The organism is Psychrobacter sp. CLB018 (assembly GCF_041222815.1).
Classification (GTDB): Bacteria; Pseudomonadota; Gammaproteobacteria; order Pseudomonadales; family Moraxellaceae; genus Psychrobacter; species Psychrobacter faecalis.
The window spans coordinates 1,384,114-1,499,456 of record NZ_CP166085.1 but is presented as its reverse complement, the minus strand read 5'-3'; the positions used below and the strand labels follow the sequence as shown (position 1 = coordinate 1,499,456).

96 protein-coding genes, 1 other RNA gene and 1 pseudogene (2 of these 98 only partly in view) are annotated in these 115,343 nt (G+C 43.7%); 43 read left to right on the top strand and 55 right to left on the bottom strand.

Annotated features, from left to right (window positions below):
* Positions 1-235: the end of an AraC family transcriptional regulator gene (locus AB8P72_RS06380; protein ID WP_144296208.1), read on the top strand. Its footprint begins 623 nt before the window's first position; only the last 235 of its 858 coding nucleotides appear in the window; its start codon lies off the left edge, out of view; its stop codon occupies positions 233-235.
* 61 nt (positions 236-296) lie between these two features.
* Here the strand turns inward: AB8P72_RS06380 and AB8P72_RS06375 are convergent, their stop codons facing one another.
* Positions 297-917 carry a class I SAM-dependent methyltransferase gene (locus tag AB8P72_RS06375; RefSeq protein WP_369958239.1) on the bottom strand — a complete coding sequence of 207 codons (621 nt, stop codon included), beginning with the start codon at positions 915-917 and terminating at the stop codon, positions 297-299.
* A 253-nt stretch (positions 918-1,170) separates the two neighbouring features.
* Between AB8P72_RS06375 and AB8P72_RS06370 the strand changes: the two genes are divergently transcribed.
* The 3 genes from AB8P72_RS06370 to AB8P72_RS06360 all read left to right on the top strand — a co-directional run bounded on the left by AB8P72_RS06370 (position 1,171) and on the right by AB8P72_RS06360 (position 4,365).
* A complete protein-coding gene (locus AB8P72_RS06370; protein ID WP_369958238.1) occupies positions 1,171-1,506 on the top strand; it encodes a hypothetical protein in 336 nt (111 codons plus the stop codon).
* A gap of 365 nt (positions 1,507-1,871) precedes the next feature.
* Positions 1,872-2,753: an IS982 family transposase gene (locus AB8P72_RS06365; protein ID WP_369958237.1), complete on the top strand. Its 882-nt coding sequence runs from the start codon at positions 1,872-1,874 to the stop codon at positions 2,751-2,753.
* 199 nt (positions 2,754-2,952) lie between these two features.
* A complete protein-coding gene (locus AB8P72_RS06360) occupies positions 2,953-4,365 on the top strand; it encodes an aspartate ammonia-lyase (protein ID WP_191689912.1) in 1,413 nt (470 codons plus the stop codon).
* 199 nt (positions 4,366-4,564) lie between these two features.
* Here AB8P72_RS06360 and hrpA read toward each other — a convergent pair whose 3' ends face one another.
* The 4 genes from hrpA to AB8P72_RS06340 all read right to left on the bottom strand — a co-directional run bounded on the left by hrpA (position 4,565) and on the right by AB8P72_RS06340 (position 11,478).
* The gene (hrpA, locus tag AB8P72_RS06355) at positions 4,565-8,722 is read right to left on the bottom strand and encodes an ATP-dependent RNA helicase HrpA (protein ID WP_369958280.1); all 4,158 of its coding nucleotides are present in this window, start codon (positions 8,720-8,722) and stop codon (positions 4,565-4,567) included.
* A gap of 265 nt (positions 8,723-8,987) precedes the next feature.
* Positions 8,988-9,302: a hypothetical protein gene (locus AB8P72_RS06350; protein ID WP_369958236.1), complete on the bottom strand. Its 315-nt coding sequence runs from the start codon at positions 9,300-9,302 to the stop codon at positions 8,988-8,990.
* A gap of 1 nt (position 9,303) precedes the next feature.
* Entirely contained in the window at positions 9,304-9,912 is a 609-nt protein-coding gene (locus tag AB8P72_RS06345; RefSeq protein WP_369958235.1) for a DUF1543 domain-containing protein, read from the bottom strand.
* Between the two features lie 144 nt (positions 9,913-10,056).
* Positions 10,057-11,478 (bottom strand): DASS family sodium-coupled anion symporter, encoded by a 1,422-nt coding sequence (locus AB8P72_RS06340; RefSeq protein WP_068405268.1) that lies wholly within the window; start codon positions 11,476-11,478, stop codon positions 10,057-10,059.
* Positions 11,479-11,853: 375 nt separating this feature from the next.
* Here AB8P72_RS06340 and AB8P72_RS06335 point away from each other — a divergent pair, with 375 nt between their 5' ends.
* On the top strand, positions 11,854-12,015 hold the full coding sequence (locus tag AB8P72_RS06335; RefSeq protein ID WP_200662184.1) for a hypothetical protein: 162 nt from the start codon (positions 11,854-11,856) through the stop codon (positions 12,013-12,015).
* A 51-nt stretch (positions 12,016-12,066) separates the two neighbouring features.
* Here AB8P72_RS06335 and AB8P72_RS06330 read toward each other — a convergent pair whose 3' ends face one another.
* Both AB8P72_RS06330 and AB8P72_RS06325 read right to left on the bottom strand, forming a co-directional pair.
* Positions 12,067-12,765 carry a YoaK family protein gene (locus tag AB8P72_RS06330; protein ID WP_102077056.1) on the bottom strand — a complete coding sequence of 233 codons (699 nt, stop codon included), beginning with the start codon at positions 12,763-12,765 and terminating at the stop codon, positions 12,067-12,069.
* Between the two features lie 109 nt (positions 12,766-12,874).
* Positions 12,875-13,681, bottom strand: coding sequence for an enoyl-ACP reductase (locus AB8P72_RS06325; protein ID WP_068405263.1), 807 nt, complete (start codon positions 13,679-13,681; stop codon positions 12,875-12,877).
* A 352-nt stretch (positions 13,682-14,033) separates the two neighbouring features.
* Here AB8P72_RS06325 and folE point away from each other — a divergent pair, with 352 nt between their 5' ends.
* The gene (gene folE, locus AB8P72_RS06320) at positions 14,034-14,630 is read left to right on the top strand and encodes a GTP cyclohydrolase I FolE (RefSeq protein WP_226928923.1); all 597 of its coding nucleotides are present in this window, start codon (positions 14,034-14,036) and stop codon (positions 14,628-14,630) included.
* Positions 14,631-14,765: 135 nt separating this feature from the next.
* Here folE and AB8P72_RS06315 read toward each other — a convergent pair whose 3' ends face one another.
* The 12 genes from AB8P72_RS06315 to ffs form a co-directional block, all read right to left on the bottom strand.
* Positions 14,766-16,076 (bottom strand): iron-containing alcohol dehydrogenase, encoded by a 1,311-nt coding sequence (locus AB8P72_RS06315; RefSeq protein ID WP_369958234.1) that lies wholly within the window; start codon positions 16,074-16,076, stop codon positions 14,766-14,768.
* Positions 16,077-16,378: 302 nt separating this feature from the next.
* On the bottom strand, positions 16,379-16,621 hold the full coding sequence (locus AB8P72_RS06310) for a hypothetical protein (protein WP_369958233.1): 243 nt from the start codon (positions 16,619-16,621) through the stop codon (positions 16,379-16,381).
* Positions 16,622-16,655: 34 nt separating this feature from the next.
* A complete protein-coding gene (locus tag AB8P72_RS06305) occupies positions 16,656-18,335 on the bottom strand; it encodes an ABC transporter ATP-binding protein (protein ID WP_369958279.1) in 1,680 nt (559 codons plus the stop codon).
* A gap of 31 nt (positions 18,336-18,366) precedes the next feature.
* Positions 18,367-19,449 (bottom strand): ABC transporter permease, encoded by a 1,083-nt coding sequence (locus AB8P72_RS06300; protein WP_369958232.1) that lies wholly within the window; start codon positions 19,447-19,449, stop codon positions 18,367-18,369.
* Positions 19,449-20,519 (bottom strand): microcin C ABC transporter permease YejB, encoded by a 1,071-nt coding sequence (yejB, locus tag AB8P72_RS06295; protein ID WP_369958231.1) that lies wholly within the window; start codon positions 20,517-20,519, stop codon positions 19,449-19,451. The genes AB8P72_RS06300 and yejB overlap by 1 nt, the downstream gene beginning before the upstream one ends.
* Before the next feature lie 213 nt (positions 20,520-20,732).
* Entirely contained in the window at positions 20,733-21,512 is a 780-nt protein-coding gene (gloB, locus tag AB8P72_RS06290) for a hydroxyacylglutathione hydrolase (protein WP_369958230.1), read from the bottom strand.
* A 132-nt stretch (positions 21,513-21,644) separates the two neighbouring features.
* A complete protein-coding gene (locus AB8P72_RS06285) occupies positions 21,645-23,477 on the bottom strand; it encodes an extracellular solute-binding protein (RefSeq protein ID WP_369958278.1) in 1,833 nt (610 codons plus the stop codon).
* Positions 23,478-23,723: 246 nt separating this feature from the next.
* Positions 23,724-24,833 carry a 3-phosphoserine/phosphohydroxythreonine transaminase gene (gene serC, locus AB8P72_RS06280; RefSeq protein ID WP_369958229.1) on the bottom strand — a complete coding sequence of 370 codons (1,110 nt, stop codon included), beginning with the start codon at positions 24,831-24,833 and terminating at the stop codon, positions 23,724-23,726.
* A gap of 128 nt (positions 24,834-24,961) precedes the next feature.
* Positions 24,962-25,858: a hypothetical protein gene (locus AB8P72_RS06275; RefSeq protein WP_306495816.1), complete on the bottom strand. Its 897-nt coding sequence runs from the start codon at positions 25,856-25,858 to the stop codon at positions 24,962-24,964.
* Positions 25,859-25,993: 135 nt separating this feature from the next.
* Positions 25,994-29,035 carry a M48 family metalloprotease gene (locus tag AB8P72_RS06270; protein WP_369958228.1) on the bottom strand — a complete coding sequence of 1,014 codons (3,042 nt, stop codon included), beginning with the start codon at positions 29,033-29,035 and terminating at the stop codon, positions 25,994-25,996.
* Between the two features lie 50 nt (positions 29,036-29,085).
* Positions 29,086-29,676, bottom strand: a complete 591-nt coding sequence (locus tag AB8P72_RS06265) for a LemA family protein (protein WP_306495813.1) — start codon at positions 29,674-29,676, stop codon at positions 29,086-29,088.
* Between the two features lie 214 nt (positions 29,677-29,890).
* Positions 29,891-29,987, bottom strand: an RNA gene (gene ffs / locus AB8P72_RS06260) — signal recognition particle sRNA small type.
* 317 nt (positions 29,988-30,304) lie between these two features.
* On the opposite strand from ffs, the gene AB8P72_RS06255 reads away from it, so the two are divergent.
* A complete protein-coding gene (locus AB8P72_RS06255; RefSeq protein WP_306495812.1) occupies positions 30,305-31,021 on the top strand; it encodes an SIMPL domain-containing protein in 717 nt (238 codons plus the stop codon).
* A gap of 115 nt (positions 31,022-31,136) precedes the next feature.
* On the opposite strand, the gene AB8P72_RS06250 is transcribed toward AB8P72_RS06255, so the two are convergent.
* The 4 genes from AB8P72_RS06250 to glnA form a co-directional block, all read right to left on the bottom strand.
* On the bottom strand, positions 31,137-31,970 hold the full coding sequence (locus AB8P72_RS06250) for a DUF4124 domain-containing protein (RefSeq protein WP_369958227.1): 834 nt from the start codon (positions 31,968-31,970) through the stop codon (positions 31,137-31,139).
* Between the two features lie 80 nt (positions 31,971-32,050).
* Positions 32,051-32,611, bottom strand: a complete 561-nt coding sequence (locus AB8P72_RS06245) for an IS630 family transposase (protein WP_305935929.1) — start codon at positions 32,609-32,611, stop codon at positions 32,051-32,053.
* On the bottom strand, positions 32,550-32,891 hold the full coding sequence (locus AB8P72_RS06240) for an IS630 transposase-related protein (RefSeq protein ID WP_201608655.1): 342 nt from the start codon (positions 32,889-32,891) through the stop codon (positions 32,550-32,552). Before AB8P72_RS06240 ends, AB8P72_RS06245 begins: the two co-directional genes overlap by 62 nt.
* Before the next feature lie 180 nt (positions 32,892-33,071).
* On the bottom strand, positions 33,072-34,481 hold the full coding sequence (glnA, locus tag AB8P72_RS06235; protein WP_068405236.1) for a type I glutamate--ammonia ligase: 1,410 nt from the start codon (positions 34,479-34,481) through the stop codon (positions 33,072-33,074).
* 645 nt (positions 34,482-35,126) lie between these two features.
* Between glnA and AB8P72_RS06230 the strand changes: the two genes are divergently transcribed.
* The 5 genes from AB8P72_RS06230 (at position 35,127) to AB8P72_RS06210 (ending at position 39,583) form a co-directional block, all read left to right on the top strand.
* A complete protein-coding gene (locus tag AB8P72_RS06230; RefSeq protein ID WP_306495810.1) occupies positions 35,127-35,750 on the top strand; it encodes an aminodeoxychorismate/anthranilate synthase component II in 624 nt (207 codons plus the stop codon).
* Between the two features lie 120 nt (positions 35,751-35,870).
* Positions 35,871-36,989 (top strand): anthranilate phosphoribosyltransferase, encoded by a 1,119-nt coding sequence (gene trpD / locus AB8P72_RS06225; RefSeq protein WP_313205753.1) that lies wholly within the window; start codon positions 35,871-35,873, stop codon positions 36,987-36,989.
* 129 nt (positions 36,990-37,118) lie between these two features.
* Positions 37,119-38,006, top strand: a complete 888-nt coding sequence (gene trpC, locus AB8P72_RS06220) for an indole-3-glycerol phosphate synthase TrpC (RefSeq protein WP_306495809.1) — start codon at positions 37,119-37,121, stop codon at positions 38,004-38,006.
* 76 nt (positions 38,007-38,082) lie between these two features.
* Positions 38,083-38,814: a Smr/MutS family protein gene (locus AB8P72_RS06215; protein WP_144296233.1), complete on the top strand. Its 732-nt coding sequence runs from the start codon at positions 38,083-38,085 to the stop codon at positions 38,812-38,814.
* A gap of 136 nt (positions 38,815-38,950) precedes the next feature.
* Complete coding sequence (locus tag AB8P72_RS06210; protein WP_306495807.1) at positions 38,951-39,583, top strand: DNA-3-methyladenine glycosylase; 633 nt, start codon at positions 38,951-38,953, stop codon at positions 39,581-39,583.
* Between the two features lie 59 nt (positions 39,584-39,642).
* Here the strand turns inward: AB8P72_RS06210 and AB8P72_RS06205 are convergent, their stop codons facing one another.
* Complete coding sequence (locus AB8P72_RS06205) at positions 39,643-41,604, bottom strand: mechanosensitive ion channel family protein (RefSeq protein WP_306495805.1); 1,962 nt, start codon at positions 41,602-41,604, stop codon at positions 39,643-39,645.
* A 387-nt stretch (positions 41,605-41,991) separates the two neighbouring features.
* Here AB8P72_RS06205 and AB8P72_RS06200 point away from each other — a divergent pair, with 387 nt between their 5' ends.
* The 8 genes from AB8P72_RS06200 (at position 41,992) to AB8P72_RS06165 (ending at position 56,450) form a co-directional block, all read left to right on the top strand.
* Positions 41,992-43,932, top strand: coding sequence for a TonB-dependent receptor (locus AB8P72_RS06200; RefSeq protein ID WP_289050351.1), 1,941 nt, complete (start codon positions 41,992-41,994; stop codon positions 43,930-43,932).
* Positions 43,933-44,246: 314 nt separating this feature from the next.
* Positions 44,247-45,671 (top strand): adenosylhomocysteinase, encoded by a 1,425-nt coding sequence (ahcY, locus tag AB8P72_RS06195; protein ID WP_068405225.1) that lies wholly within the window; start codon positions 44,247-44,249, stop codon positions 45,669-45,671.
* Between the two features lie 13 nt (positions 45,672-45,684).
* Positions 45,685-46,533 carry a methylenetetrahydrofolate reductase gene (locus AB8P72_RS06190; protein WP_289050353.1) on the top strand — a complete coding sequence of 283 codons (849 nt, stop codon included), beginning with the start codon at positions 45,685-45,687 and terminating at the stop codon, positions 46,531-46,533.
* Positions 46,534-46,706: 173 nt separating this feature from the next.
* Positions 46,707-47,597 carry a 16S rRNA (uracil(1498)-N(3))-methyltransferase gene (locus AB8P72_RS06185; protein WP_238060561.1) on the top strand — a complete coding sequence of 297 codons (891 nt, stop codon included), beginning with the start codon at positions 46,707-46,709 and terminating at the stop codon, positions 47,595-47,597.
* Between the two features lie 77 nt (positions 47,598-47,674).
* Entirely contained in the window at positions 47,675-49,399 is a 1,725-nt protein-coding gene (locus AB8P72_RS06180; RefSeq protein WP_289050356.1) for a bifunctional diguanylate cyclase/phosphodiesterase, read from the top strand.
* A gap of 373 nt (positions 49,400-49,772) precedes the next feature.
* The gene (locus AB8P72_RS06175; RefSeq protein WP_102076338.1) at positions 49,773-51,566 is read left to right on the top strand and encodes an acyl-CoA dehydrogenase C-terminal domain-containing protein; all 1,794 of its coding nucleotides are present in this window, start codon (positions 49,773-49,775) and stop codon (positions 51,564-51,566) included.
* 251 nt (positions 51,567-51,817) lie between these two features.
* The gene (locus tag AB8P72_RS06170) at positions 51,818-53,602 is read left to right on the top strand and encodes an acyl-CoA dehydrogenase C-terminal domain-containing protein (RefSeq protein ID WP_369958226.1); all 1,785 of its coding nucleotides are present in this window, start codon (positions 51,818-51,820) and stop codon (positions 53,600-53,602) included.
* A 406-nt stretch (positions 53,603-54,008) separates the two neighbouring features.
* Entirely contained in the window at positions 54,009-56,450 is a 2,442-nt protein-coding gene (locus AB8P72_RS06165; RefSeq protein WP_068405215.1) for a site-specific recombinase, read from the top strand.
* Between the two features lie 256 nt (positions 56,451-56,706).
* On the opposite strand, the gene AB8P72_RS06160 is transcribed toward AB8P72_RS06165, so the two are convergent.
* From AB8P72_RS06160 to dkgB, 4 genes are all read right to left on the bottom strand, one after another.
* Positions 56,707-57,564: a symmetrical bis(5'-nucleosyl)-tetraphosphatase gene (locus AB8P72_RS06160; RefSeq protein WP_305935299.1), complete on the bottom strand. Its 858-nt coding sequence runs from the start codon at positions 57,562-57,564 to the stop codon at positions 56,707-56,709.
* Positions 57,565-57,608: 44 nt separating this feature from the next.
* Positions 57,609-58,472, bottom strand: a complete 864-nt coding sequence (gene rsmA, locus AB8P72_RS06155; protein ID WP_201542745.1) for a 16S rRNA (adenine(1518)-N(6)/adenine(1519)-N(6))-dimethyltransferase RsmA — start codon at positions 58,470-58,472, stop codon at positions 57,609-57,611.
* Between the two features lie 592 nt (positions 58,473-59,064).
* Complete coding sequence (locus tag AB8P72_RS06150) at positions 59,065-59,649, bottom strand: NAD(P)H-dependent oxidoreductase (RefSeq protein WP_305935300.1); 585 nt, start codon at positions 59,647-59,649, stop codon at positions 59,065-59,067.
* Positions 59,650-59,669: 20 nt separating this feature from the next.
* Positions 59,670-60,482, bottom strand: coding sequence for a 2,5-didehydrogluconate reductase DkgB (gene dkgB, locus AB8P72_RS06145; protein ID WP_369958225.1), 813 nt, complete (start codon positions 60,480-60,482; stop codon positions 59,670-59,672).
* Between the two features lie 117 nt (positions 60,483-60,599).
* On the opposite strand from dkgB, the gene AB8P72_RS06140 reads away from it, so the two are divergent.
* Positions 60,600-61,487 (top strand): LysR family transcriptional regulator, encoded by an 888-nt coding sequence (locus AB8P72_RS06140; RefSeq protein ID WP_305935301.1) that lies wholly within the window; start codon positions 60,600-60,602, stop codon positions 61,485-61,487.
* A gap of 257 nt (positions 61,488-61,744) precedes the next feature.
* Here the strand turns inward: AB8P72_RS06140 and pdxA are convergent, their stop codons facing one another.
* Positions 61,745-62,836 (bottom strand): 4-hydroxythreonine-4-phosphate dehydrogenase PdxA, encoded by a 1,092-nt coding sequence (gene pdxA, locus AB8P72_RS06135; protein ID WP_369958224.1) that lies wholly within the window; start codon positions 62,834-62,836, stop codon positions 61,745-61,747.
* Positions 62,837-63,195: 359 nt separating this feature from the next.
* Here pdxA and dnaB point away from each other — a divergent pair, with 359 nt between their 5' ends.
* The 3 genes from dnaB to argF all read left to right on the top strand — a co-directional run bounded on the left by dnaB (position 63,196) and on the right by argF (position 67,043).
* Complete coding sequence (gene dnaB / locus AB8P72_RS06130; protein WP_068405205.1) at positions 63,196-64,599, top strand: replicative DNA helicase; 1,404 nt, start codon at positions 63,196-63,198, stop codon at positions 64,597-64,599.
* Between the two features lie 188 nt (positions 64,600-64,787).
* Positions 64,788-65,912, top strand: coding sequence for an alanine racemase (gene alr / locus AB8P72_RS06125; RefSeq protein ID WP_369958223.1), 1,125 nt, complete (start codon positions 64,788-64,790; stop codon positions 65,910-65,912).
* A 207-nt stretch (positions 65,913-66,119) separates the two neighbouring features.
* Positions 66,120-67,043 carry an ornithine carbamoyltransferase gene (argF, locus tag AB8P72_RS06120; protein WP_144296248.1) on the top strand — a complete coding sequence of 308 codons (924 nt, stop codon included), beginning with the start codon at positions 66,120-66,122 and terminating at the stop codon, positions 67,041-67,043.
* 159 nt (positions 67,044-67,202) lie between these two features.
* Here the strand turns inward: argF and rpiA are convergent, their stop codons facing one another.
* Positions 67,203-67,862 (bottom strand): ribose-5-phosphate isomerase RpiA, encoded by a 660-nt coding sequence (gene rpiA / locus AB8P72_RS06115; RefSeq protein WP_068405199.1) that lies wholly within the window; start codon positions 67,860-67,862, stop codon positions 67,203-67,205.
* Between the two features lie 361 nt (positions 67,863-68,223).
* Here rpiA and ilvA point away from each other — a divergent pair, with 361 nt between their 5' ends.
* The 8 genes from ilvA (at position 68,224) to AB8P72_RS06075 (ending at position 75,368) form a co-directional block, all read left to right on the top strand.
* Positions 68,224-69,777 (top strand): threonine ammonia-lyase, biosynthetic, encoded by a 1,554-nt coding sequence (ilvA, locus tag AB8P72_RS06110; RefSeq protein WP_068405198.1) that lies wholly within the window; start codon positions 68,224-68,226, stop codon positions 69,775-69,777.
* A gap of 90 nt (positions 69,778-69,867) precedes the next feature.
* The gene (locus AB8P72_RS06105; RefSeq protein ID WP_305935304.1) at positions 69,868-70,518 is read left to right on the top strand and encodes an FMN-binding negative transcriptional regulator; all 651 of its coding nucleotides are present in this window, start codon (positions 69,868-69,870) and stop codon (positions 70,516-70,518) included.
* A 118-nt stretch (positions 70,519-70,636) separates the two neighbouring features.
* Positions 70,637-71,077 (top strand): RNA-binding S4 domain-containing protein, encoded by a 441-nt coding sequence (locus AB8P72_RS06100; RefSeq protein ID WP_305935305.1) that lies wholly within the window; start codon positions 70,637-70,639, stop codon positions 71,075-71,077.
* Positions 71,078-71,268: 191 nt separating this feature from the next.
* Positions 71,269-71,766 (top strand): low molecular weight protein-tyrosine-phosphatase, encoded by a 498-nt coding sequence (locus tag AB8P72_RS06095; RefSeq protein WP_305935306.1) that lies wholly within the window; start codon positions 71,269-71,271, stop codon positions 71,764-71,766.
* Between the two features lie 143 nt (positions 71,767-71,909).
* A complete protein-coding gene (gene murB / locus AB8P72_RS06090) occupies positions 71,910-73,058 on the top strand; it encodes a UDP-N-acetylmuramate dehydrogenase (protein WP_102077559.1) in 1,149 nt (382 codons plus the stop codon).
* Positions 73,048-73,824, top strand: coding sequence for a YdcF family protein (locus tag AB8P72_RS06085; protein WP_198327826.1), 777 nt, complete (start codon positions 73,048-73,050; stop codon positions 73,822-73,824). The genes murB and AB8P72_RS06085 overlap by 11 nt, the downstream gene beginning before the upstream one ends.
* A 160-nt stretch (positions 73,825-73,984) precedes the next feature.
* On the top strand, positions 73,985-74,224 hold the full coding sequence (gene ccoS / locus AB8P72_RS06080; protein WP_198327827.1) for a cbb3-type cytochrome oxidase assembly protein CcoS: 240 nt from the start codon (positions 73,985-73,987) through the stop codon (positions 74,222-74,224).
* Between the two features lie 169 nt (positions 74,225-74,393).
* The gene (locus tag AB8P72_RS06075) at positions 74,394-75,368 is read left to right on the top strand and encodes a sulfite exporter TauE/SafE family protein (protein WP_201542734.1); all 975 of its coding nucleotides are present in this window, start codon (positions 74,394-74,396) and stop codon (positions 75,366-75,368) included.
* A gap of 108 nt (positions 75,369-75,476) precedes the next feature.
* Here AB8P72_RS06075 and AB8P72_RS06070 read toward each other — a convergent pair whose 3' ends face one another.
* Positions 75,477-76,664, bottom strand: a complete 1,188-nt coding sequence (locus tag AB8P72_RS06070) for a DEAD/DEAH box helicase (protein ID WP_306495795.1) — start codon at positions 76,662-76,664, stop codon at positions 75,477-75,479.
* A 188-nt stretch (positions 76,665-76,852) separates the two neighbouring features.
* Entirely contained in the window at positions 76,853-77,068 is a 216-nt protein-coding gene (locus tag AB8P72_RS06065) for a cold-shock protein (protein ID WP_068405185.1), read from the bottom strand.
* A 573-nt stretch (positions 77,069-77,641) separates the two neighbouring features.
* Between AB8P72_RS06065 and aroQ the strand changes: the two genes are divergently transcribed.
* Complete coding sequence (aroQ, locus tag AB8P72_RS06060) at positions 77,642-78,112, top strand: type II 3-dehydroquinate dehydratase (RefSeq protein WP_369958277.1); 471 nt, start codon at positions 77,642-77,644, stop codon at positions 78,110-78,112.
* A gap of 167 nt (positions 78,113-78,279) precedes the next feature.
* On the top strand, positions 78,280-79,581 hold the full coding sequence (locus AB8P72_RS06055) for an AarF/ABC1/UbiB kinase family protein (RefSeq protein ID WP_305935308.1): 1,302 nt from the start codon (positions 78,280-78,282) through the stop codon (positions 79,579-79,581).
* Here the strand turns inward: AB8P72_RS06055 and AB8P72_RS06050 are convergent.
* Positions 79,578-80,408: an ion transporter gene (locus tag AB8P72_RS06050; protein ID WP_068405178.1), complete on the bottom strand. Its 831-nt coding sequence runs from the start codon at positions 80,406-80,408 to the stop codon at positions 79,578-79,580. The two genes, AB8P72_RS06055 and AB8P72_RS06050, sit on opposite strands and share 4 nt — an antisense overlap.
* A 356-nt stretch (positions 80,409-80,764) precedes the next feature.
* On the opposite strand from AB8P72_RS06050, the gene AB8P72_RS06045 reads away from it, so the two are divergent.
* Both AB8P72_RS06045 and AB8P72_RS06040 read left to right on the top strand, forming a co-directional pair.
* Positions 80,765-81,514: a YebC/PmpR family DNA-binding transcriptional regulator gene (locus AB8P72_RS06045; protein ID WP_102077564.1), complete on the top strand. Its 750-nt coding sequence runs from the start codon at positions 80,765-80,767 to the stop codon at positions 81,512-81,514.
* 636 nt (positions 81,515-82,150) lie between these two features.
* Positions 82,151-83,161, top strand: coding sequence for a ferrous iron transporter B (locus AB8P72_RS06040; protein WP_264753695.1), 1,011 nt, complete (start codon positions 82,151-82,153; stop codon positions 83,159-83,161).
* A 181-nt stretch (positions 83,162-83,342) separates the two neighbouring features.
* On the opposite strand, the gene AB8P72_RS06035 is transcribed toward AB8P72_RS06040, so the two are convergent.
* Entirely contained in the window at positions 83,343-83,915 is a 573-nt protein-coding gene (locus tag AB8P72_RS06035; protein WP_068405174.1) for a methylated-DNA--[protein]-cysteine S-methyltransferase, read from the bottom strand.
* A gap of 62 nt (positions 83,916-83,977) precedes the next feature.
* Positions 83,978-84,910 (bottom strand): annotated as a pseudogene (gene ftsY / locus AB8P72_RS06030) (signal recognition particle-docking protein FtsY); the annotation flags it as partial.
* Between the two features lie 808 nt (positions 84,911-85,718).
* Between ftsY and AB8P72_RS06025 the strand changes: the two are divergent.
* The 3 genes from AB8P72_RS06025 to AB8P72_RS06015 all read left to right on the top strand — a co-directional run bounded on the left by AB8P72_RS06025 (position 85,719) and on the right by AB8P72_RS06015 (position 89,159).
* The gene (locus AB8P72_RS06025) at positions 85,719-85,871 is read left to right on the top strand and encodes a hypothetical protein (protein ID WP_156508480.1); all 153 of its coding nucleotides are present in this window, start codon (positions 85,719-85,721) and stop codon (positions 85,869-85,871) included.
* A 111-nt stretch (positions 85,872-85,982) separates the two neighbouring features.
* Entirely contained in the window at positions 85,983-87,554 is a 1,572-nt protein-coding gene (locus AB8P72_RS06020; protein WP_068404228.1) for a pitrilysin family protein, read from the top strand.
* 69 nt (positions 87,555-87,623) lie between these two features.
* Complete coding sequence (locus AB8P72_RS06015) at positions 87,624-89,159, top strand: M16 family metallopeptidase (protein WP_369958222.1); 1,536 nt, start codon at positions 87,624-87,626, stop codon at positions 89,157-89,159.
* 96 nt (positions 89,160-89,255) lie between these two features.
* Here AB8P72_RS06015 and AB8P72_RS06010 read toward each other — a convergent pair whose 3' ends face one another.
* Positions 89,256-90,233, bottom strand: coding sequence for a D-Ala-D-Ala carboxypeptidase family metallohydrolase (locus tag AB8P72_RS06010; protein WP_068404226.1), 978 nt, complete (start codon positions 90,231-90,233; stop codon positions 89,256-89,258).
* Between the two features lie 275 nt (positions 90,234-90,508).
* On the opposite strand from AB8P72_RS06010, the gene rodA reads away from it, so the two are divergent.
* Together rodA and AB8P72_RS06000 are read left to right on the top strand one after the other, a co-directional pair.
* Positions 90,509-91,651: a rod shape-determining protein RodA gene (rodA, locus tag AB8P72_RS06005; protein WP_369958221.1), complete on the top strand. Its 1,143-nt coding sequence runs from the start codon at positions 90,509-90,511 to the stop codon at positions 91,649-91,651.
* A gap of 945 nt (positions 91,652-92,596) precedes the next feature.
* The gene (locus tag AB8P72_RS06000; RefSeq protein WP_102077360.1) at positions 92,597-93,217 is read left to right on the top strand and encodes a septal ring lytic transglycosylase RlpA family protein; all 621 of its coding nucleotides are present in this window, start codon (positions 92,597-92,599) and stop codon (positions 93,215-93,217) included.
* Positions 93,218-93,383: 166 nt separating this feature from the next.
* Here AB8P72_RS06000 and radA read toward each other — a convergent pair whose 3' ends face one another.
* The 14 genes from radA to AB8P72_RS05930 all read right to left on the bottom strand — a co-directional run bounded on the left by radA (position 93,384) and on the right by AB8P72_RS05930 (position 106,243).
* Positions 93,384-94,820, bottom strand: coding sequence for a DNA repair protein RadA (gene radA, locus AB8P72_RS05995; protein WP_313205724.1), 1,437 nt, complete (start codon positions 94,818-94,820; stop codon positions 93,384-93,386).
* Positions 94,821-95,246: 426 nt separating this feature from the next.
* Entirely contained in the window at positions 95,247-95,957 is a 711-nt protein-coding gene (gene lptB, locus AB8P72_RS05990) for an LPS export ABC transporter ATP-binding protein (RefSeq protein ID WP_197488858.1), read from the bottom strand.
* A gap of 205 nt (positions 95,958-96,162) precedes the next feature.
* Entirely contained in the window at positions 96,163-96,651 is a 489-nt protein-coding gene (gene lptA, locus AB8P72_RS05985) for a lipopolysaccharide transport periplasmic protein LptA (protein ID WP_180952567.1), read from the bottom strand.
* A gap of 141 nt (positions 96,652-96,792) precedes the next feature.
* Entirely contained in the window at positions 96,793-97,377 is a 585-nt protein-coding gene (lptC, locus tag AB8P72_RS05980; RefSeq protein WP_313205723.1) for an LPS export ABC transporter periplasmic protein LptC, read from the bottom strand.
* Positions 97,374-97,940 carry an HAD hydrolase family protein gene (locus tag AB8P72_RS05975; RefSeq protein WP_313205722.1) on the bottom strand — a complete coding sequence of 189 codons (567 nt, stop codon included), beginning with the start codon at positions 97,938-97,940 and terminating at the stop codon, positions 97,374-97,376. Before AB8P72_RS05975 ends, lptC begins: the two co-directional genes overlap by 4 nt.
* A gap of 125 nt (positions 97,941-98,065) precedes the next feature.
* Positions 98,066-99,058: a KpsF/GutQ family sugar-phosphate isomerase gene (locus AB8P72_RS05970; protein ID WP_068404216.1), complete on the bottom strand. Its 993-nt coding sequence runs from the start codon at positions 99,056-99,058 to the stop codon at positions 98,066-98,068.
* A 249-nt stretch (positions 99,059-99,307) separates the two neighbouring features.
* On the bottom strand, positions 99,308-99,844 hold the full coding sequence (hfq, locus tag AB8P72_RS05965) for an RNA chaperone Hfq (RefSeq protein WP_068404214.1): 537 nt from the start codon (positions 99,842-99,844) through the stop codon (positions 99,308-99,310).
* Between the two features lie 372 nt (positions 99,845-100,216).
* Complete coding sequence (gene miaA, locus AB8P72_RS05960; RefSeq protein WP_313205721.1) at positions 100,217-101,410, bottom strand: tRNA (adenosine(37)-N6)-dimethylallyltransferase MiaA; 1,194 nt, start codon at positions 101,408-101,410, stop codon at positions 100,217-100,219.
* 60 nt (positions 101,411-101,470) lie between these two features.
* Positions 101,471-103,234, bottom strand: coding sequence for a DNA mismatch repair endonuclease MutL (gene mutL / locus AB8P72_RS05955; protein ID WP_313205720.1), 1,764 nt, complete (start codon positions 103,232-103,234; stop codon positions 101,471-101,473).
* Positions 103,235-103,285: 51 nt separating this feature from the next.
* A complete protein-coding gene (tsaE, locus tag AB8P72_RS05950; RefSeq protein WP_068404209.1) occupies positions 103,286-103,810 on the bottom strand; it encodes a tRNA (adenosine(37)-N6)-threonylcarbamoyltransferase complex ATPase subunit type 1 TsaE in 525 nt (174 codons plus the stop codon).
* Entirely contained in the window at positions 103,803-104,426 is a 624-nt protein-coding gene (locus AB8P72_RS05945) for a 6-carboxytetrahydropterin synthase (protein WP_313205719.1), read from the bottom strand. Before AB8P72_RS05945 ends, tsaE begins: the two co-directional genes overlap by 8 nt.
* Positions 104,427-104,579: 153 nt before the next feature.
* Positions 104,580-104,909 carry a YnfA family protein gene (locus AB8P72_RS05940; RefSeq protein ID WP_313205718.1) on the bottom strand — a complete coding sequence of 110 codons (330 nt, stop codon included), beginning with the start codon at positions 104,907-104,909 and terminating at the stop codon, positions 104,580-104,582.
* 11 nt (positions 104,910-104,920) lie between these two features.
* Entirely contained in the window at positions 104,921-105,727 is an 807-nt protein-coding gene (locus tag AB8P72_RS05935; protein WP_369958220.1) for a PhzF family phenazine biosynthesis protein, read from the bottom strand.
* A 54-nt stretch (positions 105,728-105,781) separates the two neighbouring features.
* The gene (locus tag AB8P72_RS05930; RefSeq protein WP_369958219.1) at positions 105,782-106,243 is read right to left on the bottom strand and encodes an isoprenylcysteine carboxylmethyltransferase family protein; all 462 of its coding nucleotides are present in this window, start codon (positions 106,241-106,243) and stop codon (positions 105,782-105,784) included.
* A 279-nt stretch (positions 106,244-106,522) separates the two neighbouring features.
* On the opposite strand from AB8P72_RS05930, the gene htpX reads away from it, so the two are divergent.
* Complete coding sequence (gene htpX / locus AB8P72_RS05925; RefSeq protein WP_068404200.1) at positions 106,523-107,437, top strand: protease HtpX; 915 nt, start codon at positions 106,523-106,525, stop codon at positions 107,435-107,437.
* Positions 107,438-107,523: 86 nt separating this feature from the next.
* Here the strand turns inward: htpX and betT are convergent, their stop codons facing one another.
* The 3 genes from betT to nspC all read right to left on the bottom strand — a co-directional run bounded on the left by betT (position 107,524) and on the right by nspC (position 112,805).
* Positions 107,524-109,764, bottom strand: coding sequence for a choline BCCT transporter BetT (gene betT / locus AB8P72_RS05920; RefSeq protein WP_369958218.1), 2,241 nt, complete (start codon positions 109,762-109,764; stop codon positions 107,524-107,526).
* A gap of 297 nt (positions 109,765-110,061) precedes the next feature.
* Positions 110,062-111,333 (bottom strand): saccharopine dehydrogenase family protein, encoded by a 1,272-nt coding sequence (locus AB8P72_RS05915; protein ID WP_068404196.1) that lies wholly within the window; start codon positions 111,331-111,333, stop codon positions 110,062-110,064.
* 257 nt (positions 111,334-111,590) lie between these two features.
* Positions 111,591-112,805: a carboxynorspermidine decarboxylase gene (nspC, locus tag AB8P72_RS05910; protein WP_068404194.1), complete on the bottom strand. Its 1,215-nt coding sequence runs from the start codon at positions 112,803-112,805 to the stop codon at positions 111,591-111,593.
* Between the two features lie 90 nt (positions 112,806-112,895).
* Here nspC and AB8P72_RS05905 point away from each other — a divergent pair, with 90 nt between their 5' ends.
* Complete coding sequence (locus AB8P72_RS05905; RefSeq protein ID WP_068404192.1) at positions 112,896-113,561, top strand: DUF924 family protein; 666 nt, start codon at positions 112,896-112,898, stop codon at positions 113,559-113,561.
* A gap of 182 nt (positions 113,562-113,743) precedes the next feature.
* Here the strand turns inward: AB8P72_RS05905 and AB8P72_RS05900 are convergent, their stop codons facing one another.
* Positions 113,744-114,622, bottom strand: a complete 879-nt coding sequence (locus tag AB8P72_RS05900) for a ribonuclease HII (RefSeq protein WP_068404190.1) — start codon at positions 114,620-114,622, stop codon at positions 113,744-113,746.
* Between the two features lie 93 nt (positions 114,623-114,715).
* A protein-coding gene (gene lpxB / locus AB8P72_RS05895; RefSeq protein WP_369958217.1) for a lipid-A-disaccharide synthase crosses the window boundary here: on the bottom strand, positions 114,716-115,343 show its end. The gene runs 767 nt beyond the window's last position; only the last 628 of its 1,395 coding nucleotides appear in the window; the start codon falls outside the window, past its right edge — the gene reads right to left on this strand; it ends in the stop codon at positions 114,716-114,718.

Here is a 115,343-nt window from a genome sequence, read left to right as displayed (position 1 = left end):
TCGCTGCGGGATGAGTGTCTCAGGGTTTCATCATCATTTTAAGGAAATTACTCAGTTAAGCCCGCTTCAATACCAAAAAAGCCTGCGTTTGATGGAAGCAAGACGACTGATCCAAGCAAATGACACTCAAATCGCCCAAATCGCTATGCAAGTCGGTTATGAAAGCCCGAGCCAATTTAGCCGAGAATATAAACGCTTATTTGGCATCAGCCCGAGTGCTGAATTACATGTCTAGAATTAAGCAGTCAAAATCAAAGAATATAAGTATTATCAAAACTGACAATCACGTTCATAAATTAGCGCCTAAATTCATGCTCATCTGTTTTTTTAGCAATAAACTGTACCACCGCACTCAAACCTTGATGGCGCTTACCTTCAGAAATCATGCGCTGCTTTTCGATACCCGTTATTTCTTCTAACTGTGCCAGCTCAGCACGCAAAACTGCTAACGAACCAAAGCGCTCTTCTTGTGTTGCAGGAGGTCCGCCGACAGCGTCCATGCTTAGCTGCTGCTCGGTATAAGCCTCTAAGATAAACATGCCCTCTGGCTTGAGCGCTGGTGCAATCTGCCCATGAACGTGCTGGCGTATGGCTGGCGGCAGATGCGCCCAGATAGCAACGATACTGTCCCACTGTGCTTGACCAAACTCATAGTCAGCTAAATCAGCAACTTGAGTGATGATATCAACGCCTCTATCTTGCGCCAGCTTTAAAGCTTTATTTAATCCTACGTTAGACATATCCATGGCGGTCACTTGGTAACCTTGTTCTGCTAAAAAAACTGCATTCCTGCCTTCGCCTTCAGCCAGACACAAAACTTTGCCACCTAGCGGTATTTTTTGAAAATTTTCTTTTAAAAAATCATTGGGTTCTGTACCAAAAACATACTCTGCTCTGTTGTAGCGCTCGTTCCACATGGTTTTTTCCTTTTTATTGCATTGGTTTTTAATTATTGCTTAGGCTATTTATTTTCTATTGATAAAATCTTAGGGTGTAATCTCGTAGCTAGTGTGCTGTTAGTTAAATAAAGATGGTGATAAAAAACAGTTGACTTAACTTGTATATTCGTAATATAACATATAATAATATATTCAATTATTAGAATGTATTGGGTATTGATGTGTTATCCATGGATGGACACATCACCGTCAGATTTAGGGAGGAAGTCACATGATTCATTTTAGCTACACTCTCAAATGCTGGGCATTAGGTATCAGCTACTATGTAGGCTTTTACTTTATCGTCCTCTCAAGCAATCCTGACTTCGCCAAATATCTCTATATTCTGGCTGTCAGCACCCTACTTTTCCCGATTGCCAAACGCGCAGTCGATGTCATCACCGATTTGATCGCGCCGCACAGCATTATCTTTAATGGTCTATTATCATCATTACTCATTAACATTGTAATTTGGGTTTTAACGCCGTTTATCGTCGCCATGACCCTTATCGCCTTGCTGTTTTATGCGATGGGCGTGGTGACAGAAAATATAAGAGCAAAACCCTAAAGCAAATTTTGGCTTTTATTAAGTGCTTTAAACTAACTATAGTAGAATTACTCTAAAATCGTTACAGTGCGACTGGGATGAATTTTTCGTAGCCTCTGTGATAACAGCAAGCAAGGAAAATTTATACCAGTCGCAAAAATCTATAACGTGTCGCTTTTATTTTACACTGACTATATTAAAGTAGAGATAAAATCATATTATCTTTACTTTGAAGGTGGATTTAATGAGTTTACGGCCTTCTTCAGATAAAAACGTTTAGCGCTTACTATTTATAATACCCCACTCTCAACTTCGAAAGTGATTGAAAAAAGAAGAGCACCTCACTAATCTATTGTTTTCGACCAAGAATACAATGGAGTTGTGAGATGCCCATAGACGAATTTATCATCAATATCTATTTAATGGTAGAGCAATATTACAAAATAGTCGTCACCAAACCCTTGCGAAGTGCAGGTTACGCGCCAAAGCTAAGTGATCCTGAGGTTATTTGCATGGAGATGGTCGGTGAATTTTTACACCTTGATCAAGACAAACAAATTTGGCAATACTTTACCCAGCATTGGCAAGACTGGTTTCCAGCCATCGGCTCATACCCTAACTTCGCAAAGCACTGCGCCAATCTGTGGCAAGTCAAACAGCAGATACAAGATAACGTCAGTCAAATTGAAGGCCGTGACAACATTCATTTTATGGATGGCTTTTGGGTACCCGTCTGTCATTATGGACGCGCTTATCGGCATAAGAATTATCAAGACTTAGCGGCTTTTAGCTACTGTGCAACTAAGCAAGAGAGGTACTATGGCTTTGAAGGCCATTTGCTTGTTAATTTATCGGGCATGATTAAAGGCTTTACCTTTGCTCCTGCCAATGTTGATGAAAGAGCAGTTGCTGCAGAAATCACCACTCATATTCATGGGCTACTTGGCGCTGATAAAGGGTATATCAGCCCTAGTCTGACATCGTACTACGACGCTCAAGGCGTGGATTTACAAACGCCACTCAGAGCTAATATGAAAGAGGATAGACCCAAACCTGTGGTAAGGCGGCTAATGAAAGCCCGCCGTATCGTTGAAACAGTCATTGGTCAGTTATCAGAACGATTTAATATACAAAAGGTACGAGCAAGAGATTTATGGCATTTGTCTCATCGATTGATTCGTAAAATCCTGTCACATAATCTGTGCTTTGTACTCAACAAAAAACTTGGTAACCCGCCTCTTCAGTTTGATTTGCTTATTTCAAGTTGAGAGTGGGGTATTTATAATATAAAGTTTTTTATTTTATTATGCGTGATGTAATAAATATTCATTGTTAATCCCTACCTAAAAGGCTTATGCTATAAGGTCAACCATATAGACTTACCAATGCAAGGCTACTACTGTCATGTTAACAAATGACGGTATCTTTGCGTCTTAATCAGGGCTTTTTATTGAAAGGATTTATTGCATGACAACTGCTACTCGCCAAGAACATGACCTACTCGGCTATCGTGACGTGCCCGCTGATGCTTACTATGGTATCCAAACCTTACGTGCTTTTGAAAACTTCACTGTCAGTGGAGTGCGCTTAAACCAGTTTTCGACCTTTATTCGTGCTTTTGCCACCGTTAAAAAAGCAGCAGCAATTGCCAATAATAAAGTAGGCGTACTCAATGACACCGTTAAAGACGCTATCGCGGCGGCGTGCGATGATTTAATTGCTGATAAATATCATGATCAGTTTATCGTTGATATGTTCCAAGGCGGTGCAGGTACGTCGACCAATATGAACGCCAACGAAGTGATTGCTAACCGTGCTTTAGAAATCCTAGGCTACGAGAAAGGTGACTATCAGCACGTGCATCCAAATAACGATGTCAACTTGTCACAATCAACCAACGACGCCTACCCTACAGCGATGAATGTGGCGTTAGATGAATACTGTGTCCATCTATTAAGTAAAATGGATATCTTGTATAACAGCCTTAAGAAAAAAAGCGCGGAGCTTGCCGATCAATTAAAAATGGGTCGCACGCATTTGCAAGACGCTGTGCCTATGACCGCGGGTCAAGAGTTCAACGCCTTTGCAACCATGATCAAAAAAGAGATGGATCGTATCGAATCTACTCGTGCGCTGTTTCATGAAATCAATATGGGCGGCACAGCAATTGGTACGGGCTTGAATGCACCAGCGGGCTATTCTGAGGAAGTTGCCAAAACCTTGTCTGATTTGACTGGCAGACCTTATTATATTGCTGAAGATTTGATTGAAGCGACACAAGACACCAGTGCTTATGTGGCTTTGTCTGGCAATTTGCGTCTTTTTGCTGCGCGTTTATCTAAGATTGCCCATGACTTACGTTTGCAGTCTTCGGGTCCGCGTGCAGGTTTAGCGCAATATCGCTTGCCTGAAATGCAGCCTGGTAGCTCCATCATGCCGGGTAAAGTAAATCCTGTGATCCCAGAAGTGGTGAACCAAGCTTGCTTCCATGTCATGGGTATTGATCATACCATTGCTATGGCATCAGAAAACGGTCAGCTACAGCTCAATGTCTTTGAGCCCGTCATTGCCTTTAACTTGTTTACCGGTATGAGCATGCTGGCCAATATTTGTGAGATGTTTGCCACGCGCTGTATCGATGGTCTGATGATGAACAACGAGGCGTGTAGTGTCGAGGTATTCAATAATATCGGACTGGTCACCGCGCTAAATCCGCACCTTGGTTATGACGCCTCTTCTTTTGTTGCGAGAAGAGCTCAAGAGACTGGTGGCAGTGTTTACGACATCGTATTAGAAGAAAAACTAATGGATAAAGAGACGCTAGATGATATCTTGTCTCCTGCCAATATGGTGTATCCAAAGGTTAGAGCATTGCTATAGTTTATCTATGGTTAAACAAAAAGGCTGGGTTAGCGATTGCTAATCCAGCCTTTTTTATTGTTTATCATTAGATATGGAAATTATTGTAGGGTGCGCCAAGCGCACCGATAAGAAGTAAATTACATGGAAATGGTGCGCTAGGCGCACCCTACTCACTAGCTATCTAGGATAACTGGATTTTCGGTAAAATTCCTAGTTACTAACTCACTTTCTCCCACATTTTATTTAGACGCTTCGGTGATACCGCCATGCGGGTTTTCATCGGCTGCGCGAATAGCTGAATGCGATACTCCTCAACCATCCAGCGATACTCACTAATGGCTTTATCATTAGCACGATTTGCCAGCCGCTCCATATGCTCATCAAGAGCGTAGACACCATCAAGATCCGCTTCAAGATTATGCTCAAGGCGCTCAAGACGAATCTCTAATGCTTCCAAATAACGTGGATACTGCTGCCAATGGCTATAATCCATGCGATAAACAAAATCAGCCAATTGCAAATCCTCTAGCTGGTCTTCGATATCTTCGATAGACTCGCCAAATATTTCTCTATCAAGCATGAGTAAGCTCTGACGGATACGCTGCCAACGCGTATAGACATTTTTAAGCGTTTTTATGACATCTTGACCCGTTAATAGGAAGTTACCAGCGACGACTTCTAAGGTTTTCTCAAACTCCTCTGGCGTAAAAGGCAATTCTTCCGCAAGAGCTACGGCAGTATCATCAGCGCTTTCAGGTAAATCGGCAGTATGATCGAATAGCACATAGTGCTCCTCAAGCGCAGCATCCAATGCCGCATCGATAACGATGGTTTTTAGCTTCTCCATATCACCAAGTGGCGCAAAAGCCAATTTAAATATCTTATCGATTTGACTGGTGAGCTGCTTTTTCTTCGCACCAAGCTTAGCTTTTATTAAAGTCAAAACTCCGACACGGTGTGCCTGCAACGCTGCATTGACATCGGTATATTGGTGAATCGATACCGCCTCGCCCGACGCGTCTGCGACCAAGGCAGCAAACTGCTTCATCACCACGCCTGCACTATGATGGTTTTTGCTAAAGGCAAAATACTCAGGAAACTCCGTATGCGTACCTTGTTGCTCATTCACCGCCTGGCGGGTTTCACTAGCATGGCGAATTTGTAGCGTTTGTAGGTCGCGACCTTTTTCGATAATGCGGTTTTTGTCATCGACCACGCAGATTTGCGGCTGTAAATAGCGATCGATGCTAGCAGGATTAAAACTCGCAGGCGTCACCGACATAATGCCGCGACGATTTAAAGCTTGGCACAGCTGCTTTAATAAACCTTGACCACCAGCAGGCTGCAATTCATCAAACAAGCTATCGGCAGTATCAGGAATGGGGACGATTTGACGGCGGATATCCTTGGGCAATGACTTGAGCAGTTGCAATACCAGCTCATAGCGCCAACCGAGCACACCCCACAATAGCTCAATCGCATCAAGCTGCGGTAGCGCTACCAGTGGCACACGAATGGTCACGCCATCATCATCGCTTGACGGATCAAAGACATAACGCAGCGGTAATTTTAAATCACCCAGTTTCCACACTTCTGGAAAATCGCCTGTCGTTGGCGCTTGGCTATTAAGCACGTCATCATCGGTAAAGAATAGATACTTAGTATCAGTTTTTTCCACCTCGGCACGCCAATCTTCAAACGTTTTGCGGCTGGCAATATGCTCAGGGATTTTTTTATCATAAAACTGATACAGTGCTTCTTCATCAACCAATAAATCACGGCGACGCAATTTATCTTCAATGCGTTCAATATCAGCGATTTTATCCATATTATGCTGTAAAAATGGCGCTTGCCGACCTAAATTACCGGTCACCAAACCATCACGGATAAAGATTTCTCGCGACTCAGCTAAGTTGACTTGTTCATAGTTGGTCAGCTGTTTACTGATAATAATCAGCCCAAATAAGCTAATCTGCGCGTAAGCTTTAACACGTCCCGTCTTTTTCGACCAATGCGGCTCAAAGTAGTGATATTTTAACAAGTCGCCTGCCGCTGAGATAATCCATTCAGGCTCAATCTTAGCAACGGTACGCATAAACACTTGCGAGGTTTCCACCACTTCAAAGGCCATAACCCAAGGCGGTACTTGTTTAAACACCGTACTGGCTGGGAAAATCTTGGCTTTTTGCTGGCGCGCGGCTAAGTATTCACCACGATTTTCAGTTTTATGCGCAATCGTAGATAACAGACCCGTTAATAATGCACGATGTAAATTGGCATATTTAACGGCTTTGAGTTCTTCATCTTCAATCGCGGTAGGGTCGCTCGTCACATTCTCTAAAGAAGCTTTTTTATTGCTACCTTTATTAGTGGTTTTTGCCTCCTTAACATCGGTCAGTTTTAGCTCAGTGACCATTTGTACCAGCTGACGATGGGTTTGATTCCACTCGCGCACACGCGGGAAGCTCAAATAGTTTTTCTTGGTAAAATTCTTACGCTGATTACCAGACAATTTGTTGCCGTCTTCGTCTTTTTCAAACAAGGCTTTCCAGAGACTTAAATAGAATAAAAAGTCGGAGTCATCTTGGCGAAATTCTGCATGCTTTTGATCCGCTTGCTGGCGCTTATTTACCGGACGCTCGCGCGGGTCTTGGACGGCAAGCGCCGCAACAACGATGAGCATCTCACGGATACAATCAAAATCGCTACCGGCAACTAGCATACGTGCCAGCCTTGGGTCGATGGGCATACGTGCCATTTTTTGCCCAGTCGGTGTCAGAACCAGATGGTCGAGACCTTTTTTGGGCTTGTTGGTTTGCTTAGCAGAAGAGGCTTCTTTTTTAGAAGTAATCGCGCCCAATTCATCGAGCAATTTATGCCCATCAGTGACCAAGCGACTATCAGGTGGCTCAATAAAGGCAAAGTCATCGACACTGCCTAAGCGCAGGTTGGCCATTTGCAAAATAACAGAGGCAAGATTGGTACGTAAAATTTCAGGTTCAGTGAACTCTGGACGACCAGTAAAGTCCTCCTCAGAATAAAGACGAATACAAACACCCGGCGCAACACGACCACAGCGACCTTTACGCTGATTGGCCGCAGCTTGTGAGATGGCTTCAATCGGTAAACGCTGTACGCGTGAGCGATACGAATAACGCGAAATCCGCGCAAATCCTAAGTCAATCACATAGCGAATGCCGGGTACGGTCAGCGCCGTCTCGGCAACATTGGTGGCGATAACGATACGCCGGCCGCGACCTGACGGCTGAAAGATTCGCTGCTGCTCTTCATAAGTCTGCCGTGCAAACAAGGGCAATACTTCGGTATGTTTTGGCCCATGACGCTCAAGCACCTCTTGGAGCTCACGAATTTCAGCTTCTGTCGCCGCGAATATTAAAATATCTGCTTGATCGGCATGACCTTTGTTTTGTGCATCGCTAAAACATTCTTCGACGGCAGCAACTACCGCGCGAGGCAGATTCTCTTCAAAGTCATCATAGCTATCATCATCCGAGCTGTTTACTGGCTCATCGGTCAACGGACGATAACGAACTTCCACAGGGTAACTGCGACCTTCGACATTAAAAATCGGCGCAGGCACGTTACGTTTTAGCTTCTTATCATAATGGCTAAAATATTCACTAAAGCGTCTAGTATCAAGGGTCGCTGAGGTAATAATAACTTTTAAATCAGGGCGCTTGGGCAGCAGTTTTTTTAAATAACCCATAATAAAGTCAATATTTAAGCTACGCTCATGCGCTTCATCAATGATGATGGTGTCATATTTACTCAAGAAACGATCATGACCCAATTCAGCCAGTAAGATACCATCGGTCATCAGCTTCACGACAGATTGTGCCGACCCTTGCTCATTAAAACGAATCTTAAAACTGACGGTATTACCGAGCTGCTCGCCCAATTCTTCCGCGATACGGTTTGCTACGCTGCGTGCTGCCAGTCGCCTTGGCTGAGTATGACCTATTTGCCCTGTGATACCGCGACCTGCCAGCATTGCAAGCTTTGGTAATTGCGTCGTCTTACCAGAACCGGTCTCACCTGCCACGATAATCACTTGGTTATCGATAATACCTTGAACCAAGTCATCAGCACGTTGACTCACGGGCAAATCAAGATTGAGTTTTTCTGCCAATTTCTCTGGAATACTATCAATACGCGCTTGCACCGCTTGCTGTGAACGGGTTTTTATTTTGTCATACTGCGCACGTTTTTTGGTTAGCCCGTCCTCTGCTTTATTATCAGAACCCTTCTGATCTCTTTTATTATTAGCCACAGCGGCACGCGCCAGCTCACGCTCTAAACGGCTGAGATAATAGCTATCTTTGGCTAAAACTGGTAAGTCAGTGGCAACCTTCACGTACGAAGATGCGTTATCACTGTTTACCGTGATATTCGAGTCATCATTATTTGGGTTGGCGGCTTTACTTGCTTGATTTTCGTTGGAGCTAAATTCATTAGAGCTTAGGTCGCTGGTTGGGTTTTCAGTAGCAGTTTCTGCGGCATTCTTAGAAGTATTGGGCATATTTACTTAGGCTATTTATTATTTGGAAGTGCTTAGATTATGGGGGTAATTGGGGCGTGATTCAAGATAGTTATAGAAACAGGCTAAAGCAAAAAACTCACTAATTACTGGTATAAATGAGCTGCCTGCTAATCGCAGCTCCCGTAAAAAAGGTATGGAGCTTTTGCAGAGGCAGCATAGGAAAAGGCAGGTGCAACGAAAGTAACAGTCTTTCAAATGCCACCACCTCATCAGCTAATAATTTAGCGACATCAGGCTGAATCTGTGGATTTTCATAAAGACTATCAATTAACCACGTCAGTTGTGGAAAATTGGCATTATTATGAACCTGATAAAGCGTGGTCAATAGCTCATCAGATATCTGGCTACGTGTTTTGCGAATAACGCCGTTTTTATAGTACATATTTAAAGCCATATTATCCTAACCTCCTTAAATTCTTGATACTCAGATAACCAACGTACTCTTTATCATCAGTATTCGCAAATTCATTGTTATCGTTAGTAATCGGCTTAATTAACAACCGAACATTTGGAATAAGGTCATTGACGTTATAAATATCGTCGATATCTACCTCAAACTTATCATCAATATGCGAGGCGGCATTAAAAGGCGACTCTTTATCTTTATAAGTAAAGGCTTTATAAAATTCGCTCTGTTTTGCTTGCTTAATAGCGTCCGCTTGAGTAGCAGCAACGATAAGCAGCTTATAATGAAACTCCTCGAAACTGCCGCGCTGATAACCCCCTAGATTGATAAAGAATAACTTTAAATCGTTGGTATTCTCTACATCGTTGGCACTCTCTGTTTGGCTACTTGATTCGACCAATTTAATCGCATAATTATCAACTTTGCTAATCGCTCGATACGAGTCAATGTGCCATTTATTTTTAACCTCAGGCCAGTGCTGATTGATATCGTCTATCAGCTCGCTGACTTGATTGGCCACGCCAAAAAACATATCGTGCTGCTCAATCAAACGACCTTTTGGGCGACCACCAAGTTGTACCATAAACAGTGTTAGCATTTTACCCATTCCATAGCCAATCTCTTCTATAAAGCTTAACGTTAAAGTTCTAGTTATACAGTCATTGAAAATAAAAGGAAATAAAAAACCCGACATTTAAGTAAATATCGGGCTTTAGGGATTATGATGAACTTAATTGCTAGGCTATATTAAGAAAAAATACGCCCACAACCCGACGACTAGGGTAGCAAGAATATTAAGAATAACACCAACACGTATCATCTCGTTTTGCTTAATCAGCCCCGTACCAAAGACAATCGCATTCGGCGGCGTGGCAACCGGTAACATAAAGGCACATGAGGCGCCAATACCGATGACCAAGACGAGCACTTCGTGTGGCAGTCCCATTTGCTCAGCAATAGCAGCAAACACTGGTACTAACAAAGCAGCAGAAGCCGTATTAGAAGCAAACTCCGTCAAGAAGATAATAAATGCCGATACGGCAATCATGACGATAATAAGCGGTGCTGAAGACAGCGCATTGGCAACCGTTTCGCCCAGTACCAAAGACGCACCTGATACTTTCAAAATCGTCGATAGCGCGATACCGCCACCGAACAGCATGAGTACGCCCCAATCGGTATTATCAGACACTTGCTTCCATGACACCAAACCCAAGCTCACTACAGCAGCAGCAGCGGATAAGGCAATTACGGCATCAGTATCCGTGATATCTAATGCAGCGCCGATTTTTTTGGAAAATATCCAACTAAGGGCGGTAATGATAAAGACGATAATCGTCACTATACGCGGTTTATTCCAAGCGATAGGCTCGTCTTCACGCAGTACAATCTTACGGTTTAGATTTGGTTTTAAATACACATACATGGCACCCAATAATAATGGCAAGAGCACCAACATCATCGGTATACCAAACTTCATCCAGTCTACAAACGCAATATCAAGCGCCTTTGCGGCAATAGCGTTTGGCGGCGAACCAACAATCGTACCCAGACCACCAAGACTCGCTGAATAAGCAATACCCAGTAATACAAAAACAAAGGTGCCACGGTCTTTTTCACGGTCAACTTGGGTCAAAATACCGAGTGCTAGTGGCAACATCATCGCCGCGGTCGCAGTATTCGATATCCACATCGACAAAAACGCTGTCACACCAAATATCAAAAATACTGCCGTACTGAGCTTACCGCCTGACATCGATAAAATCTTTAACGCAATTTTTTTATCCAGTTGCTGTACATGTAGTGCTGCAGCTAAAGCAAAACCACCAAAGAATAAATAAATCGTCGGATTGGCAAAGCTTTGTAAGCCAATCTCCGCATCAAACTCTGGAATGCCAATCAACGCACCAACGACGACGACCAAAAGCGCCGTAATCGTAACGTGCACCGCCTCTGTCAGCCACAGCACCCCGATGAAAAACAACATCGCAAGGCCTTTATTGGCATTGATATCAAACGGCAAAACGTTATAGATAATCATACTGATAACCGCCGCAATAGCGACCACTATCAACCCTTTACCTGTACCTTTTGGAAAGGTATCGGTAAATAAATACTCGTTGCCATCATCAGGAAGATGGCTATCTAGTTTTTGCTCTGACATAAAATGTCCTTATTTTCCCCAAAGACAGTGTAAAAAACCTGAAACAAAAGCGTACTTTGGCGATTTACCCTTCATCAATTGGTAACCGCAAAAAATACGCCGTCATCATAGCAGATATATAACAAAAAACTGATTTAAGAGTGCTGCTAATAATTTTGCAATAAATGTGGTTATAGAAAAATTAAGCAGTAATCCTTGTGATGTATGGTTACACATCGTCACTAAACAAGCGTACACCGTGTATGTACAAGCGTACAGTGCTATCTCATACTAAATAAGTTAATTAAAGCTAAAAGCCGATAAATTTACCCATTATATTTTTAAAATTTTTATTGGACTTTATTGGACACTGATAAAAACAAACAGGAGTATGTTATGCCAAATTCAAATAAAACCGATGCGACCACAAAAATGGCACCAAAAGATATCAATCAAGACGGCTTGGATAAAAAAGATCAGCAGCGTACCGACGACTCCGCATTAGATATGATGCAAGGGTTGCATGAACATGAAGATCACGAAGAAAACGATAAGTAGTTTGTATCATTAAGCTTATTTGAATTAGAAAATTAAAATAAAAAGCGCTCATCAAGCAGATGGTCGCTTTTTTTGTCTCGGCTGTCTTTTTTCTGGCAAACGGTCTGACATATAGTTATAGAAAAAAGCTGCACTCAAAACAATGCTAATAGGGACAAATAACGCGCCATAGCCAACTTTGGCATATAAAAACGCCCCGACTGCGCCGCCACCGCAAAAGCAGTACCAAATAATCGCTTGAAAACCCAATGTAGGCTTACTAATACGGCGACCTGCCAGCCAGTTGCCGATGGCAGCGCCCATATCGGAGGTCAGACCGGTCAAATGGGTGGTACGAATAACCGCGCCGCTATAGGTAGCGACCATCGCATTCTGTAAGCCGCACGCCATCGCCGCTGCCAATTGTCCTAAGTAATCATGCTGCTGATATAACCAATAGCTAATCAATAATAGCGCCGCTTCTATATACAGCGCACTGCCGTAACGCCGACCCAGCTTTAATGATCGTTGCCCAATCACAAAACCGCTTAATATTGCCCCAGCCAAAAAAGACAGCAGCAAAGCACCGATATATAAAATACTGCGACCGTCTAAATGGGCAATCGCCGCTGAAAACAAGCTGACATTACCGGTCACATGCGAGACAGATAAATTGGTAAAGCCCATTAATGCGGCGGTATTGACGCAGCCTGCGCTAAATGCCAGTACAGCGCCGCCCCACAATATCCATTTTGGTAATCTGGTTATCATATTCGTTGCCTAATGGCCTAACACCAAAAAGCCCTTATTATAACCAAAAAAGACAGCCAATTGGCCGTCTTCTCTACTGCTTAACTCATATTAACTTTGCTTACAACCATTATTTTGTCTCATCAAGCATCATTAATTGCTCACTGATAGCAACGGTATTAAAACCTGCATCCACAAACATAATCTCACCGGTGATACCAGATGCCCACGGTGATAGTAAAAATAGCGCCGCATTACCGACTTCGGTCTGGGTAATATTACGCTGTAACGGGGCGATTTTTTCACTGATATCGAGCATTTTACGGAACGATTTGATACCGCTTGCCGCAAGGGTACGAATAGGTCCAGCAGAAATCGCGTTGACACGAATACCTTCACCGCCCATCGAGGTAGCAAGATAGCGCACACTGGCCTCTAAACTGGCCTTTGCCATGCCCATGACGTTGTAATTTGGCAACACTGAAATACTGCCTTCATAGGTCAAGGTCAACATAGAACCATGACGCATGGCTAGCAGCGCGCGTGCTTCTTTGGCCAAGGCCACAAAGCTATAGCTTGAGATATCATGAGCAATTTGGCTGCCTTCACGAGTGGTGGCATTGACAAAATCGCCATCTAACTGGTCCATCGGCGCAAAGCCAATCGCGTGGACAACGCCATCAATACCATCGCCCCAATGCGCAGTCACTTGCTCAAAACATGCAGCAATCGACTCATCCGATGCCACGTCACACTCAAGCACCAAGTCCGCTTCAAAGGCTTCGGCGGCCATATCGACGCGTTTTTTAATTTTGTCATTGGGATAAGTCAAAATTAACGACGCGCCTTCACGGTGCAGCGCTTCAGCGATTGCCCAAGCGATAGAAAGTTTGCTTGCGATGCCGGTGACGACAAAGCGTTGTCCTTGTAGTAGCATAATAGTTCCCTGTAAATCGGTTTAAATAAGAGATTATTTTTAATAGCTCGCTCATAAATAGCGAGGAAAAGTACCAATGAAAAGATGACTTATTATACACGAATTGATTTAAGTAAACAGTCGTATACTGTATTTACTTACACGGTATAAACGCTTAATCTCCTTTCATAGTAATAGCTAATATGGATAAAACTATTATCTACTAAGCATAGCAGTATGAAGTTAAGCTGTTTTCAAGTATAATCACAGCCCTCCCAGCTTGCACAATTTTTATAAAAATCCTTTACAACCATTGTTTGTAAACAAGGATTAGCGTTAAGCTACACCCACATTTTGGATGGCTGCCAAACTTATGAGCAATACCCCAACAATAGCAACAGATTTTCAAGAAAGTGTTGAATCCTATCGCCAGCTAATTACTTCAACTGGCGAAGACTTAGAGCGTCCTGGCTTACAAGACACCCCGATACGCGCGGCAAAAGCGTTTGCGCATTTGACGCAAGGCTATCATCAAAGCTTGGAAGAAGTGGTCAATGGCGCGGTATTTCCATCGACCAATCGTGAATTGGTCTTGGTGCAAAACATTGAATTTTATTCATTATGTGAGCATCATATGTTGCCATTTCATGGCGTCGCGCACATCGGCTATCTGCCGAATGGTCAAGTATTAGGGCTATCAAAATTCGCCCGTATCGTTGATATGTTTGCTCGTCGCTTGCAAATTCAAGAGAATTTGAGCGAACAAGTGGCACAAACGATTATGGATGTAACAGGTTGCCGCGGTGTGGCAGTGGTTATGGATGCAGCGCACATGTGCATGATGATGCGCGGCGTTAACAAGCAGCATTCAACCACGCGCAGTACAGCGATGCTTGGTGAGTATGTACACGACAATCAAGCCCGTAATGAGTTTTTAGATGCGGTGCCAAAGCGTAAACCTGCGTTTTAATATCGTTTAAAATAAAATCAGTGCTAGTTATAAGCAGCAGAGAAGTAAAGAAAAAGAGCACATTGCTGATATCGCAATGCGCTCTTTTTTATTTTTAGAGATTGTTCATCGGACTTATTAAGTAGCTTAAATAACTTAAGCAACCTTACCAGTTTTTGCATCACGACTGGCGTGCTCATCACTGGCTTGCTTAATCTTGGTTAAAATATCCTTAATCTCAGCAGCAGATAGATAAGTCGGCACCGCATAAGTATCGCTGACTTCTTTTGCCGCGGCTTTGGCAATATCATTAAAATCACTGCTTTGCATATTTTTAACGGTTGGATCGATATTTAAGGTAGCAATCAGCTCGCGTACTTGTGCGATGAGACTATCGGCAATATCGCTATCACTCTTGCCAGCTTGACCCGATTTGACCATACCAGTCTTGCGAGCTAACTCTGCCAATCTTTTTTTACTGCCTTTACGATTGACGTCAAGCACATATGGTAAGACGATGGCATTGGCACGGCCATGGGGGATACTATAGTGCGCCCCCAACTGGTGAGCGATAGCATGAACGTAACCTAGACCGGCTTTATTAAAGGCGATACCGCCGTAATGAGCGGCGATACCCATCTCTTCACGTGCTTTCAAGTTGCCGCCATCTTTATAAACCAGTGGTAGGTTTTGCATTACAGTTTTAACTGCAGAAGCCGCATAATAATCGGTCTCAACGCTAGCATTGGCACTCATCCACGCTTCTAAAGCATGGGTTAAGACATCGATACCGGTATCTGCTGTGATATGCGCCGGCATGCCTTTCATAATAATCGGATCGATAGCCGCTGCTAATGGCACCATTCTTGGGTCGATAGATAGAGCTTTTTGATGCGTTTTGTCATCTGACACCACCGCACCCAACGTCGCTTCTGAACCGGTGCCAGCTGTGGTTGGAATACAATAAAGCGGAATCGAAGGTTTTCTGGCTTTCAAGATACCGATAAGCTGTTTTGGCTTGCAGTTATTGCCTTGTGACATGGCAATCATTTTAGCCGCATCAATAACCGAGCCGCCACCGATGGCAATAATTGAGTCGCACTTAGCGTCGACAGACTTGCGCAATCCTTCTTCGACTACTTTAAAAGTAGGATCTGGGGTAATGCCGTCGTAGATTTTATAGCTGATATTTTTGCTATCTAGATAATCTGTGACTTTAGCAGGGATACCAAGTTTGTTTAATACCGCGTCCGTAACGATAAAAACATTGGTATTGCCTTCATTGATGAGCATGTCGCACAAATCTTCACACGAGGTCTCACCGACAAACAACATCGGTCTTCTGATTGGCACAACGTAAGCGAACGCTTTTAGTACTTTGGCACGCGTCTTAGCAACCGCCAAATAACCAGCGTGTTGTAAGCCTGTACTACTGACCAATTTAGAAATAGTATTTTGTTTTTTCATAGGTATAAAAATCCTTTTTAATGATGCTAATACTAGCAATAACGACAACTTAAAGCAGTGATTCATCACCGCAGTCAAAATAAAAAATGCTGTCAAAATAAAAAATGCTGTCAAAATAAAAGTACTGTTTATAAAAGTGCTGCATCAGCGTCTACATAAAGCAGACTACTGTTTAAACTTATTGTACCACCGCCATTTTTAGGATGTCATGATTATTATGAACTGCGATGTTCTGGTTATTTAGCGTCGCATCTTTACTTATACAAAGAAAATCAGCCATCAACTTGCTTCTTTACGAAAACTTAAAATAGTCTCGGAAGCAACTTGTTGTAGGTCCGTTCAGGCTTTTTGCCCACGCGCTTTTCTCCCCAATTAGGATCCCCATCATATTCAATCAATTCGACAAATTCTCTAGGTAGATTTACAGAAACGCCACCAAGATCGCCAATGGCATATTTTTCTTCTGTATTAGCTACGGTTGAATTTTCCGAACAACCACTAAGCGATAGAGCGCTAGATAAAAGCATCAAGCATAATTTTCTCATGATTTTTACTTATAATAATTGATAGCGTTTATCGTTATAAGGAACTCGCCTGCAACAACTGCTGCGCATACGGGTGCTGTGGATTATTAAACATATCTTCGCTAGGGCCCGACTCAATACACACGCCGTCTTTTATCACCATCATATGCTGACATAAGGCGCGGACTACTTTTAAATCGTGGCTGATAAACACATAGCTGATTTTCAATTTTGCTTGAATTTCCCGTAGCAGGCCAACCACCGTAACCTGCGTGGTGCTATCAAGCGCAGACGTTGGTTCATCCAATATCAATAAACTTGGCTGCATAATAAGCGCACGGGCAAGGGCGACGCGCTGACGCTGACCGCCCGATAACTCATGTGGATATCGCTGCGTAAAATCAGCTGGTAGATGCACAGTCGCCAAACTATCCATCACCGCATGCTGGCGTTCTGCTTTATTGACACCTTGCACGAGCAATCCTTCCTCGACTATCTGCATAACTGTCATGCGCGGATTGATACTGGCAAAGGGGTCTTGAAACACCATTTGAATCTGTGAGCGAAAAGCACGCAGCTCACGTTTGGACAATGCCGTCATGTCATGTCCATTGACCATTATCTGACCACTGACACGCGCTTGATTGCTGAGCAATTGACTTAGCGCAAGGGCAATCGTGGTTTTCCCAGAACCTGACTCACCAACGATACCTAATGCCTGCCCTTTCTGCAGAGTCATATCGACATCTTTTACCGCATCAAACCAGCGTTTAGTACCACCAAATAGACTTTTCTCTACAGGAAACTGCACTTGTAGGTTACTGACCTGCAATACGGTTGGTAACTGACTTTCATCGTCCAATAAACTGAGTGCCTGTCCAAAGTCTTGCTGAATAAGCGAGCGGGTATACTCTGCTTTCGGTTCACTAAATACCGTTGCCGTTTGCCCTTGCTCAATCGTGTGTCCTTGGCGCATAACGATGACGTCATCGCTATAGCGCTTGACCAGATTGAGATCATGGCTGATTAATATCATTGCCATATTATGCTGACACTTAAGGTTATCTAACAGCTCAAGAATCTCATGTTGCAAGGTCACATCAAGCGCGGTCGTCGGTTCATCGGCGATTAAAACATCAGGCTGCTGCGCCAATGCCATAGCAATCATGACCCGCTGACGTTGACCGCCTGATAACTCATGCGGATAGCGATTTAATTTATCAGCAGGGTCAGTCATATTGACATCAGTTAGCAAAGCCATGCTTTTTTCACGCCAGTGTTTTTTGAGGACGCCGCTGATACGCAAGGATTCTGCAATTTGTTTGCCGACCGTATGTAGTGGGTTTAGCGCGGTCATCGGCTCTTGAAACACCATACCGATACGCTGCCCACGAATAGAGCGCAGCGCCGCATTACGTGCCTTATTATTAGCTACCGGTAATGTCACCATTCCTGTTACATCTGCTAATTGTACATCGCCAGTAACGGTCAAACTGTCCGGTAGCAAACCTAATAGCGCAAGACTGGCAATTGACTTGCCAGAACCCGATTCACCTACTATCGCTAATGTCTGCCCTTGCCGTAGCTCGTACGATAGCTTATCGACCAGAACCATGCCTGCGTCCGTGACGATGCTAAGTTTATCTACGCTCAGCATGAGCTTATTTTGGCTGTTGCTATGACTATGATTTAAATAGGCATTTTGCTCAGTAGCACTTTGCTTAGTAGTCGTCATATTAGTGGTTATCACATCATCAGTTGTCATATCAGGAGCGCCTCGGATCAAAGGCATCACGTAGCGCTTCGCCAACGAAGATGAGCAAGGATAAAATAAAGGTTAAGCTAAAGAACCCTGATAGCGCAAGCCAAGGAGCATCAAGGTTGTTTTTCCCTTGTACCATCAGCTCACCAAGCGACGGTGAACCAGGTGGCAGCCCATATCCTAAAAAGTCTAGCGCTGTTAAAGCAATGATATTAGCGGTTAGAATAAATGGCAGTTGTGACAAGCTTGATGCCAATGCATTAGGTAAGATATGCCTGAGCATGATTTGACTGTCTGACACCCCAAGGTTACGCGCGGCACGAACATAATCAAAATTACGCGCACGCAAAAACTCTGCCCGTACCAAACCGACTAGCCCCATCCAACCGAATAACAACATCATGGCAAATAGCATAAAGATACTAGGGCTAAACAAGCTGACCAAAATGATAATCATAAACAGCTGCGGCATCCCGCCCCATACTTCCATAAAGCGCTGCCCTGCCAAGTCTATCCAGCCACCGTAATAACCTTGTATCGCACCAACGATAATGCCAATGAGTGCACCCGCAAGCGTTAAGGCGATACCGAACAACAACGACACCCGCATGCCATAAAGTATCCGTGCCAGTACATCGCGACCTAAGTCATCGGTACCCAGCCAGTTTTGGCTATTGGGCGCGGCTGGGTATGGAATGCCTAACTCAACGTTGGGTGTCTGATCGGCAAAAGGAATGAGCGGCATAATATAAAAGCCCTGCTCATCAATCAGCGTTTGCACTGCAGGGTCTTTGTAATTGGCTTCAGTCTCAAACACCCCACCAAAAGTCGTTTCGGGATAGGCTTTTAGGACAGGGAAATAATAATCGCCTTGATAGTGAACCAGTAGTGGCTTGTCATTAGCAATCACATTGGCTGCCATACAAATGACAAATATCAGCACAAAAATAAACAGCGATATCACCCCAAGGCGATTGTGGCGAAAACGCTTGAGGCGTGCCTGCCAGATAGGATTTAGGCGGCGTTTTTTTTCTGGGACAATGGAAGATGTATTTGAGGGTACAGAAGATAATGGATGACTTGACATTAGCGCCCCTCAAAATCAATACGCGGATCAATTAAGTGATAACTCAAATCACTGATTAACTGTAGTAACAGCCCGAGCAAAGTAAAGATAAACAGCGTACCAAATATCACCGGATAATCACGCTGCTGAATGGCTTCAAAACCTAACAACCCCAAACCATCAAGTTTAAAGATAATCTCAATCAAAAAATTGCCGGCAAAGAAAATCCCAACGATGGCCGCTGGAATACCGGCGATAATAATCAACATCGCATTACGAAAAACATGACCGTATAACACTTGCCGTTCGCCCAAGCCTTTGGCGCGCGCGGTAAGGACATATTGCTTACCGAGCTCTTCTAAAAAACTAAACTTGGTCAAGTAAGTCAAGCCTGCAAAGCCGCCAACGGTACTTGCTAGGAGCGGCAATGCCAAATGCCAAAAGTAATCTTTCACCTTGCCAAGGGCGCTTAATTGATCAAAACTCTCTGATGTTAATCCTTGTAGCGGAAAAATATTCCAATAGCTGCCACCAGCAAAGAATACCAATAGTATGACGGCAAATACGAAAACGGGTATCGCATGGCCGATAGCAAGCAGCATGGCAGTGACTTTATCAATTCCCGAGCCATGATGCATGGCTTTATAGACGCCCAGTGGAATCGCTATCATATAAATTAGTAGCGTACTCCATAGCCCAAGCGAGATTGATACTGGCAGCTTTTCGACAATCAAATCGGTGACCGATTGACCTTTAAAAAACGACTCACCAAAATCAAGCTTGGCATAATTCCTTAGCATCAGCCAAAAGCGCTCAGGTGCTGACTTATCAAAGCCGTATTGCGCATTAATTGCCGCTACCATCTCCTCAGATAGACCACGCGTGCCTTGGTAAGTGCTCTTGTTGCCGCCGGCACTGCCCGCACCGATATTACCGCTGAGCGCACCGTCTTTTGCACCTTGTTCGATAAGCGCCAGTTGCTGCTCGACAGGGCCGCCCGGCGCCGCTTGGACAATGACAAAGTTCGCCAGCAATATCAAAAATAGCGTCGGTAATATCAGTAACAACCTTTTTAAGATATAACGACCCATAATGACGGCTTCCTAAAACATAGAGATATGACAACTTAGGGCGTGTCCTCATTTTAAAAATGGTCATAAAAATGAGATAAATTGCAGTCAAATGAGGAAAATAGCGCAAATAATATCGGGATATTAATCAGCTATTTGACGATATTTGGCAAAATTTAGCCATTTTTAGCCCATTTAGATACAATCGCTTGAAGTGAGCACACGCCCTAGCATTTAGAAGTTATTTTTAAGCTCACGTAACGCAGCAAATATAGTCAAAGACTTATCATCATCGATAGTGACTTTAGATTTCACCCCTGCTATCACACTGGGCTCTTGCTTGCGTAAAAACACGTTGATTGCGCGCTCATGCTCTAATGTCACAGGCAATGTCGGGATACCTTGGGCAGTTTTTTCTTCTGCTTGCGCAAGCGCTTGCTGCATCGCTTCATTGGCAGGTTCAATAGATAAGCCAAAGCGTAAGTTGCTGGCAGTATATTCATGGGCTGGATACAGCAGCGTCTCAGCTGGCAAGCCATTTAAACGCTTAAAGCTGTCATGCAATTGCTCAATCGTGCCGGTAAAGACACGTCCGCAACCGGCACTAAATAAGGTATCACCGCAAAAACAATGTTTTTGTCCATCGATATCTAAGATATACGCCACGTGGCTTGCGGTATGACCAGACACGTCCCACACTTGCGCGGCGCAGCCCCACGCACTGACCGTACTGCCATCCTTGATGGTCTGGTCTTCATCGACGTTATGCTCTGTATGCGCAACCAAATGGGTCATCGGATAAGATTCTTGTAGCTCGGCAACACCGCCGATATGATCATGGTGATGATGCGTGGTCCAGATAGACGTCAGCTCCAAGCCATTTTCTTCTAAATAAGCGATAACTGGCTCGGCTTGACCCGGATCAATGACAATCGCCTGCTTATTATTTTCATTAATGAGTGTCCAAATATAGTTGTCATTGAACGCTTTAATGGGGTGAATACGAATACTCATATAAAATCCTTAGCAGTGATTGTCTTTATTACTGATGTTTTTTATTAAATTTTAAAAACCAAATGAAATGAGATTTTACTTATTGGTTTAAATGATAATTTTTAAATAACTGTTTTGAGCCATTATCTTAAACTATTGCTTTAAGTATCGATTAACACGGGCTTCCGCTTCTTTATCTGACCACCAATAATCGATACCGATCGCATTGGTCGGCAGTTTTGCCGTATGCCGATATTGATTCCAGTAGGCAACATTGGTGCTAGATTTGCCATATAAAGGGACTAAATAATGTCCTGCCCGTAGCAGGCGATCAAGTACGTGCGTATATAAGACAATCTCATCGCGACTTTTAGCATCGCCCAGTTTTTTAATAACACTGTCAATCGCAGGGTTTTTAATACCGATGGTATTGGCGTTACCCGCTTCATCGGCGGCAGCACTGCCCCAAAAGCCCAATTGCTCCGCGCCAGGCGATAAGCTCTGGGCAAAGATGTCGACCATCATATCGTAGTCAAATCGGCGCACACGTTCATAATATTGTGGCCCATCGACTTGGCGTAAGGTCGCATCAAAGCCCAAACGCTTTAGGTTACGAATATAAGGCAACAATACCCGCCCCATGGTTTCACCCGTCATCAAGATCTCAATCTGAGCAAGCTTACCGTTTGGCTGATACAACTTCATATCTTGATAATAAAAACCAGCCTCTAGCAATAGCTGCCGCGCCTCTAACAATCCTTGACGATTAAAACCGCTACCATCGCTGGTTGGCAATCGCCATTCCGTCAATACCGCTTGCCGCTGAATTGGTTCAAGCTTGGTTAGCAATGGTTTTAATACCTGCATCTCAGCCGCAGATGGCGTGCCAGTTGCTGCTAGCTCTGAGCCATGAAAAAAGCTTTGTAAGCGCTCATATTGGCCATGGAATAAAGTTTTGTTCATCCACTCAAAATCGTAAGCTGCCGTCAAGGCTTGGCGAACGCGAATATCTTGAAAGATGGGACGTCGCATATTCATGACTAGACCTTGCATTGGTACTGGGTTTTCGCTGCTTATAGTTTCTTTATAAATCAAACCTGCCTTGACTGCAGGAAAGTTATAACCCGTTGCCCAGTTCGACGCTTTATTCTCAGGGCGAAAACGATATTGCCCAGATTTAAAACCCTCAAAAGCAATCTCATCACTTTGATAATAGACAAACTTAATCATATCAAAATTATAACGACCGCGATTGACCATCAAATCCCGACCCCAATAATTGGGATCACGCACATAGCTGACCGCACGCCCCGCATCGACGCGGCCAAGCTTATAAGGACCACTACCCATGAGCGGCGTCAATGTTATTTTTTCAAAATCTGTATCAATCGAGGATTTAGCAAAAATAGGGAATTGCCCAACCGTTAATAATATCTCTTTATTATCATCAGACTTAAAAACAAACTTTACCCGCTGCTTATCGATAATCTCAATGTCTTTAATATCGCCCAAATAGCTGCGGATATACATCGGACCTTTAGTCAATATCGCATCATAAGTGGCTTTAACATCATGACTGGTCACGGGCGAGCCGTCCCAAAAGCGCGCAGCAGGATTAACATGGTAAATAATCCAACTGGTATCGTCAGGATCATAGGTGACTTTATCAGCCAGCTGCGGATACATGGTAAAGGCTTCATTGAGGGAGCCCGTCATCAAGGTATCGTACAGATAGTCGGTGCCAACCATCGCCACGCCTGTGGTCATCCATTTATTGGCCGCATTAAAGGTGCCGCGTGCATCTAGCGACAGCGTACCACCTTTGGGCGCCTTTGGATTGGCATAAGGCATATACGGTACATCAATATACTCAGTGGTACTATTATGCCCAAGCGCAGTCGTGGTGATTGGCGCTGCGATACTAACAGGTATCCAGCTGACCGTAATGACAAGCAAGACGGCTTTTAGCATAGAGTTTTTTAGCATCATGACTATGTAATACCCCTCATAACGACCCTCTACTCTAAACCAACTGGGATAAAAAATGCGCGACTGACGGCAAAATAGACGATTGACGAAATTTTATCATAACAAACTTAGGTTTTTTAACCTAATGCTTTGCAGCGTTAAGGTTGCTACATGACGGATTATGCAGCTTAAAAAACACTAATACGCATAAAAAAAGACGCAGCTCATAAAAGTTGCGTCTTTTATTTTAAAACCTGTGCTAACTTAAGCGTGCTTTTTTTCAAAGTCTATCATAAAGTCAACCAACTGCTGTACCCACTCTAATGACACTGCATTGTAAATACTGGCGCGCATACCACCAACATCGCGGTGACCTTTTAGGTTCATAAGGCCCGCCGCTTCCGACTCTTCTAAAAACACTTTATCAAGGCTGCTGTCCGCTAAGGTAAACGGCACATTCATGATAGAGCGATATTTGGGGTCAACTGGATTGCTATAAAAGCTGCTGTCATCAACCGTTTTATACAGCAAATCAGCTTTTTGCTGGTTGATTTTAGCGATAGCAGCGACGCCGCCCTGCTCTTCTAACCAATCAAACACCAGCCCTGCTAAATACCAAGAATACGTCGCTGGCGTGTTTGACATCGACTCTTTTTCAGCCTGATGTTCATAGTTCATCAGTAGTGGGCACCACTCACTTGCCTGCCCTAATAAATCTTCACGGATAATGACGATAATTAATCCTGCTGGCCCGATATTTTTTTGTGCACCGGCGTAAATCATGCCAAATTTAGAGACGTCGATTGGCTGTGACAAAATGCAAGAGGACATATCGGCGATAATTGGCGCATCGACTTGTGGCGGCTCAAATATTTGTACACCATGAATGGTTTCATTGGCGCAGTAGTGAAAGTACGCCGCATCTTTACTCAGGTTCCAGTCGCTTTGGGCTGGCACGTCGGTAAAATTACTGTCTTTACCCGTTGCCACCACATTAACCTCGCCCAAACCTAGTTTGGCATAGCGCTGTGCTTCTTTGACCGCTTTACCAGACCAAGTACCCGTCGTTAGATAGTCGGCGCGGCCACCATTTAACAGATTTAATGGAATCGCTGAAAACTGTAAGCTGGCACCGCCTTGTAAAAACAGCACTTTATAGTTATCTGGAATGTCCATAAGCGAGCGCAATTTGGCTTCCGCTTTTTCGGTAATCGCGATGTATTCTTTACTACGGTGACTCACTTCCATGACCGACATACCGCGTCCCTGCCAATCAAGCAACTCTTCTTGAGCGCGTGATAAGACGGCGGTCGGTATGGTGGCAGGTCCCGCTGAAAAATTGGGTACACGGTTAGGAGCGGCTTTAGTGGTCATAATTATTATCCTAAATATGATGAAATCATCGTGGTTATTAAAGGTTAACTGTTAAAGGTGAATGTTATCGTTATCTTTTACTCTCTGTCGTAGTAGTCGTAATAATAGTAAGTGGCAAGCCTTTAATTCTACTTTGATAACTGCTCCCAGAGCTGACGTTTAAGTTTGCTATCAGCAAGCATCTCATCGAGTGTCGGCACAGTAGTCAAGTTCGGATGCTCAAGGCCGTCAGGTAATACGGTCAATGCCGCCACTTTTATCTCTTCGCGACGACCAATCTTAAACACATATCCTGCAAGGCTGGCATTGGCAAGCTCAGCGGTATCCATACCTTCACAAATAGGAAATGAGGTTGTCTCACAACTGATGGATAGCGCTTGGGTGATATTTTGCCACAGTTTTTGGCTGTTATGATTAAGGGCTTGGATATCAACCAAAATTACCCAATCGCCATAGTGACCACCTTGTAAATCAAAAGGTGCTACCTTTTTAAAGCTTTCCTCTTGAAAGCCCTCTTTGTTAAAACCACTATCTTTAAAACTGTCCTCTTCAAAGCTTGCAGCATTATTTATGTCATCAAGAGCAGTTTGCTGAACGACCGTATTTACAAGTGAGGTAACGGCGGGCTTAGAGATATCAGGGGCAGTCGAGTCAAAATGATAGGTGACGGGGCTTTGTGGGTCAGAATGACTTAAATCTGTCTCATTAGCGTCATCATAAGAATGATTAGACTCATCATCTACCATATCTGCTATGGCATTAATATTTGGGGATGCAATATGAGAAGATTCATTATTCAAAAATTCAATGCTTGGCTGTTCAGTACTCGTTGTAGAAGCAGTCCTAGTATTAGCTAAAGTTGAGTTAGCTGCAACCGCATCAGGCAAGGCAGGCGCAGAAATATCAGCGATACTCAATGTCTCAGAGCTCGGCTGCACCCACTGATTGATACCCATCATCGCTAAAATCTGGCGCTGCTGCATACGATGCTGCAATACAATTAGCGGGTCTTGGACATCACTCATGCTTATTTACTATCCTACTTATCTAAAATGGATTTACAGGTTTTTATTGTCAAAAGAAATACTATTAAGAAAAGGTCAAGAACATATCGTTTCTTGCAAGCAAAACCATTACTTAAATACCATCAACTAAATGGCTCAAAAAAGCTGCCGAACGCCTAACCAATGATTGGCAAGCTCGGTCAAGCAATCATACTCATCTTGACTGACTATCGTATCGTGTAACATCACTGTATGCAACGTACTCAGCCATTGCCGGTAATCATTATAACCATAAGGCTTATTATTAATCGCATTATAATCTATTTGAGCGCCGCCCTGTTGCCTCTGTCGATAATTATCATCACCTTTGGCTTGAGAGCCAGATGATTGACTGGCAGGCGCTATAAAAATAGGCACTGCTGCTATTAATGCTAATAATTGAACGCTATTTAGATTTTGCGCGGTCAATAATAGCCATTGCAAATTTGCCTCACTAGCGGCAGCTAAATCAATATCAAGCAAACGTGCATGGCGGCGTAAATCTACAAGATAATGAGCAATGCTAGCACTATTATAGCTGAGCACTGAAATAGGTGTTGAGATAGGTACTGAGCCATCTAGTGCAGATATTACCTGCCCTTTGGCATCCTTTGCTAAGCGATACGCCAATAAAGTAAGCATGGTTTTTGCGGCAACATCAAGACCATCAAACACCTGCCCTGACGGGTCAAGCTGAGCATAAATATCATCCGTGCCAGCGTGCAATAATTGCTGCCATTGATAGTATGAAGGGGTTTGGCGATGAAGATGTGATTGCACCTGTTTATCGTTTAATACGGCAGATATTATGGGTAATAATTGCTGTAGCTGTAGCGCCTGCCATAAGGACAAAATCGAAGGCGACCGAGACAATCGCGAGTACGTATTCTCTAAAGGATTTAATACGGATGTAGACTTATCAATAGAATCATCATTATCTATATTATCAGCGATATTTTGGCTTAAATCAGCCGTTAGGGAGTTTTCAAACATCTCAATGATACCTTGCTGATAACGCAATAGCATCGTACGACACTTTTTTTGCTGCACGTAATGTTGATGATCTTGATTACGGTGACTGGCTTCATATTTTAAGAGCAATTCATCAATAACACTTTCTGATAAATCATGCTGGCGTAGTTGCTTTAACGCCAACGCAATCAAAGCGCTGTCTAATCGTCTGTCAAGATTTGCCACTGCCGCTAACAATTTATGATCGAGTGTATGCGGTAAAACTCGCGTGTTATTTATATCAACTTTAGTTTCAGCAGAAAATCTCTTATCCTCATCAAGCCCAAGCCAGATATCAGTTAAATCATAAGTTGCTGCTGTTGACAGCACAGAGCCCTGATGACAAAGTAGCACGGCTTCAATCAAAGCCTGCGCCCCGAGCGGGTGATAACTGTGATTGAGCACATACTGCGGTAGCGATACCTTTTGTATATCTTCGATAGCAATCAAGGTATCTGATGGCAAATCACGATCAGGTTTGGCTTGCCACGGCTTAAGCAGCTGATGAGTACCAATATCTTGTGCTTGCACCTGCAAACGCCCATCAATAACAATATCTTGCTCTACAACAAACTCAAGCCCGTTATCGCCTTGCAATTCGTTCTGCATTTCACTAGTAGAAAAGGCAGCGATTTCTTTTTTAATAGCATCTTTTTTAATCGCATCTTCGTCAATAACATCATTGAATATATTATCAATATTTTTATCAGCGAATTTATTTTTACTTAGGCTATTTGCTACTATCACACCCCAATCACCCAAGCGGCGCTGCTCATAAATTTCTTTTATCTTTTGCTGATTGAGACGTTTTTCTTTAGCCACTTGCACGGCGAAATCATGATAAGCGTTGGCATTGATGGCACTCATACGCTCAGCCAAACTTGGATGCGTGGCAAACCAAGAGACATCACCCAAATCGGCACCACTACTGGCAAAAAAGAAATGACTTAATCCATTGATATCGGCGATGGAAGTTAAGCGCGAACCAAGCGCATCTTGGTGAATGGCCTTTAAGGTTTCCATAATAGCCGGCGAACGTGTCAGCTGCACACTGGTCGCATCGGCAAGTAACTCGCGCTCACGATTAAAGCTGTGTTTAATCAGTTGCGCACTGGCCATACTAGAAAAACTCAATCCATGGATTAATAATGTCCAGATATTACGCGGCGCTTGACTATTGAACTTATCATTATGTTGTAGCCATCTTGACTGACTCTTAGCTGAAGATTGCTGGCTTTGCGACTGGCTTTGCCAGTAGGCGACCCATTCACTATGCGTGGTAAAGTTGGCTGACTGCGCCTCAGTGCGACGCGCATGGCTATCGATTGCTCTTTGCGGTAAAGGGTTGCTTTGATTGACCGCACTATTAATAAAAGAGCCATCAAAATAGTTTTGCTGCTTGTTTTGCTGAGTGTTTTGATAACTGACTTTATAACCAGAACCAAAATTATTAATAGAATCACTCCAGTCATAGAGTAATTGCAATCCTGCTAGCACCACCATTACCTGTAAATTAAACGTCGCATCACCATGTAAGATATGACCATATTCATGCCCTATTAGCCCGTATAGCGCCTCATCAGATAGCTTATCGAGGGCGCCTTGGGTGACGACGAGTACCATATCTTGGCTATGGCGACCCGCCACAAAACCATTAATGCCTTGTTCTTCAGGCAGCACATATAAAATTGGCATTCGCAAACCTGAAGCAATGGCTAGCTGCTGGGCAATCTCATAATAACGCCGATAAACAGGCGGGAAATCCCGCTCATCACGTACGGCAATCTGGCGGGCACTAAAGCGAACTTTTGATACAGGCTGATGCTGATGGGCAACTCCTTGGCTATGCTCCCAAGTGTCTTGGCTGTGGTCGATAAACAAGCGCACTGCACCCACACGTTGAGCAATCGCCCGACCACCTGCTTTTAAGCGTCTATACTCTAAAAAACTACCGACGATAAAGCTACCGATTGTCCAGACAGCAACCAGTATTAATACCCAATGATAAATGCCACCGGTGAATAGCGTGAGCAGCAGCGCCATAACACCAAGTGCCACCGCAATATGGGCAAAGACAATCAGAAAAAATAACCCATAAAGCAACAAGCTGCGCTGAGTACGGCTACGTTGTGCACCAAAGAAATCCATCTATGTATTTTACCTAACCATAACTAACTGCATTTAATATGATACAAATATCAGCCCATATCGACGACAGGTGCTTGAGCAATGAGTTTTCTATCTTCAAATACCAATGGGCTAAGTGGACGAAAGCCAAAGGTTGTGCTGACAAGATTATTGGGAAACACTTCGCGATCATTGTTATAAAACATCACGCTGTCATTATAATGCTGACGGGCAAAGCCTATGCGGTTTTCAGTGTTGGTGAGCTCATCCATCAGCTCTTTAATCATACTGTCCGCTTTTAACTCAGGATAGGCTTCTACGACCGCTGAAAATTGCCCCAAGGCTTTTGACAACATACCCTCTGCTTTGGCAAACAACGCCATATGTTCAAGGGAATCTGGCTGATGCTTAGTAGAATCTTGTAAGCTTTGGGCATGATTACGCGCATTAATCACACGGGTCAGCGTCTCTTCTTCATGGCTCAGATAACGCTTGGCGATTTCGACCAAATTTGGAATCAGGTCATGACGGCGCTTTAGCTGCACATCGATTTGTGCAAAGCCATTTTTTGCTTGGTTGCGGGCACGTACCAGCTTATTAAATACTGACACCCCAAAGACCACGATCAATACCACCACTGCAATGAATAGCCAAACGAACATTTTCGTTATCAGACTCCAAAAGGTTTTTTGTTCACAATATTGTTATTAAAGGTTACTACATTGTATTTTAACCCATATATTTTGTTTGAAGTTTAAAATCAGACGAAATGCAGGCGAAAAAAAAGCCCTTTACAATGAAGGACTTATTGTTAGGATTGACTCGTTTAAAGCGATATAGCACGACTATCAGCAAATTTTAGGCAAAAAAAAGCGACTCCATCAGCACATCCTCGGCACACATTATAACTATTACCGTTGCTACCTTCCGGTCCTGGCGGGATTCATAGAACAATGTTGCGAGGCTACCAATGGAGCCACCAATTGCAGATTATACAAGATTTTTTTATTATTACAACCCCCATTGTCAAACTGTTTGCTTTAGGCGATAAACAACCTTATCAGTACTACGTGCAAGCGACAATGCGGCCAAATCTAAACAGCAACTTAAATCACAAAATTCTCATAGCAAATTGTTGATTTTTTGCTATTTTAGTCAGGGTATGTTGCATAAAAAACAATACAAAAAATACTCATATAAGAATGAGTTTTCTGACCATATCCCTCATACAATTATGATATCCCTCATACAACTATGATAACCATTACGAGCACTAATTAGGAGATAACCATGAGAAACACTTGGATGAACAAAGCCGCACTTGCTACGGGTACCGCCGCCCTACTAACAGCGATGATAGGTAACGCCCATGCAGAACCCACAGGCTACGATCAGCTGACTTTTCAGACAGAAGTCAAAGAGGAAGTCCAAAACGACGAAGTTCGCGCCACTATGTATAAAAAAGCGCAAGCATCAGATGCTAAAACGCTAGCGACCACGCTTAATACTTCGATCAATAACGCGATGAAAATCGCCAAACGCTACCCGAGCGTGACGGTCAGTACTGGCCAGCAGCGCACCTATCCGCGCTACGATAAAAATGACAAAATCATTGGTTGGACAGGACAAGCAAGTATCGACTTAAAGAGTACGGACTTTGTCGCCACCAGCCAGCTGATTGCAGACTTACAGCAAACCTTAGTGATGGAAAATCTAAACTTTGGGGTTTCAGATGCTAAAAAAGATGCGCTTGAACAAAAGCTTATGACCGATGCTTCACGCGCCTTTCAGCAGCAGGCTAAAAACCTGACCCGTGCATGGGATGCGCGCGGCTATCGTGTAGTAACCGTTAACTTAAATACCAACAATAATAATTACCCTCGCCCTATGTATAGCATGAGAGCCGAATCAGTTGCTATGGATAGCGCTGTCCCAAGCCAAAATTTTGAATCGGGCAACAGTACCATTTCAGTCACTGCCAATGGCACGATTGAGTTGTCTAAATAAGATAACGACGGTTATAAAAAATGGTTTTTAACAATAAGGGCAGCCACTGATTCAGCGACTGCCCTTATTTTATAGCTATATTTTTATTATTAACACTTAATCAAGAGATTCAAGGTTATTTCTTTATCGGTTCTTCAAGGGTCATGGGTTTATCAGCTATTGGCTTATCAACTATTGGCTTAGTAAATGACAACATATTGGGCTGCTTGCCATCTTGACGCAGTTTTAATAACACTTTTTGGTGCCAAGGCAGACGCTGATACGCCAACAGCTGCTCTGCTAATTTCTTCTTTTTTTGCAAGGTTTGGGTATTTTGAATGACATAAACGGTACGCTCGACCTGTTTTGCTGCCTGCCCTTTTTTATCTTTTATCACCGCTTTGATGTTATGCGCACCCGGTAGAATATCAACGGTGGCAATCGAAGCGCTCAAACCCTGCGCCACTTCGTTACCATCTAAGTAAATGCTCACGCTATCGCCTGCTTGTAGTGCTGGTTTTACTTGCACCTTGACATCGATGCTTTGTACTGGACGACGATATACCCGCTCTTCGCTAGGCTCTGTCATGGTCAGCTGATAATTAATAGGCGCTTTATTAGCGGTTTTGTCACTGTTAGCAGTGGTGCCAGTGGTGTTAGTAGCAGGTGCTTGAGTAGTATTGACAGGCTGATTGTTGGCATTGTTGGTTTGACTAGAACTATTTGCACCCACACTATCGCTGCCAGTCATCACGCTGGTTTGGCTAATTTGTTTGCCAGCCTGCTGTTCGTAGTTTTGCGGACGGTCGGTAAAGGTCACTTGACCGATCTTTTCATCGACAACTTTATAAATAGCAGCGGCATTTGCCATCGGTGCGTAAAGGCTTGCGGTGCTAATAACCAGCCCTGTCAGCAGACTTAGCGACAACCCTTTATTTAAAAAAACAGTACTTTTTAATGATGAACTCATAGTCAATCAGCCTAAAGCGATTTGTTATTAATATATAGATGCAACCATTATGCGATATTTTTGCCATTAAATCAGTATAGTCAATCCAAAATAAAATTGATACAACCCATATCATGAAACAGTTTAGGTAAATTATTCTCCATCCACCCTTGGCGCAAAAACTTCGCCTGTGCCCATTTTTTCTCAATAGGGTTTAAATCGGGACTATAAGGCGGTAGAAATAGCAGGCGATGACCATGTCTATTGAGCAATCTCTGAACGCGTTTGTGAAAGCTAGCGTTATCCATGACAATCACGCATTTAGTTTTAAGGCTTGGTATTAGCGTGTCTTTGCACCAGTTGTAGAATATATCGCCATTGATATTCTTTTCGAAGTAATCTAGGGCAAATAACGCTTTTTTATATAAGGCACCAATAACGTTGGTGCGCTTTTTACCTTGCCAGTTATAGCAATCAATGCAAGGGGTTCCAATAGGTGAATAACCATGAGAACGAATGGTTTCAGACTCAAAGCCGCTTTCATCCATGTATACAATTGCATAGCCTTGAGCGATGTAGTCGCCCAGTTTACTTAGATACTTAGCTCTCTTTAATGGGCAAGCTTTTGGATGCTCTAAGGTCTTTTTTTTGACTAATGCCAAGACGTTTTAAAGCGGCCTCGATGCCCGACTTACTACATCCAAAACGCTGTGCTCTTTCGTACATGTAATCGTCTGGATGCTGTTCAACATCTTTTAATAGCGCTTCATTAGGTATTTTATTTGGTGGTTTGTTGCGAGTTAGTTTGATACTAGGATCTTTGAGCCAATTCTGTAGCGTGGCCTTACTAATACCATAGAATACACTGGCTTGCCTGATACTCATGCCTTGTTGTTCAACACTTTTAATCACTTGAGCTCGAAAGTCTGCTGAATAAGTCATAATCTTTTTACTTTTCATTTATTTTAAAACTACTGTACCACTTTTATAAAGGCTCTACTATAATGACTTTACAGTAAATTTAACAATTAAGCGTCTACTTTAATTACCCACAAAAAAACCAGCTAAATATAATTTAGCTGGTTTTTCTTATTTAAAACAATTGAGCCTATTAATTATTAATTAGCAGCTATAGTACAAGTCAAACTCAACAGGATGTACGGTGATATTGACGCGCTGCACTTCTTCTTGCTTCAGTGCAATATAGGCTTCTAACATCTCTTTAGTGAATACATCACCTTTTAATAAGAACTCATGGTCATCTTTTAACGCTTGTAGGGCCACTTCTAAGTTTTCAGCAACCGTTGGAATGAGTGCTTCTTCTTCTGGTGGTAAGTCATATAAGTTTTTATCAGCGGCTTCGCCTGGATGCATTTTGTTTTGAATACCGTCAAGACCTGCCATCAATAACGCCGCAAACGCTAAATACGGATTGGCTGCTGGATCAGGGAAACGCGCTTCAACACGTACCGCTTTTGGGCTACTAACGTGTGGAATACGGATAGACGCCGAGCGGTTAGATGCTGAGTACGCAAGCTTAATAGGTGCTTCATAATGTGGCACAAGACGCTTATAGCTGTTGGTCGATGGGTTGGTAATCGCATTTAAAGCACGGGCATGTTTGATAATACCGCCGATAAAGTAAAGCGCGGTTTCTGACAAGCCCGCATATTCATCACCTGAGAAAGTATTGACGCCGTCTTTTGAGATAGAAATATGCACGTGCATACCAGAACCGTTATCACCAACGATAGGTTTTGGCATAAAGGTGGCGGTTTTGCCAAATTGATGGGCGACGTTATGGACGGCATACTTTAGCTTTTGTACTTCGTCTGCTTTACGAACCAAGGTATTAAAAGCCACGCCAATCTCTAACTGGCAAGGAGTCACTTCATGATGATGGACTTCGATACAACCTTCGCCAATCATATCTTCGATACGCTCGCACATTACCGCACGCATGTCTTGTGAACTATCAACCGGTGGTACTGGTACATAGCCGCCTTTGACGCGTGGACGGTGCCCCATGTTGCCCCACTCATAGGCTTTATTGGTTGACCAAGCGGCTTCTTCAGCGACGATTTCATGGCTAACACCAGACATATTAACCGACCATTTTACTTCGTCGAAAACAAAGAACTCAGGCTCAGGACCAAAAAAAGCGGTATCACCAATACCCGTTGATTTTAAGTATTCTTCGGCACGGCGAGCAATAGAGCGCGGATCACGGTCGTAGCCTTGTAGCGTTGATGGCTCGATGATGTCACAAGTCACCACCACAGTAACTGCGTCAAAGAATGGGTCAATAAAAGCAGTTTCTGGGTCAGGACGTAAAATCATATCTGAGGCTTCAATACCCTTCCAGCCAGCAATCGATGAGCCGTCGAACATTTTGCCATCTTCCATCACTTCTTCATCAACGCTGTGCGCTGGAAAAGTCATGTGTTGCTCTTTACCGCGGGTATCAGTAAAACGAAAATCAACCCATTTAGCGTTGGATGATTCGATAAGATCAAGTAATTTGTTCGACATGGATAGTTTCCCTTATGGTTATCGTGGTAATAAAATTGAAACGTAGAATGAAAATTTTAGACGGAAAGTTTTTTTAAAAGTTATTTTTTGCTCAAAGCGCAGCTGATTTTCTGGCGTTAAGCTTTAAGTATTTTTATGAGCCAAATAAATGCAGGTGCTATTTTAGCAACATCTGACCGATAATGCTGAACTCTTCAAATGCATCTTGGTAAATAATATTATATCGCTTTAATAGCGAGCTATTCACATCTATAAGAATTGCAGCTACTATGCCAACTCATCTTCGGGCCATCAAGTTTTTAAAACATCCAAAAGCTGAAAGTAATAATTATTTATAATAGATACAAGCATTTACATAATATAAATCTTTTATATTAAAGCGTTATTTGCATAGCAATTGTTATGTATAGCTAGCAAACTCAAAGATTAATATATTAAATAACGTCTCATAACAGTGCAAACTTTAGAAAGTTTAACTTAGTAATGCACCTTTATAGAGCATTTATTGCTATCAGCGTGCAACGGCGCTACGTTTGATAGATAACGAAATAGTGTTAAGATAACAGCGTTTAAAATCACATCGCTGTTGAACCTATTAAGTTAAAGATACTAAGGTAAAGATAAAGAGACTAAGTTGAACAAATAATGATTTTGATGATCGATAATTACGACAGCTTTACCTACAATATTGTACAGTACTTCGGTGAATTGCAGCAGGACATCAGCGTTTGGCACAACGATGAAATCAGTATTGATGAGATTAAAGCACTTGCGCCAGATGCCATTGTTATTGGTCCTGGCCCCTGTGACCCTGACAGTGCTGGTATCTCGCTAGAGGTGATTGCGACCTTTAAAGGCATTATCCCGATATTAGGTATTTGCTTGGGTCATCAGGCAATCGGTCAAGCTTTTGGCGGTAACGTTGTCAAAGCAAGCGCAGTCATGCATGGGCGGTTATCGGCTATTTATCATAATGGTCAAGGCGCTTTTACCAACTTGCCAAATCCAGCCCAGTTTACCCGTTATCACTCATTGGTGATTGAGCAAGCAAGCTTACCCGACTGCTTTGAAGTTAGCGCTTGGACTCAAAATACTGATGGCAATATCGAAGAAATTATGGGCATTCGCCACCGCGAGTTTGCCATTGAGGGCGTACAGTTTCATCCTGAGTCGATTTTAAGCGAAGCCGGTTACCAGCTGCTGAATAACTTTTTACAAACGCATCAATTAGCAGTTTTGTCCTCAGATAATTTACCAAAAGTAGGATAAGCGCTTTAAAAGACGAACCCACTTTTTAATCCAATGAATGTATTTAAACGACAACTATAAAAGATAATAATAAGTGAGAATATTATGACCGCTGCCGCTATGCAGGACAAAAAATCAATCATGAATCAGGATAAGCAAAGCCTGCAAAATGCTGAGAGCATCAATCAGCTGCCAGATGAGAGTATTCATAAGCTTCTGACCACCGCATTAGGCAGGATTTTTCAGCATATTGATTTGACCTTTGATGAGATGTATCAAGTCATGCTCGTCATCATGCAAGGCAGATGCAGCGATGCCATGATGGGCGCGATTTTGACGGGCCTGCGAATGAAAGGCGAATCCATCGACGAGATTACGGCTTCAGCCAGTGCGATGCGTGACTTAGCTGCCAACATTAACCCAAGAGACTGTCATTATATGGTCGATATCGTTGGTACTGGTGGCGATGGTGCTAACTTATTTAACGTATCGACAGCCGCTGCCTTGGTCGCAGCCGCAGCTGGGGCGCAAGTCGCTAAGCATGGTAACCGCGGCGTTTCGACCAAATCTGGTAGCTCAGACTTACTTGAGCAAGCCGGTATTAGCCTAACCTTGACACCAGAGCAAGCGCAGCAGTGTATTGAGAATAAAGGGATTGGCTTCTTATTTGCACCCAACCACCATAGCGCAATGCGTTACGCCAATCCGGTACGCCGTGAGCTAAAAGCGCGGACGATTTTTAATATCTTAGGTCCACTGACCAACCCTGCTGGCACGCCAAATCTAGTCATCGGCGTCTTTACCGCCCAGTTATGTGAGCCTTTGGCAAAAGTGATGAAAAATCTGGGCGCGCGTCATGTAATGGTGGTCGGTGCAAAAGATGGTTTGGATGAAATCAGTCTTGCAACTTCAACCACGGTAGCCGAGTTAAAAGACGGTGAAATCTCTGTTTATGAGATGATGCCAGAAGATGCGGGCGTCGAGTCACAAACCTTAATTGGCCTTGATGTCGATTCCCCATCACAGAGTCTTGAGCTGATTCGTGCCGCTTTATCAGGTGAAGATACTAATGACCGCGCTGTTCTAAAAGCCCGTGATATGATTGCCTTAAATGCCGGAGCTGCAATATATACCGCAGGACTTGCCAGCAACTATCCGAATGGCGTGAGCCGCGCCCAAAAAGTCATTCAAAATGGTGACGCTTTGATTAAGCTTGATGACCTAGCCAAATATACGCAGCAATTAGCTGGCCAAGCTTAATAAGCTAAATGCCTAAAATTAATAAAAAATACGTGGCTCATAACCCTGTTAATCGCAAATATGTATGCCGCCTTAATTTATTCGCTTAATTGTTACCCTAATTTTTTTACCAAATAACGGAATATAGCCATGACCGCCAAGCCAAAATCAGACACCGCGATTCCTTCAGTGTTGCAGCGTATCGTCGCCACCAAGCACGAGGAAGTCGCTGCTGCTCGGGCGGCAGTATCGCTTGAGGCATTAAAGTCTCAAGTTGCTGCTGATACCCAGCCACGTCGCGGTTTTGCCAATGCTTTACGCAGCGCCGATATTGGTATCATTGCGGAGATTAAAAAAGCCTCGCCGTCTAAAGGTATTATCAATCATAACTTTGCGCCTACGCTATTTGCCAAGCAATATGAGCAAGCGGGAGCCAGTTGTTTATCAGTACTCACTGACCGTGATTATTTTCAAGGTGATGACAGCTACTTAATCCAAGCGCGCGAATCTTGCAGCTTGCCGATATTGCGCAAAGATTTTATGGTAGATATTTATCAGATTTACCAATCTTACTTAATGGGCGCTGATTGTATTTTATTGATTATGGCCTGTCTTGATGACGCGCAAGTACAAGAGCTACATGCGCTAAGCATTGAGCTGGGTATGGATGTGTTGATTGAAGTTCATACAGCAGATGAGCTTGAGCGTGCGCTACAGTTGCCACGTTCAGCGCATAATATCTATGGTATTAATAATCGCGATTTAAATACCTTTGATGTCGACTTACAAACGACGCTTGATTTAAAAAATACCCTGCTGCGCGAATTAGCTATCGATGATGCCCTCGCTGCCAATCCTAATGACCGTCTAGAACGGCCGCTTATTGTCACCGAAAGTGGCATTCATAGCAGTCATGATATTCGTTTGATGCTCAATAATGATATTCAGCACTTTTTAATCGGCGAGCAGTTTATGAAGACCGAGCATCCCGGACAAGCGTTACAATCCTTACTTGCGAGCGTCGCAGCACAGGCGTAAAGTAAACCACATCTATTTTATGTACGATATAAACCATTAAGATACTCATTCACTAACCAACGATACGTTAATTATTATGTCAAACTCCCTATTTTCAAAAGAAATGCAAGACCAATTAAAAGAACTTAAAGGGCAACTGAGTAAAGGTCGCGATACCAATTCACCAGAAGGTGAAAATGAAAAGCCAACCGAACCTGTCTCACTCTTGACCCAAAAACAAGTCAAAAAAACGGTCAAGCAATTAGATAGCGAACATATCGACGACGATAAAGTGCTATTTATGCAAGCGATGCATGGCGTCAACCAGCTAAAAGACAAAAACGTGCGCACACCTGCCAACGCCTCTAAAGCGGGTAAGCCTGACGCTGCAACGTTATCAAAACGCGCTGCCGCTCAAGGGAGTGAGGCCGGTGATTTGGGCGCAGGTTTATCAGATATGCAGGCGCTATTAAACCCTGTAGCAGGCGAAGCCTATTTATCCTATAAGCAGCCTACCCTACAAAACAAAATTTTTGATCAGCTTAAAAAAGGTAAGCTACGCTGGTATGATGCGGTAGACATTCATGGCTGCACCATCGAAGAAGCGCGCGATGCAATGACGCAACTGCTCAGTCAAGCTAAGCAAAACAATGAAACTGTGGTAAAAATCGTCCACGGTAAAGGCTCTGAAGCCATTTTAAAAACCTGCGTCAACGGTTGGTTACGTCAACTGCCAGAAGTACTGGCATTTTGCTCGGCTCCGCCGAAAGATGGTGGCAATGGTGCGGTACTGGTACTACTTAAAAAGACCAAAACCGATAAAGAATAAAATTATAGTTCGAAAAAAAAGGACTGCCATGACGCAGTCCTTTTTTATATCAAAGGTTTACCCTCTCGTTTTGTAGTCGCGCTTTGATAAACCTTCCTATCATTTTGCTGCATATTTTTTAGTAAGTGATTTCTCTATGAATATACAAATCATCGAAAATGAACAAGCATTAAAAGCACATATCAACGCTTTGATTGCTCTCGAGCCAAAATTTGCGCCTGTTTATGAGCAAGTGGGTATGCCTGATTTACGCCATAACGCAGGCGGCTTTACACAAATAATGAGAGCGATGGTTGGGCAACAGCTATCAGTCACGGCGGCAGCCAGTATATGGCAACGCTTAGTAGAGGCAAGTTTGACGACGCCATCAGCGATTCGGGCAGCGACAGACGAGGATTTACGTGCGCAAGGGCTATCTAAGCAAAAAATTCGTTATACGCGCTCTTTGGTCGAGCACAATATAGATTTTGCTGCCTTAGAGACCTTACCCGATGAAGAAGTTATCAGCACTCTGACGGCTGTTATCGGTATTGGACGCTGGACCGCTGAGATGTATCTGCTGTTTTCGTTACAGCGCGCTGATGTGCTGGCAGTTGATGATCTAGCCATTAAAGTCGCAGCGATGGAATTGTTAGATTTAGAAGAGCGCCCAACGCCAAAACAATTAAAAAACCTGACCCAAGATTGGTCACCGCACCGTAGCGCTGCCAGCTTATTGTTATGGCAATATTATGGTTTTTTACGTCAAAAAACCGCTATACCTTTATAAGCCATAGCTTTATAAATAAAACGTTCAATAAACCTTAAGTAAAATAACCACACAAAATATTAAGGCTGATTCCAAATAGAAAAACCAAATTTCTTTTTGGCGTGTTTAAACTTACCTTTTTTTAATAGTCGATGTTTATGCTTTTGTATTTTTTGCTTTTTAGTGGTGTCTTTACGAGCCTCTTTCTCACTCGTCGCACTGTCAGCGTTTTTATTTAAATCAAGCGCCTTTTGCTCATCAGCAGCATTGTCGTTATTGGCATCAGTGTCTGCTTCACCCGCATCGCTTGCGTCCACTGCTTCGTTTATCGAATCATCGGTCACGGTTTCTAGCTGAGGTTGTGGCTCAAGCTCGGCTTGATTGACAATCAGCTGCTGCGTCGGCAGCGCATGCTCGACATCGTATTTTTTCACCAGGGTCAACACATCGACCAACAAGTCATCTTGCTTGCGATAAAACTCTATCGAGTCGACAGCATTAATATAAGCGCGCAGTTGAATGACGTAGCAGTCTTGGCGCAGCTCTGAAATATTGGCCTGATTCCACTCCTGATTGGTCAGCTCGTGCTCGTCCAAAAATTGATCTAATTTTTTGACCATTTTGAAGACCACATCAATATCCGCATTGCGTTTGATATATAAGTTATGCAAAAAGTGAAACATATCCCGCGAGGTATAGTTTTCAATTTGCATCGATGAGAAGTCACTGTTAGGCACCGTCACAATCGTCCGGTTCAGCGTGCGCACCCGTGATGAACGAATACCGATATCAATCACCGTACCTGCTTGGTTGCCGAAGCTACAATAGTCGCCGATGCGTACTGGCGAATCTGCCACCACCACCACACTGCCGACCAAGTTCTCAATCGTCTTTTGCGCACCTAGTGCCAAGGCTAAACCACCGACCCCTAATGCGGCAATCCCTGTGGTCAAATCAAATCCTAAATTCCCAAAAATGACAATAACGGCAAAGATTAATAATAGCGCTTTGACCACCTTGCGCATCAAACCCAAGATAGAAACTCGCTCGGTATAGTTTTTCTTATAACTTAAATTGACCGCGCGGGTAAATATGGAATCAATAACACGCAGTAATAGCCATGTCGTCGCTACCCAAGAGGCAATGTCCGTAAAGCGCTTAATCGGTTCACGCAGTGTCACTGATATGCCGGCATAAACCATCACCTCGGCCAATATCAGCGCCGTGATAACGACGGTCAGTGGCAATATCACATTATTGGGTAAAGGTAACGTCTCACCTCGTAGGCGAGGATAAATCAGTTTTAATAAATAATAGAGCAGCCAAACCACGATGTAAGTGAAGATAAAACTACTGACTATAATGGCTAATGCCGCCAATATATCGGAAATCTGATAACCAAATAGCTTTTTACCATCTAATGAGTCAATGGTGTAGCGCGAAACCAGCGTCGGCTGATAATTCTCTATCACTTCTGGTATCGAGCTTAGGGTATCGTTTGAAAACTGCCAATACTGCTCGCCTTGCTTAGAGGCCACTCTTTCGAGCACCAGCGGCACACTCTTATCACCGACATTAATCACGCCGACGTTTTCTTGGCTTGGCGGTAGCTGATCGCTTAAATTGCCCTCAGGCGTATTGTTAATTTGCAAATCAGGCTGAAAACGCCCGCCCGCATCGAGTGCTTGCTTAAATTGGCGCACCACAGTGGTTGGATTATCAGACTTGGATAAATTTAGATAATTACTGGCCAGCAGATAGTCGTTATCGCCCAACGCTTTAATAAAGCCTTGTACGGTATGGCGCGGCGTATCACGTCCGAAAGAATCGGGCACCGAGGTATTGACCACCTCTTCAGTTTGACCACCCACGCCCAATATGTTGGCTTCGGCAGCAAGCACCTTATGTGAAAAAACCACGCTTAATACACTCAATAGCATCGCAAAGAAAAACACCGTTATCATGAGCGGCGTTTTTGTTTTTAAAGATATAAATGATGCAGATGGCGCAGTACGAGCACTCAGATGACGCTGAATAGACAAAACAAACCTCTTAGCTTTAGGAAGAGCAGCATAGTAAATAAATGAAATCCGCCACTATAATAGCAATTATTAATCACAGCAATGCGTTTGATTGCATGTTTTTATTACTGGTTAAAATAGTGCTTGCCTTTAATGCAGATAATATTTATTTAAAGGCTTAAAAAACACTACTAATGGCTAAACAACCCAAATAACTCCCCGTCATCATGAGCATCACTCAGCGTATGCTGAATAAATATTAAGACAAAGTGGTTTATAAGTACGTAGCTTTTATAGATAATAAACGCATGTAAAATTCGTATTACTTTTTGTAATTTTTTACTTTTAGGCTCTCGCTTCTGTAACTTTTTACTTTGTTCAACTTGTCATTTAACTTTGGAATTCAATATGGCTTTATCACGTTCATCTTCGACCACCTATCTGCGGTTATGTATCTTAAGTGCTTTAGGCGGATTTGCTATGAGTGCCACAGCTGCGACTGGTAATAGTAGCGTTATCAATCACAGCGAGTTGCCACAAGTTGAGCTTGATAAGATTGTCGTGACAGCGACGCGGACGCCAACTAAGACCAGTAATGTCATTGCCCAAACTCGAGTCATTGATAGTGAAGAATTGCAGCGTTATCAGGGTCAGACAGTAACTGACGTATTAAAGAATCAGCCTGGTATTAATATTACGCAAAGTGGCGGTATGGGCACAGCCAGTAATTTTTATATGCGCGGTTTTGATAGCAAGCAAGTCTTGGTGATTATCGATGGGATACGCTATGGTTCTATCTCCTTGGGTAGCCCTTCTCTAAATCTATTATCAGCAGATCAACTGGATCGTATTGAGATTTTATACGGCGCCTCAGGTTCTAGTATTTATGGTTCTGATGCCATGGGCGGTGTCATTCAAATCTTTACTAAGGGCAATAGCGTCGATAAATCCAATGTTTCTACGACTGTTGGTTATGGCAGTAACAATCATTACCAAATAGGCATTACAGGTCAGCTTAAAAATGCGACTTCATCAATGAGCTTGGGCGTCAGTCGCAACGAAACAGACGGCTTTAACGTCATAGCCAACCCCGAGTCTGTTGATTTTAATGCGGACGATGATGGCTTTAAATCTACTAACGCCAGTTTGGCATTGCAGCATAAGCTTTCAGACTCGCTAAGCGCGGGATTGAGTGCTTTGTATACTGACTCTACCACTGATATTGACTCAGCAGGAAATGCGTTTCCAAATGCCTATTCAGACCAAAAGAATGGCAGTGCCAATGCCTATCTTCAATATGAAACGCCTTTGACGGTCAGTAAGCTTAGTTACGGTCAAAGTATCGACAAATCGACTTCTCATGACACCTACTCTATCAATTACCAAGAAGGCAGTCAGTACGATACCACACAAGAGCAAGCACGTTTAGAAACCAGTATCAACGCGCAACCGGGTACTGTAACTGTTGGCGCAGAATGGTTGTCACAAAAGCTAGACGCGTCAGATGTTTTAGTCTATCCACCTTACCCTGACACCACTCCTCCTGTACAGACCCCTTATGACCCTAACGACAGAACGGTCAAAAGTGTCTTTGTTGGTTATCAGCTCGCGGACACTTATTACGACCTACAAGCCAACTATCGCTTAGACGACAACTCTCAGTATGGCAATGAGAGTACCTACAATTTGGGAGCGGCTATACGTCCGTTGGCAGGTATGCGAATTGGCGCCAACTATGCTACAGGTTTTCGTGCCCCAACGTTTAATGACTTATACTGGCCGGGTTTTAGTAACCCCAACCTTAAACCCGAAAGAACGAAAAACACCGAAGTATTCGTTGAATACGCAAATGATGCTCAAACATCACGATTGACAGGCTATTACACCGATGCAGAAGACCTGATTTCTAATGCGGCAAATATCAGTGAAGCGAAAATCAAAGGGTTAAGTTTGACTTCAGACTGGAATATGAACGACTTTATCTTTGGTCTCGGTTATGACTACTTAGATGCAAAAGACAAAACGGCAAATAGCGCCAGCTACGATCAACAGCTTGCCTATCGTCCTAAAAACAGTGGTTTAATTTACGTGGGTTATCAACAACCGATGTTTGATATTCGCCTTGAAGCCAAACATACGGATGATAGAGTCACGGCCGAAAACAATAAACTTGATAGCTATACCTTGCTTAATTTAAGCGGCGCAGTTTATATTAATCCTAATCTTCGCGCTAACTTGCGGGTAGATAATATCACTGATGAAGACTATACGCTTTCAAGCCAGTATGGTAACGTCTATACCACAGAAGGCACCAGCTATTTCGGCTCACTCACCTATAACTGGTTCTAAAAATATTTAGCTTCATAACATAGCATGTATATAAATAATCAAGGCTATCAATCGATGGCCTTTTTTTATGACGCAAGCACTTACGATTTTCCGCAGCCAATAGGTGACAAATTAATCACCATCAATTACAATAACGACCTCCGAGAGGTGTTGCGCCATAATCATCGATTACTGCACTTAAGCTTTATTGCTTTGCAAATCAATCATTATGTTAGGCTCGGTTAACTGTTTATTACCATTTTGGGTTATGAGCAGCGCAAATAACGGCACCTGCGTTTTTATTCTTTTTATCTATTAACTGATAGGAGCATATTATGGACGCAGTGTCTAACACCCCATCTGCCCATACGATCGACCCCTCTTTCACTGACTATAAAGTCGCCGACATCAGCCTTGCTGATTACGGTCGCCGTGAAATCACTTTAGCTGAAGCCGAAATGCCTGCCCTGATGGGTTTGCGTCGTCGCTACGAAGCCGACCAACCGCTTAAAGGCGCAAAAATCGCTGGCTGTATCCACATGACTATTCAGACGGCTGTCCTTATCGAGACGTTAGTTGCGCTCGGTGCGGAAGTACGCTGGACCTCATGTAACATCTTCTCAACTCAAGACCATGCTGCTGCTGCGATTGCTGCTGCTGGTATTTCTGTTTATGCTTGGAAAGGCGAAACCGAAGAAGAGTACGAGTGGTGCTTGCGTCAACAAATCCACGTTGGCGGCGAAGCGTCCGGTCAACTTTGGGATGCAAACTTAATCTTGGACGACGGCGGTGATTTAACCGCTTTGATTCATAATGATTATGCCCAAATGCTTGATAACATCCATGGTATCTCTGAAGAAACTACTACAGGTGTCCATCGTTTGGTTGAAATGCTGGGTAAAGGTACGCTAAAAGTACCGGCTATCAACGTTAACGACGCGGTTACCAAATCTAAAAATGACAACAAATACGGCTGCCGTCATAGCTTAAATGACGCCATCAAACGTGCTACCGATATGTTCCTTGCAGGTCGCCGTGCTTTGGTCATCGGTTATGGTGATGTGGGTAAAGGCTCAACGCAAAGCTTACGTCAAGAAGGCATGATTGTTCGTGTCTCAGAAGTTGATCCTATTTGTGCCATGCAGGCCTGTATGGACGGCTATGAAGTATTGTCACCTTATATCAATGGCGATAACACCGGCGGCGCAGAAAACATCAATACTCGTCTGCTTGAAGATACTGACTTAATTGTTACCACTACCGGTAACTATCACGTTTGTGACAAACATATGCTAGCGGCGCTGAAGCCGGGTGCGGTCGTCTGTAACATCGGTCACTTCGATACCGAAATTGATACGCAGTTTATGCGTGATAACTGGCGCTGGGTTGAGATTAAGCCACAAGTGCATCAAGTATTCCGCTCGGATGACGAAAACGATTATTTGATTTTGCTTGCTGAAGGTCGCTTGGTGAACTTAGGTAACGCTACTGGTCACCCATCGCGCGTGATGGATGGCTCATTTGCTAACCAAGTATTGGCACAAATGTACTTGTTTGAAGAAAAATTCGCTGAGCTGCCAGTCGATGAGCGTTTTGATAATTTATACGTTAAAGTGTTACCGAAAAAACTCGATGAAGAAGTTGCGGCGGCGATGGTTGCTGGTTTTAACGGTACATTGACGAAACTGACTGAAAAACAAGCCGAGTATCTAGGCGTACCTGTCGAAGGTCCGTTTAAGCCTGACGCTTATAAATACTAATAGGAGTCAGACTGTGACTAAGCCTGCTTTCTCCTTTGAGTTTTTCCCAGCCAAAACCGAGCAAGGCCATGAAAAGCTACTCGGTACTTATGATGAGCTCAATAAGCTATCACCTGCGTATTTTTCGGTGACTTACGGGGCTGGCGGTTCAACCCGTGGCCGTACGTTAGATATCGTGCAAGCGTTGTGTGCGCGCGGTGACACGGATATTGCGCCGCATATGTCTTGTATCGGTGATGACAAAAGTCAAATCGCTGAACTACTCGATCTTTATAAAAGTTTGGGCATCACACGCTTGGTTGCCTTGCGTGGTGATTTACCGTCAGGTCAGGTAGGTATGGGTGAGTTACCGTTTGCCTTAGACTTAGTAAAGTTTATCCGCGAACATTCAGGCGATCACTTCCGTATCGAGGTCGCAGCCTACCCTGAGATGCATCCGCAAGCACGTAGCTTTGAGTTTGATGTCGATAATTTGGTGAATAAATATCAAGCGGGCGCCAATGCGTCGATTACCCAGTTTTTCTATAATGCCGATAGCTATCTATATCTGCGTGATACCTTAGAAAAACGCGGTATTGACACGGTAGCGCAGCCTTTGGTCGCTGGCATCATGCCGATTACCAACTCAAGCAATCTCGTACGCTTTGCTGATAGCTGTGGCGCTGATATTCCGCGTTACGTGCGTAAGCGCTTGGCGGATTTTGGCGATGACCGAGCTGCTATCCGAGAGTTCGGCTTTGATGTCGTTTATCGTTTGTGTGAGCGTCTAATCTCTGAGGGCGTACCTGCTATGCATTTTTATAGCATGAATAAGGTTGAGCCAAATAAACGCTTAGTCGAAGCTTTAGGCTTGATTGCTTAAATATTTATCGAATGTATTGCTGAATGACTGGCGTTCTTAGGGGCGCCGGTCTTTTTTGGTATGGGAATTGCATTTATACCAATTTTACTTATGATAATCCCTTTACCCACCCAAATGATATTCTGCTAAGATATTGAAAAATATCATGACTCCCATTATAGGAATAAGTAATTTTGCGACGTTTCTTTTATGCCACTAGTAGCGATAGCAGTGATAAAAATGCCCCAACCTACCCACAACTGAGCACCTTAGCTATCGGTGCTAGCGTCGAGTTGACCGAAAGTATTGTCCATCATTGGTGCCGTGTACTGCGCGCCAATATCGGCGATACAGGTATTTTATTTGACGGTTTTGGCGGTGAATATCAGGTACAGCTCAATAGCATTAGCAAAAAACACGCCACTGCGACGTTACTGGCACACCTAGAAACCGATCGCAATGCCGCTGTCTTGACAAAAATCGGACTGGTGATGAGTCGCGGCGAGCGCATGGATTACGCCATTCAAAAATCCACTGAGCTTGGTGTCACCGCTATTCAACTACTCGCCAGCCACCACGGTGAGGTCAACCTAAAACCTGCGCAAGTGGAGAAAAAGCTGGCACATTGGCAGCAAGTGGCTATTGCTGCTTGTGAGCAATGCGGCCTTAATCGCCCGCCCCTTATTCTCGCGCCATTATCGATTGATGACTGGCTGTCAAATATAGCGGCCAACGAAAACGACAAAGAGATGGCAGTTAGCCCAATCGTCGCTGAGCTAAGTAAAGATGCCTACTATCAAGCATTACAGCAACCAGCAGATTTACGTCTGCAGCTAAGCGTGCCAGCAGCAGGACAACCGCTGATGCCTGAGGCGCTGCCCGTCGTTTTGAAACAACAGACGCCTTATGTTGAATTACTAATCGGACCTGAGGGCGGGCTCAGCGCTGATGAATGCGCCAAAGCTGCTGACGTTGGTTTTGCAGCGTGGCAAATTGGACCAAGGGTGCTGCGTACCGAAACTGCGCCTGTCGTTGCCTTAGCGACATTGGGCTCATTGGCAACCCTGCACACCTTACATATGTAGGCATCAAATTGCCATCGCTACATCGCTACATCGCTACATCGCCATTTATTATTTAATTTGATGTTATGAGTCCTATTATGACCGATTTTACCCCTATGCCAATATCGGATAAACAGCAATTATTGGTCAAGCTGTGCGAGCAATTTGAAGACGCTATCTTTATATTGGACGACAAACTGCGCTATCTATCCGTTAATGCGAACTATGAGCTGATGCTTGGCTATACAGAAAAATTTTTGCTTGGCCGTCCGCTTGGTATCTATGCAGCCGAGTTTTTGTCTGAAGAAGAGCAAGGTGTGCTTAGAAATCTGATTAACAGTTTAGACAGTACAGGATTTTGTGAAATTGATTTTTCGATGGCAAATCGCTATGGCGAAGTACTTGACTGTCATATCACCTATCGCAAAATTTACTTAGAAGACACCCCTTATTACGTTGGTACCATACGTAATATGGCGACGCTGGCTAAAAACAGAAAAAAGGTCGCCCATCTGTTAAATTATGACCAGCTAACTGGACTGCCAAACCGTAAAGTATTTTTAAGTCAAACCAGTGAGTTGTTAATAGAAAGCTACCAAGAAGTGGTGGTCGTGCGTTTTAACATTGACCGTTATCGCAACCTTGCTATCTTATTGGGACCAGATAATATCAACAAACTGGTAGAAAATTTTGTCTTACGTATCACCGAGTTAGAGCTGGACAATTTACGCTGCTTTTCGCATTTTGGCGGTGACGACTTTGCTTTATTATTTGAATGCAACGATGCCAATATGGTTCGCCATCAATTAGACAGTTTAATGCAAATGTGCGAGCGGCCTTTTTTCTTAAATGACAGCATGGCAAAAGAAGCACAAGTCTATTGTCATATTTCGGTTGGGGTCAGCTATTTTCCTGAAAACGGCAATGAGTTCATCGGCTTATTGACCAAAGCCGAAAAAGCGTTGAATTACGTCAAGCAGCAAGGGGGCGATGATGTCTGTTGGTATCATAAATCGATTAACGAGAGGAATGCACACGATATACAGTTAGAGTCTGAGCTTAGGACGGCCAGCAACGAATGTCAATTTGTGCCTTATTACCAACCAAAATTCGCCTTAGATACGGGTGTGATTAGCGGTTTTGAGGCGTTGGTGCGCTGGCAACACCCTACTCGCGGCTTACTAAGACCCGCCGATTTTATGGATGCCATCATTTCTCATAAGTTATCGTTTGAGCTATTTTCACAAATGGCGAACCAAATTGCCAAGCAATTGACCGTTTGGCAAGATTTGGGCTTTGAGCAGCACATCTGTATCAACGCCGATGCGGCCGAGTTTAGCCATCCTGATTTTTTTGACTTGGTCAGTAACTTGTTAGACAGCCATAAACTTGCCGCTCACCAACTGCACATAGAGGTGACCGAATCTTCATTGATACAGCGCCATGCCAATGTCAAAAAACAACTGGATTTACTTAAAGAACTTGGCATCTGCCTGGCGCTCGATGACTTTGGTACAGGTTTTGCCTCGTTAAGCTATTTACAAGAATATCCGTTTGATTTTATCAAAATTGACAAAAGCTTTATCTCTAAGATTACCAATGACCGTACGCAGCGCGCCATTGTTAAAGCGATTTTGGATTTAGCAGAAGCGCTTGATATGCACGTTATCGCCGAAGGTATTGAAAACGAGCAGCAACGCGATTTACTGCTTAGTATGGGTTGTCAGTACGGTCAAGGTTATTGGTTTGGTAAACCGATGACGGCGGACGAGGCCACTAAGATGCTTATGCAGCAACATTTGTCTAAAAACGACCGTCCTTAGGATTATCTATTAAAGCGAGATTTATTAAAGCGATATTGTTTGAATTTTTCTACTATTATTATTAAATAATGCTTAAGTTTTTAGCGTATAAGCTCGATGATATATAGGATGCAACACAGGTTGATGACTTATCAGTATTGTCACCAAACTTGTATATTTGCCAGTGAACGCCTATCTTTTACCAAGAATTTACGAATACAATCATAATTCTTTTTCACTCTTCTCAATTTATTTCATATGATCGGTGTTGTTGTCCGTTATTGATACAGACAAACCCTTTAACAGTAAATAGTTGGCAACTCAGACTATTCATAATAGTCGATGACAGTTGCTGTTTTACTGCCGGTCGCATCCTAAAAAAGGACAGGAAGTTATGCAATATAAAGCGCCCCTACGTGATATCCAATTCGTGATGCATGAGTTACTTGACAGCGAAAGTCACTACAAAACCTTACCAGCGTTCCAAGAAGCGGATCGTGAGTTGATGGACAGTCTGTTTGAGATGGCGGCAAGCTTTGCGGAAAATGAGCTGTCACCATTGAACCAAAGCGGCGACGCGGAAGGCTGTCATTTTGACAACGGCACTGTTACCACGCCAAAAGGCTTTAAAGAAGCGTATAAAGCTTATTGTGAGCTTGGCTTCCCAGCCTTGTCTGCTGAAGAAGCATTCGGCGGTCAAAACATGCCGTTCTCATTATCAACAGTTATCAATGAGATGGTTGGCACGGCGAACTGGTCATTTTCTATGTATCCTGGCCTATCACATGGCGCGATTCAAACCATCGAGCACCATGGTACTGAAGAGCAAAAACAAACTTACCTTGAAAAAATGGTCACCGGCGAATGGTCAGGTACTATGTGCTTGACTGAAGCGCATGCGGGTTCTGACTTGGGTATTATCCGCACCAAAGCTGAGCCAAACGATGACGGCACTTATAGCATCACTGGTCAAAAAATCTTTATCTCAGCGGGCGAGCATGACCTAACCGACAATATCATTCATATCGTCCTAGCCCGTCTACCAGGCGCGCCTGCTGGCACTAAAGGCATCTCGCTGTTTATCGTGCCTAAAGTCATGGTCAACGCAGACAGCAGCCTTGGCGAAAACAACAACGTCGTTTGTGGTTCTATCGAGCACAAAATGGGTATCAAAGCGTCAGCGACTTGCGTGATGAACTTTGATGGCGCAACTGGTTATTTGATTGGCCCAGAAAACCGCGGTCTACAGTGCATGTTTACCTTTATGAACGTGGCCCGTATCGGTACCGCCGTTCAAGGTTTAACGGCAGCAGAATATGCGTTCCAAGGCTCATTAACCTATGCCAAAGACCGCTTAGCGATGCGTTCATTATCAGGGGCAAAAGCACCAGAAAAAGTCGCTGATCCTATCATCGTTCACCCAGCCGTTCGTAACATGCTATTGACCGAAAAAGCCTTTGCTGAAGGCGGTCGTGCCCTCGTTTATTACCTCTCACACTTTGCGGATACTGTTGCAAAAGGCGAAGGCGATGATCTTAAATTTGCTGACCAAATGCTGTCACTATTGACACCGATTGCTAAAGCATTCTTGACTGAAACTGGTCTAGAAGCGGCTAACCATGGCGTACAGGTTTATGGCGGCCACGGCTTTATCAGCGAATGGGGCATGGAGCAAAACGTCCGTGATACCCGTATTGCTTGCCTCTACGAAGGTACCACTGAAATCCAAGCGCTTGACCTACTCGGCCGTAAAGTATTGGGCTCACAAGGTAAAATGCTGGCCAACTTTGTCAAAGTTATCCAAACTTTCTGCGAAGAAAACAAAGACAACGATCAAATGGGTCAATTTATCCGCCCACTTGCCAAACACGTCAAAGAATGGGGCGATTTGACCGCGCGTATTGGCATGCAAGCGACTGAAAACCCAGATGCAGTTGGCGGTGCGGCTGTTGACTACTTATACTTTAGCGGTTATGTCACGCTAGCTTATTTATGGGCGCGTATGGCATTGGTCGCGCAAACTGCATTGACTGACGGCACTGGCGAAAAAGCCTTTTACGATGCCAAAATCAAAACAGCACAATTCTACTTTGCAAAATTATTGCCGCGTACTACCACGCACGTACAGCGCATCAGCACAGGTGTTGAGCCGTACATGACCATGGACGTTGATCAATTTGCGTTTTAATGTATAGAACGTTGCAAGTGTAGTATCTATTTTAATAAGCAGTTCCTATCGGCAACATACTTAGGTGTGTTGCCGATTTTCTTAGCGGCTTTATTGCTAATAGTTTTTGGTGGACGCACAATTCACGAAGAAAACCACCCGGCGTTACGCTAATTTGCTAAACTTTAACTATCTATGTTTAAGCTACACTCACAAGAAAATTGAACGCTTTGCCCTACTCACTTTTATTTATTTAAACCAAAGGAATGTTTATGGCTGTTTATAATGCCCCTCTTAACGACATGCGCTTTATCCTAAACGACGTATTTAAGGCGCCTGAATTTTGGCAAAACAACGAAAACCTTGCTCATGTCGATATGGAAACTGTCGATATGATTTTGGAAGAAATGGCAAAACTGTCAAAAAACGTCTTATTACCTATCAACCGTAGTGGCGATGAAGAAGGCGCAACCTTTGAAGGTAATGGCGTTGTCACCACCCCTACTGGCTTCAAAGACGCCTATAAGCAGTATGCCGAATCAGGTTGGGTTGGCTTAAGTGGTAATTCTGAATACGGCGGTCAAGGTTTCCCAAAAATGGTCACTATGTTGACCGAAGAGATGGTATTTACCGCCAACCAAGCATTTGCTCTATATCCAAACCTAACCGTAGGCGCAACGCTTTGCTTAAATGCGGCGGCGTCTGAAGAGCAAAAGCAAACTTACTTAGAGAAAATGTACAACGGTGAATGGTCGGGTACTATGTGCTTGACTGAGCCGCATGCTGGTACTGACTTAGGTATTATCAAAACCAAAGCAGTACCAAACGATGATGGTAGCTATAACATCTCTGGTACCAAAATCTTTATCACCGGCGGTGAGCATGACCTCACAGAAAATATCATTCATTTGGTATTGGCAAAAACCCCGAATGCGCCAGAAGGTTCAAAGGGTATTTCGCTGTTTGTGGTACCAAAATTCTTGGTTAATGAAGATGGCAGCTTGGGCGAGCGCAATACGTTGGCGGTTGGCTCTATCGAGCATAAAATGGGTATCAAAGCCTCTGCGACTTGCGTGATGAACTTTGATAATGCCAAAGGCTGGATGGTTGGCGCAGAAAACACCGGTCTGTCTTCAATGTTCATCATGATGAACTATGAGCGCGTGACCATGGGTCTACAAGGCTTGGGTGGTTCTGAGCTTGCTTATCAAAATGCGGCGCTATATGCCAATGACCGTGGTCAAGGCCGTAGCGATACCCAAATTCAAAGCCCAGAAAAACCTGCTGACGCCATCATTTATCATGCCGACGTACGCCGTATGCTGTTAAATGCCAAAGCCAACACCGAAGCGTCACGTTGTTTTGCGATGTACGTCGCCAAAAACCTAGACCAAGAGAAATTTAGTACCGATCCTGAAGCCGCTCAAGCAGCCGCTGCACGCGTTGCCTTACTGACGCCAGTTGCTAAAGCTTTCTTAACCGATAAAGCGTTAGAAGCAACCATTGATTGTCAGCAAGTATTCGGCGGTCACGGCTATATCCGCGAATGGGGTATGGAGCAAATCGTCCGTGATACCCGTATTGCTCAGATTTATGAAGGCACCAATGGTATCCAAGCGCTTGACCTACTAGGTCGTAAAGTGGCAAAAAATAACGGCAAATATGTCACCCATTTCTTAGGTGAGATTCGTGATTTTGTCAATAATATGCAAGCGGATCATGGTATCAAGCAAGCAACGCTAAACGCTGCTGATACGATTGAAGAGTTAACCACTACAGTACTTAGCAATATTGGCGCACGTAAGAGTGAAATTAATGGCTGTGCCGTTGATTACATGCATGCGTTTGGCTACCTTGCCTACTCATATATGTTTGCACTCATGGTCGAAGCTGCGAATGGTAAAGAAGGTGAGTTCTACACCAATAAAGCCAAGCTTGCCGATTATTTCGTTGGTCGTATCTTGCCACGTATCGACGCTCACGCGCAGATGGTAAAAGCTGGCAGTGATCCAATGATGAACTTTGATCTTAGTTACTTTGATGTACCTGCTAGCTAATTGTTTACTTTTATAATAAAGTAAGCCATACCGTACAACGATAAAAGGGACAGTCACGCTACTGTCCCTTTTTTTGCCAAAAATATTGTGGCAGCCATTAAAGAAATTAGACGAATTAAAGAAAGAAGAGAAATCAGCATAGTAAAGGTCAGAATAACTGTTAACAAAATAATTAAGCGCCGAGAGATGGTTACGATTAAAATAACGCAGAGCTAAGCGCATTAACTTTAATAAGGGTTTTTAGTTTTAAACAGTAAAGTGATGCATTGGCACGCTAAAAATTAACACTCAAAAACTCCCCTCACTTATTGCAATATTGATAAACACAGCATTTGCTAAAAAAAATATCTCCTTGCCCATACTCAATAATAACAATGATTGAAATAACTACCATAAGGGATGCAATGTGTCAGAAATAAAACACATTTTACAACAGATTACTGCCTTAAGTGATGTGCCAGATCCTGCGGTACTCAAGCGCTTAATCGATGAGCTACGTGTCAGCGACAAAGAGCCGGCATTAGCCAATCAAAAGATGCAAGATTTGATTGATATTTTACGTCAGCATCCAGAATACGCCGATGGACTGTCAAGCTTCGTTTTAAAACTCATCATTGAATATCGCCAAATTGCGTTATATACCGATACGGGCATCATGTCAGATCAAGGCTTTTTTAATAGTCTGCGGCGCCTTATCGGTCATCGTTTTTTGCCCTTGTTGCCACAAGAAGATTCCGTCATAGAATTGGTCGGTTATTTATTTGACAGACGCTCGGATGAGCGCTGGCTTGCCAATATTGACAAAGACAAATGGGATGAGATGGTCGGCCTACTCAAGGTCAATGAGCAGCATTTAAATTTGGTCGCAACGGCAAAAAACAGTATCTTAAACGCGATTATCATTTTATCGTATCGGATTAGCGGCATCGGCTTGCATCCAGATTTGATGGAATTTTATCCGCAAATGCTCAATTACTCGGCGTCATTTGTGGCACAAAATCAAGAAGCTGTGCTGTACGTCAATCAATACCGAGAAGCGCATGAGCTCGACACTCTAACCGATATTATCCCTGACAAAGCGGTCGATCCTGCGCCATTACTAGTAATGATTGAGCAATGTGAAGATATCGTTGCCACTATCCGTAAACGTATCTATAAAACGGGTATTTCAATCCGCCTAACCAACATGATGCTGCGCTTGGATCAAAGCCTACAACGGATGCGCATTTTAACTGAGCTGGTAGCAGATAACTATGATAAGCGTGATCAGGCTATTATTGAGCTCATTCAAGCGCTGATTACGAGTGCCAGTCGCCGCTATAGTATTGGTTATTTGATTGATAATAATACCAAGCTGCTATCGCGCAAAGTTACCGAAAACGCCAGCCGCGTCGGTGAGCATTATATTAGTACCGACAAGGCTGGCTACCAGAAAATGTTTAAAAAAGCTTCCATCGGTGGCTTTATCATTGCTTTTATGGCAACTACTAAGATACTGGCCTACCATCTGGCGCTGGCGCCGATGGGACGCGCCTTTATCAATAGTATGATTTATGGTTTAGGCTTTGTATTTATTCACATCGTCCACGGTACGGTCGCTACCAAACAGCCGGCTATGACAGCAGCGGCAATCGCCTCTACAATCTCTGATGGTTCTGGTAAGAAATCGCACCAATTAAACAAGTTATCAGAGCTGGTGGTCGATATTTTACGTACCCAGTTTGTTGCGATTATGGGTAACGTCATGTTGGCCATACCCGTTGCCCTGATTATCTCGTTTGCGTGGTTACAGTATACTGGTACTCCGATGATCAATACTGACAAAGCCGCACACTTATTGCATGACCTTGACCCTTTTCATTCCTTAGCGCTTCCTCATGCGGCTATCGCTGGCGTGTATTTATTTTTAGCCGGTCTTATCGCAGGTTACTATGATAATCTGGCGGTTTATAATCAGATCGGCGCCCGAATTCAGCGTCATAAGCTTTTGCAATACTTATTACCCAAAGCTTGGCTTCAGCGTTTAGGCGGCTTTATCGAAGCCAATCTCGGCGCCATTATGGGCAACTTTTTATTCGGGGTGTTCTTAGGCAGTACGGCTACCATAGGCTTTATATTTGGCTTACCGATTGACATACGTCATATCGCTTTTGCCTCGGCGAATCTGGCGCATGGGTTATTTCACATACCTGCCAATCAATGGGATTGGACGGTTTTTTTCATCTCTATCTTGGGCGTAGCCCTTATCGGTATGGTCAACCTCATGGTCAGTTTTTCGCTGGCATTGTTTGTCGCCCTGCGCTCTAAAGAAGTCAAGTTTATGGAATGGAGCCGTTTAACCAAGCAGCTTTTTAGTCATATGCTAACCCACCCGTCCGACTTTTTTTGGCCACGTGACAAACCTATGAAATACGCTCGTATCGATAGCCAAGGTCATATGATTTTTGATGATACCAATGCTCATAAAGGCGGACAGACCATACCGCATAACTATGTGGTACGCCGTTTATCTGACGTCAAAATTCTGCCCAAATCTAAGCAAAAAAGCATGCAAAATGAGCAGGCGATTACTGATATAGATTATGATAATAACATATCGGATAGTCATGCTGACGCGGCGCTGAAAAGTCGAGAAACGCACAGTACTACTAAGCCAGTAAGCGCCAAAAAAACGATTGACCTCGATGATGGACTAATAGATGAGGAGCTAAATAGCGTCCCTTATAGTAATGACATCCAATACGATAAGTCGTATAAAGACGACGACAGCAATCCTGATAGTAAAGCTGCTGGCGATGCCAAAACGCCCTTGCCTAAACCGAAAAAACCACCAAACCTACCCAGTTAAGGGGACGGTGTTGGTGGCTTAAATAGCAGCTTAACTAACGGTTTTTTTGATTTACGAATTAAGTGATAAATTAGTTTTTTACAGATTTTATCTCAGACAATATAGTCAAAATAACCTAAAAACGCTACGGTATTGCTGATATCAATTTTTTGTAGCCACTGTCTGCGCAGGTACAGCAAGCAAGAAAAATTGATATCAGCAGTGCGTGATGTATCGATATTACTTTTCACTCACTATAGCATATAAAGTGGCATGACTATTGTTCTGTTGGCTCTTCTGTTGGTGCTATACAGTGAGCACTTGAGGTGATGGCTTTACCGTCGCCCAAGCGATAAGCAAATAAATAATTACCCCAAACACAGCCACCATCAAGCGCACGCGCATGCGGTAAATCAACCTCAGCTTTAAGCGCCGCCCAATGACCAAATAAAATCTTGCGTGCACGTGGTACTTGCCATTCAAACCAAGGCAAAAAATCTTTTGGCATGGGCTCATCTAATCCTGCTGAAAAATCAAATTCGAGCGTGCCATCTTGTTTGCATAAGCGCATACGGGTGAAATAATTGGCAATCGCTCGCATTTTGGTATAGCCATGAATGTCTGCATGCCATTCATCGGCAGTTTTGCTATATAGATTCGGCAATAAGCGATCAAGCTGTTCTAAGCTGCCTTTTAGTTGGGCCTCTAACTGCTGTGCATATTTCGCCGCCGCCTTAATCGTCCAATGCGGTGGGATACCTGCATGTACCAATACCGTCTGCTCATCAGGATAAGCCAGTAGTGGCTGATGGCGTAGCCATTCTAACAATTCATCGCAATCATCGGCAGCAAAGATAGGTGCGGTTTTGTCTTTTTTCTTGAGCGCTGTTGCCCCGCGCCAAACCGCAATTAAATTGATATCGTGATTACCCAATACCGTTGCTGCAGCCCCTTGTTCACATAGTGCTTTGACATGACGTAGGGTACTTAACGAATCTTCACCGCGTGCTACCAAGTCACCTGCGAACCATAACTTATCTTGCGCTGGGTCAAAATCTAAAGTTTCAAGTAATTGCAGGTAGGCCGCATAGCAACCTTGCAAATCACCGATGACATATTGATGGCGAAAACTCATAAACCCTCTATCATTTTTGTTTGATAAATTAAGCTTCTAATAAATTAAGACGCTAAGTGACGCGCTTGATTGCTCAAATTGACAAAATCTTTCACACTTAACACTTCCGGACGCGCTTGTGGATCGATGTCGCAAGCGGCGAAATCGGCTTCGCTCAGCGTCGGCAATAACGTAGAATTTTTAAAAATAGCGCGTAGTGTCTTACGGCGATGGTTAAAGGTCTCACGTACCACAAGTGCGAAATATTCCTCATCTTCTGCTACGATTGGTTTATTGATATGCGGCGTCAAGCGAAAAACCGCACTGGTGACTTTTGGCGGCGGATTAAAGGCGCCGCGCGGTACGGTCAATAAATAATCGGTATCGCAATGGTATTGCATGATGACCGATAGACGACCATAGGTTTTGCTGCCAACGTCAGCGGTGATACGCTCAACCACTTCTTTTTGCAACATAAAGTGCATGTCTTGAATGACATCGGCATAACTGAGCAAATGAAACAGTATCGGCGTAGAAATATTATACGGTAGATTGCCCACCACGCGCAGCTTACCGCGCTCAGGACTATATAGTTCACGATAATCAACATGCATGGCATTGTCTTTGATAATCGTAAAGTTTGGATGGCTGTTAGCCCCAATACGAATGCGCAAACTATCTGCCAAGTCACGATCCAGCTCGACCACGGTCATCGCATCGACTTCTGCTAATAGCGGCTCTGTTAGCGCGCCCATACCGGGTCCAATCTCAATTAAATTATCATCACTCTCTAAACGAATGCTCTCAACAATCTCACGAATAACACTACGGTCATGTAAGAAGTTTTGACCAAAGCGTTTACGCGGTTGGTGTTTGGCAGCGCGTAGGCTGTTAGAAATAGATTGAGCATCAAACGTAGTTTTGGACATAAAAAGGTCTTAATCGATAAAAGATAAATGGGCTATAGCGCTATGGCAGCAATGTGCTGGATTTATATGCGCTTTTATTTGCTGGCTTTGTAATACGAAATTATAGCACAGCTCATAATTACACTGTATTCTTGAGACATTTTATTAATAAACTACCCATACCTTATCACAACCGACACATTGCTTTTTTTGTTCTAAAATCGTTTATTATAACGACGATTATGAGAATAAGCATGGTACCCTAGTGAGGACTTGAATGTTTGGCTGTGGGCTAACGATATCAACGTTTTAACTAGCTGAAATAGTCACAGTGTACTTCATGGTGTACTTATCATATATATTCTGTTCGTGATCTGTGCGCTATAAAGGCTTCGAACGCGAAAAATAGCCTCCATAATGAAAAAAGCGATAGCGTATTTCACCATTATCAAGCTATACAATCGATATAGAGTAGTATAAGAAAAAAATCCAATCTTGCCAAAGATAACTAGCCACTACTATTTTTTAGACTTTGTAATGGCATAGTATCCCTACAGCAACATATTCAAATATGCTATCAACTCATTATCAATAAGAGTCCTATTTGCAATATTTATATTGCAAATAGGATTTTCAGGTGTTGTTCATACTGCGCAATATCATGATCAATGGTCGGATTCTTAATGGCATCATTCACCATGAATGTTGGCATTGGCTCCATTCCTAGAAACTGATATGCCTTATGAGTAGCGATATATACGCCATCAACGCCAACACCTTCAAAGAACTGCTCGGGATCAGTGAATGCTTCTGTAGGTGCATTCCAAGTTACTGAAAGCATATACTGTTTACCTTGCAGCAGACCACCAGAACCATATTTATCTTCTGAGTTTTGACGAGAACGTCCATCACTTTGATAGAGACTGCCATGACCAATGGTGAAAATCTCATCAATATATTTTTTGACTGTCCATGGCACACCCATCCACCAAGCAGGAGCTTGTTGAATGATGATATCTGCCCACAGCCATTTTGCAATTTCATCCTCAATGTCATAACCTGCATCAATGTTGGTCACTTTTACGTCGTGACCTAAACTGAGTAATTGTTGCTCAGCGATATTGGTCAGGGTGTCATTGAGCTCACCTGTTGAATGAGCAAAACGTTTGCTACCATTTAATATCAATATTTTTTTCATTATCAGCTGCCTTGTACAAATTAGATAGATGGATCCCAAATAGGTGCCAAACCTTCAGGGTTGACTTCACGACTATTGGTATCGAGTTGGTCAATTTTCATTAATTGCTCATCGCTCAATGTGATGCCTTGTGCTGCTAAGTTGCTCGCTAGGTTTTCTCTTTTAGTTGAAGAGGGAATCACAGCGTAGCCCTTAGCGAGTGCCCACGCTAAGATCACCTGTGCTGGTGTCTGTTGATTGTGATTGGCTATTTCTTGAATGATAGGATCTTTTAAAGCTTTGCCATATGCCAGTGTCATATATGAAGTCACGTTAATACCTTGCTGCTTCATAAAACTTACCAAGCGGCGATTTTGTAGATAAGGGCTTAACTCTATTTGATTGGTCTCAATGTTTTCAGCGCCTATTACTGCTATAGCTCGTTTTAACAAATCAATATTGAAGTTAGAAACCCCTATTTTTTTGGTGAGGCCTAATTTTTTTGCTTCGAGTAAAGCTGTCATATACTCTTCGACAGCTACTGGGCTTGAAGGCGCTGGCCAGTGGATCAATGTCAAATCTACAGCATCGACATTTAATTTTTTTAAGCTGGCTTTTAAGCTAGGAATGAGCTTTTCTTTTGATAAGTTATCAACCCAAATCTTAGTGGTTAGATATATTGAGTCAGAAGATATACCGCTATTTTTGATAGCAATACCGATAGCCTCTTCGTTATCGTATGCTTGCGCCGTATCTATCGTTCGATATCCTAAATCTAAGGCGTTTGTCACAGAGTGTATAACCGTATCACCTTGTAATCTAAAGGTACCTAAACCGAATTTTGGTAGTGTCATATGCTTTACCTATATTTTATCTATGAAAGTTATCGTTGGATTGGCAATCATTATATAGACGCTTATAATTGATAAGAAGGCACAAAAAATCAAAATACTCTTGCATAAGGATCAATAATGAAAGTTACGATTAATGAGCTTGATACTTTTGTTAGTATTGTTGATGAGGGCACAATCAGTCAGGCCGCTGAACACTTAGGGGTTACGGTTTCAGCAGTAAGCAGAGCGTTATCAAGGTTAGAAAAGAAACTAAATACCTCACTATTTAGGCGCACAACACGGCGTTTGGAGCTGACACAGGAGGGTGAAAAATATCTGGAACGTGTGCGGAGTATTCTCAGTGACTTAGAAGATGCGGGAGATATGATGGTGAAGAATAAAGAGGTGCCATCTGGTAAGTTGCGTATTGATGCAGCTACTCCTTTTATGTTGCATGTGATTGCACCATTGATCGATAAATATAGTAATGCTTACCCACAAATCGATATCGAGTTGGTCAGTAATGAAAGTTTAGTAGATTTATTAGAAGCACGCACAGATGTGGCCGTTCGTATCGGCGAACTAAAAGATTCTTCATTGAGTGCCACACCACTAGGCTTAAGTCAGATTCGTATTTTAGCCAGTCCTGTTTATTTGAAAAAACACGGCACGCCTAAAATTGTGGAAGACTTGGTCCATCATCAGTTATTAGGTTTTAATTCATTGGAGAAATTAAATGATTGGCCTATCTACGATGCTGCTAATAATTTATTTCATATTCATACGAATATAAAAGCGGATAGTGGCGAGACGCTAAGACAGCTTGCTTTATGCGGGATCGGTATAGTGTGTTTGTCTGATTTTATGACTTATCAAGATATCCAAAAAGGAGATTTGATTCAGCTATTTGAGTCTAGTACGATCAAAATGCAACAGCCTATTAATCTGGTTTACTACAAAAATAGAAAGTTGTCAGAACGTGTTAGCTCATTTATTGAGTTTTTGAAGGCGGAAGTGACGCTTTAAGATGAGTAAAAAATAGAATGATAAAAAATGCTTCAGGCCGTATGCTGCACTGATAGTTATTTATTCAACTAAGACTTGAATAAGGTATACCCCAAGGGAACCACCTATTTCACCCTTCAAACCTATTAACAGACCACTTATAACAGACTGGTATAATAGAACCACTTATATTAGACCGTGTTTGATGATTCATAAATAGCCGTTATTCACAACAAAGTTACCCAGTACTGCGTGACAAATGCCGCTAAGGTACCGACTTATGCAAGAGATCTATCAATAAGCGATTCATCTGCCATCTCATTAGCCATCAGGAGTGCTTGGTATAAGCTGGTTGCACTTGCGCCGCCGCGCCCTGCTAAATCAAGCGCCGTACCATGATCAACTGAGGTACGAATATAGGGCAGCCCCAAGGTAAGATTGACTGTATCGCCAAAGCCGTGCGATTTGAGCACTGGTAAACCTTGGTCATGATACATAGCAATGACCGCGTCACAGTTGGCTAAATGTCTTGGGGTAAATAAGGTATCCGCTGGCATTGCTTCTGATATATCGACGCCTACGTCGATAAACTCACGCAATACGGGATTGATAATCTCAATCTCTTCAACGCCCAAATGACCGCCCTCACCTGCATGCGGATTGAGACCGCAAACCAAAATACGTGGCTGTGTTAAACCAAACTTCTCTCTCATATCATCAATGACAATTTGTACCGTTTGGCGTACATTATCAGCGGTGATAGCCGCAGGTATGTCTTTTAATGCTAAATGCGTGGTGACAAGCGCCACTTTCATGGCTTGATTGGCGAGCATCATCACGACTTTCTCACAGCCACTTTGCTGCATAAAAAACTCGGTATGACCGCTAAACATGGTGCCATCGAGCAGTTTAATATCAGCATCTATTAAGGCAGATTTTTGCAATGGCCCTGTGACGATGGCAGCGACTGTTTTATTAGTCGCTAACTGATGGGCGATGTCCAATTGTTTGGCAACCATGGCCGAATTGCGAGTATTAATTTTTCCGCAGACAACGGCTTCAGCACAAGGCGTATTTAACAAAATGAACGCATTATCATCATTGTCATCCGTAATTTGCTGTGACATCTGCTCTAAAAAGTCATCGGCTGCGATGTCTAAATCGACAATTTGCCAAAATGGACAGCTCTCGAGCACGCCTGCTGTTACCAGCATATCAGCGCGCTTTTGCATTGCGGTGCTATCGGCAGTAACCCAGATTGGACGCTTAAAATCGTGCAATTTACCCTCAGCTGCTAATAGCAGCACGATATCCATACCAATGCCAGCAGGCTCACCGGTTGTGATTAATAATGGTAGTCTTTTTTGCATAGTAAAATATCCTATTTCGACATTAAGAATATGATTTTATTGTATTTATTATTACGAAAACGAGCGTTCAAGAGGTTTTAAGGTGACGCAAATTTTATATCATAGCAGATAGCATTTTTATAGATAGTTACTGATAGCAGCCGAAAAAACGCTAGAATGTGTTAAACTTTCGCCTTTCATTGTAGCATTTACCAGCAAGCGCTGAGACCACCTTTTGGTACTTCTCTCGTAGAGCTATGTCGCGCTTGCTTGACCGTATCACTCCTAAAATAAATACTGATAGCAAATAGCTATTTATACTCTTATATAATTAATTTTATACCGACTTTTGAAACTGACTTTTAAGACACTGGGCACCCATGGCAGACAACGAAAAAACCGACGACTTACTCAATCAGACACCGCCGCACAATATCGATATTGAAAAGGCCTTGCTGGCGTCTTTGATGAGCATCGAAGAGGCATACGATAAGATTGCAGATATCGTCACCAAAGACGATTTTTATGCGGGGCGTCACCAGTATATTTTTGATGCAATTGCGCATTTGGCAGCGGTCAACGAGCCTTACGATACGGTAATGGTGCATGATTGGTTGGAAGCACAAAAATTGCTTAAAGGTGCCGGCGGTGACAGCTATTTGGCCGATATTTTGAGCCAAAGTCCTGCCACTTTGTTTAACCTCACTGCTTATGCACAGCGCGTGCGTGAGCTGTCGACCTTACGTCAGCTCATTACCACGGGCAATGACATGCTGACCCTTGCCTATAATCCTAAAGACCAAACGGTAAGCGATATCTTGGACAATGTTGAGGCAAAAATATTTAGTATCAATGAGCAGCATAATAAACGCGCAGAGCAACGCGGTCCCGTTGGTATTACCTCAGTATTGACCAATGTCATTGATAAGATTCAAGAGCTAAAGTCTAATCCTGACGGCATGATAGGTTTACAAACGCCATTCGTCGAGCTAAATAACAAAACCCAAGGCTTACAAGCGGGCGATTTAATCATTGTAGCGGCGCGTCCGTCTATGGGTAAAACCACCTTTGCTATGAACTTAGCAGAAGGCGTTTTGTTTAATGAAGATTTGCCCGTGGTGGTATTTTCGATGGAAATGCCAGCGGAGTCCATCGTCATGCGTTTGCTTTCATCTTGGGGTGCGATTAATCAGACGCACTTGCGCTCTGGGCAAATGAATGAAGATGAATGGGCAAAAATGATGAATGCCATTCAGCATTTGCAATCTAAGCATTTATATATCGATGACAGTACCGCCCTGCCGCCCTCTGAGCTGCGTTCGCGCTGTCGCCGTATTGCCAAAAATCATGATGGTAAACTTGGCGCTATCGTCGTCGATTACCTACAGCTAATGAAAGTACCTAGTCTTGACGGCAACCGTGTGGGCGAAATCTCGGAAATTTCTCGGAGTTTAAAAGCCTTGGCTCGTGAGCTTGAATGTCCGGTTATTGCGCTGTCCCAGCTTAACCGCAGTCTAGAAAACCGTCCAAATAAGCGCCCTATCATGTCGGATTTGCGTGAATCGGGGGCGATCGAGCAGGATGCCGATTTGATTATGTTTATTTATCGCGATGAGGTTTATAATGAAAACTCAGACCACAAAGGTGTGGCTGAAATCATCATCGGTAAACAGCGTAACGGCCCTATCGGCACCGTCCGCTTAGGCTTTGAAGGGCAATTTACCCGCTTTATTAACCTGACACCAGAATACTATCAAAACGTCAGCTTTGAGAATGATGAATAATCGGCTGACTAAACAATACATATAATAAGCTTTAACTTTAAAACGACTATGAATAAAACTAGCCAGTGCGTCATCAGCCAAATTGATGACGCACTGGCTTTATTGCTTTACCCCATTATTAATAACATCATTTGTTTAATGAAATCGTTTTACTAATAAAAATAACTTTGTCAATAAAGAAGGCAATTATGCGCACTATCACAATTAATCCAGCCGCCATTACTCATAATTTGGCACAAGTTAAAAAACTGGCACCGACGGCTAAAGTTCTTGCTATGGTCAAGGCCAATGCTTATGGTCATGGCGTCGCTGCTGTCTTACCAGCATTGCAACAAGGCGAGCAACAGGCTGATGGTATCGGCGTTGCAACCTTGATAGAAGCCTTGGAAGCGCGACAACTTGGCTGGGATAAAACCATTGGTCTGATTGAAGGCGCATTTACCGCCGATGAATGGCAGCTAGCGATAGAGCATGATATCAGCTGCGTGATTCATCATGAGCCGCAATTAATATGGGCATTAGAAAAAACCCCACCGACTACCAGCGCCACTCGAGTGGTTTGGCTAAAATATAATACTGGCATGAACCGCTTAGGCTTTAATGACCAAACGCTGATTCCAGCCGCCAAACGTTTGCATAAAGCCGGTTATCAGCTGATTTTAACCACTCACTTTGCCAATGCCGACGACCGCGCTCATCCTCTAAATGCCATTCAAATCCAGCGCTTTAACGACATGCTGCAGACTTTACGAGAAACGGTGAGCAGCGATGTAAAAGGCTCATTGTGCAACTCAGCGGGTATCGTCAATTTCCCCGAGCATCATCACGATTGGGTACGTCCGGGCATCATGCTCTACGGCAGTACGCCTGTCATTGACAAAAGTGCGCGTGATTTGGACTTACAGCCATCAATGGAATTTAGCGCCCAAATCATCACGCTACAAACAGTCAACGCAGGTGACGGCATTGGTTATGGCAGCCGCTGGACTGCTGGGAAAGATACCAGAACGGCGTTAGTCAGCATCGGTTATGGTGACGGCTATCCACGCGTGGTGAGTGCTGATGCCTATGTTTCTGTTATTGACGATACCAACAACCAAAGCTACCCATGTGCGGTCATCGGACGCGTAGCCATGGATATGATTGTCATTGATGTCAGCGCTGTGCCAAACAGCGTGGCGTTAAATAGTAAAGTATTGCTATGGGGTGATGCGCCGCATGTCGATGAAGTCGCCGCCAATGCAGAAACCATTAGCTATGAGCTGCTATGCCGCCTAAGCGCGCGCCCTACTCGAAACATAACAGAATCCTAATCGTTAGATATGAACATCATGACAGTTTGCCAGATAAAAGAGACAGCGCCAAATCATGGCAAATTGAACATTTACATTAAGCCCAATTGCGCTATACTAAAAGTTTGTTGTCACCACAGTATACGCACTGACGCGATATGATTACTGACTGACAACGTAACATTTTTATCGATTTTTCATCGATTGTGATCGACTGCTAGGATTACTATGAGTTTGCGCCATTTTTTGACCCTATCTGATTTAACCAAACAAGAACTAGAAAACCTCATCAAACGCGCTTGTGAATTGCGCAAAATGCAACATGCCGGCGAGATCTATCAGCCGTTTGTTGGGCGCACGCTTGGCATGATATTTGAGAAATCATCCACCCGTACGCGTATCTCATTTGAGACGGGCATGGGACAATTTGGCGGCAGCGCTATCTTTTTGTCGCCAAATGACACCCAGCTTGGGCGCGGTGAGCCGCTAGAAGATTCGGCGCGTGTTATCTCAAGCATGGTCGATATCATTATGATTCGTACCTTTGGGCACGAAAAAGTTGAAACCTTTGCGGAATACTCTAGTGTACCGATTATCAACGCGCTCACTGACGAATTTCATCCCTGCCAGCTGCTTGCTGATATGCAAACGTATTATGAGCATCGCGGCAGTATCGAAAACAAAATCGTTACTTGGGTTGGCGATGGCAACAATATGTGCGCCTCCTACATGCAAGCGGCCAATCAGTTTGGCTTTGAGCTGCGTGTTGCTGCCCCTTATGGATTTGAGCCTGACCCTGAGCTGATGGAGCGCTTCTCACATTGCGTGAGCTTGGTCGAAGATGTCCAAGATGCGGCAAAAGATTCAAACTTAATCGTCACCGATGTTTGGGCAAGCATGGGGCAAGAGTCTGAACAAAACACTCGCGCACGCCGTTTTGCGCCCTATCAAGTCACGCCATCACTGCTTGATAAAGCTGACCCCGAAGTGGTATTTATGCATTGCTTGCCTGCGCATCGCGGCGAAGAAATCTCTCACGATATGCTCGATGATCCGCGTTCAGTGGTTTGGGACGAAGCTGAAAACCGCTTACATGCGCAAAAAGCCTTAATGGAGTTTTTATTAAAAGACAAAATTAAGCTACCTGCCTAAAAATAGGTTGTTAAAAACATATGGTGATATTTTGCTAAACCAGCAAGCAGCAGATGAACAGATACGAAAAAGGCAGCGCATATTTTAATGCGCTGCCTTTTTATTGTTTATGACTTTATTTAGCGATAAGTTATAGCATTAAATTCTATCAATAATGCATTAACGCGTCAAAGTTGTCACCCCATCACTGCCCGCTCTAAGCAACACATCGGCTTGATTGGCAGCAAAAATACCATTACAGACCACGCCAACGATATTATTTAACTCTTGTTCGAACGCCAATGGATTACTGACATCCAAATCATAGGTGTCTAAAATCACATTACCATAATCGGTGACAAAATCTTCACGATAAACCGGCTCACCGCCCAAACGGGCTAATTGCCTTGCTACATACGAGCGCGCTTGTGGCAGTACTTCTATCGGTACGGGAAATTCGCGCCCCAAGCATTGCACACTTTTGCTTTCATCAACCATACAGACAAACTTGTTGGAAGCCGCAGCGACGATTTTTTCACGTGTGAGCGCACCGCCACCCCCTTTAATCAATTGCAAATGTTCATTTACCTCGTCAGCGCCATCGATATAGACATCAAGCTGACCGGCAAAGTTTAAATCGACGATGTCGATACCCAAGGCGCGTAGTTTATCTTCGGTGACCTGTGAGCTTGCGACCGCGCCAGCAAGCCTTAACGTCGGCAATAACTCAATCAAACAATTTACCGTACTGCCTGTCCCTACGCCAAGTATCATGTCATCTTCGATATAGCGGAGGGCAGCTTTGGCTGCGGCTTGCTTTTGTGCTTGCTGATCACTCATCATAAATCCTTGGAAAAATAAACGTCTTACTCTAAAAGAGCTAAAATGATAAAGGAAGTAAAAGGCGCGCTTATTATAACCGATGGCTCTAAGCGATGTTAGCGTAAAACCTATTCTAAATACTCATTGAACCCTCTCATTACGCATACTTACTTTAATGTATTCATAAATGAGCATCTAAACTTTAATAAACTCTCGACGAAATTTGCAATTGTGTCTTGCAAGATAGTGAAAATCAGCATAGGCTAATCTATTTCGTTTTTGTGCTTATCTTTACTGGTTTATTGCTGTTTATTATTAAATACCAATTTATAACCATTTGCACTTCTTTTATTCATCTTCACTTTGTTTAGGAAACATTATGCTGTCACATTGGGTACGAGCCATCTTGCAAGCCACCGTCTATGACGTCGCCATTCAAACACCACTTGAAGCTGCACCGAAGCTGACCCAACGTTTTGCTAATGATATTCGATTTAAGCGCGAAGATTTGCAACCGGTTAAATCCTTTAAGTTGCGCGGTGCTTATAACCGTATTAGCCAATTGAGCGATGCGCAAAAAGCACGCGGCGTTATTTGTGCTTCGGCAGGTAATCATGCGCAAGGTGTTGCCTACTCTGCCCGTAAGCTTGACTTGAATAACATCATTGTGATGCCAACCACCACACCGGATATCAAAGTCGATGCGGTACGCGCGCTTGGCGGTAATGTCGATTTGCATGGCGACAGCTTTGATGAAGCCAACCGTTATGCGATTAATCGTGCTGAGACCGAGGGTTTAACCTTTATTCCGCCATATGATGATGAATTGGTGATTGCAGGGCAAGGCACTATTGGTCTGGAATTGACCCAGCAATGGCGCAACATGGATTATGTCTTCGTTGCCGTAGGCGGTGGCGGTTTGATTTCTGGTGTGGCAGCATTTTTAGGTGAAGTGGCGCCGCATGTCAAAGTCATCGCCGTCGAAGCGGAACAATCAGCTTCACTAAAAGCGGCGCTTGAAGCGAATGAACGCGTTAAACTCAAACAAGTTGGACTGTTTGTTGATGGTGTCGCCGTTGCTCAAATTGGCGAGCTGCCTTTTGATATCGTGCGTATGCAAAAGGGCGATGCATCAGGTCCTTTAGTCGAGACTGACGTGGTCACTTGTACCAATGATGAAGTCTGCGCGGCGGTGAAAGATATCTTTGAAGAAAACCGTAGTATCGTTGAGCCTGCTGGTGCTTTGTCCGTTGCAGGCATGAAAAAATATATTGAAGCCAACAATTTACAGGGCAAAAACTGCGTTGGTATCATCTGCGGTGCCAACATGAACTTCGACCGCCTACGTTATATCGCCGAGCGTACGGAGATTGGTGAGAAAAAAGAAGCCATCTTTGGCGTAACGATTCCTGAGCAAACCGGCGCGTTTTTAAACTTTTGCCGCAGCCTACATGGCCGTAATATCACCGAGTTTAACTATCGTGCCGATAGCAAAAAATCACCCGACTCTATGGAACCTGCGTCTATTTTTGTCGGTATCGCCTTAAAAGAAGGTGAGAAAGAGCGTCAAACGATTAGCAACCAATTGGCAGCCGATGGCTATGAAGCGCATGATTTAACCGATGATGACATCGCCAAATCTCATATTCGTCATTTGATTGGCGGTCATGCCCATGTGGAAAACGAGCAGTTATTAAGTGTGGTATTCCCTGAACGGCCGGGCGCCTTATTGACCTTTTTAGAAAAATTGGGCGACGATTTTAATATCACCTTATTCCATTATCGCAATCATGGTGCTGCTGAAGGTCGCGTGTTGGTTGGCTTGCAAGCCTCTGAGGGTAACTCTCGCCAGCTACAAGATGCGCTTCTTGATATTGGTTATGACTGCACCATGCTCAATGACAATATCGGCTATCAGTTGTTCTTGAAATAAGTGCTGAAATATTTTTATCAACAACGATGACAACAGAATATAAGCGCCTTATCTCGCCAAGATTAGGCGCTTACTTATATTGAGAAACACATGCACATCCCTGCTGTTTTTGCCGAAGAAAATTTCGATAGTATTATCGACTTTATTACCGCCAAGCCATTGGCAACTATTATCGCTCAAACTAAAGACGGCATAGAAGCTTGTCACATTCCTTTATTTCTCTATGAAGAACGTTCTGATTCTAAAGGTAATCAACGCTACCTTTATGGTCATTTTGGTCGTAAAAATCCTATTTACCAACAGGCTTTAGCAGACAGTTCATGGTTAATTATCTTTCAAGATTCTGGACACTACATCAGCCCTAACTGGTATCCTAGCAAAGCCGAAACTCATAAAGAAGTGCCGACATGGAACTATCAAAGCGTCCATATTCAATCTAAAATTGAGCTGCTTGAAGACAATAATACCCTTAAATGGATATTAGCTACCATGACCGCACGGCAAGAAGTAATAAGCAATAACCCTTGGTCGTTAGATGACGCACCAGCTGCTTATATCGATGCCATGTGTCGCGGTATTATTGGCTTTAGATTTTCTATCGATTCGATACAAGCCCAATTTAAATTAAGCCAAAATAAAACTGTAGAAAACATCACAGGGGTGATAAACGGCTTAGAGAATTTACATACAAATGACGCTAAAGAAATGGCTGTTAAAATTACACATCAGAATAAAGGCTAATTTTTTTACTCATTCACCATAAAACCCCATTTTGAAAAACTTTAATCACTTATCACTCTTTTAATTCCCAAAAAAACCACCATTATTATCTTAGTTTATTGATATTTATGAGGTTTTGATGAGTAAACATAACAAAAACCACAATCAGCCAAGCCATAGCCAACCAGATACGGTACGTATGCGTCTTGATAAATGGTTATGGGCTGCGCGCTTTTATCGCACCCGCACCCTTGCCAAAGAAGCTATCGAAAGCGGTCGTGTACATTATGCAGGGAGCCGTGTCAAAACCAGTAAAGAGATTGCGGTCGGAGATGAACTCAGTATTCGCCAAGGCTCAGCCACCGCCATGACTGAAAAAACCGTGATTGTCGAAGCGCTAAGTGCCCAACGTGGTAATGCAACTGCCGCCCAAGTGCTGTATTCTGAAACTGAGGAAAGCGAAGAGCGCCGCGCCTACTATGCCGAACAGCGCAAACTGGCCAATCTTGCCCGCCCTGATAATAAACCCAATAAAAAAGAGCGTCGTGATTTACAACGCTTTAAAAACAAGCAAGAATAAAGGCTGCCAGTAACAGCAGTATTCTATTATTTGTTGCCTAGCGTGACCCTATTGTTTACCTCTGCTCTTGCCATTCAAGGTATTAACCGTTACGCTAGCCACCAATTCATTTATTCGATAACATGCTAAGCAACCGCATTATCATGCTGGTCTTGATGGCATGTTTTTTTGTTGTGATAAAAGGTCATTATATGCCAATCAAAGCGTCTACTCCTTCTTCTGTTCTAGTGGTTTGTTTGGGGAATATTTGCCGTTCACCGACTGCCGAAGAGATTTTCCGCCAGCAAGCAGCGATTGCAGGGCTGGCGATGAAAGTGGATTCAGCAGGTACAGGGGATTGGCATATTGGTCATGCGCCAGATGAGCGGGCGCAGAGCCACGCCAAAGCCCATGGTTACAACATCAATAAGCTGGTCGCGCGTCAAGTGAGCGCTGACGATTTTCGTAAGTTTGATTTGATTTTGGCGATGGATTCGCAAAACTTAGCTGACCTACAAGCCATAAAAGACAGTATCAGCGATACAGATGGCAAGCTTGCCAAACTGGCATTATTTAGTGAAGAAGACCCAACTTACGGCGGCGACGATGTACCAGACCCTTATCAAGGGGACGCCGATGCTTTCGAAGAAGTAATTGAACGTATTGAATCCAGTTCACAAGCTTGGATTGAAAGTTGGAAAACTGCTTAGTTTAATAGTTCTTAGCGCTAAATGTTTAACCACACTTAATAATAGTTAGCGATAAAGTGCTATATTTCTGCTACTTTTATGCCGCTCATCCTTTATAATAAACACCGCATGATTTTTTGTTTATTTGCCCTATAGGCTATGTTATGACCTCAGCTTTACGCCATGATTTCTGTGCTCAACCTGCGACATCAACCCATCTTGCAGTGAATATATCGCAGGATAATTTAGTCGATTTGTCGCATAGCAATACCATGGCATTAGCATCTGTAGCGGATGTGGTCGTCCCACTAACGGATGAGGCACAGCTTGATGCCTTTATGGCAAATTATGAAAAAGAGGCAGCACCTACTAAGCCGTTATTCGTTCTTTCAGGCGGCAGTAACGTTTTATTGCCCGCACAGCTAAATGCGATTGTCTTACGACCACAGATGCGCGGTATTAGCGTGACAGCGCAGACAGACAGTTATGTCGATATCGAAGTGATGGCTGGTGAAAATTGGCACGACTTGGTCATGCATACGGTTGCTCAAGGTTGGTATGGCCTAGAAAATTTGGCACTGATACCGGGTTTGACTGGCGCAGCGCCGGTACAAAATATCGGCGCTTACGGTGTGCAGTTAGAAGACTGTCTAGAGTACGTGCGTGCCTATCATCTCCCAACCCAAACTTGGCATCAGCTAACAGCAGCAGACTGCGAGTTTGGCTACCGCGACAGCCTCTTTAAGCGTACGCCCAATACTTGGCTGATTACGCGCGTTGGTTTTCGTCTGCATACCGATCCCAGCAAAATCCTTGCCAGCTACGGCGATGTGCAGACGGTCGCGCAGCGCTATGCCGAGCAGCGAGGACGCAGCCAGCCCAATCCTGCTGATGTCATGCAAGCGATTATAGATATTCGCCAGCAGAAGCTGCCCGACCCTAAGCAGCTACCCAATTGCGGCAGCTTTTTTCAAAATCCTATTATTTCTCAAGCGCAATTTATAGCGCTAAAAGCCATCCATCCTACCATCGTTGGCTATCCAACGCCCGATGCCATGGTTAAGGTGGCAGCTGGCTGGTTAATTGAACAGGCTGGTCTAAAGGGGCATGGTTTAGCGCCAATACTCACCCATCAGCAGCAAGCGTTAGTGTTGACTAATCACAGCCCATATCAAGCGGCGCAAGCGGATGTGGCAAAAGCGCAGCAGCATATCGCTGACATTGTCCATGAGAAGTTTGCGATTGAATTGGCGCGCGAGCCGGTTTGGGTAAATGCTGACGGCTCTATTGGATTTGATGAGCATGTGGTCTAAGCGATCATGGTCCAAGCGCTTATGGCGCTCTTATTTACGTTCAGCTGAGCGTATGATAAAGCTGTTTCGTATTATTAATGCCACTTTTTTGCTTGGCTCAACGGCCGTTATTCTCGTTCTTATCAGTTTGTTTACCCCGCTATTTTCGCAAGCGGTGGTTTATCTCTTAGCACATTTACCCTTACCAAAGATGCAACCTGCCGCCATGAGTTCTCCGCCGACCGCTTATGTGGTGTTGGGCGGCGGCTTGACCAATGACAATAACAATCAAACTATTCTCAATAGTTATAGCCTTAATCGCGCCCGTACAGCAGCAACCGCTTATCATGACTTGCCGCTACCTATCGTCCTGAGCGGCGCCGAAGCGCCTTGGCTTGGTCAATGGCTTATTGAACACGGTATTGACGGGCTTATCAGCGAAAATGCCAGTATGAATACCTGTGAAAATGCGCGTTTTACTGCCAAGCGCATTCCTCTGTATCATGTGTACCTTATCACCGACAGCTATCACATGGCGCGCGCGCGCAGACAGTTTGCTTTAAATGGCATTAATAGTACGCCAATTAACGCGCCCTTACCGGTGCGGCGTGATTGGATGGAACCAGCGCAAAACTTAAGCCATTCGCGGCGGGCCGTTTATGAAGTTGCCGCTTACTTACGTGATGTCATTCGTCCGCAAGCAAACTGTCGCCAAGCAAATGATGTGACCTCGCAGCAACTATTAACACCAAGGGGTAATGTCGCTAAAAAACCTACTGAGCAATAGCCAGCTGACATTTACTGTCTTAATTTTAGTTTTAGTTTTAATATCATTAGGTACCTATTATTGCCCCATTATCCACTGTCTTATTTTTGAACTTTATAGAATATTTATAACACTTGCAATAAGTGTATAATATAAGAAACTGCTATGAAAGAGGTTTGCCATGCTCAGTATATTTTTATTAATTCCTTTAAGTTTAATGCTGTTTGTGGTCGCCATCTGGGCAATACGCTATGCGGTTCGATCAAACCAATTTGAAGATTTAGATAATGCATCGCAGCGTATCATCTTGGATGATCGCCAAGAGCGTCGCCAAACCATTCAAGCCCATGAGCCTAACGAGCATACGCCTCAAGCTCCGCAAACCAATGATCCAGCAGACTCTAACAAAACCGATGATTGAATGCTAACGATGCACTGCGTGCTGATGTCGTCTTTATCATGAAAATAGCTATCAATAAAACTCAATCCTTTAGCCTTTTATATCTCATTTATACCTGACTGTTTTTATCATTTCTTTAGGGCAAGAATAAAAGCAGGCTCACCCTTTACCATTTTTAGGAGAAACCCCCATGACCACAGCTTTACTCGTTGCGGCATTACTAATGGGATTTTTAGGTTCACCGCATTGCTTAGGCATGTGTGGCGGTTTGGTCGCGGCATTTAGTTTATCGATGAAAGATGTCAGCCCTGCTAAGCGCCGTGCTTTGATAGCGACCTATCATTTCGGGCGCTTAAGCAGTTACGCATTTTTGGGCTTGGTTGCTGGACTTGTTGGCACCACTGTTTTAGAGCCGTTGATGACGGGCAACAGTATGCCTCGTATCCTATTGGGTTTGGTCTTGGTCTTTGTGGGCGTCACCATGCTTGGTGCGCCATTTTTAGCCAAACTTGAGCGCGTCGGCATGCGTTTTTGGCAATTCCTTAGTCCGCTTCGCCAAAAAGTATTTCCACTTAATACCTTCCCGCGTGCTTTAGCGGCAGGGTTATTATGGGGATTTTTACCTTGCGGCTTGGTTTATGGTGCGCTACTTATCGCTGTCGTTGCTCATAACCCACTGGGCGGTGCGGCATTGATGTTTGTCTTTGGTTTGGGAACTGTACCGATGTTGGTGGCTACCCACGAGACAGTTGGTTGGCTACGTGAAAAAATTGGCCGTATGCGTTTAAGACAAATTAACGGCGCTATCATGGTGTTATCTGGTTTAGCGGTTGCTTTTGTTCCTATGCTAATGGCTAGCATGCATGGTGGCCACGGCGGCGGTAATGGACATGGTGAGCATGCTCAAATGAATCATGGCAGCCACGCCGCTATGATGGCCGATAGCAATACTTCCTCTGAAGCGACAACAGCAACCACCGCCCATCATAATATGAACAATGTGCAGCACGAGATGACGCCCGCTATGAATGGCTCGATGGATCATAGTATGCATGATATGCCACATGATGCAGATAACGCTATGAATCACAATATGCATAATATGACAGATGAGCAGCAAATGAATAGCCATCATCACGAAGCTATGCCAGAAACTGCTCAATAGCAGCATAAAAAATATCATGACCCTATAAAAAAGCCCTTAACATCATGATGACGTTAAGGGCTTTTTTATGCAGCAATATTTATCAAAATAAAAGTTGCTTTAATAAAATCATTCCTGCCATTGCTCAAGGCGAAACTTGGTATCTAAATGCTTCTCTAGCGCTGGGATATTAAAAGCATCGTCTTCGCTGACAAAGCTGATACTGATACCGGTTTGTCCGGCGCGTCCCGTACGACCAATACGGTGTACGTAATCATCTGGCTGATCTGGCAAAGTATAATTAATCACATGGCTGACATCATCCACATGGATGCCGCGTCCTGCCACATCAGTTGCGACCAGCACAGAAGCATGACCATCTTTAAAGCGTTGCAGATATTTTTCACGCTTTTGCTGAATCACATCGCCTGATAACATGACGATTTTATGCGCCTGACGCAGCTTATGATACAAACGCTTCACTTGGTCTTTACGGTTGGCAAAAATTATCACCTTCTCTACTGTCTCATCAGTGATGAAACGCTCGACCGCAGCGAGCTTTTGATCTTCGGTTAATAAGTAAAAATGCTGATCGACCAATTCACTGGTTTTATGCTCAGGCTCAATCTCTACAAATTCTGGCTCATGTAACCAGCGATAGGCAAGATTCATCACATCTTGGTTAAAGGTGGCAGAAAACAGCAAACTTTGACGATCGGTATTGGGCGGCATACGACCAACCAAGCGTTTGATATCTGGGATAAAACCCATATCGAGCATACGATCTGCTTCATCTAATACCAACACTTCAACGCGATCGAGATAAACCATGCCCTTGTGCATCAAGTCAATCAAACGCCCTGGAGTGGCAATTAAGATATCGACATATTGGCGCTCAAGCTCATGCTGCTGAGTTTCATAATTGGTACCACCCATGATACAAACGCTGTGAAGCGAGGTATATTTGGTCAGAGCAATACAGTCATCAAATATCTGCTGGGCAAGCTCACGCGTTGGCGCCATAACCACGGCTCTTGGCTCGCCCAAATAGCGTTTTTCATCGGCAGCAAAGGGACGCTTAAGCAGTGCTTCCATAATAGTCAATAAAAACGTTGCCGTCTTGCCAGTACCGGTTTGCGCCTGTCCGATAGCGTCTTGATTTGCCAATGTATGCGGTAATATCTGTGCTTGAATGGGCGTCAATTCAGTGAAGCCTAAATCATTTACAGCTCGCAAAGTGGCATTTGATAACGGCAAATCGGTAAACGTCTTAAAAGTACTCAAAAAAAATATCCTTTTGTATAATTTGCTTGCCATTAATAGCATATCCGCGCTAAGCAGACAAACAATAAAACAAGCATGCATAAAAAAGCCAAGCCTAACATCTAAACTTACCAAATATGCTGCGTTTTATTCAACATAGGCAAGACAGACGGGCTTGACTTAGTAGTATATCAGTAGTTTGTAACGACATTATAGCCAAACGGCATTAATGTCGGTAGCGATTACTCTTCTACTTTTCTGACTTCTTCAGCTTGCAGGCCTTTTTCGCCTTCAACCACACTGAACTCAACTTTTTCGCCATCTTTTAAAGAGCGATAACCATCACCTTGGATCGCGCGGAAATGGACAAAAATATCTTCGCCGCTATCGCGTTGAATGAAACCAAAGCCTTTTGAGTCATTAAACCACTTAACGATACCTTGCTCACGAGCTGACATAATATTACTTCCTAAAAAGTCACTTAACCCCAAATTCCTTTGCGACATTGCATATAAACGGGGTTGAAGATTATGAAATCAAAATGTAAGAGTACTACTCTACATACCATCATCGCCTCATAAAGCCTGTTATTACTCTCTTTATGAATCAGCGTATAGTAAATTCGTCCTCACCAACATAAGCAGCTATCAAAATACTCTAAGCATTATATTAATTGCTTATATCAGCGCTAGCAACAAACAAGTAATATTTGTTGCGTAAAAAATATCATAGCATGGGTTTTTGGCAACATAAAGACTTTTCACATGATTTTTAGCCCTTATAGCAGTTTTTGCGGTTATTTTTATAACCATGCTGACAAACTGTTATGATAAAGGACTAAAACATCGTATATTTAATGTATTTTCTTTCTCAAAATTCCAAAAAAGCACCGTCATAAAAGTACGGCGCCGCTTATTTTTAATAATAGCAACCCACTTACCTTAATAATTGTAGAGCCAACTATAACTATGACAACCACTTCTCAGCCAATAAAAGCAAATAGCAATCTACAACAAAATGATAAGACGTTGATGCATAAATTATTGCTGATCAATGGCGTTAATCTTAACCTACTTGGTAAACGTGAGCCAGAAATCTATGGCCATACGACCCTTGCTGATATTGAGAAAAACTTGATCGAGCGTGCCGCCAAATACGGTATCGAGCTGATTTGTATCCAATCAAACCATGAGGGCAAACTGGTCGATGAGATTCAATATTATGGTCTTTTAGCAGAAACCGCTGTACAAGTAGATGCAATTATTATCAATCCTGCTGCTTTTACCCATACCTCAGTGGCGATACGCGACGCGCTATTGGCAACACAAAAACCCTTTATAGAGGTGCATTTATCCAATGTTCATGCTCGTGAGCCGTTTCGGCAGCATTCGTATTTAAGCGATATAGCCGTCGGCGTGATTTGCGGTCTCGGGCATTTGGGTTATCAGATGGCATTGGATTATTGGCTAACCCATACTTATGCTTTAAAATTAGACGGTTAACGTAGAGATTATGACTTTATCTATATAAAGAAAACGTCAAATAAGCACAAGACTATTAGCATTGAAGTTGCGATCAAGTTGCTTTTGGCACATTAGTCAAACAGCAATGATATGATGAAAGTAATAATATGAGCGCATGAAAAACAACCCACGATATGGTGATATGAATGGCAAAATCGTCCGGAAAACGCTTTATGAAACTCGCTGGCATGACCGCAAGTATTGCCGGTAAAGCTGCTAAAAACTCATTAAAGCACCTCTCAAGTGACGAAGAAAAACGTCTAGAAGCGCGCTCAGCGCTGATGCAAGACGTCGGTGTGCAAATCGCTGAAACGCTTGGTGAAATGAAAGGCGCGGTGATGAAAGTGGGACAAATCGCCTCCCAATATAAAGACGTGTTTCCGCCTGAAGTCGCGACCGCTTTAGAGAAACTCCAAAAAGACGCGCCGCCGATGCCTTATGGACAAATACGCGCGCAAGTTGAGCGTGAATTAAAAGCGCCTATTGCTGAGTTATTTACCCAATTTGAAGAAGCGCCATTTGCCGCGGCATCAATCGGCCAAGTGCACAGAGCGATTTTGCCCTCTGGACAAAGGGTGGTGGTAAAGGTGCAGTATCCTGATGTCGATGAAAACTGCGATAGCGATCTAAAACAAGTACGCATGGCGCTAAAAATAGCTGGCGTCCTCAATATGAGTAAGCAGTTACAAGAGCAGCTGTTTAATGAGATTCGCCAAAGTTTGCATGACGAGCTCGACTACGTTAAAGAGGCGCACAATCTACAGGTATTTGGCGCCTTTCATGCCGATGATGAAGGGCTAATTATCCCTAAAGTGATCAGTAGCCATTCATCCAAGCGCATTTTGACCTTGACCGAAGAGATGGGTGAGCCGCTTGCTGTTGCTGCAACTTGGGATAACGACGTTAAGCAAAAAATCGCTAAGCGCCTGTTTCATTTTAGCGCCGGACAGCTATTTGGTTTATATCGTATGCACTGCGACCCCCACCCTGGCAACTTTGCCTTTCGCACCGATGGTAGCGTTGTCGCTTATGATTTTGGTGGTATCCGCAGTTATAGTGACAGCGAAGTACAATTATTTCGCCGCTTTGCTAAGCATGCCTTAAAAGGCGATGTGACCGCGCTTGAGCAAGACTTGATTGCCCTTGATATCCGCCGCGATGATGATAAAGTCGTGCCGGGTGAATTTTATAAAGAGTGGTTAGAGATTGGACTTAAACCCTTATCCATAGAACCTTATCAGCAAGGTCCTTTTGATTTTGGCAGCAGCCAAACCCATCATGAAGCCATTGCCCAAATGCGCACGTCGTTAAAGTATTTTGGTCAGTTTCAGCCATCAGCAACGACGATGATGCTTGACCGTACCATTTCAGGTCAATATTGGAATTTGGTCAATCTAGGCGTGATTATCGACTTATCGCCACTGGTGGCAGAATACATAGAATACTAAACGTGCAATGCATGACCGCAGCGATCGCAGAAATCCGCTCCTACGGCGTGACCGAATTTGCCACAGTTTGGACAGGCAATCGGGTTTAGCTGTGGGCGCATGTTACGTGCCAGCTCGGCGGTAAAAATACCTGTCGGCACGGCAATAATCGCATAACCGGTGATCATCACCATCGATGCAATTGCTTGGCCGATTGGCGTTTTTGGTGACATATCACCATAGCCCGTGGTCGTAACCGTCACCACTGCCCAATAAATAGAGATAGGAATACTGGTAAAACCATTTTCCGGCCCTTCTACCACATAGACAACCGAACCAAAAATGGTGACGAGCAAAACGAGTGATAAGAAAAATACCGTGATTTTCTGTTGGCTGGTTTTAAGTGCTGAGGCAAGAAAGCCCGCTTGCTGCATGTAGGTATTGAGCTTGAGTACCCGAAATACTCGTAAGATACGTAGGATGCGAATGACGAGCAGATACTGCACACCGCCAAATACAAGGCTTAAATAGCTGGGTAATACTGACAATAAATCTACGATGCCAAAGAAACTAAACGCATAACGAAAGCGATTGGGCGCCGAAAACCACCTTAAAATATACTCAATGGTAAATAAAATAGTAAAAAACCATTCTGCATAACGAAATAGCGTACCATATTGCAAACGCATATATAGCACACTATCGAGCATTACCACGGCAACACTGGCCAAAATCGCAATCAACAATACAATATCAAACAGCTTACCCAAACGGGTATCCGTGCCTTCGATAATGATATGAATGCGGTTACGCAAATGGGTAATGGCTTCGGCGGTTGGTTGCTTCATAAAGTCGGTATAGTCACAAAATCAATGGTTATAAAAAACCGAACGCTTTAAGCTGATATGGGCAAGCTAAGGTTGGTCAAAATGCGCTAAAGTGGTTTATAATACTGCCAATATTTTACTAGCGGTTTTCATCGCCTTAGGCAATAGTCGCTCAAGACAAAGAAGATAGCAGTGTAGCAAAAAAGCGCGCCAAACGACATACATATCGTTAACTTGCCGATAGGTCTATTACACTGTATTAACCGCACAATCATATAATAACAATACCTTATCAAGTATGAAAAGTTGTTAACAAGGCATAGCCTACTAACTTTTTATACGCACTATAAACAACCCGTAAAACGTAAGGACGTCATATGGCAGGCCATTCAAAATGGGCAAATATCAAACACCGTAAAGCCCGTCAGGATGCGGTAAAAGGTAAAATATTTACCAAGATTATTCGTGAAATTGTTTCTGCTGCCAAGCAAGGTGACCCCGACCCTGATAAAAACCCACGCTTGCGGGCGGTTATCGAAAAGGCTTTATCAGTCAATATGACTCGAGATACCATCAACCGCGCGGTTGCTCGTGGTACAGGCGGCGATGATAATGACAATATGGATGAAGTCAGCTACGAAGGCTATGGCGTCGGCGGCGTCGCGGTACTGGTAGAAACCATGACTGACAATCTGAACCGTACGGTCAGTGAAGTGCGCCATGCCTTTACCAAAAATGAAGGCAACCTTGGCACCTCAGGCTCGGTCGCTTATTTGTTTACCAAACGCGGTGAAATCGTTTTTAACGATGTCAGCTTAGAAGAAGAAGTCATGCTCGCGGCTTTGGACGCTGGCGCGCTGGACATCGAAAACGATGGTGAAAGCTTGCTGGTTATTACTGAATGGGAAAATTTCGGTCGAGTAAAAGATGCGCTCAATGCAGCAGGGCTTGTCTCTGATAATGCCGAAGTCACTATGGCACCTGCCACCAGCGCTGAGATTGATAATATCGACGACGCGCTAAAAGTGATGAAAATGATCGATATGCTAGAAGATATTGACGATGTGCAAGAAGTCTATAGTAATGTGAGCTTTACCGATGCAGTCATGGCGCAGCTTGAACAGTAGCCTAATGTGTCTGAGCTTAGTCTAAGATTTACTAGCAAAAAACCTTGGCAAATTTAACTAGCATACGTCAAAAACCATATTATCCGTAGCAAAAAATAAAAACCAGACAGTGTCATACTCTCTGGTTTTTTTTGTTATTTGCATCATCCTTTATAGGTATTGTATCGTCAATAAGTGAGGCATATAATTCGATTTTAACAGTAATAATTATCATTAACATATAAGAATGGATAAGGATTCTTTATGCGCACCTCCCTTCTGCCCTCTTATCCAGCCGCCACTGTCGTCAATATTCATACGCTTAACCCTAAAGCGACTCATCTGTGCTCGTTACTCGATTTGGCTAAGCATTAGCCTGCCATTATTAATGACATCGTCGCTAATGAGCACTTTGGTGATATCGGCGGCGTTATCAGTCAACGACTCAAAGATTTAGGCTTTCTGCCCAATACCACTATTTAAATCGTTGCCAAAGGTCTGTTTGGCAAGCCGCCTTATGCGGTGCAACTGAGTACCGGTGCGCAGTTTAGCTTACACGCCGATGAGCTCATTAAAATCAGCTGTATCGCTATAGATTCAAGGTAAGTGTTCAGTCTAATTTACTGACTTGCTCCTGACTTACTGTATTACGTCGTGGTGTTCGTACCACAAATCACCCTGCTATTTTTATTCTTATTAATACTAGAGGACTCAGGTTATTTACCGCGCGCCGCTTTTTTACTGGACAATTTATTGTCTAAAGTAGGCTTATCTGGACGCTCATTTATCCCTTTGTTGTCAGGTTTCGCTTGTACGGTGCCAGCGGTTATGTCGACCCGTACTATTCCCGATCATAAAGAACGTTTTGTGGCGATTGCGGTATTGCCCATGCTGACGTGTTCGGCGCGTTTGCCGATTTATGCGCTGATTATTGCAGCGGTGATTTCCAATCAAACCGTCCTAGGTGTTTTCAACTTACAAGGTATGACCTTATTTGTATTGTATATCGCCGGTATTTTTTCAGCGGCGTTTGTATCGTGGCTATTCAAACGCTTTCATAGCACGACGGCAAAAGCGGCAGCATTTCCCTTATTGATGGAGCTCCCTACTTATCGTCTGCCAAATATCAAACATATTGCCAGTGAGCTTTGGGACAAGGTAAGCGCTTTTTTAATGCGAGCCGGTACAGTCATTTTTGCGCTGACGGTAATATTGTGGGTATTGGTGACTTTTCCCGTAGCCCCGATTGGCGCGACAAACCCAGCGATTGATTATAGTTTTGCGGGCATGCTTGGGCATATGATTGAGCCAATTTTTGCGCCCATTGGTTTTACTTGGCAGATGTGTATTGCTTTAATCCCAGGGCTTGCCGCGCGCAAGGTCGTCATTGCCGCGCTTGGCACGGTATATGCGGTCGGTAGCATCGGCGATGAAGCGGTCAATCAGACGCTTATTCCTATTATTCATACGCAGTGGGGATTGGCTACTGCGTTTTCATTTTTGGCATTTTATGTTTACGCGCCGATGTGCTTGGCCACGCTAGCCGTTATTCGCCGCGAAACCAATTCTTTGAAACAAACCATCGCCATCGCCAGCTATTTATTCGTATTGGCTTGTTTAATGGCGTGGCTAACCTATCGGGTGACAGGACAAATTTTCGGATTTTAGAGAGGTAATGATGAGTACATGGGTCGAGTATTTATTGGTGTTTATGATGGTGGTTTTATCTATTTATTACGTATGGACCAAGGTGATATTTAAAAAGTCGAAGGATTGCAATGGCTGCGGCAAATGTTTTAAATAGCCAAAAAACTTATAGTCAGAATTTTTGGCTTAGTAAAGAAAAACCTTAGCGTTTAACCTCAGCCCCTTCGAGCGTCAGCAAGTATGTTTTTTTATCTAAGCCGCCGGTATAACCGCCCAATTTACCATCGCTCGCAATAACGCGGTGACAAGGAATGATGATGCTAAAGGGGTTTTTGCCATTGGCATTGGCGACGGCGCGAAAGCCTTTAGGATTACCGACTCGCTGCGCCAGTGTGGCATAACTAATCGTTTCACCATGCGGTATCTGTTGCAGCTGTTGCCAGACGCATTGCTGAAAATCAGTGCCTAAGCTTATGTCTAATGGCAAGTCGAATGCTTGACGCTTACCTTTAAAATACGCTGCTAATTGCTCAAGCGCTTCTAGAAGTAACGCCTCAGCAGGCTCGCTTTTGCTCAGGTTATTTTGAGCGATAAAGGTGAAATCCTCATCGACAAGCCCATAATGCTTTTTAAGCTTGGGAATAGATTTTGAGCTGTGCCAAGAATCACCCACCTGCAGCCAATTGACTTCGACCAGCTTAGGGCTGCTATGCTCATGAGTACTGGCAATCAACGCCAACTGGTGCGACTCAACCGCTGCGATGGTGACTATCATTATTCCTTCCTCTAAACACTCATAATTTTGACACTTACTTATTGTAAAAAACCTATAGAGCGCTACTCTTTATCGTCAGTCTCAAATAAAGCGGCGACAAACTGTTTTGGACTAAAGGCGCGCAAATCATCAATCGACTCACCGACCCCAATATAACGAATCGGCACATCCGTGGTTTCAGCGATATTGAACACCACACCACCTTTCGCCGTACCGTCTAGTTTGGTAATGGTAATACCGGTTAATGGCACGACTTCATTAAATAACTCGACCTGATTGATGGCGTTTTGACCCGTGCCAGCGTCGAGGACAATCATGCCTTCATGCGGCGCGCTTGGATCAGCTTTACGCATCACGCGCACGACTTTTTCAAGCTCGGCCATCAAGTGGGTTTTATTTTGCAAGCGCCCTGCCGTATCAGCGATTAACACGTCGATATTTTTTGCTTTGGCAGATTGCATCGCATCAAAGATAACAGAGGCGCTATCAGAACCATGACCTTGAGCAACGACAGGAATGTGATTGCGCTCACCCCAAATTTGTAGCTGTTCAGTCGCCGCGGCACGGAACGTATCACCAGCCGCTAACATGACGGATTTTCCTTCACCTTGCAGGCGCTTAGCAAGTTTACCAATAGTCGTCGTTTTACCAACACCATTGACGCCCACTACCAAGATAACAAAGGGCTTTTTACTGGTATCGATGACTAATGGCGCAACTTTTGGCGTTAAGATATCGACCAGCTCAGTTTGCAGTGCTTTATATAATGAATGGGCATAAATCAAATCGCCACGGGCGGTTTGTTCAGTCAGGCTCTTAATAATACGATTGGTTGCATTGACACCGATATCAGCCACCAACAGCTGGTCTTCCACTTCTTCTAAGAGCTCATCGTCAATCTCTTTACCACCGATAAGGATACTAACCATCCCTTCGGCAAGATTTTTACGTGACTTACTCAGCCCCGTCTTCATGCGATTAAACCAGCTGCCTTTTTTCTTATTTTCCTCAGTCTGTTCTGACTGTTGCGACTCTTCTGGCGCTGTTGTCGGCTGCTGTAACTCAGTTTTTGCTTTATCAATAGCGCTGCTATTATTATTTTTAGAGGTGACGCTCGCACTATCGCCCAGATGATCTTGCAAAGGCATCGTAGGAATTGAAGTTGTAGACTGCGACGCAGCAGTATTTGTAGCACTTTTTGCCGTTGTTTCTACAGTACCCTCTATAGTATTTGCAGCAGGGCTTTGTTTTTCTGTCTCAATAATCAGCGTCGCTAGTGGTAGGTCTGCCGCTGTATCGGTAAGTGAAGTATCTTCAGACTCCTCGATGATAGGCACCGATTGCGCTGGCAGACTGGGTAAGGTAATATCATCGTCATCCAAATCATCAAGACCGCCGTCGAGGTTGATGACCACACGATTGCTATTATTGGGATTATTCATAAGCTTGCCCTAAAAGTTATCATTATCAGTAGTTTTTAAAATGATGTGCCGCCCGCCTTTGGTGTTTAACGGACGATTATTTTTAGCCTAGTTTAGCATAATTCAAGCGGCGCTTAGCCTTTAGCATCGCAGAGCATGATTAAATTATAAAAACCCATAAATTTATAATAAAAGCGTTTAGTAATTAAGAATAATCTTCCTAAGGATAGGTTTATAAATCTTATAATTGTCTAAGCAAGTTTCGCTTAAGGTTTGGACACAAAAATCTGACCTTTAATAAGCCAAACTTCGCCTACCCTTAGCATGATTATGCCACCCTATTTTGTTTACTTTACTTGGCCACTTATATTGGAAATGACCTATGTTATCACTATCGAACGATTATAAAAAAATGACCCAAATGGGCGCCGCTTTGCTTGTTGCTACTATCGCGTTGTCTTCAACTGGCTGTAGCACTACACAAGAATTTAAACCGACTGCTAGCGTGATGGTTGGAGCACACAAGTCTTTATAATGGCGTTATGTTTATCATAAATAGGCATATTCATCTAAGCATAAATATACGCCATTCTCATTTTATCACTCAGTCACTTATCAGCTACCTTTTATATAAGTAGAACCTATCATGTCCTCATCTTTACCTACTATCTCTTTACGCTTTGCCTGCGCTTTAGCGATGGCGACTACCCTTGCGGCTTGCCAAACCAGCGCAGTTTCTTCGACAAATGAAGTTGCTACGACTAAAAATGCCGCAACAACACAGGTAGTGAATAAAAATCAAACGCTAGAAAATACCGAACAATCTTCAGCATTGACCATGGATATGTCTGGCCGCCACGAATACCAGCTCGAAAATGGTCTAAAGATAGTGGTCAAAGAAGACCACCGCGCGCCTGTGGTCATGACCCAAATTTGGTATCGCGTCGGCTCAGCAGATGAGCCTCTCGATAAAGGCGGCATCTCACATGTGCTTGAGCATATGATGTTCAAAGGCACCGCCGATGTATCAAGCGACGATTATGAGCGTTTGATTGCCAAATTTGGCGGCGTCAATAATGCCTTTACCAGTTACGATTTTACCGGTTATTACGAGCTATTCCCTGCCAATCGCTTGCCGTTAGCCTTAGAGCTAGAAGCAGATCGCATGACCAATTTGGTCTTTGATGACAAAGCGTTTGCCAAAGAGCATCAAGTGGTCATGGAAGAGCGTCGTCAGCGTACGGATGACAATCCGATTGCCAAAGCTTATGAGTCATTTCGCTTGCTGGCAATGCCAAACAGTCCAAAAGGCGAATCGGTCATTGGCCCTATGAATGAGCTAGCATCAATCACCCTTAGCGATTTAAAAGACTGGTACAAAACATGGTACGCACCTAATAATGCGACGTTGGTTATCGTCGGCGATGTCGAACCAACCGACGTATTAGAGCAGGTCAAACGCTATTTTGGGGAGCTAAAACCAAGCGCGTTACCTAAGCGTCCTATGGTCACGCAAAAGGGCTTTCGCGGTTATCAGCAAGTAGAATCCGAGCAAGCGGTACAAGTGCCAGTTTTATTAATGGGTTATAACGTACCCAGTCTGGTGAGCGCTGGTGCTAATAATGAAAAACAAGCCTATGCGCTATCACTTGCGCAAGATGTATTGGATGGTGGTCTATCAGCGCGGCTAGAGAACAGGCTGGTACGCGAGCAAGGACTGCTTACCACAGTTGGTACGTCTTACGATTTGCTCGATCGCGGCGATGGGCTGTTTTTGATACAAGCAACCCCGCGCGAAGGCATCAGCTTGGCGCAGGCACAACAAGCCATTATCAATGAGATTAATAAGCTATCAACCGACCCAATTGCTGCCGATGAAATCGAGCGCGCCAAAACCAATACTGTCACCGGCTTGATATACGCACAGGATAGCATGGAAGGTCAGGCGCGTATGATAGGCTCCCTGCAGTCTATCGGTCTTGATGACAGGTTACTGGCCAAATTGCCAACCAAGCTTGATAGCGTAACCATTGCAGATATCCAAGCGGCAAGTAAAAAGTATTTGGTCAAAGATAATTTAACGGTCATGCATATCATCCCACCTAAAGAGACTGCCAATAGAAATAAAGTTAGCCAAAATAAAATGAGCAAAGACACTGTTAATAAAAATGTTGCTACCGATAGCGCTACTAAAGAAGCGGCAAGCAAAGCTAAATAACATCAATGTGCGATGCAATTATCTTGGCAAAAACCCAATACTGATGACCTTATGAATAAGAAGAAAGACATGACGCAAATACATTTTCTCAAAAAAACCAAACTATCTTCTCACTTCAAGCAGCTGCCCTATTTGGGTGCTTGCGCCTTCTTTGGGATGATGAGCTTGACCACTGTAGCGCAGGCAGATATGGCAGGTAGCGAAGATGCTCGTACGCCAGCTGCTGCAGTCGATACCAGTGCGCCAATTGCCGCTCTGTCTAAGCTGAGTAGTCTTGAAAATGCCAAACCTTTAGAAGTCACGGTTCCAAAAATTCAGAGCTTTAAGACCAAAGCCGGTATTCCTGTGCTTTTCGTGCCGACCACTACCTTGCCCATTGTCGATATTGACTTGCGCTTTAACGCCGGTAGCGCACGTGACGGCAGTATCAGTAAATCAGGCTTTGGTATTGCCAATATGACCGCGACGATGCTTGAACAAGGCTCCAAACGCTTAGATGAAAACGCGTTCACGCGGGCGGTCGAAACCTTGGGTATCAGTTTAGGTAGTAGCGCCTATAAAGACATGTTTATTGTGTCGTTGCGTAGCTTATCTGATGATAAACATCTACTGCCTGCGGTTGACTTGATGACGCAAATGCTTACTGAACCGAGCTTTAATGAGCAAATCTTAGCCCGTAATAAAGCACGCTTATTGGTCGGTTTACAACAGCAAAAGCAAGACCCTGGCAGTCTTGCCAGTATCGCCTTTAGTAAGGCATTGTATGGCGACCACCCTTATGCGCATCCATCGGTTGGCACGCTTGAAAGCGTTCCTAATATTGATAGAAAACAGCTAATTGATTTTAAAAATCGCTATCTAGTCGCTGCCAATGCGTCGCTTGCCATGACGGGTAATTTGACTTTGGCACAAGCGAAAAATTTGGCGGAAGAAATTACGGCAGACTTGCCAGCGGGTCAAGCGGCGGCGGCCCTGCCCGAACCAAAGCCACTAAACCAGCCTCAACATATTCATATTCCGTTTCCTAGCACTCAAACTACGGTATTGATGGGACAACTGGGCGAAAAGCGTGCCACCGACCCGCAAGCGCAGCAAAAGCAAACCAACTTTGCCGTCGGTAATGAAGTGCTAGCAGGGGGCGATTTTAACGCGCGTCTGATGACCGAAGTCAGGCAAAACCTCGGCTATACTTATGGCATATCAGGTTCTATGAACCCGATGTTGGCGCGCGGTCCTTATCAAATTGGATTTTCAACCCGTAATGACAAAGCACGCGCAGCAATTGATGTCAGCCTAAATGTGATTAATGAGACATTAGATAAAGGTATTACCAGCGATGAGATGAAATTGACCACGGATAATTTAAAAAACAGCTTTCCGATGGGATTTGCCAGTAATGCTGGAATCAACAGCTTAATTGGTATGATGAATTTTTATCAGCTACCTAACAGCTACTTGACCAACTATGTCAATCGCATCGAACAGGTTAAACTCTCAGAAGTCAACCAAACCCTGCGCGACACTCTAAAGCCTGATAACTTTTTGATCGTGACTGTTGGTGAGGTCAATCCATGGGATGAGAAGAAACCTAAGAAAAAGTCGTAGAGCCAATATTATTTTTACAGACGCTTAAAAAATAGCTCAATAAAAAAGCTCAATCAGTAATCACTGGCTGAGCTTTTTAAATTGAAGAGTCTGCTTTTAATAGCGGCAAGCGGAGCTGCTACTGGCATGATTAAAGCCCCATTTGCGATAACCATCGGTATCAAGATGAATAGCACCGGTAGAATACAGTCCTAAACCAAAGTTATGCGACTGCCCTTGATATTGCCAAAACTCGCAGAGACTATCTTGCATGCGACTTAGCTGCCATAAATTGCCTTCATATTCAGGCACCCAGATATCCATCGCGCCTGCGGTCATGTGCTTACTCGCACTCGCCCCGCCCGCGCAATTATTTAACCCCGGACTGCGATATACTGAACGTATCTCGGTACTGGCAGGTAAAATACCTTGGCGTTTTAGCTGACTATAAAGCTGCAAGGTCGGTACAATATTTGCCCATAACTCCTGCGGTGGTAGCTGATAAGGCTCATAACCACATTTATCCCAACTACGAGCGGTCGTCAACAGCTGAGATAAGGGCGGTACATTTCTTGCGCCGACGCGTGAGCTTAAATATTGTTGATAATTGGCCACTTGGCTTGCGCGGTAACTATTACTATTTAACCATACATTAAAATCCATACTGGTAAAATCGTTATAATTACTATTTCCAAAGTTATTATTACCGCTGCTATAACGTGGCGTCCCTCTATTGGTAATGACGCGTTTGTTTTCTTCTATCGATACTGCGCTATCGAAGTTAAACTCGCGCTGTTTTTGTTGAATCAGCCCTTGCATACTGTCGCCGCTAATACCATTTGACCGACGAGCGCCTTCACTCAAGATGGTTGCGCCGCCGCTATAGCTATTGCTTTGACTGCCATAACTGCTAGCGGGTGTGATATAAGCATTGCCACTATTATTGGTCGTACCACTGCCATGACGGATTTGGATGCGGCGCTCACTATTATCACTTATAATAGCGGCGTGCACGGAAATACTGCTGGCACAAATACCTAGGACGATAATAGGCTTATAAATGTGCCCATAAATAAATTTTTTTGTCTTTATCATTACCAGAAACTACCGCTAAAAACGTTTTATCGATACTATCAAATTTTAAGCAAGCAAGCTAAACTATCGCAGCGAATTGATGGTCACTGATTCGTTATTAACACTTATCCTTATAATGTTTATATTGTCGTTACTTTATTACGGGTAAATTATGCGTTTTGCTACCAAATTCTTAATTAAGCTGCCCGATAAACATTTTGCCCTCGCTGATTGCTTACTTATCGTTTGTCAAAGCAGACTTTTCTTTCACGCCAATTATCAGTCACATATCACCTATGCCTTCTAACCTCCAGTACCGTTTTTCTCGTCAAAGCCATCACTTTGGTCGAGGTCGTGCGCCGACGCTTTGGCAACGTATCCATATTGATCCGTGGCTGACCTTATTGCTATTGACCGTTTGTTGCATTGGCTTGACGATTTTATATAGCGCAGCAAGCCAAGACACTGATATGGTCATCCGCCAAGTCATTAGTTATGGCGTGGCATTTACGGTGATGTTTACTATGGCGCAGATACCGCCTAGCCTTTATCGTACCTTTACGCCCATATTTTATGTATTGGGGCTGATATTGTTGGTGTTGGTCGATATCATTGGCGAGGTGCGTATGGGTGCGCAGCGCTGGATTAACTTACCTGGTTTTGGTAGCGTTCAACCTTCAGAGTTTATGAAGCTTGGTATGCCAATGATGTGTGCGTGGTTTTTATCCAAACGTGACTTACCGCCTTCATTATCAAGTATTGCCATCACCTTAGCGTTAATTGTCGTGCCGGTATTATTAATCGCCAAAGAGCCTGACCTTGGTACTTCCTTGCTGGTCGCAGCCAGTGGCATTTTTGTATTGTTTTTAGCGGGTCTATCATGGCGCTTGATTGCTAGTGCAGCAGCATTAGCCGTGCCATTGGTGGCATTTGCTTGGAACTTTTTATTACACGACTACCAACGTACGCGCGTTTTAACGCTATTCAATCCTGAAGCTGACGTCCAAGGTGCCGGGTGGAATATTATTCAGTCCAAAACCGCCATTGGCGCGGGCGGTCTGACCGGTAAAGGATATTTAGAAGGCACACAGTCGCATCTACATTTTTTACCAGAAGGTCACACCGACTTTATTATTGCCGCTTTTTCTGAAGAGTTTGGTCTGCTTGGCGTGATATTGTTGATGTTTATTTATGCTTGCGTGCTTATGCGTGCTTTATATATCGCATTTTCGCACCCTGATGTTTATAGTCGACTGCTGGCAGGTGCAATTGCGATGTCTTTTTTCGTGTATGTTTTTGTCAATGTCGGCATGGTCGGCGGCATCTTACCCGTCGTTGGGGTGCCTTTACCTTTTATCAGTTATGGCGGTACTGCTATTGTGACATTAATGGCAGGTTTTGGCTTACTGATGTCAATTCATACCCACAAATCTGGCTAAGTCATGGTTTTATTTTTTACAACCTATTCACCTGTAAAGTTCATTTTTAATAGCCAATATTACATTCGTTAATCACTATAAACTTGGGTTGAAACGTCTATATAACTCCCCTATATAGACAGGGTTAAAATGATACGTTAACAAATTAGCCTAGAAACTGAAGCAAAATGTGCTTGGCTAAGTAATCGAATGTAACAACGAAATTGCTAAAATTAAATGAATATCTACTTTTTTAAGCCTTTCTTATTTGTCATTAATTCTACATAAATTACTATTGAAACCTTAACTTTCTTGCTTCAAAAATAACCATAAGTTGTTGTTATCTATAGCCATTACCCTATTAATTTTTTGTTAAAACACTGGTAAAGCTCTATTAGTGACCGATTAGTACTGTTAGGTTTTATCCCTTGTTTTTTACAAATAATTGCGTTACCCTCGTTTTATTGTAGTTTGATACACAACGCGTACATAGCTACTAAGAAAGATATCATTTAATTATATTGCAGTTGTAGCTCGTCCGTATAGTTAGCAAATTGTAGATTTTGGGCTTGCAAAGTCACTACTTAATTAACGGTTTAATAACAAAGTAATACGCAACATACTTTAAACCCTTTATTAACTTAGCAATGCAAAAAAGTCCTTTATCGATTGGTGCAATCTTACTTTAGTTGTTTGATTACTATTGTTAACTATCATTTGAGCGTGTCATAAGTGGGTTTTGCGAGTCGTATATAACGATAATTCCCGAGCCACTTATGATGATATAAATGAAAATTACCATATGTTAGAGCTTATAAAAGCCCATATTTACTATCATCGTGATAAAACAGATAGATGATAGAGCGGCTTTTGAGTTTGCGGCACTGTTAGAGTGGTCTAATATTGTCTCGCTCCCTCTAAGAAGTTTTAGAGTTAGGTTCTAGTGTATACGCTATAGAGGTATTTATGAATAAGCGTTTATCTGGTTTACTTACAATGTCAGCCGTTTTATTTGCTGGCTCTGCAATCGCTACTAATGCAAATGCTGTAGAATCAAAAACCTCCCTTGCAACGATTTCGCAAGATAACGCCTCCCGTATTGACCGTGTACTCGGTGAACTTAGTCGTCAACATGACGGCGCATCAAGCTTAGTTAAGTCTGCTCGTCAGCCTACTTCATTAGCCCTTAGCAGCTCATTGCTCGCCAGCGACACTGCCCAAGTATCTAATGATGAAGATGTTTTAGAGCGCTTAACGGCAGTCGCTTCTAATTCTGTAAGCAAATTTAAACAAACTGGTTTGGCTTCTTGGTATGGTCGTCAATTTCATGGCCGTAAAACTGCCAGTGGCGAAACCTTTGATATGAATGGCTTAACCGCTGCTCACCGCTCGTTACCCTTAAACTGCTACGTTAAAGTTACCAATAAAACCAATGGCAAAAGCGTCGTCGTTAAAGTAAACGATCGTGGTCCATTCCATGGTAACCGTGTGATGGATTTATCTTACGGTGCTGCCAAGCAACTTGGTATTACCAATAAAGGTGTGGGTAACGTCTCTATTGAGCGTGTTTCAGGCCCCTCTTCTTAAACCATTAACGTTTTAGACCATTCGCGGTTTAAACCTTTAACGGTTTTTTATCGAAAAGACTGCTTAACGTTAGTTTTAAAAAAAGCGCCTAACTCATTTAAAGTTAGGCGCTTTTTCGTTTTTAACGTTTAACGCTAAATAGTTAACATAGGATAGCTTTTAAAAACTATAACTCAAATGCGCTTTCAATCGCATCATCGAGACGCTCGACCGCGATGACATTGATACCCTTAAACTGCGGCGCATCTTTGGCAGGCGCATTGGCTTTAGGGATAATCGCGTGTTTAAAGCCGTGTTTCATCGCCTCCTTTAGGCGCTCTTGTCCGTTAGGAACCGGTCGAATCTCCCCTGATAAGCCGACTTCACCAAAAACGGCAAGTGATGAGGGTAAAGGCTTTTCTTTGATACTAGAAGCACAAGCCAGTAGCACTGCCAAATCAGACCCGGTTTCAATCACCTTAACGCCACCAACGACGTTTACATACACATCTTGTCCGCTGGTATGAATACCGCCGTGACGATGCATGACCGCAAGCAGCATTGATAGGCGCTGAAAGTCGAGCCCTAAAGCCATACGCCTTGGTGAGCCTTGTGAGTCATCGACCAAGGCTTGCACTTCGACCAGCAGGGGTCTGGTGCCTTCACGGCTTACCATCACCACAGAACCCGCTACGGGCTTATCATAACGACTTAAGAATATCGCTGAGGGGTTGGCGACTTCTTTAAGCCCCATATCGGTCATGCCAAAAATACCCAGCTCATTAACCGCACCAAAACGGTTTTTTACCGCGCGAATCATACGAAAGCGTGAATCGGACTGGCCTTCAAAATATAAAACCGTATCAACCATGTGTTCGAGCACACGTGGCCCTGCCAGCGTGCCTTCTTTGGTCACATGCCCGACTAAAAATAGTGCCGTGCCAGTTTGCTTCGCATAACGGGTCAAAATAGCTGCCGACTCACGAATTTGACTAACGCCGCCTGGGGCAGAATTAATGGCATCGGTATAAATAGTCTGAATCGAGTCAATAATAGCAATCGCCGGCTGCTCTTGGGTTAAAGCCGCACAAATGGTTTCAACATTGGTCTCCGCGAGCACACGTAATCTATCCGCTGGCAAATCTAAACGCTTGGCGCGCATCGCTACTTGGGCGAGCGACTCTTCACCTGTCACATACAGCGCGCTACCTGCCAATGAATCAGCCTTTGCCATATTGGTCGCAGTTTGCAGCAAAATCGTCGATTTACCGATTCCTGGGTCACCACCGATCAAAACGACCGAACCGGCCACCAGTCCGCCGCCCAACACTCGGTCAAACTCACTAATGCCAGTGGGCAGGCGTGTATCTAGCGTCACGCTTACCGCATTGAGTGGCATGACCGCACTGTGCGTACCCGAATAATTGCCAGCAGGTGCACCCGCACTACGAGAAACCGCTCGGCTAGCATTCGCTTTTGAAGTATTCTTATTGTGGTGTGGCATACTGACATTTGGCGCTTCGACCAAACTGTTCCATTCACCGCAGTCTGTACACTGCCCCGCCCATTTGCCAAAATGCGCCCCGCACTGCTGACAGACATAACTGCTTTTATTTTTTGCCATAACGTATGAACCTTATTGAACTGGTCAATCGAAAGTAATAAATTGCGAATAATAAGTAGAATTTTAGAATGCTCTATATGAGCTTAAGTGAAAAAATGCAAGAAAGGATGTATAGTGAGTGAAAAGTAATATAGAGACATCACGCACTGCTGATATCAATTTTTCTTGCTTGCTGTGCCTGCGCAGACAGAGGCTACAAAAAATTGATATCAGCAATACCGTCGCGTTTTTAGGATATTTTGACTATACATGCCTTTTTTTATAAACAGACAAGAGATGTTGAAAGGCAGACAGTAACTTATAATATGTTATAGATGTTAAGACTAAATAACCAAATATCCGTTGCATCATGCAGTAATTAGATATTTGGCTAAAGTTTCAGATAAAGGTTTATAGAGAACAATATCTAAGACCCAGGGAAGTTTTTTATACTCGAAAGTCTTTACCAAGATAGACAGATTTTACCAAATCATTTTCCAACACTTCAGACGATGTCCCTTCCGCAATGATAGCGCCTTCTGAAACGATATAGGCTTTTTCGCAAATGGCGAGGGTATCGCGCACGTTATGGTCGGTGATGAGTACACCAATACCGCGATTTTTTAGGGTTAAAATAACGTCTTTAATATCACCAACAGAAATAGGGTCAACACCGGCAAAAGGCTCATCTAATAGGATAAATTTTGGATTGGCCGCCAACGCGCGCGCAATCTCACAGCGGCGGCGCTCACCGCCTGAGACACTCATACCCAATGATTTGCGTACATGCTCTAAATGGAACTCGCCGATCAATTTTTCAAGCTCTTGACGCTGCTCAGCGGTACTTAATTCTTTACGGGTTTGCAGAATGGCTAAGATATTATCTTCAATGGATAATTTACGAAAAATAGAAGCTTCTTGCGGCAAATAGCCAATACCAGCACGCGCGCGCTCATGCATGGCATATTTTGATAAATCCATTTTTCCTAGAGTGACACGGCCTTTATCCATATTGACCAGTCCGACCACCATATAAAAGCTAGTAGTTTTGCCCGCGCCATTTGGTCCTAATAATCCAACAACTTGCCCTTGCTCAACAGAAAATGATACATCTTTTACCACCCAGCGTTTGCCGTAGCGTTTGCCTAAATTTTGCATCGTTAAACGGGCGACAGGCTCGGAGCTATTGGTTGCTGCTACAGAACCATTATTAAGCTCGTTGCTATGAATTTCGTTGCTGTGGATTTCATTGGTCTTAACAACGTTGTTTTTAATATCGCTCATCACTTACCTGTCAATTACTGTTAAAGTTGCAAAATTTTTAGTATTACTATCGCTTACTTTTATATTGAAAATACTGTGCTTAGCGTATGCTGCTTCGGTTGCTGCCGCTATTGGGCGGGAAGACCAATTCTACGCGCTGACTGCCACCAGCAGTTGCTTCTACATCGCCCGCTTTTAAGCTATAGCGAATGACATTACCGGCAAAACTGGCGCCATTTTGTACCAATTTTGCATTACCTGTGAGCGTCACGATACCCGTGACCGCATTATAATCAATCTTATTGGCTTGCCCTTTTGCCAAGCCCTTTTCTTGCGTCACTACCTGCTGCATAGTCGCTGGACGGCCGGTGGCGACTGCCGAGTTGATACTACGGCCTTGCGAGAGGTTGACCGTAATATCATCGGCGGTCATTTTGAACGTACCCTGCGTAATTACAACGGTGCCTGAATAGCTGGTGATACCTGTACGTTCACTATAAGTCGCCTTATCTGCTAGCAGCTTAATCGGCTGATTGGCATCTGATGGCAAGGCATGGCTGTATAACGGCAATGCTAACAACATTAGCATCGGTAGCGTTCGCAAACCGTGTGTTACTTGGATAGAGCGTGTCGATAGCAAGCGTAAAGTAGGCAAAAAAGTAGATTTCATAAAAGTTACTCGTATCATTATGGGTAGTGGCGTTTGCAAACTTCCTGCTAGGTGCTGCTGTTAAAATAAAGCTTTATCTTGGCGTTTCGCGGGCGTAAATGCAACCGCGACTTGACCAAATTCATAGTCCCCAGTTTCAAGGTTGGCTTTCATGCTTGACGCCTCGAAGCGGTTCATCCCTTGTTCAACTTTTACTGGCTCATCACTATAGACTTGACCTGTTTTGGTATTGCCTTTTAAGGTAGTGCCCATGACTTTAATCGGCTCAATATCAGACTCGCCCGCTTTGCCTTCGCTAACTAAAGTAAAACCACCTGATAAGCCCATCTCACCTGTCTGTTGACTGATGGCGGCGCTGCCCGCTTCAACACGGTAACGCTGCTCGTCTGATGGCTCCCAATTCATGGTGATGCCTTTCATCTCATCTTTATTGGTCACAGGATTATGGGTCAAGGATTCTGCACTCAGCTCGTACTCAGTCTCACCTTTTTCATTAGTTTGCACCGCTTTAATGTCGGTGGCTTCATAATCCACATCCCTCGGTTCCATACTAACGGGCGGCGTAATCTCCCCTTGCTGTTTGAAGAACCAGCCAGCAATTACAGCAATAATCAACGCCAGAACGATTAAAACACGAGTATTCACGATAAGTTATCCTCAGGTTTTGTTGCATCAAGCGTATAGTGCGCGATAAAATCTTGATAGTGACCATGACCTTTTAAAATAAGATCACATATTTCCCGTACTGCGCCGGTGCCACCTGTGCGGGTAGTCACCATATCACTGCGCTTTATCACCTCTTGATGGGCATTTGGGACAGTAGCCGCAAAGCCTACCGTTTGCATCGCTTTAATATCTGGTAAATCATCGCCCATATAAGCACATTCAGCAGCGGTAATATTAAGCTCAGCATCAAGCGTCGCTAATAGCTCATTCAATGCAATCAGCTTATCATCACGACCTTGGACGATATAATTGACACCCATTTCAGCAGCACGCTTGTCTACCATAGGACTGCTACGACCAGTAATAATAGCGGTCAAAATACCATAGCGCGCCAACGATTTGACGCCGACACCGTCCTGTACCGAAAAGGCTTTGGTTTCAGTACCGTTGGCATCATAAATAATTTGACCGTTTGACAAGATACCATCAACATCCATGACCAATAACTTTACTTGTCCGGCCTTTTTTATTAAGTCTTGCATCAGTTTTCTCTTATTAATGATTTTATTATGAGACGTATTCTTATTAAACACTCTTTTATTAAGGCTTTTTCCTACGTTACATCTTAATTGCGCCAATTCTTAATACAGCGTTTATTAAAATAGGGCTACTTAACACCGGCTTGTAATAAGTCATGTACCGTAATGATGGCCTCCAAACGCTGTTCCTCATCGATGATCAGCAGCTGGCTAATGCCGTTTTCATTCATCACACTTAAAGCATCGGAAGCGCGCATATCTTTACTGACGCGGCGTGGATTGCTGACCATCAGCTCACGCATCGGGGTTTGCAAATCAATGCCTTTTTCTAAGCCGCGGCGCAAATCACCATCGGTAAATACACCAACGACTTTTTGCTCGTCGTCAGTTACCACTGTCATACCTAAACGCCCAGAAGACATGGTAAATAAAGCGTCTTGTAACGGTGCTTGTTGATTAATAAGCGGTAAATTTTCTGAATTGGTATGCATTAAATCTTCGACCCGCGTCAGCAGCTGGCGTCCTAAGGCGCCTGCAGGATGCGATAAGGCAAAGTCTTCTGAAGTAAAATTACGCGCATGCACCAAGGCCACAGCCAATGCATCGCCCAATGCCAAGGTCGCTGTGGTACTAGAAGTCGGAGCAAGGTTGAGCGGGCAAGCTTCTTGTGATTTACCCAGCGTCAAAATGATATCCGCCGCTCGTGGTAGCATGCCGCGTTTGTCTCGGCTAATACTAATCAGGGGAATATTTAGACGCTTAACCACGGGCAGCAGCATTCTAATTTCATCTGACTCGCCCGAGTTTGAGATAGCCAGTAGGACATCGCCCTGCACCAACATCCCCAAATCGCCATGCCCCGCTTCCCCAGGATGCATAAAAAACGCTGGCGTGCCCGTAGAAGCAAAAGTCGCGGCTATCTTACGACCAATCAGACCCGATTTGCCCATCCCGGTCACGACCACACGTCCTTTGCAGGCTAGGATAATATCGCAGGCTTGAGCAAATCTATCATCGATTTGTTCCGTTAACAATGCTAGCGCCGCCATCTCCGTATGAATCGCTTCGATGGCAGTGCTAATAAATTGTTGATGGGTCAGGTTGCGGTGCGGATTACTCATACGTTAGCTCTATATTTTCGGTGAATCAATGAAACATTTTACTATACTATGGCTGATATTAATAATATAGGGCAAGACGTCGCTTTCATCATTGCCCACTTACTAAGTAGTGTAAATAGTCGCTTGCTCAGCCATGATTATACGTCTATTTATACAAAAAAAACCCACTATAATTAATAGTAGGTCTTAATCAGCTATACAACATTTTAATAACATACTTTCAATCAAATAGACGTCAGATAGCGTTATTTATTGATTGCTATCGTCTATATCATCGTTTGATTTGTTTTCAAACATAGCATTGTCTGAAGAATTGTCGAAGCCACGATCTTGACCAAAGCCGCCGCGCTCAAAGCCGCGCTCTTGACCCTGTCCAAAGCTGCCACGCTCAAAACCACGATCTTGGCCTTGACCAAAACCGCCACGATTAAAGCCACTACGGTTGGCAAAGCCGCGCTCTTCAAAACCGCCACTACCAGCAAGGTTACTACCACGCTCAAACCCACTACTCATACCACCTTGGTAACCAGCAGGTGCGCCCGTTGAGGTTTGCGTACCCGTGCCAGTCGTCGTGCTGCTTCTAGGATTACGAGCTGGCACGACTGTTGAAATGGCATGTTTATAAACCATTTGACTCACTGTGTTTTTTAACAACACCACATATTGATCAAATGATTCAATTTGACCTTGCAGCTTAATACCATTAACTAAAAAAATAGAAACAGGAATGCGATCTTTGCGCAACGAGTTCAAAAACGGGTCTTGTAAAGTTTGTCCTTTTGACATGACATCTCTCCTAAATATTATATAATTATTTTTAGTGCCAATTATTATAAGTATTGCTTTAATTATAATGGCTAAGGGCAGATACAATAATAAGTTTTATTTATAAAACGTATCTAAATAAGCAGTAATTCTTGTTAAATAATTTCACTTTACCGTGAATACGTTATTATTGTAAATAATTAAGTAACCGCTTATTTTTTAAGACTTCCTACCAACAAAAGTTAATTAACGACCGTTAAAAAAGCAATAATACCGATATAATTCACACTATTTTACTATGATTTAAATTATAGCAGTTATCCAACCTTTATTTTGAAACTAATTGTCATTATTTTTTACGGGGCTAATTAACGCGCTTTATATGATTTGGTTTTAGTATAAATACTCTCTTACTTGGGTCATAGTAGCAAACGTTTTTATTTTGATATCACCGCGCATAAGCTTGTCATCGTTTTCATTTAGCTTGGTTACAATATTTGACGCATTATCAGGCAAATTGGGCAACTGAGTAAGTTTGCGCAGCCAAGTATATTGACGCTTCGCCAGCTGTCTGGTCGCATATAATGCCTTATTTTGCATTTGCTGACAAGCAAGTGCCTCGGTTTGAGCGCTGAGCGTCAATGGCTGATCGAGCGCTTGAGTAGTGGTGTCTTGTGGTCGTTTACTTGCACTCGCCGCTTCTACTTCTGAAAAGGCGTCATAAAATTGCGCTTTATCCAAGTGCGGCTGTTTAAATATTGGATGCTTAATATGGACTAGGTATTCTAATACTTGGCGATAACCGACGCAGCGCATAGAGGGTAAGTTTGGTGTCAAAGGGTACTGCTCAAGCAATCCGATCACTTCCGCCACTAGCCCATCATGCCACATTATATCCAAACGTTGCTCGATACGCTGATGTAGCCATGAACGTTCTGGCATCACCGCCAGCGCATGCCATTGCTGATTGGGATTATGCGCCAAGGCTTGTTTGGGCTTTTGCTGCCAGTCACTGATGGGTATATTGGTTTGCAGATAAACTTCAACCGCGCGCGTGATACGCTGAGTATCGGTCGCATTAAGACGCTCGTGGCTTATCGGATCTATTTTTCCTAGATAATCATATAGTGCACCAATACCTTCGTCTTGCCGCCACTGCTCCACACGCGCGCGCACGTCATCATCACTGTCAGGCACGGGCGATAGCCCATCAATAAGCGCCATGTAATACATCATAGTACCGCCAACGAGCAAAGGTATTTTGCCCCTCTCATGACAGCTATCAATTAAACGAGCAACATCATTAACGAATTCAGCGACGCTATAACTTTGCATCGGGTCAATGATATCAACCAAATGATGCGGATAGCGTGCCAACTCTGCAGCGGTTGGTTTGGCTGTACCGATATTCATATCACGATATATCAATGCTGAATCGACCGAAATCAGCTCATAACGCCCAGTATCGTATAGCTCATACGCTAGAGCTGTCTTGCCACTCGCCGTCGGTGCCATCAAGCACACCACGCTATTATATGCCAAATTGGGATTGAGGCGATAAGATGAGCTAGCAGACGAGATTTGCATAGGATTACCTTTATTTTTATGTGACTACTAAAACGTGTCCTCAATCTAATCGATGGACATCTAAATGGCTGTAGATGATAGCATCAATGCGATTAAACGCTGGTTATTTATAGACTTAAAAGCATGCTTAGCAAGTAATTCTTCGATATCTGCGTTAAATGCCCATAAATCTTCTGTAGACATTTTTGCTGCTAAATCAGTAAGCTGCTGATTGACAGCATTCGCATCATTAAATGAAACCTTTTTTCTAAATATATCCGACTCAAACAATAAGCTTAATTGCGCCTGCCATATTTCAGCGCCAATCAGAAAAAATTGGCTGCGATTATAAAACAGCAACCACGGTAGCGTTTTATCACTGACATTTTTAATTGCATCTAAATCATGACTCGTATTTAAAATAACCTCCAAACAATATGGTAAAGGAGCATTTTTTATCGATAGATTTTGTGACGTATTGGCCGTGCTTATTAATGTGCTACCCCGATTTATATTTTCAGTAAAAGTTGCCTGTTCTGATGATTGCGCATTATCGGTATTTTCTGACAACTGATATGGCTGTTTGGGCGCTTGTACTTGCTGACTTTTCGCTGAATAAATGGCCGATGACGTCTGTTGCCTTTCAGCAGCGAAGGCATTATTGATGGATAGATTATTATCTAATACCTGACTATTATCATCAGCGGAATTGATGGTCTGATTGATGTTCTGTTTGGTAGCAACCGTTTTAAGCTTTGGTTGCATCGCATGACTAAGATGCGCCATGATGTTATTTAGCGGGCTGATTTTGATACGCTGTTTGGACGGATGGACATTGATATTGAGCCACTCAGTTGGCAAATCAAAATAAAGCGCATAGCCAATACCTGATAACTGCGCACTTTGGGCAAGTTGACGCAGCTGATTGCTAATCAACGCTTCTTTTACCAATCGCCCATTCACATAAATTAATTTTGGAAAAGTACTTTGAGAGTCATTGCTAAGCCATAACCAACCGTTGATGTTCGCTTGACCAGCAAAGTTATTATTCACATAGTCTTTAGGCAATTGCATCAAACTGGTAAGGTCGATGGATATTTCTAAGGCGTTGTCCGTTAATGGCAACCCAGTCGCTTGCTCAAGACGTGGTAAAGGCAAACGATGAGCGTTATTGTTGCTGCTATTGGTATTATCGTTATCATTTGCAGACATTGCTCTTGAAGACAGCGATAACCGCTTTTTATTGTCATGAAACAAGGTTAGCGCCACATCTGCACGCGCCAAAGCCACTTCGCGGACAATGGTTTCGATATGACCGAACTCGGTCGCAATAGATTTTAAGTTGCCGCGGCGTGCGGGCACATTAAAATATAAATCTTTAACCGTGATAGTCGTGCCGCGTTGATGCACAACTGGCAACAATTTTGGCACCTCGTCCAATACACCGGCAACTTGCAATTGGCGACCAATCCCACTGTCGTCATGACTACTAGTTAAAGTCAAACGAGAAACTGCCGCCGTCGCTGCCAACGCTTCACCGCGAAAGCCCAGTGTGGTAATACCATGCAAATTAGCCACATCGGCCACTTTACTGGTTGCATGGCGAGTAATGGCCATGACCATATCATCAGGATGAATACCCGTGCCGTTATCCAGCACTTCAATCATACCCATGCCGCCTTGGGTAATACGTATTTCAATATTGCTCGCACCAGCGTCTATCGCGTTTTCAAGCAGCTCTTTGACCACAGCGGCAGGACGCGTCACCACCTCGCCCGCTGCCAATTGATTGATAAGCAGCGGCGATAGTTTTTTGATGCGACTATTGGAGGGATTATCTGGCATTAATGAGCGTCATACTTTTATAAAACCTCAGTGGCTGTGATGCGGTTTAACCTAAAGGTTAAGAGAAGACAAATCTAAGCCTTGCGCTTGGCCCGCCTTCGATAGTCGCAGCTCAACCTGACGCGCTTCTTTATCATTATCATCGCGATCGGCTTGCGTCATATCAATAAACAAACTCGGTGGGGGTAAATAGCTGTCCGCACGGCTGGCCCATTCAATAATAACTAAGGCATTTGCTTCATCCAAATATTCATCAAAACCAATAAAGGACAGCTCTTCTGGGTCTTGCAGACGATATAAATCTGCATGATAAACAGGTTTAATTGAACCATCTTTTTGCTCAATACTATAAGGCTCGACTAAGGTATAAGTTGGGCTTTTGACCGCACCTGTATGGCCGAGCGCCTGCAACCAATAACGCGTCAAGGTGGTTTTACCAGCGCCTAGATCACCCGACAGCCAAACACTACCCGATAAGGGCAACGCTGCCAATTGCACCGCCAAGCGCTGGGTATCTGCTTCAGAATGCAGCGTCAAGGTTTTCACATGTTGGTCTTGTTTTATATTATTAGGCATCAAACTTACCTTCCCTTACTTGCGTCTGTACTTGCATAGTCACGGATGGATTGATAAAGCTTTCACCGCGAATCAATTTGGCATATAGCTCGGGGTCATGCCATTCTGCCTTTACTTGCTCACTAAATTCAAAGTCTTCTAGATGAAGCTCACCCATTTGCGCGTTTGCCACATCGTCCGCAAAGCACTGTGCGTAACCGGTTGCGGTTTCGTGGGCAATCACCGAGTAAACGCTGACATCAGATTCACCGTTTTGCATTTGGGTTTGTTTGAGAATTTCTTGTGCCCAAAAGAAGATAACGCGTGAGAACTGCTCTGCTGACGGCGATACCGGCAAACTGATCCAGCGCGCGCTGAATTTCTTACAGGCGGCGACATATTCAGGGTCGTCTTTATTCCAAAAGCAAATCGCATGATCGAAGCTATCGATAATGTCTTTAATAGACGATTTTAATAGACCAAAATCATATACCATCTGCCCATGGTCTAATCGCTTAGCTTCAAGAATCAGCTCAATCTGATAGCTATGACCATGAATAGAATGTTTGCAGCGCTCAGAGCTACAATTACGCACGATATGCGCATTTTCAAATTTGAACAGTTTACGAATACGCATAATAATTGACCAAAACAGTAAGCTTTACTGTGTTAAACATGAATATTATAAGGGTTTGCCGCGACGACACATCGGCGTGCGGCTCATTATAGCAAATCGTAATGACTGCGTAAGTAGTCACTTACTAATAGCAATATTGGCAAAATCCATTCACTAATGACGTGGTGCAAACATAATAATTGCCATGCCTAAGAGCGCGACGATAGAACCCAAAATATCCCACGTGGTTGGCCTGATGCCGTTCGCCGTCCACAGCCAAATAATAGCCATCGAAATATAGACACCGCCGTAAGCGGCATAAACTCGACCAGTGGCGGTGGGATGTAAGGACAGCAGCCAAACAAAAGCGACCAAACTGAGTGCACCAGGAACCAGCAGCCAAATCGACTTACCTTCCCGCAGCCATAAATAAGGCAAATAACAACCGATAATTTCAGCCAGTGCGGTCAGCGCAAACAGTCCAACGGTTTTTAATTCAGTCAAACCAACCACTCCTAAACCGTGATAAATCCTGTCATATATTGCACGGCATTACCAGAAATTAGCACCCTATCGCCTGCAACGACGCAGTTTAAAATACCGCCTCGTTTTGATGCTTGATAAGCTATTAATTCATCTTTACCCAAACGCTCTGCCCACAGTGGTGCGAGCCCCGTATGAACCGAACCCGTCACTGGGTCTTCATCGCCACCATTGGCAGGCCAAAAATAACGTGAAATAAAATCGTAATCCTTATAGTCAGCGGAGGTGGCCTGACAGGTGACCACCACATTTAACGGCGCAAGTTGTTTTAATTGCTCGTTATCGCGCGCTACGTTTAAGACATCGGCTTCAGCATTATAAATCACAAAATAGGCTTGGGTGTTTTTATAAACTTCGACTGGTGCAACAGACAATCCTGCCAGCAAGCTATCGGGAATATCTTCAACCTTTTCAGGCTTAGTATTAGGAAAGTCCATTTGTATTTTGCCATCGTCTGTTTGCACGATGGTCAATATACCAACCGCTTTTGCGTAAAATTTAATGGTTTCTACATCAGGGTTTTTGTTAAATAACACAAAGGCTGACGCCAAGGTTGCGTGCCCGCAAAACGCAATCTCAGTCAAAGGAGAAAACCAGCGGATATGATAAATGCCATCATCGTCACATACAATAAAAGCTGTCTCTGACAAATTATTTTCAAAAGCAATAGACTGCATTAACTTATCGGAAAGCCAATTATCTGTGATAATAACGGCTGCTGAATTGCCTTTAAAAACGGTATCCGTAAAAGCGTCGACGACATTGATTTCTAGTTGCATAGCATGCTCTTCTTTTTTATTAACATTAATTTTGGCTATTTTTTATCCCGCTGTTTATACCCAACGTCTGACTTTTGCCTTATAAACCTGATAAGCCTTGCCAAATTTCTGTGCCAACATCCGCTCTTCTGGTTGGATTTGAAAACGAGTCATATAAAGTATAAAAATGGGCAACAACACAAAGGCAAGAAAGTGTGACAGATATAGTGCCCAGCTAAATAATACAAGCACCAAGCCTACATACATAGGGTTGCGGCTATATTTATACACACCACTAGTCACTAAGCTTGAAACTTTTTCAAGCGCTTGCGGATTGGGTGTGGTCTGCGCTTTTTTAAATTGAGTAACACCTAAAATGGCGCTACCCACTCCTATGGTGCCCAAACCCATTGCCAATGCCGCAGAACCTTTCAAAGAAAATTTCAAAGCAGGTGCGACTTTAGAGACACCAGCCATGGTCGCTGCAGTAACGATAACTTGCGCGACTGGCGGTACTTTTAGTTCTAGAGATTTCATAATGAGACCTTATATAGAATTAAATAATAAATGAGCGCTTAATTACTTATTATAGTATTCAGTGTTTATTTAGCTTTTCGCCTTTTATTCTTCATTAGTTAAACACTTTACGCCGCTGTTGTCCCTACTCTACAAGTTTTAAGTGACGATTGATATTAGAATGAGCGGCTTTATTATCCATAGAAGGTTATAATTGCCATTTGTTTCATTTTTACCCTTTACTCTAGTGAAGGTGTTGTTTCTAAGATGTAGTTGAACTTAAATGAGGAAGTTAGCGTCATGATGCGTATCGGATTGTTCTTATTAACCAACTTAGCGGTGATTGTGGTTTTTAGCATCGTGTTTGGTATTTTATCCAGATTTTTTGGGATTGGCGGCGTCCATGGCGCAGGCGGGCTAAATTATACTAGCCTTGCCATTATGTGCGGTATATATGGCATGGTTGGTTCGATGGTCTCGCTGTTTATCTCAAAATGGATGGCAAAAAAATCAACGGGCACAGTAGTCATTGAAACGCCAAGAAATGCTACGGAAAAATGGCTGGTTGATACTGTCGCCAAACACGCACAGGTGGTAAATATTGGTATGCCGGAAGTAGGAATTTTTAATAATTCTCAGCCAAACGCCTTTGCAACCGGTTGGAACAAAAACCAAGCATTGGTCGCGGTCTCCTCAGGGCTACTACAAAGCATGACACCCGATGAAATAGAAGCGGTGCTCGCGCATGAGATTGGTCATGTGGCCAATGGCGATATGGTGACCCTTGCGCTCATTCAAGGGGTGGTAAACGCCTTTGTCATGTTCTTTGCGCGTATTATTGGTAGCTTCGTCGACCGTACTGTCTTTAAAAATGAAGGGGACGGCCCGGGTATCGGTTATTTCATCACCAGTATCGTGATGGATATTTTGCTGGGTTTTTTGGCGTCTGCCATCGTCATGTGGTTCTCGCGCCTACGTGAATTCCGTGCTGATGAGATGGGGGCAAAGCTTGCCAGCCGTGAAAAAATGATTAGCGCACTGGATGCCTTGCGTCCTTCTGAGCAGCGTCCAGACCAGATGCCTGAGAGCATGAAAGCGTTTGCAATCTCGTCTGGGCAGTCTACGGGCTTTAGTATCGCTAACCTTTTCCGCTCACATCCAACGCTTGATGAACGTATCGCGGCGTTGAGAAAGTATAATCCTAGCAAGGCTTAAGCCGCAGCCCTAACATACATGACAGATGATAGCGGATGGCTAGAACAGCGCCGCTATTATCTGCATCGTTTGACCGTTATAAACAATCAACCTTTACCTGTAATTCCTACTGCCGCGGTGGCTGTGTTCACATCTGTCGCTGGCGGACTGGTAATAAAAGTCAGATACGCTTCATATTGTTCAAGCACATCATCAATCACTTGCTGCTTGGTCAAGCCCGTCAAATCATAACCGCCGGAGCCGGTTTGCGTCGTTACTTCTAAACGATAATAAACATCGCTAACTGGTGACATCTTGCCACTAAAGGTCGGTGACGGCGTCTCGACCATAGACACTTGATAGTAAAAGTCGTTTTGCGCGTCAGTAGATACCTTTAATAATGGCCCACCAACATCAATATCGCCCGCTATATGAGGAATATTATCACGATCAATCTTATAACCTTGGCGCTCAAACTCATTGGCGACATCGTTTAGCGCCGGACGAACGACACGCCCAAGAAATTGCTCTGTTTCTCGTTTGCTCGGATAAGCCAGCATTTGTCCCAAGCGCTGCTTCCAAGAACGCTCCGGTATATGCCCGCCACTTGGCGTAACAGAAGGACGACGCAGCACCGTACCTTCGCGCTCAGCCCGTTCTATTTTTAACGCTTTAGAAAAAGAGAACATCACCAGATAAACAATAATCGTCACAGGAAGAGCAAAGATAAGCGTGGCATATTCCATGGTAATGACGCCGCCTGCAATCAACATAGAGATGGTCAATACTGCCGTCAACACCGCCCAAAAAATACGTAGCCACTTTGGGCCATCTTCGCTTGGATCAGGGATAGAGGTTGAAAAGTTCGACATCACCATCGCCCCTGAGTTAGCACTGGTGATATAAAACAGCAATCCTGAAAGCGTCGCTAACGCTATCAAAATAGTCGCCCCCGGAAACAACTCAAGTAGCGCGTACCATCCGCGCTCTGGGCTTTGAACCGCAAGCTCGGCAAAGGCGGTATTTCCTTGTAATACCTCATAAAGGGCGGAATTACCAAAGAAAGAAACGATGATAAAGTCACATAATACCGGCACTGTAATCGCGGCAATGACAAACTCACGTAATGTGCGTCCACGCGAAATACGCGCTAAAAACACCCCAACAAACGGCCCCCATGCGAGCCAAAACGCCCAAAAGAATAGCGTCCAACTGCCCATCCAATCGCTACTACCGGGAACATAGGCAAAGGTTTTAAACATCCGAGCAGGTAGCGTGACAAAGAACTGACCCAAATTTTCAACTAAGGCATTTAACAAAAACGCCGTCTCGCCAGCGATTAGGATAAACGCCATCATTGCCACCGCGCTCCATAGATTGAGCTCGGAGATCCAGCGGATACCGCGATCAACCCCCGAAGTGGTGGCCAAAATGGTCAAAACAACCGCACCAACCACGAGGGCAATCTGTAACGTTAAGCCTTCTTCAAAACCAAATAACTTTGAGAAACCAACGTTTAAGAGTACCACGCCGATACCCATGGTCGTCGCCACGCCGAACACTGTGCCGACCAAGGCAAGAATACTAATACCATGGCCGATAGGACCTTTTACCCGCTTACCGAGCAGCGGATAAAGCGCCGCCCGAATGGATAAAGGCATGCCCCAACGGTAGGCAAAATAACCCATTGCCATACCAAGCAGTGCATAAATAGACCAGCCGGCAATGCCGTAATGGAACATTGTCCAAACCACAGCGTCTTGCATAGCAGCAGCACTTGCTCCTTCACCAGACGGCGGGGTCAAATACTGTACGACGGGGCCAGTGACTGAAAAAAACAGCATGTCAATGCCTACCCCAGCGGCAAATAACATCGCTGCCCACGTTCCCAGTTTATACTGTGGCCGCGAATCATCAGGCCCAAGGCGTATGCTACCTGCTTTAGACAGTGCTACCCACAGCACAAAACCGATGACCATCACCATGGTAATCACGTAATACCAGCCAAGATTGGTCGCAATCCAATCAACGACTGTTTTCATCGTTGTACTGGCATTGATAGGCATCAAAATTGCCCATATCGAAAACGCCACAATCACAACTGATGAGACAATCAGTACGCTCCAATTAATATGAGCCACACTGTTTTCTGACAGCTCCTGTGCTCCTTTTTTCAGATCGCTGCGGGAGATTGGCACATCTTCATCAAACGGTTTTGATTGGCGTTCTGTACCGCCAAACTGCCTGCGCTCAAACGGCGGGCGCGAGCTTTCGCTAGGCTCATTTACTGATGGGTTATTTGACTCGTCAGCCTCCCTTAAGCCATCGTCATTCGGTTTGTCGCTCATTTATATTCCTTATTTTTATATGACTGTCCGTATTAGGTTCACTATATTCTACCCCTAGTTTAATGTCATTATGCTGAATGTGTTTATCCAATGATGATATAGGCTTAGCGTCAGTAGTAAAGCATCGTGAGAGAAAATCATACGTATGAAACTATTTAAAGCTAAAGTAATGAAAAAGGTTAAAGCCAAAGTAATGAAAAAGGGCACTTGCATTCACTATAAAGTTTCTTGCATAAAAAAGCCCACCTAACGCTCTTATCGAGAAATTAGACGGGCTTTTTTATGGCTTAATATATATTACATATCAAACTCAAGCGCTCTATCACCGTTGGCGTCTTGGATACGCGTTGGCAAACCAATCTCATTTAGCAAGTTGATAAATGGCTTTGCATCAAGTTCTTCAACGTTGACCATTTTGCCCGCATCCCACTCGCCCGTCGCGACCAACATTGCAGCAGCAACGGGTGGCACGCCTGCAGTATAAGAGATGCCTTGGCTACCGACTTCGTTATAAGCGTCTTTATGATCGGAGATATTGTAGATAAATACCTCGCTATCAACGCCGTTAATTTTGCCTTTAACCTTGTCGCCGATGCAGGTTTTGCCCGTATAATTTGGCGCAAGCGAACTTGGATCCGGCAGTACGGCTTTCACCACCTTAAGCGGAATCACTTCTTGCCCTTCAGCAGTCATCACCGGCTGCTCAGACAATAGACCTAGGTTTTGGAGCACAGTAAACACATTAATATAATGCTCACCAAAGCCCATCCAAAAGCGGATATTTGGCACATCTAGGTTAGCCGATAAAGAATGAATCTCGTCATGACCACTTAGGTAACTGTTTTGCTCGCCAACGACTGGCAAATCATCGGTACGTTTGACTTCAAACATCTTATTCGACTGCCACTTACTGTCTTGCCAAGAATAAACCGTACCAGTGAACTCACGGAAATTAATCTCAGGGTCAAAGTTGGTGGCAAAATACTTACCGTGGCTGCCAGCGTTGATATCGATAATATCGATATCCGTCACCGAGCCTGCATCCATCATGTCATAGCCAAGTCGCGCATAGGCATTGACCACACCAGGATCAAATCCAGCACCCAAAATCGCCGTGATGTTCTTGTCGGCACAGCGCTGTTTACGCTGCCATTCATAGTTGTCATACCATGGCGGCGTCTCGCAAATCTTGCGCGGATCTTCATGAATGGCGGTATCAATATAAGCCGAGCCTGTTTCAATACAAGCCTCTAAAACGGTCATATTGACAAATGCCGAACCGACATTGATAACGATTTGAATACCCGTCTCTTCAATCAGCTGTATCAGCGCTTGCGTATCCATCGCATCGACTTGATGGGTATGTAATACCGCAGGCAGCTTAAAGCTATTCTTCTCTTTGACACTTTGGGCGATGGCATCACATTTATCTTGCGTGCGTGAGGCAATATGAATCTCGCCAAGGACGTCATTATGCATCGCACATTTATGCGCGACCACTTGCGCCACACCGCCTGCACCGATGATGAGCACGTCTTTTTTGCTAGGGTTAGTTTGATTTGTGTTCAATGAACAATCCTCCTTTGTGTCCCTGTCGATACCATCGATGGTGGCGAGTCAAAACAGAAACGAGTGAATGATATGCGTGAATTAAAAAGGAAGACCGAGGAAAACCCACGCACCCGTCGGGCAAAGCAGTATTTGGCTACTTGCTTTTACCCGCGGCGATTATAACAATTTTTACCCACCTTTCGGCAATAATTAATCGATAAGATGACATGCAATTTTATTATTCAAATCTTACCAGCTTATTATTAATAGCAAAATTAAGACAAGCTGGCCTTATAATCTTGATAATCAAACTCACGCTGCACATCTATCGACCCATCTAAACGGCGGATAACGATTGCAGGCATGCCCACACCATTGAACCAGTTTTTCTTGACCATGGTATAACCGGCAGCATTGCCAAACGCAATGGTATCGCCAATTTTCAAATTACTCGGTAAGGCGTACTCACCAAAGATATCGCCTGCCAAACAAGAACGACCGTAAATAATAGTATTGTCTGCAGCGCCCTCTTTTTGATCTTTATTTACCGGCATCATATCTATTGATTCTTCATTAATGGACACAATGGGAGCAGACTCGCGATAAATCAGTAAATCAAGCATATGTGCTTCGATAGAGGCATCGACGACGGCGAGATTTTTTTCATTGTGCATGGTATCTAAGACGGTCGTGACTAATGAGCCAGCACCATGAATACTTGCTTCGCCCGGCTCAAGATAGACTTGTACGCCGTATCTCTCGCTAAAGCCTTTTAATCTATCAGCCAGTTTTTCGAGTGGATAATCAGGCGCGATAAAGTGAATACCACCGCCCAAGCTCACCCATTCAAGCTGCGCCAGCACCTCACCAAACCTGTTTTCGATATCGGCTAAGCTTGCGCTAAATGCCTCAAAGCTATCATTTTCACAGTTGTTATGAATCATGACGCCTGTGATATCAGCAAGTACGGCGGTAATCTTATCTTTATCATGCTCACCTAAGCGGCTAAAGGGACGCGCAGGATCAGCAATAATAAAGGACGAATTACTGGTCTTTGGATTTAAGCGTAGCCCTACTGGTATATTTTGTGCTTTGGCTTGGTCTTTAAAAGCATTCAGCTGCGAGATGGAATTAAAGATTATTTTATCGGCATAGCTCAATACTTCGTCGATTTCATCGGCGCTATAAGCAACGCTATAAGCATGGGTTTCTTTTTTATTATCACCGCCTTTACCTTTACCAAAGGTCTCATAGCCCAACCGCACTTCATTCAATGAAGACGAGGTTGTACCATGCAAATAAGGCTGCATGACATCAAACACGCCCCAAGTGGCAAAACATTTGAGCGCGAGCAAGGCTTTGGCGCCAGATAGCTCGCACAGACGCGCGATAATCTGCATATTGGCAACGATTGCCGCTTCATCAAGTAGATAATAGGGCGTTGCAGGCAAAGATGAAGGGCTGGTTTGTAACGGTAAATTTGTATTCATAAGAGGTTACCTAATAGCTGCGGTCGGTATCATGACAGACCTAAATAATTGCGCTATAGTAGACTAAATTCATCATAATTAGAATATCTTATGGCACTCTCGACCGATTATTCTACGGCTAAAAACCCAGCCAACCTATCCCAGCTAGACCCACAAAACATCAGCTTAGAACATCTTGCTGCGGATGCGCGTGCGGTATTGGATTTTTGGTTCGATAAAGACAATGAGCAGTATTGGTTTGCGCAAAATGATGCTTTTGATAAAAAGATAAAAGACAAGTTTTATGATATTTGGCAGGCAGCAAAACAGGGTGAATGCGTGTCGTGGCGTATCGCAGATGCAGCGACTGATAGCAATAGCTCAGTCACAGCGCTAGCAGGACGCTTGGCAGAAATTATCGTGTTAGATCAGTTTTCGCGTAATTTATGCCGTGAGCAAGCGTGCGCTTTTGCCCAAGATGGCATGGCGCTAGCATTGGCACAAGAAGCCATTGGACAACCATATTTTGATACGCTGCCAGCGCAGTGGCGCAAATTTATTATCATGCCATTTATGCATTCTGAATCGGCCATGATTCATGAGCGCTATCTGCCGCTGTTTAAGCAATTAAATGATGCAACAACCTTAGAGTTTGAAGAGCGTCATAAAGAGATTATCGATAAATTTGGACGCTATCCACATCGTAACGACACGTTGGATCGTGAAACGACTGACGAAGAAGAAGCGTTTTTAAAGCAGCCCAACTCATCGTTCTAAGTATTTTTGGGACTTTGAAGATTTCTGTTGTTAAAGGTTTAAATAAAAAAACCCTCTGTTCTTAATAAACAGAGGGTTTTTTTATGACTAAAAGCATTTTCTTATTTAAATTTATTTGCTTAGGCTATTTTATTAAGCAGTCTCATTCTGCTAGCTAATGATCATTTTTAGGTCAGGCAATATTAACTTTCAAGCACTTTTCTTACCGGTGCAAAGCTACGTCTATGCGCGGCTAATACGCCATGAGCTGCAATCGCTTCCATATGGGCGCGCGTTGGATAGCCTTTATGCTTGGCGATGCCATATTCAGGATGTTCGGCATCAAGCGCATACATAGTCTTATCACGGCTGACTTTTGCTAGAATACTGGCCGCCGCGATACTGGTATGTCGGCCATCGCCTTTTACCCACGCTTGACAGTCAATCGCTGGCTCTTGAATACCATATTTAGCAATGCTTACATAATCTAAATCCGGGCAACGATTGCCATCAATCAATATCTCAAAACGTGCTTTCTGTTCTTCATCAAGGTATTTAGCAACTACTTCCAATAAAATCTCAGTACATAAGCGCATACCAAGCATGGTTGCTTGCAAGATATTGACTTGGTCGATGACCGCTGGCGGTATATCAGCGACGATGTGCGCGACTGCATGCTGCTGAACCAACGGATAAAGAATATCGCGCTTTTTTTCACTCAGCTGTTTCGAGTCCGTCAGTATAGACAATGGCGTATTTTTTAGTGGCTCATTTTCAATTAAACCTGACCACGCCGCAGGTAATATTGCCGCAGCGACAGTAACGCTACCTAGCAGCGGGCCACGCCCTGCTTCATCCACGCCAATTTGTAAGGTTGCTGGTTGCAAGTTTTCTAAACTTAATGAGTATTGCGCAATCAGTTCTGCGATATTGATTTGCCCTGATAACTGTATGGGAGCCGCCAGTTGTATGTATTGTCCTTTAATATCAACTTGCTCAATAACTCTTTCAGTCTGAACGGTATGCTTAGGCATAGCTGGGCTTTTTATAGGGTTATTTTCTGTAGAAGACATAGTACTCATAACTTTATTATTTCTTAACTTTACGGTTTAATGAATTTTTTGCGTGCCTAACATAATTAGCGCTTGATTACTGAGCTTAGTTATTAATCTTGATTACTGAGCTTGATAATTGTCTTGGCTGTCGTAATTTTCTTGACTGACATGACCGTCTTGTCCATTAAAATCATGACTTTGATAACTGTCGCGGTTTTGAAAAAACCACTGTTCGATGACGCTATGCGCAGGGTCATGATTGCTTTGTTGTTGCAATGCATACTTGGTATCAATCAGCGCTTTTAATTGTTCAGCGTACGCGCGCGGCTGCAACAAACGCATCACGGTACGACAGATATTATCACCACTTGCCTGCTCTTGGATAAGCTCGGGCACGATTGCGCTGTCTGCCAAAATATTGGGCAAACCGACATAAGGGACTTTCACCAAACGTTTTGCTATCTGATAAGTCAGCTGATTTAATTGATAAATCACCACCATTGGACGCTCAAGCAGCATGGCTTCCAAGGTTGCAGTACCCGACGCTAACATAACCATGTCTGATGCCGCCATCGCCAGCTGACTAAAGGCTGGCTGACTTTCATCATAGACCACCGCAATCGCCGCCCGCAGTTGCTCTGAGCGCTTATCGATCACATCTTGCACGATATATTGATGGTTTTGATCGACAGTTGGAATGATAAAGCATAGCTTAGGATCTAACAGCAAAAGTCTTTGGATACCATCG

Excerpts from the sequence above, each read along its gene's own strand:
- AB8P72_RS06375 (WP_369958239.1), bottom strand. The coding sequence starts at position 917 with ATGTGGAACGAGCGCTACAACAGAGCAGAGTATGTTTTTGGTACAGAA.
- AB8P72_RS06370 (WP_369958238.1), top strand. The coding sequence starts at position 1,171 with ATGATTCATTTTAGCTACACTCTCAAATGCTGGGCATTAGGTATCAGC.
- AB8P72_RS06365 (WP_369958237.1), top strand. The coding sequence starts at position 1,872 with ATGCCCATAGACGAATTTATCATCAATATCTATTTAATGGTAGAGCAA.
- AB8P72_RS06360 (WP_191689912.1), top strand. The coding sequence starts at position 2,953 with ATGACAACTGCTACTCGCCAAGAACATGACCTACTCGGCTATCGTGAC.
- AB8P72_RS06350 (WP_369958236.1), bottom strand. The coding sequence starts at position 9,302 with ATGGCTTTAAATATGTACTATAAAAACGGCGTTATTCGCAAAACACGT.
- AB8P72_RS06345 (WP_369958235.1), bottom strand. The coding sequence starts at position 9,912 with ATGCTAACACTGTTTATGGTACAACTTGGTGGTCGCCCAAAAGGTCGT.
- AB8P72_RS06340 (WP_068405268.1), bottom strand. The coding sequence starts at position 11,478 with ATGTCAGAGCAAAAACTAGATAGCCATCTTCCTGATGATGGCAACGAG.
- AB8P72_RS06335 (WP_200662184.1), top strand. The coding sequence starts at position 11,854 with ATGCCAAATTCAAATAAAACCGATGCGACCACAAAAATGGCACCAAAA.
- AB8P72_RS06330 (WP_102077056.1), bottom strand. The coding sequence starts at position 12,765 with ATGATAACCAGATTACCAAAATGGATATTGTGGGGCGGCGCTGTACTG.
- AB8P72_RS06325 (WP_068405263.1), bottom strand. The coding sequence starts at position 13,681 with ATGCTACTACAAGGACAACGCTTTGTCGTCACCGGCATCGCAAGCAAA.
- folE (WP_226928923.1), top strand. The coding sequence starts at position 14,034 with ATGAGCAATACCCCAACAATAGCAACAGATTTTCAAGAAAGTGTTGAA.
- AB8P72_RS06315 (WP_369958234.1), bottom strand. The coding sequence starts at position 16,076 with ATGAAAAAACAAAATACTATTTCTAAATTGGTCAGTAGTACAGGCTTA.
- AB8P72_RS06310 (WP_369958233.1), bottom strand. The coding sequence starts at position 16,621 with ATGAGAAAATTATGCTTGATGCTTTTATCTAGCGCTCTATCGCTTAGT.
- AB8P72_RS06305 (WP_369958279.1), bottom strand. The coding sequence starts at position 18,335 with ATGACGACTACTAAGCAAAGTGCTACTGAGCAAAATGCCTATTTAAAT.
- AB8P72_RS06300 (WP_369958232.1), bottom strand. The coding sequence starts at position 19,449 with ATGTCAAGTCATCCATTATCTTCTGTACCCTCAAATACATCTTCCATT.
- yejB (WP_369958231.1), bottom strand. The coding sequence starts at position 20,519 with ATGGGTCGTTATATCTTAAAAAGGTTGTTACTGATATTACCGACGCTA.
- gloB (WP_369958230.1), bottom strand. The coding sequence starts at position 21,512 with ATGAGTATTCGTATTCACCCCATTAAAGCGTTCAATGACAACTATATT.
- AB8P72_RS06285 (WP_369958278.1), bottom strand. The coding sequence starts at position 23,477 with ATGCTAAAAAACTCTATGCTAAAAGCCGTCTTGCTTGTCATTACGGTC.
- serC (WP_369958229.1), bottom strand. The coding sequence starts at position 24,833 with ATGACCACTAAAGCCGCTCCTAACCGTGTACCCAATTTTTCAGCGGGA.
- AB8P72_RS06275 (WP_306495816.1), bottom strand. The coding sequence starts at position 25,858 with ATGAGTGATGTCCAAGACCCGCTAATTGTATTGCAGCATCGTATGCAG.
- AB8P72_RS06270 (WP_369958228.1), bottom strand. The coding sequence starts at position 29,035 with ATGGATTTCTTTGGTGCACAACGTAGCCGTACTCAGCGCAGCTTGTTG.
- AB8P72_RS06265 (WP_306495813.1), bottom strand. The coding sequence starts at position 29,676 with ATGTTCGTTTGGCTATTCATTGCAGTGGTGGTATTGATCGTGGTCTTT.
- AB8P72_RS06255 (WP_306495812.1), top strand. The coding sequence starts at position 30,305 with ATGAGAAACACTTGGATGAACAAAGCCGCACTTGCTACGGGTACCGCC.
- AB8P72_RS06250 (WP_369958227.1), bottom strand. The coding sequence starts at position 31,970 with ATGAGTTCATCATTAAAAAGTACTGTTTTTTTAAATAAAGGGTTGTCG.
- AB8P72_RS06240 (WP_201608655.1), bottom strand. The coding sequence starts at position 32,891 with ATGACTTATTCAGCAGACTTTCGAGCTCAAGTGATTAAAAGTGTTGAA.
- glnA (WP_068405236.1), bottom strand. The coding sequence starts at position 34,481 with ATGTCGAACAAATTACTTGATCTTATCGAATCATCCAACGCTAAATGG.
- AB8P72_RS06230 (WP_306495810.1), top strand. The coding sequence starts at position 35,127 with ATGATTTTGATGATCGATAATTACGACAGCTTTACCTACAATATTGTA.
- trpD (WP_313205753.1), top strand. The coding sequence starts at position 35,871 with ATGAATCAGGATAAGCAAAGCCTGCAAAATGCTGAGAGCATCAATCAG.
- trpC (WP_306495809.1), top strand. The coding sequence starts at position 37,119 with ATGACCGCCAAGCCAAAATCAGACACCGCGATTCCTTCAGTGTTGCAG.
- AB8P72_RS06215 (WP_144296233.1), top strand. The coding sequence starts at position 38,083 with ATGTCAAACTCCCTATTTTCAAAAGAAATGCAAGACCAATTAAAAGAA.
- AB8P72_RS06210 (WP_306495807.1), top strand. The coding sequence starts at position 38,951 with ATGAATATACAAATCATCGAAAATGAACAAGCATTAAAAGCACATATC.
- AB8P72_RS06200 (WP_289050351.1), top strand. The coding sequence starts at position 41,992 with ATGGCTTTATCACGTTCATCTTCGACCACCTATCTGCGGTTATGTATC.
- ahcY (WP_068405225.1), top strand. The coding sequence starts at position 44,247 with ATGGACGCAGTGTCTAACACCCCATCTGCCCATACGATCGACCCCTCT.
- AB8P72_RS06180 (WP_289050356.1), top strand. The coding sequence starts at position 47,675 with ATGACCGATTTTACCCCTATGCCAATATCGGATAAACAGCAATTATTG.
- AB8P72_RS06175 (WP_102076338.1), top strand. The coding sequence starts at position 49,773 with ATGCAATATAAAGCGCCCCTACGTGATATCCAATTCGTGATGCATGAG.
- AB8P72_RS06170 (WP_369958226.1), top strand. The coding sequence starts at position 51,818 with ATGGCTGTTTATAATGCCCCTCTTAACGACATGCGCTTTATCCTAAAC.
- AB8P72_RS06160 (WP_305935299.1), bottom strand. The coding sequence starts at position 57,564 with ATGAGTTTTCGCCATCAATATGTCATCGGTGATTTGCAAGGTTGCTAT.
- rsmA (WP_201542745.1), bottom strand. The coding sequence starts at position 58,472 with ATGTCCAAAACTACGTTTGATGCTCAATCTATTTCTAACAGCCTACGC.
- AB8P72_RS06150 (WP_305935300.1), bottom strand. The coding sequence starts at position 59,649 with ATGAAAAAAATATTGATATTAAATGGTAGCAAACGTTTTGCTCATTCA.
- dkgB (WP_369958225.1), bottom strand. The coding sequence starts at position 60,482 with ATGACACTACCAAAATTCGGTTTAGGTACCTTTAGATTACAAGGTGAT.
- AB8P72_RS06140 (WP_305935301.1), top strand. The coding sequence starts at position 60,600 with ATGAAAGTTACGATTAATGAGCTTGATACTTTTGTTAGTATTGTTGAT.
- pdxA (WP_369958224.1), bottom strand. The coding sequence starts at position 62,836 with ATGCAAAAAAGACTACCATTATTAATCACAACCGGTGAGCCTGCTGGC.
- dnaB (WP_068405205.1), top strand. The coding sequence starts at position 63,196 with ATGGCAGACAACGAAAAAACCGACGACTTACTCAATCAGACACCGCCG.
- alr (WP_369958223.1), top strand. The coding sequence starts at position 64,788 with ATGCGCACTATCACAATTAATCCAGCCGCCATTACTCATAATTTGGCA.
- argF (WP_144296248.1), top strand. The coding sequence starts at position 66,120 with ATGAGTTTGCGCCATTTTTTGACCCTATCTGATTTAACCAAACAAGAA.
- rpiA (WP_068405199.1), bottom strand. The coding sequence starts at position 67,862 with ATGAGTGATCAGCAAGCACAAAAGCAAGCCGCAGCCAAAGCTGCCCTC.
- ilvA (WP_068405198.1), top strand. The coding sequence starts at position 68,224 with ATGCTGTCACATTGGGTACGAGCCATCTTGCAAGCCACCGTCTATGAC.
- AB8P72_RS06105 (WP_305935304.1), top strand. The coding sequence starts at position 69,868 with ATGCACATCCCTGCTGTTTTTGCCGAAGAAAATTTCGATAGTATTATC.
- AB8P72_RS06100 (WP_305935305.1), top strand. The coding sequence starts at position 70,637 with ATGAGTAAACATAACAAAAACCACAATCAGCCAAGCCATAGCCAACCA.
- AB8P72_RS06095 (WP_305935306.1), top strand. The coding sequence starts at position 71,269 with ATGCCAATCAAAGCGTCTACTCCTTCTTCTGTTCTAGTGGTTTGTTTG.
- murB (WP_102077559.1), top strand. The coding sequence starts at position 71,910 with ATGACCTCAGCTTTACGCCATGATTTCTGTGCTCAACCTGCGACATCA.
- AB8P72_RS06085 (WP_198327826.1), top strand. The coding sequence starts at position 73,048 with ATGTGGTCTAAGCGATCATGGTCCAAGCGCTTATGGCGCTCTTATTTA.
- ccoS (WP_198327827.1), top strand. The coding sequence starts at position 73,985 with ATGCTCAGTATATTTTTATTAATTCCTTTAAGTTTAATGCTGTTTGTG.
- AB8P72_RS06075 (WP_201542734.1), top strand. The coding sequence starts at position 74,394 with ATGACCACAGCTTTACTCGTTGCGGCATTACTAATGGGATTTTTAGGT.
- AB8P72_RS06070 (WP_306495795.1), bottom strand. The coding sequence starts at position 76,664 with ATGGCAAGCAAATTATACAAAAGGATATTTTTTTTGAGTACTTTTAAG.
- AB8P72_RS06065 (WP_068405185.1), bottom strand. The coding sequence starts at position 77,068 with ATGTCAGCTCGTGAGCAAGGTATCGTTAAGTGGTTTAATGACTCAAAA.
- aroQ (WP_369958277.1), top strand. The coding sequence starts at position 77,642 with ATGCATAAATTATTGCTGATCAATGGCGTTAATCTTAACCTACTTGGT.
- AB8P72_RS06055 (WP_305935308.1), top strand. The coding sequence starts at position 78,280 with ATGGCAAAATCGTCCGGAAAACGCTTTATGAAACTCGCTGGCATGACC.
- AB8P72_RS06050 (WP_068405178.1), bottom strand. The coding sequence starts at position 80,408 with ATGAAGCAACCAACCGCCGAAGCCATTACCCATTTGCGTAACCGCATT.
- AB8P72_RS06045 (WP_102077564.1), top strand. The coding sequence starts at position 80,765 with ATGGCAGGCCATTCAAAATGGGCAAATATCAAACACCGTAAAGCCCGT.
- AB8P72_RS06035 (WP_068405174.1), bottom strand. The coding sequence starts at position 83,915 with ATGATAGTCACCATCGCAGCGGTTGAGTCGCACCAGTTGGCGTTGATT.
- AB8P72_RS06025 (WP_156508480.1), top strand. The coding sequence starts at position 85,719 with ATGTTATCACTATCGAACGATTATAAAAAAATGACCCAAATGGGCGCC.
- AB8P72_RS06020 (WP_068404228.1), top strand. The coding sequence starts at position 85,983 with ATGTCCTCATCTTTACCTACTATCTCTTTACGCTTTGCCTGCGCTTTA.
- AB8P72_RS06015 (WP_369958222.1), top strand. The coding sequence starts at position 87,624 with ATGACGCAAATACATTTTCTCAAAAAAACCAAACTATCTTCTCACTTC.
- AB8P72_RS06010 (WP_068404226.1), bottom strand. The coding sequence starts at position 90,233 with ATGATAAAGACAAAAAAATTTATTTATGGGCACATTTATAAGCCTATT.
- rodA (WP_369958221.1), top strand. The coding sequence starts at position 90,509 with ATGCCTTCTAACCTCCAGTACCGTTTTTCTCGTCAAAGCCATCACTTT.
- AB8P72_RS06000 (WP_102077360.1), top strand. The coding sequence starts at position 92,597 with ATGAATAAGCGTTTATCTGGTTTACTTACAATGTCAGCCGTTTTATTT.
- radA (WP_313205724.1), bottom strand. The coding sequence starts at position 94,820 with ATGGCAAAAAATAAAAGCAGTTATGTCTGTCAGCAGTGCGGGGCGCAT.
- lptB (WP_197488858.1), bottom strand. The coding sequence starts at position 95,957 with ATGCAAAATTTAGGCAAACGCTACGGCAAACGCTGGGTGGTAAAAGAT.
- lptA (WP_180952567.1), bottom strand. The coding sequence starts at position 96,651 with ATGCTAATGTTGTTAGCATTGCCGTTATACAGCCATGCCTTGCCATCA.
- AB8P72_RS05975 (WP_313205722.1), bottom strand. The coding sequence starts at position 97,940 with ATGCAAGACTTAATAAAAAAGGCCGGACAAGTAAAGTTATTGGTCATG.
- AB8P72_RS05970 (WP_068404216.1), bottom strand. The coding sequence starts at position 99,058 with ATGAGTAATCCGCACCGCAACCTGACCCATCAACAATTTATTAGCACT.
- hfq (WP_068404214.1), bottom strand. The coding sequence starts at position 99,844 with ATGTCAAAAGGACAAACTTTACAAGACCCGTTTTTGAACTCGTTGCGC.
- miaA (WP_313205721.1), bottom strand. The coding sequence starts at position 101,410 with ATGCAAATCTCGTCTGCTAGCTCATCTTATCGCCTCAATCCCAATTTG.
- mutL (WP_313205720.1), bottom strand. The coding sequence starts at position 103,234 with ATGCCAGATAATCCCTCCAATAGTCGCATCAAAAAACTATCGCCGCTG.
- tsaE (WP_068404209.1), bottom strand. The coding sequence starts at position 103,810 with ATGCCTAATAATATAAAACAAGACCAACATGTGAAAACCTTGACGCTG.
- AB8P72_RS05945 (WP_313205719.1), bottom strand. The coding sequence starts at position 104,426 with ATGCGTATTCGTAAACTGTTCAAATTTGAAAATGCGCATATCGTGCGT.
- AB8P72_RS05935 (WP_369958220.1), bottom strand. The coding sequence starts at position 105,727 with ATGCAACTAGAAATCAATGTCGTCGACGCTTTTACGGATACCGTTTTT.
- AB8P72_RS05930 (WP_369958219.1), bottom strand. The coding sequence starts at position 106,243 with ATGAAATCTCTAGAACTAAAAGTACCGCCAGTCGCGCAAGTTATCGTT.
- htpX (WP_068404200.1), top strand. The coding sequence starts at position 106,523 with ATGATGCGTATCGGATTGTTCTTATTAACCAACTTAGCGGTGATTGTG.
- betT (WP_369958218.1), bottom strand. The coding sequence starts at position 109,764 with ATGAGCGACAAACCGAATGACGATGGCTTAAGGGAGGCTGACGAGTCA.
- nspC (WP_068404194.1), bottom strand. The coding sequence starts at position 112,805 with ATGAATACAAATTTACCGTTACAAACCAGCCCTTCATCTTTGCCTGCA.
- AB8P72_RS05905 (WP_068404192.1), top strand. The coding sequence starts at position 112,896 with ATGGCACTCTCGACCGATTATTCTACGGCTAAAAACCCAGCCAACCTA.
- AB8P72_RS05900 (WP_068404190.1), bottom strand. The coding sequence starts at position 114,622 with ATGAGTACTATGTCTTCTACAGAAAATAACCCTATAAAAAGCCCAGCT.